At 54.3% G+C, this 113,548-nt stretch carries 107 protein-coding genes and 1 riboswitch (2 of these 108 running past the window's edge); of the genes, 63 read left to right on the top strand and 44 right to left on the bottom strand.

The annotated features are described in order from the left end of the window. Both HZS52_RS19925 and HZS52_RS19920 read right to left on the bottom strand, forming a co-directional pair. Positions 1–1,222: the 5' portion of an N-acyl-D-amino-acid deacylase family protein gene (locus tag HZS52_RS19925; RefSeq protein WP_190373457.1), read on the bottom strand. Its footprint begins 266 nt before the window's first position; only the first 1,222 of its 1,488 coding nucleotides appear in the window; it begins with the start codon at positions 1,220–1,222; its stop codon lies beyond the left edge, outside the window. A 1-nt stretch (position 1,223) separates the two neighbouring features. Continuing rightward, positions 1,224–2,087 carry a MurR/RpiR family transcriptional regulator gene (locus HZS52_RS19920; protein ID WP_190373456.1) on the bottom strand — a complete coding sequence of 288 codons (864 nt, stop codon included), beginning with the start codon at positions 2,085–2,087 and terminating at the stop codon, positions 1,224–1,226. 113 nt (positions 2,088–2,200) lie between these two features. Here HZS52_RS19920 and HZS52_RS19915 point away from each other — a divergent pair, with 113 nt between their 5' ends. Next, positions 2,201–3,409, top strand: a complete 1,209-nt coding sequence (locus HZS52_RS19915; RefSeq protein WP_190373455.1) for an amino acid deaminase — start codon at positions 2,201–2,203, stop codon at positions 3,407–3,409. A gap of 38 nt (positions 3,410–3,447) precedes the next feature. Here the strand turns inward: HZS52_RS19915 and HZS52_RS19910 are convergent, their stop codons facing one another. From HZS52_RS19910 to HZS52_RS19860, 11 genes are all read right to left on the bottom strand, one after another. Then, positions 3,448–4,242 (bottom strand): IclR family transcriptional regulator, encoded by a 795-nt coding sequence (locus HZS52_RS19910; RefSeq protein ID WP_133730365.1) that lies wholly within the window; start codon positions 4,240–4,242, stop codon positions 3,448–3,450. A 61-nt stretch (positions 4,243–4,303) separates the two neighbouring features. After that, on the bottom strand, positions 4,304–5,056 hold the full coding sequence (gene kduD / locus HZS52_RS19905; RefSeq protein ID WP_159176580.1) for a 2-dehydro-3-deoxy-D-gluconate 5-dehydrogenase KduD: 753 nt from the start codon (positions 5,054–5,056) through the stop codon (positions 4,304–4,306). Between the two features lie 24 nt (positions 5,057–5,080). Next, positions 5,081–5,911, bottom strand: coding sequence for a 5-dehydro-4-deoxy-D-glucuronate isomerase (gene kduI / locus HZS52_RS19900; protein ID WP_190373454.1), 831 nt, complete (start codon positions 5,909–5,911; stop codon positions 5,081–5,083). 33 nt (positions 5,912–5,944) lie between these two features. Further along, entirely contained in the window at positions 5,945–7,219 is a 1,275-nt protein-coding gene (locus tag HZS52_RS19895) for a TRAP transporter large permease (RefSeq protein WP_190373453.1), read from the bottom strand. Next, positions 7,216–7,758 carry a TRAP transporter small permease gene (locus HZS52_RS19890; protein WP_190373452.1) on the bottom strand — a complete coding sequence of 181 codons (543 nt, stop codon included), beginning with the start codon at positions 7,756–7,758 and terminating at the stop codon, positions 7,216–7,218. The genes HZS52_RS19895 and HZS52_RS19890 overlap by 4 nt, the downstream gene beginning before the upstream one ends. Then, positions 7,758–8,756: a TRAP transporter substrate-binding protein gene (locus tag HZS52_RS19885; RefSeq protein ID WP_190373451.1), complete on the bottom strand. Its 999-nt coding sequence runs from the start codon at positions 8,754–8,756 to the stop codon at positions 7,758–7,760. The genes HZS52_RS19890 and HZS52_RS19885 overlap by 1 nt, the downstream gene beginning before the upstream one ends. Positions 8,757–9,042: 286 nt before the next feature. Next, on the bottom strand, positions 9,043–9,708 hold the full coding sequence (locus HZS52_RS19880) for an HAD family hydrolase (protein ID WP_041158001.1): 666 nt from the start codon (positions 9,706–9,708) through the stop codon (positions 9,043–9,045). Beyond that, positions 9,705–10,679, bottom strand: coding sequence for a 2-hydroxyacid dehydrogenase (locus HZS52_RS19875; protein WP_041158002.1), 975 nt, complete (start codon positions 10,677–10,679; stop codon positions 9,705–9,707). Before HZS52_RS19875 ends, HZS52_RS19880 begins: the two co-directional genes overlap by 4 nt. Positions 10,680–10,757: 78 nt before the next feature. After that, positions 10,758–11,741: a sugar kinase gene (locus tag HZS52_RS19870; protein ID WP_041158003.1), complete on the bottom strand. Its 984-nt coding sequence runs from the start codon at positions 11,739–11,741 to the stop codon at positions 10,758–10,760. Between the two features lie 86 nt (positions 11,742–11,827). Next, entirely contained in the window at positions 11,828–12,844 is a 1,017-nt protein-coding gene (locus HZS52_RS19865; RefSeq protein WP_190373450.1) for a LacI family DNA-binding transcriptional regulator, read from the bottom strand. 134 nt (positions 12,845–12,978) lie between these two features. Continuing rightward, positions 12,979–14,718, bottom strand: a complete 1,740-nt coding sequence (locus tag HZS52_RS19860) for an HD domain-containing phosphohydrolase (protein ID WP_159176586.1) — start codon at positions 14,716–14,718, stop codon at positions 12,979–12,981. A gap of 279 nt (positions 14,719–14,997) precedes the next feature. On the opposite strand from HZS52_RS19860, the gene HZS52_RS19855 reads away from it, so the two are divergent. Together HZS52_RS19855 and HZS52_RS19850 are read left to right on the top strand one after the other, a co-directional pair. After that, positions 14,998–15,837, top strand: a complete 840-nt coding sequence (locus tag HZS52_RS19855) for a methyltransferase domain-containing protein (RefSeq protein ID WP_190373449.1) — start codon at positions 14,998–15,000, stop codon at positions 15,835–15,837. Then, complete coding sequence (locus tag HZS52_RS19850; RefSeq protein WP_190373448.1) at positions 15,834–16,838, top strand: methyltransferase; 1,005 nt, start codon at positions 15,834–15,836, stop codon at positions 16,836–16,838. Before HZS52_RS19855 ends, HZS52_RS19850 begins: the two co-directional genes overlap by 4 nt. Positions 16,839–16,861: 23 nt before the next feature. On the opposite strand, the gene HZS52_RS19845 is transcribed toward HZS52_RS19850, so the two are convergent. Further along, positions 16,862–17,617, bottom strand: a complete 756-nt coding sequence (locus HZS52_RS19845; RefSeq protein ID WP_190373447.1) for a FadR/GntR family transcriptional regulator — start codon at positions 17,615–17,617, stop codon at positions 16,862–16,864. A gap of 247 nt (positions 17,618–17,864) precedes the next feature. On the opposite strand from HZS52_RS19845, the gene HZS52_RS19840 reads away from it, so the two are divergent. From HZS52_RS19840 to HZS52_RS19825, 4 genes are all read left to right on the top strand, one after another. Next, the gene (locus HZS52_RS19840; RefSeq protein ID WP_141441313.1) at positions 17,865–18,605 is read left to right on the top strand and encodes an SDR family oxidoreductase; all 741 of its coding nucleotides are present in this window, start codon (positions 17,865–17,867) and stop codon (positions 18,603–18,605) included. Positions 18,606–18,627: 22 nt separating this feature from the next. Further along, a complete protein-coding gene (locus HZS52_RS19835; RefSeq protein WP_190373446.1) occupies positions 18,628–19,470 on the top strand; it encodes a fumarylacetoacetate hydrolase family protein in 843 nt (280 codons plus the stop codon). Between the two features lie 23 nt (positions 19,471–19,493). Next, entirely contained in the window at positions 19,494–20,516 is a 1,023-nt protein-coding gene (locus HZS52_RS19830; RefSeq protein WP_190373445.1) for a zinc-binding alcohol dehydrogenase family protein, read from the top strand. Positions 20,517–20,646: 130 nt separating this feature from the next. After that, entirely contained in the window at positions 20,647–21,375 is a 729-nt protein-coding gene (locus tag HZS52_RS19825) for an SIMPL domain-containing protein (RefSeq protein ID WP_022524022.1), read from the top strand. A gap of 28 nt (positions 21,376–21,403) precedes the next feature. On the opposite strand, the gene greB is transcribed toward HZS52_RS19825, so the two are convergent. Then, positions 21,404–21,934, bottom strand: a complete 531-nt coding sequence (gene greB, locus HZS52_RS19820; RefSeq protein ID WP_009287719.1) for a transcription elongation factor GreB — start codon at positions 21,932–21,934, stop codon at positions 21,404–21,406. Positions 21,935–22,106: 172 nt separating this feature from the next. On the opposite strand from greB, the gene HZS52_RS19815 reads away from it, so the two are divergent. The 6 genes from HZS52_RS19815 to cysN all read left to right on the top strand — a co-directional run bounded on the left by HZS52_RS19815 (position 22,107) and on the right by cysN (position 27,391). Continuing rightward, the gene (locus HZS52_RS19815; RefSeq protein WP_027959025.1) at positions 22,107–22,766 is read left to right on the top strand and encodes a tetratricopeptide repeat protein; all 660 of its coding nucleotides are present in this window, start codon (positions 22,107–22,109) and stop codon (positions 22,764–22,766) included. Between the two features lie 72 nt (positions 22,767–22,838). Continuing rightward, entirely contained in the window at positions 22,839–23,558 is a 720-nt protein-coding gene (locus HZS52_RS19810; RefSeq protein ID WP_009287721.1) for an NUDIX domain-containing protein, read from the top strand. A 2-nt stretch (positions 23,559–23,560) separates the two neighbouring features. Beyond that, positions 23,561–24,007 (top strand): DUF1249 domain-containing protein, encoded by a 447-nt coding sequence (locus tag HZS52_RS19805; RefSeq protein WP_022524019.1) that lies wholly within the window; start codon positions 23,561–23,563, stop codon positions 24,005–24,007. After that, positions 24,007–24,759, top strand: a complete 753-nt coding sequence (locus HZS52_RS19800; RefSeq protein ID WP_190373444.1) for a phosphodiesterase — start codon at positions 24,007–24,009, stop codon at positions 24,757–24,759. Before HZS52_RS19805 ends, HZS52_RS19800 begins: the two co-directional genes overlap by 1 nt. A gap of 176 nt (positions 24,760–24,935) precedes the next feature. After that, complete coding sequence (gene cysD, locus HZS52_RS19795; protein ID WP_009287723.1) at positions 24,936–25,934, top strand: sulfate adenylyltransferase subunit CysD; 999 nt, start codon at positions 24,936–24,938, stop codon at positions 25,932–25,934. Between the two features lie 14 nt (positions 25,935–25,948). Then, positions 25,949–27,391, top strand: coding sequence for a sulfate adenylyltransferase subunit CysN (cysN, locus tag HZS52_RS19790; protein ID WP_009287724.1), 1,443 nt, complete (start codon positions 25,949–25,951; stop codon positions 27,389–27,391). Positions 27,392–27,586: 195 nt separating this feature from the next. Here the strand turns inward: cysN and HZS52_RS19785 are convergent, their stop codons facing one another. The 3 genes from HZS52_RS19785 to HZS52_RS19775 all read right to left on the bottom strand — a co-directional run bounded on the left by HZS52_RS19785 (position 27,587) and on the right by HZS52_RS19775 (position 29,894). After that, the gene (locus tag HZS52_RS19785; protein WP_027959028.1) at positions 27,587–28,396 is read right to left on the bottom strand and encodes an ABC transporter substrate-binding protein; all 810 of its coding nucleotides are present in this window, start codon (positions 28,394–28,396) and stop codon (positions 27,587–27,589) included. Between the two features lie 65 nt (positions 28,397–28,461). Further along, positions 28,462–29,193, bottom strand: a complete 732-nt coding sequence (locus HZS52_RS19780; protein WP_039859750.1) for an ATP-binding cassette domain-containing protein — start codon at positions 29,191–29,193, stop codon at positions 28,462–28,464. Further along, on the bottom strand, positions 29,190–29,894 hold the full coding sequence (locus HZS52_RS19775; RefSeq protein WP_190373443.1) for an ABC transporter permease: 705 nt from the start codon (positions 29,892–29,894) through the stop codon (positions 29,190–29,192). The genes HZS52_RS19780 and HZS52_RS19775 overlap by 4 nt, the downstream gene beginning before the upstream one ends. A 171-nt stretch (positions 29,895–30,065) precedes the next feature. Between HZS52_RS19775 and HZS52_RS19770 the strand changes: the two genes are divergently transcribed. The 4 genes from HZS52_RS19770 (at position 30,066) to HZS52_RS19755 (ending at position 33,503) form a co-directional block, all read left to right on the top strand. Next, on the top strand, positions 30,066–30,953 hold the full coding sequence (locus HZS52_RS19770) for a helix-turn-helix transcriptional regulator (protein WP_027959030.1): 888 nt from the start codon (positions 30,066–30,068) through the stop codon (positions 30,951–30,953). 109 nt (positions 30,954–31,062) lie between these two features. Further along, positions 31,063–31,626 (top strand): type 1 glutamine amidotransferase domain-containing protein, encoded by a 564-nt coding sequence (locus tag HZS52_RS19765; protein ID WP_027959031.1) that lies wholly within the window; start codon positions 31,063–31,065, stop codon positions 31,624–31,626. Then, on the top strand, positions 31,626–32,744 hold the full coding sequence (locus HZS52_RS19760; RefSeq protein WP_190373442.1) for an App1 family protein: 1,119 nt from the start codon (positions 31,626–31,628) through the stop codon (positions 32,742–32,744). Before HZS52_RS19765 ends, HZS52_RS19760 begins: the two co-directional genes overlap by 1 nt. Positions 32,745–32,828: 84 nt before the next feature. Then, positions 32,829–33,503, top strand: a complete 675-nt coding sequence (locus HZS52_RS19755; RefSeq protein ID WP_190373441.1) for a zinc metallopeptidase — start codon at positions 32,829–32,831, stop codon at positions 33,501–33,503. A gap of 149 nt (positions 33,504–33,652) precedes the next feature. Here HZS52_RS19755 and HZS52_RS19750 read toward each other — a convergent pair whose 3' ends face one another. The 5 genes from HZS52_RS19750 to cmoA all read right to left on the bottom strand — a co-directional run bounded on the left by HZS52_RS19750 (position 33,653) and on the right by cmoA (position 38,062). Continuing rightward, entirely contained in the window at positions 33,653–34,387 is a 735-nt protein-coding gene (locus tag HZS52_RS19750; protein WP_041158013.1) for a class I SAM-dependent methyltransferase, read from the bottom strand. 43 nt (positions 34,388–34,430) lie between these two features. Beyond that, positions 34,431–35,402: a thymidylate synthase gene (locus HZS52_RS19745; protein ID WP_022524008.1), complete on the bottom strand. Its 972-nt coding sequence runs from the start codon at positions 35,400–35,402 to the stop codon at positions 34,431–34,433. Positions 35,403–35,465: 63 nt separating this feature from the next. After that, on the bottom strand, positions 35,466–36,029 hold the full coding sequence (locus HZS52_RS19740) for an NUDIX hydrolase (RefSeq protein ID WP_022524007.1): 564 nt from the start codon (positions 36,027–36,029) through the stop codon (positions 35,466–35,468). A gap of 57 nt (positions 36,030–36,086) precedes the next feature. Then, positions 36,087–36,190, bottom strand: a riboswitch (TPP riboswitch). Between the two features lie 46 nt (positions 36,191–36,236). Next, positions 36,237–37,316, bottom strand: coding sequence for a tRNA 5-methoxyuridine(34)/uridine 5-oxyacetic acid(34) synthase CmoB (gene cmoB, locus HZS52_RS19735; RefSeq protein ID WP_223827971.1), 1,080 nt, complete (start codon positions 37,314–37,316; stop codon positions 36,237–36,239). A gap of 2 nt (positions 37,317–37,318) precedes the next feature. Next, complete coding sequence (gene cmoA, locus HZS52_RS19730; RefSeq protein ID WP_022524005.1) at positions 37,319–38,062, bottom strand: carboxy-S-adenosyl-L-methionine synthase CmoA; 744 nt, start codon at positions 38,060–38,062, stop codon at positions 37,319–37,321. A gap of 159 nt (positions 38,063–38,221) precedes the next feature. On the opposite strand from cmoA, the gene pgi reads away from it, so the two are divergent. The 5 genes from pgi to serB all read left to right on the top strand — a co-directional run bounded on the left by pgi (position 38,222) and on the right by serB (position 47,436). Further along, a complete protein-coding gene (gene pgi, locus HZS52_RS19725; protein WP_190373440.1) occupies positions 38,222–39,904 on the top strand; it encodes a glucose-6-phosphate isomerase in 1,683 nt (560 codons plus the stop codon). A gap of 266 nt (positions 39,905–40,170) precedes the next feature. Further along, positions 40,171–42,066: a DNA topoisomerase IV subunit B gene (gene parE, locus HZS52_RS19720; RefSeq protein WP_009287735.1), complete on the top strand. Its 1,896-nt coding sequence runs from the start codon at positions 40,171–40,173 to the stop codon at positions 42,064–42,066. A 125-nt stretch (positions 42,067–42,191) separates the two neighbouring features. Then, positions 42,192–44,159 carry a methyl-accepting chemotaxis protein gene (locus tag HZS52_RS19715; RefSeq protein ID WP_223827970.1) on the top strand — a complete coding sequence of 656 codons (1,968 nt, stop codon included), beginning with the start codon at positions 42,192–42,194 and terminating at the stop codon, positions 44,157–44,159. Positions 44,160–44,233: 74 nt separating this feature from the next. Then, a complete protein-coding gene (parC, locus tag HZS52_RS19710) occupies positions 44,234–46,489 on the top strand; it encodes a DNA topoisomerase IV subunit A (RefSeq protein ID WP_223827969.1) in 2,256 nt (751 codons plus the stop codon). Between the two features lie 20 nt (positions 46,490–46,509). Next, positions 46,510–47,436 carry a phosphoserine phosphatase SerB gene (gene serB, locus HZS52_RS19705; RefSeq protein WP_190373439.1) on the top strand — a complete coding sequence of 309 codons (927 nt, stop codon included), beginning with the start codon at positions 46,510–46,512 and terminating at the stop codon, positions 47,434–47,436. Positions 47,437–47,571: 135 nt separating this feature from the next. Here the strand turns inward: serB and HZS52_RS19700 are convergent, their stop codons facing one another. From HZS52_RS19700 to HZS52_RS19675, 6 genes are all read right to left on the bottom strand, one after another. Then, entirely contained in the window at positions 47,572–47,958 is a 387-nt protein-coding gene (locus HZS52_RS19700) for a Na+/H+ antiporter subunit G (RefSeq protein ID WP_027959043.1), read from the bottom strand. A 67-nt stretch (positions 47,959–48,025) separates the two neighbouring features. Continuing rightward, positions 48,026–48,295: a K+/H+ antiporter subunit F gene (locus HZS52_RS19695; RefSeq protein ID WP_138800045.1), complete on the bottom strand. Its 270-nt coding sequence runs from the start codon at positions 48,293–48,295 to the stop codon at positions 48,026–48,028. Next, the gene (locus HZS52_RS19690; RefSeq protein WP_138800046.1) at positions 48,289–48,786 is read right to left on the bottom strand and encodes a Na+/H+ antiporter subunit E; all 498 of its coding nucleotides are present in this window, start codon (positions 48,784–48,786) and stop codon (positions 48,289–48,291) included. The genes HZS52_RS19695 and HZS52_RS19690 overlap by 7 nt, the downstream gene beginning before the upstream one ends. Then, positions 48,783–50,294 (bottom strand): monovalent cation/H+ antiporter subunit D, encoded by a 1,512-nt coding sequence (locus tag HZS52_RS19685; protein WP_141441301.1) that lies wholly within the window; start codon positions 50,292–50,294, stop codon positions 48,783–48,785. Before HZS52_RS19685 ends, HZS52_RS19690 begins: the two co-directional genes overlap by 4 nt. Beyond that, a complete protein-coding gene (locus HZS52_RS19680) occupies positions 50,291–50,623 on the bottom strand; it encodes a Na+/H+ antiporter subunit C (protein WP_022523997.1) in 333 nt (110 codons plus the stop codon). Before HZS52_RS19680 ends, HZS52_RS19685 begins: the two co-directional genes overlap by 4 nt. Beyond that, positions 50,623–53,463 (bottom strand): monovalent cation/H+ antiporter subunit A, encoded by a 2,841-nt coding sequence (locus HZS52_RS19675; protein WP_190373438.1) that lies wholly within the window; start codon positions 53,461–53,463, stop codon positions 50,623–50,625. Before HZS52_RS19675 ends, HZS52_RS19680 begins: the two co-directional genes overlap by 1 nt. Before the next feature lie 175 nt (positions 53,464–53,638). On the opposite strand from HZS52_RS19675, the gene HZS52_RS19670 reads away from it, so the two are divergent. Genes HZS52_RS19670 through HZS52_RS19660 form a run of 3 tightly spaced genes read left to right on the top strand, consistent with a single transcriptional unit; the run spans position 53,639 to position 57,408 of the window. Further along, entirely contained in the window at positions 53,639–54,529 is an 891-nt protein-coding gene (locus HZS52_RS19670; protein WP_138800049.1) for an ion transporter, read from the top strand. Between the two features lie 16 nt (positions 54,530–54,545). Further along, positions 54,546–56,252: a 2-isopropylmalate synthase gene (leuA, locus tag HZS52_RS19665; protein ID WP_190373437.1), complete on the top strand. Its 1,707-nt coding sequence runs from the start codon at positions 54,546–54,548 to the stop codon at positions 56,250–56,252. 34 nt (positions 56,253–56,286) lie between these two features. Beyond that, positions 56,287–57,408 carry a hypothetical protein gene (locus HZS52_RS19660; protein ID WP_138800051.1) on the top strand — a complete coding sequence of 374 codons (1,122 nt, stop codon included), beginning with the start codon at positions 56,287–56,289 and terminating at the stop codon, positions 57,406–57,408. 70 nt (positions 57,409–57,478) lie between these two features. Here the strand turns inward: HZS52_RS19660 and HZS52_RS19655 are convergent, their stop codons facing one another. Next, complete coding sequence (locus HZS52_RS19655; RefSeq protein ID WP_190373436.1) at positions 57,479–59,497, bottom strand: pyrroloquinoline quinone-dependent dehydrogenase; 2,019 nt, start codon at positions 59,495–59,497, stop codon at positions 57,479–57,481. A 10-nt stretch (positions 59,498–59,507) separates the two neighbouring features. Beyond that, a complete protein-coding gene (locus HZS52_RS19650) occupies positions 59,508–59,873 on the bottom strand; it encodes a hypothetical protein (protein WP_022523991.1) in 366 nt (121 codons plus the stop codon). Positions 59,874–60,121: 248 nt separating this feature from the next. Between HZS52_RS19650 and HZS52_RS19645 the strand changes: the two genes are divergently transcribed. Next, entirely contained in the window at positions 60,122–60,361 is a 240-nt protein-coding gene (locus tag HZS52_RS19645) for a type II toxin-antitoxin system Phd/YefM family antitoxin (protein ID WP_161463459.1), read from the top strand. Position 60,362: 1 nt separating this feature from the next. Further along, the gene (locus HZS52_RS19640) at positions 60,363–60,749 is read left to right on the top strand and encodes a type II toxin-antitoxin system VapC family toxin (protein ID WP_039859760.1); all 387 of its coding nucleotides are present in this window, start codon (positions 60,363–60,365) and stop codon (positions 60,747–60,749) included. A 72-nt stretch (positions 60,750–60,821) separates the two neighbouring features. Here the strand turns inward: HZS52_RS19640 and epmB are convergent, their stop codons facing one another. Then, entirely contained in the window at positions 60,822–61,856 is a 1,035-nt protein-coding gene (epmB, locus tag HZS52_RS19635; protein ID WP_190373435.1) for an EF-P beta-lysylation protein EpmB, read from the bottom strand. A gap of 164 nt (positions 61,857–62,020) precedes the next feature. Between epmB and efp the strand changes: the two genes are divergently transcribed. Further along, positions 62,021–62,587 (top strand): elongation factor P, encoded by a 567-nt coding sequence (gene efp / locus HZS52_RS19630; protein ID WP_022523987.1) that lies wholly within the window; start codon positions 62,021–62,023, stop codon positions 62,585–62,587. Between the two features lie 86 nt (positions 62,588–62,673). Continuing rightward, complete coding sequence (gene epmA, locus HZS52_RS19625) at positions 62,674–63,654, top strand: EF-P lysine aminoacylase EpmA (protein WP_009287746.1); 981 nt, start codon at positions 62,674–62,676, stop codon at positions 63,652–63,654. A gap of 28 nt (positions 63,655–63,682) precedes the next feature. Here the strand turns inward: epmA and HZS52_RS19620 are convergent, their stop codons facing one another. Beyond that, complete coding sequence (locus HZS52_RS19620; protein ID WP_190373434.1) at positions 63,683–65,233, bottom strand: DHA2 family efflux MFS transporter permease subunit; 1,551 nt, start codon at positions 65,231–65,233, stop codon at positions 63,683–63,685. Beyond that, entirely contained in the window at positions 65,230–66,405 is a 1,176-nt protein-coding gene (locus HZS52_RS19615) for an HlyD family secretion protein (RefSeq protein WP_051430615.1), read from the bottom strand. Before HZS52_RS19615 ends, HZS52_RS19620 begins: the two co-directional genes overlap by 4 nt. 182 nt (positions 66,406–66,587) lie before the next feature. On the opposite strand from HZS52_RS19615, the gene HZS52_RS19610 reads away from it, so the two are divergent. After that, entirely contained in the window at positions 66,588–67,241 is a 654-nt protein-coding gene (locus HZS52_RS19610; protein WP_141441294.1) for a TetR/AcrR family transcriptional regulator, read from the top strand. A 21-nt stretch (positions 67,242–67,262) separates the two neighbouring features. Here HZS52_RS19610 and asd read toward each other — a convergent pair whose 3' ends face one another. From asd to rsgA, 3 genes are all read right to left on the bottom strand, one after another. Then, on the bottom strand, positions 67,263–68,096 hold the full coding sequence (gene asd, locus HZS52_RS19605) for an archaetidylserine decarboxylase (protein WP_190373433.1): 834 nt from the start codon (positions 68,094–68,096) through the stop codon (positions 67,263–67,265). A 232-nt stretch (positions 68,097–68,328) separates the two neighbouring features. After that, positions 68,329–69,171, bottom strand: coding sequence for a sulfurtransferase (locus HZS52_RS19600; RefSeq protein ID WP_022523983.1), 843 nt, complete (start codon positions 69,169–69,171; stop codon positions 68,329–68,331). An 18-nt stretch (positions 69,172–69,189) separates the two neighbouring features. Beyond that, positions 69,190–70,209, bottom strand: a complete 1,020-nt coding sequence (gene rsgA / locus HZS52_RS19595; protein WP_190373432.1) for a small ribosomal subunit biogenesis GTPase RsgA — start codon at positions 70,207–70,209, stop codon at positions 69,190–69,192. 618 nt (positions 70,210–70,827) lie between these two features. Here rsgA and HZS52_RS19590 point away from each other — a divergent pair. From HZS52_RS19590 to orn, 9 genes are all read left to right on the top strand, one after another. Then, positions 70,828–71,853, top strand: a complete 1,026-nt coding sequence (locus tag HZS52_RS19590; protein WP_039859763.1) for a TRAP transporter substrate-binding protein — start codon at positions 70,828–70,830, stop codon at positions 71,851–71,853. A gap of 57 nt (positions 71,854–71,910) precedes the next feature. Continuing rightward, positions 71,911–72,432, top strand: a complete 522-nt coding sequence (locus HZS52_RS19585; protein ID WP_190373431.1) for a TRAP transporter small permease subunit — start codon at positions 71,911–71,913, stop codon at positions 72,430–72,432. Then, positions 72,422–73,729 carry a TRAP transporter large permease gene (locus tag HZS52_RS19580; protein WP_190373430.1) on the top strand — a complete coding sequence of 436 codons (1,308 nt, stop codon included), beginning with the start codon at positions 72,422–72,424 and terminating at the stop codon, positions 73,727–73,729. The genes HZS52_RS19585 and HZS52_RS19580 overlap by 11 nt, the downstream gene beginning before the upstream one ends. A 12-nt stretch (positions 73,730–73,741) precedes the next feature. Continuing rightward, a complete protein-coding gene (locus tag HZS52_RS19575) occupies positions 73,742–74,941 on the top strand; it encodes a mandelate racemase/muconate lactonizing enzyme family protein (RefSeq protein ID WP_138800058.1) in 1,200 nt (399 codons plus the stop codon). Positions 74,942–74,952: 11 nt separating this feature from the next. After that, entirely contained in the window at positions 74,953–75,720 is a 768-nt protein-coding gene (locus HZS52_RS19570) for an SDR family oxidoreductase (protein ID WP_190373429.1), read from the top strand. 9 nt (positions 75,721–75,729) lie between these two features. Next, positions 75,730–76,773, top strand: coding sequence for an L-idonate 5-dehydrogenase (locus HZS52_RS19565; protein ID WP_190373428.1), 1,044 nt, complete (start codon positions 75,730–75,732; stop codon positions 76,771–76,773). Between the two features lie 182 nt (positions 76,774–76,955). Continuing rightward, positions 76,956–77,666, top strand: coding sequence for a GntR family transcriptional regulator (locus HZS52_RS19560; RefSeq protein WP_190373427.1), 711 nt, complete (start codon positions 76,956–76,958; stop codon positions 77,664–77,666). Between the two features lie 24 nt (positions 77,667–77,690). Next, the gene (locus tag HZS52_RS19555; RefSeq protein WP_190373426.1) at positions 77,691–78,665 is read left to right on the top strand and encodes a 2-hydroxyacid dehydrogenase; all 975 of its coding nucleotides are present in this window, start codon (positions 77,691–77,693) and stop codon (positions 78,663–78,665) included. A 253-nt stretch (positions 78,666–78,918) separates the two neighbouring features. Next, positions 78,919–79,524 carry an oligoribonuclease gene (gene orn / locus HZS52_RS19550; RefSeq protein ID WP_190373425.1) on the top strand — a complete coding sequence of 202 codons (606 nt, stop codon included), beginning with the start codon at positions 78,919–78,921 and terminating at the stop codon, positions 79,522–79,524. Between the two features lie 4 nt (positions 79,525–79,528). On the opposite strand, the gene queG is transcribed toward orn, so the two are convergent. Then, a complete protein-coding gene (gene queG / locus HZS52_RS19545) occupies positions 79,529–80,656 on the bottom strand; it encodes a tRNA epoxyqueuosine(34) reductase QueG (RefSeq protein WP_423250060.1) in 1,128 nt (375 codons plus the stop codon). Between the two features lie 97 nt (positions 80,657–80,753). Here queG and HZS52_RS19540 point away from each other — a divergent pair, with 97 nt between their 5' ends. The 11 genes from HZS52_RS19540 (at position 80,754) to HZS52_RS19490 (ending at position 93,874) form a co-directional block, all read left to right on the top strand. Then, positions 80,754–82,226 (top strand): bifunctional ADP-dependent NAD(P)H-hydrate dehydratase/NAD(P)H-hydrate epimerase, encoded by a 1,473-nt coding sequence (locus HZS52_RS19540; protein ID WP_035539151.1) that lies wholly within the window; start codon positions 80,754–80,756, stop codon positions 82,224–82,226. A gap of 11 nt (positions 82,227–82,237) precedes the next feature. After that, entirely contained in the window at positions 82,238–82,753 is a 516-nt protein-coding gene (gene tsaE / locus HZS52_RS19535) for a tRNA (adenosine(37)-N6)-threonylcarbamoyltransferase complex ATPase subunit type 1 TsaE (RefSeq protein WP_039859770.1), read from the top strand. Beyond that, entirely contained in the window at positions 82,744–84,207 is a 1,464-nt protein-coding gene (locus HZS52_RS19530) for an N-acetylmuramoyl-L-alanine amidase (protein ID WP_041158036.1), read from the top strand. The genes tsaE and HZS52_RS19530 overlap by 10 nt, the downstream gene beginning before the upstream one ends. An 18-nt stretch (positions 84,208–84,225) precedes the next feature. Further along, positions 84,226–86,133 (top strand): DNA mismatch repair endonuclease MutL, encoded by a 1,908-nt coding sequence (gene mutL, locus HZS52_RS19525; protein ID WP_041158154.1) that lies wholly within the window; start codon positions 84,226–84,228, stop codon positions 86,131–86,133. Positions 86,134–86,193: 60 nt separating this feature from the next. Next, on the top strand, positions 86,194–87,132 hold the full coding sequence (miaA, locus tag HZS52_RS19520; protein WP_022523967.1) for a tRNA (adenosine(37)-N6)-dimethylallyltransferase MiaA: 939 nt from the start codon (positions 86,194–86,196) through the stop codon (positions 87,130–87,132). Positions 87,133–87,324: 192 nt separating this feature from the next. Next, positions 87,325–87,573, top strand: coding sequence for an RNA chaperone Hfq (gene hfq / locus HZS52_RS19515; RefSeq protein ID WP_007114649.1), 249 nt, complete (start codon positions 87,325–87,327; stop codon positions 87,571–87,573). Positions 87,574–87,610: 37 nt separating this feature from the next. After that, positions 87,611–88,921, top strand: a complete 1,311-nt coding sequence (gene hflX, locus HZS52_RS19510) for a ribosome rescue GTPase HflX (RefSeq protein ID WP_022523966.1) — start codon at positions 87,611–87,613, stop codon at positions 88,919–88,921. Between the two features lie 149 nt (positions 88,922–89,070). Next, complete coding sequence (gene hflK / locus HZS52_RS19505; RefSeq protein ID WP_022523964.1) at positions 89,071–90,342, top strand: FtsH protease activity modulator HflK; 1,272 nt, start codon at positions 89,071–89,073, stop codon at positions 90,340–90,342. After that, positions 90,343–91,239, top strand: coding sequence for a protease modulator HflC (gene hflC / locus HZS52_RS19500; RefSeq protein ID WP_022523963.1), 897 nt, complete (start codon positions 90,343–90,345; stop codon positions 91,237–91,239). It abuts the gene before it with no gap. A gap of 143 nt (positions 91,240–91,382) precedes the next feature. Further along, positions 91,383–92,579, top strand: a complete 1,197-nt coding sequence (locus HZS52_RS19495; RefSeq protein WP_022523962.1) for an ATP phosphoribosyltransferase regulatory subunit — start codon at positions 91,383–91,385, stop codon at positions 92,577–92,579. Beyond that, entirely contained in the window at positions 92,579–93,874 is a 1,296-nt protein-coding gene (locus tag HZS52_RS19490; protein WP_022523961.1) for an adenylosuccinate synthase, read from the top strand. Before HZS52_RS19495 ends, HZS52_RS19490 begins: the two co-directional genes overlap by 1 nt. A 68-nt stretch (positions 93,875–93,942) precedes the next feature. Here HZS52_RS19490 and cobO read toward each other — a convergent pair whose 3' ends face one another. Further along, positions 93,943–94,542 carry a cob(I)yrinic acid a,c-diamide adenosyltransferase gene (gene cobO / locus HZS52_RS19485; RefSeq protein ID WP_141441287.1) on the bottom strand — a complete coding sequence of 200 codons (600 nt, stop codon included), beginning with the start codon at positions 94,540–94,542 and terminating at the stop codon, positions 93,943–93,945. 248 nt (positions 94,543–94,790) lie between these two features. Here cobO and HZS52_RS19480 point away from each other — a divergent pair, with 248 nt between their 5' ends. From HZS52_RS19480 to HZS52_RS19465, 4 genes are all read left to right on the top strand, one after another. Further along, a complete protein-coding gene (locus HZS52_RS19480; protein ID WP_007114656.1) occupies positions 94,791–95,276 on the top strand; it encodes a YajQ family cyclic di-GMP-binding protein in 486 nt (161 codons plus the stop codon). Between the two features lie 67 nt (positions 95,277–95,343). Continuing rightward, the gene (pepN, locus tag HZS52_RS19475; RefSeq protein ID WP_190373424.1) at positions 95,344–97,974 is read left to right on the top strand and encodes an aminopeptidase N; all 2,631 of its coding nucleotides are present in this window, start codon (positions 95,344–95,346) and stop codon (positions 97,972–97,974) included. A 55-nt stretch (positions 97,975–98,029) separates the two neighbouring features. Continuing rightward, on the top strand, positions 98,030–98,989 hold the full coding sequence (yegS, locus tag HZS52_RS19470) for a lipid kinase YegS (RefSeq protein ID WP_190373423.1): 960 nt from the start codon (positions 98,030–98,032) through the stop codon (positions 98,987–98,989). Between the two features lie 44 nt (positions 98,990–99,033). Beyond that, entirely contained in the window at positions 99,034–99,924 is an 891-nt protein-coding gene (locus HZS52_RS19465; RefSeq protein ID WP_190373422.1) for a hypothetical protein, read from the top strand. A gap of 58 nt (positions 99,925–99,982) precedes the next feature. Here HZS52_RS19465 and HZS52_RS19460 read toward each other — a convergent pair whose 3' ends face one another. After that, the gene (locus HZS52_RS19460) at positions 99,983–100,186 is read right to left on the bottom strand and encodes a cold-shock protein (protein WP_007114660.1); all 204 of its coding nucleotides are present in this window, start codon (positions 100,184–100,186) and stop codon (positions 99,983–99,985) included. A gap of 133 nt (positions 100,187–100,319) precedes the next feature. On the opposite strand from HZS52_RS19460, the gene HZS52_RS19455 reads away from it, so the two are divergent. Further along, positions 100,320–100,976 carry a LysE family translocator gene (locus HZS52_RS19455; protein WP_138800065.1) on the top strand — a complete coding sequence of 219 codons (657 nt, stop codon included), beginning with the start codon at positions 100,320–100,322 and terminating at the stop codon, positions 100,974–100,976. A gap of 35 nt (positions 100,977–101,011) precedes the next feature. Here HZS52_RS19455 and HZS52_RS19450 read toward each other — a convergent pair whose 3' ends face one another. Continuing rightward, positions 101,012–102,961 carry a transglycosylase SLT domain-containing protein gene (locus tag HZS52_RS19450; protein ID WP_138800066.1) on the bottom strand — a complete coding sequence of 650 codons (1,950 nt, stop codon included), beginning with the start codon at positions 102,959–102,961 and terminating at the stop codon, positions 101,012–101,014. Positions 102,962–103,100: 139 nt separating this feature from the next. Here HZS52_RS19450 and HZS52_RS19445 point away from each other — a divergent pair, with 139 nt between their 5' ends. The 4 genes from HZS52_RS19445 (at position 103,101) to sixA (ending at position 107,254) form a co-directional block, all read left to right on the top strand. Continuing rightward, positions 103,101–103,433: a YkvA family protein gene (locus HZS52_RS19445; protein WP_022523954.1), complete on the top strand. Its 333-nt coding sequence runs from the start codon at positions 103,101–103,103 to the stop codon at positions 103,431–103,433. A 151-nt stretch (positions 103,434–103,584) separates the two neighbouring features. After that, entirely contained in the window at positions 103,585–105,519 is a 1,935-nt protein-coding gene (htpG, locus tag HZS52_RS19440) for a molecular chaperone HtpG (protein WP_022523953.1), read from the top strand. 129 nt (positions 105,520–105,648) lie between these two features. Continuing rightward, the gene (locus HZS52_RS19435; RefSeq protein ID WP_190373421.1) at positions 105,649–106,779 is read left to right on the top strand and encodes an NAD(P)H-dependent glycerol-3-phosphate dehydrogenase; all 1,131 of its coding nucleotides are present in this window, start codon (positions 105,649–105,651) and stop codon (positions 106,777–106,779) included. Continuing rightward, on the top strand, positions 106,772–107,254 hold the full coding sequence (gene sixA, locus HZS52_RS19430) for a phosphohistidine phosphatase SixA (protein ID WP_141441284.1): 483 nt from the start codon (positions 106,772–106,774) through the stop codon (positions 107,252–107,254). The genes HZS52_RS19435 and sixA overlap by 8 nt, the downstream gene beginning before the upstream one ends. Positions 107,255–107,305: 51 nt before the next feature. On the opposite strand, the gene gatB is transcribed toward sixA, so the two are convergent. The 3 genes from gatB to gatC form a co-directional block, all read right to left on the bottom strand. Next, positions 107,306–108,760: an Asp-tRNA(Asn)/Glu-tRNA(Gln) amidotransferase subunit GatB gene (gatB, locus tag HZS52_RS19425; RefSeq protein WP_009287767.1), complete on the bottom strand. Its 1,455-nt coding sequence runs from the start codon at positions 108,758–108,760 to the stop codon at positions 107,306–107,308. Continuing rightward, on the bottom strand, positions 108,760–110,220 hold the full coding sequence (gene gatA, locus HZS52_RS19420) for an Asp-tRNA(Asn)/Glu-tRNA(Gln) amidotransferase subunit GatA (protein ID WP_039859774.1): 1,461 nt from the start codon (positions 110,218–110,220) through the stop codon (positions 108,760–108,762). The genes gatB and gatA overlap by 1 nt, the downstream gene beginning before the upstream one ends. A gap of 84 nt (positions 110,221–110,304) precedes the next feature. After that, positions 110,305–110,592: an Asp-tRNA(Asn)/Glu-tRNA(Gln) amidotransferase subunit GatC gene (gene gatC / locus HZS52_RS19415; protein ID WP_022523948.1), complete on the bottom strand. Its 288-nt coding sequence runs from the start codon at positions 110,590–110,592 to the stop codon at positions 110,305–110,307. A gap of 229 nt (positions 110,593–110,821) precedes the next feature. Between gatC and HZS52_RS19410 the strand changes: the two genes are divergently transcribed. The 4 genes in view from HZS52_RS19410 to HZS52_RS19395 are tightly spaced (at most 24 nt apart) and all read left to right on the top strand, a layout consistent with a single transcriptional unit that may run on beyond the window. Beyond that, entirely contained in the window at positions 110,822–111,859 is a 1,038-nt protein-coding gene (locus HZS52_RS19410) for a rod shape-determining protein (protein ID WP_007114671.1), read from the top strand. Between the two features lie 24 nt (positions 111,860–111,883). Beyond that, positions 111,884–112,846, top strand: coding sequence for a rod shape-determining protein MreC (gene mreC, locus HZS52_RS19405; RefSeq protein ID WP_041158043.1), 963 nt, complete (start codon positions 111,884–111,886; stop codon positions 112,844–112,846). Further along, positions 112,846–113,334 carry a rod shape-determining protein MreD gene (gene mreD, locus HZS52_RS19400; RefSeq protein ID WP_022523947.1) on the top strand — a complete coding sequence of 163 codons (489 nt, stop codon included), beginning with the start codon at positions 112,846–112,848 and terminating at the stop codon, positions 113,332–113,334. Before mreC ends, mreD begins: the two co-directional genes overlap by 1 nt. Further along, a protein-coding gene (locus HZS52_RS19395) for a Maf family protein (protein ID WP_041158044.1) crosses the window boundary here: on the top strand, positions 113,331–113,548 show its beginning. Its footprint extends 364 nt past the window's final position; only the first 218 of its 582 coding nucleotides appear in the window; the start codon lies at positions 113,331–113,333; the stop codon falls past the right edge of the window. The genes mreD and HZS52_RS19395 overlap by 4 nt, the downstream gene beginning before the upstream one ends.

The following is a 113,548-nucleotide window of genomic DNA, read 5'->3' as shown; positions in this document are numbered from 1 at the left end:
TGGCTGCCGAAAGACTGGTCATCTTGCGTACCGCTTCGGCCAGTGGCATTAGCTTTAAATCGCGGCTGTAGTGGGCCAGCACACGCGGAAAGGCTCCCCAAAGGCGCGGGTGGGGGTGCGGGTCGTTCGGTAATCCATCGGAACCCACCATGGAGAGCGGATGCGCTAACACTTGCTGCATATCCGCTTCACTCATGTTGTGGTAAACCGCCCCCGCCGGCTGTAGCTGCTTGGCCGCATCTAACAGTGATACCCCCCATTCGGCGGCGATCTCTTTTAACGGGCGACGTGCCTGCTCAGGGTGCGGTGTCGACCAGGTAATGGTGATCTCGATTTCGTCTGTGACCTGGCCCAGATCGAGAGTGGAGGAGCCCGCGGTGTAGGGGTAGCAGTCGCAGTGGGCATGCTGGTGCTGGGCGGCAGACTCCAATTTACCCAGCGCTTTACCAGCGCCTCCCCAATTGCCCGCGCCTGCGCATTTAAGGTGCGAAATTACCAGCGGCACTTGACCATCACGAGCGGTGGCAAACGCTTCCTCCATGGCACCCAGCAGGCCCGCAAACTCATCTCGAAGATGGGTGGTATATACGCCGCCTGATTGGCCAACGGCTGCCACCAGTGGGGCCATCTCGGCGGTCGGCGCGTGTATCGCGTTACGATAGGCAAGCCCTGAGCTAAGCCCTAATGCACCTTCATCCAGCGCTTGGCTTAGCAACACTTCCATTTGTGCAATTTCTTCAGCAGTGGCAGGGCGGGCGAAGCTGTCCATCACCTGGCTGCGCAGACTCGTATGCCCCACCAAAGCGGCGACGTTGATACTTGGTGCGGCAGCGTCTACGGCGTTGGCATAGGCGCTGAAGCTTGGGTAGCTAAAGTCCTCTAGCTTGCCCAGTAAATTCATGGGGTCGGGTACTTCGCGAGTGAGTGTCACGGGGCTCGCACTGATCCCACAGTTACCCACCACCACCGTCGTTACTCCTTGTGTCAGTTTCGGCAGCATCTCTGGGGTACGAATCACATTGGTATCATCGTGAGTGTGGACATCGATAAAACCAGGGGCCAGATAGCGATCTTGGGCGTCAATAATGGTGGTGGCGGTGGCGTAAGGCATGTCACCGATGGCGCAGATACGCTCGCCTTGTATAGCCACATCGGCACGAAAATGGGCTGCGCCGGAGCCATCCAGTACGTTGGTGTTACGAATCAGCAGGTCGTAAACCATCCTAATCTCCTAATGGCTGGCGGTTGTCGCCACCGCGATGATCATCCAGGCTAAGCTTGAGACGACGCAATTTAGTCCGCGAGCGTTCGCGATGGCGCATGGCAAGTTCAAGCGCTAACACATCGATGACCGCCAGCATGGCGTAGCGGGAAGCTGAAGGGTGATAGATGAAGTCGGTTTCCCGAGAGGTAATCGGGAGCACAATGTCGGATGTATCGGCTAGAGGAGAATTCAGGGCGGTGATGGCAATCACTTTTGCGCCGTACTGCTTTGCAATCTGTGCTGACTCGACCATTTCTGGGGTGTAGCCAGTGACTGATAGCACGACAACAACATCATCTGGCTCTAGGGTCGACGCCACCATACGAGGCAGCAGTGCTTGAGGGTAAGCACAGATCGCATAGCCAAGGCGTACCAGGCGAAACTGAAGTTCTTGGGAGAGAATGCTGGAACCACCACCGGCGCCAAACACCAGTATCTGGCGCGCTGTATCTAACTGTTCAACCGCCCCGGCCACATCGGCTTGGGCGAGTAAGTCGCGGTTAAGCGCGAGTGTTTGCGTGGCAATGTCATACACCACGCTTGAGCTGTCTTCAGGCGTTGCTTCTTGAATAAAGCGACGACCAGCGGCTAAGGCGCGGGTTAAGCGTGTTTTTAAGTCGCGCACGTTTGTGCAGCCGATAGCGCGGGCAAATCGGGTGACGCTGGCATCACTTACCCCGGCGCGCTGGGCAATGTCACCGATGCTTGCTTCGGTGACAAACTCGATGTCAGCAAATATCAGCTCGGCGACTTTTTTTTCAGCTTCACGCAGGGCAGCAAAGTCAGTGGTAATACGTGACAAGATGTCGATTTCCTGGCTCACCGTGGACTCCTAATGGTTGCCTGATTTAAAAAGTATGTTAGTTTCTAACCTTAAGTCAATAGTTGTGAAAGTATCTAACATAGATGCTTTATTAAAAAAGAGGATATGGGCGAATGCAGACAATGGCGTTAGCGATGGATAAAGGCGGTGAGGAATTGGGATCAAATCTGTTATCAGGTGTCAGCCTTCCCGCCGCCGTGGTGCATGAAGGCCCACTGGCTCATAACGTAGAGTGGATGCAACGATTCGCAGAGGCTCACGGTGCTCGCTTGGCGCCCCATGGCAAAACCACCATGACGCCCGCGCTTTTCCATCGACAGCTCCAGGCAGGGGCGTGGGGTATCACACTTGCCACTGCACCCCAGTGTCGTGCTGCCTTCGCCAATGGCGTTACCCGAATATTGATGGCGAACCAACTGGTGGGTCAGGCAAATATGGCCATTATCGCCAGTCTGATCGAACAGGGCGCTGCGTTTTATTGTGTGGTCGATAGCCATGAGAATGCGCGCCAGCTCGGGCGCTTTTTTGCTGAGCGGGGCTTGACGTTATCGGTGCTTATTGAGATAGGCGTGGAGGGTGGCCGCTGTGGCTGCCGCAATCAGCAGCAAATTCTTTCGCTGGCGGAGGTGATTGCTAGTGAACCAGCACTTTCTCTGGTGGGCCTGGAGGGCTATGAGGGTGTGGTTCACGGGGATAATCCCGAATCTGGTATTCGTACCTATGCTAAATACCTGGTGGATGTTGCCGTAGAGCTCGAAGCTGCTGGACGCTTTGCTGAAGAGAACCCGATTGTCACCGCGTCAGGTTCCGCCTGGTATGATGTGATTGCGGAGGCCTTTCAGGGCGCACCGCTTCAGGGAAGATTTACCCCCGTGCTACGCCCAGGTTGCTACGTCGTCCACGACCATGGCCTTTATCGTGAAGCGCAATCAGCGGTATTAGACCGTCGGCCGGATTTGCAGCAGGGGCTCGAGCCGGCCCTGGAAGTCTTTGCCCAGGTGCAGTCGCTTCCCGAACCTGGGCTTGCCATTGTGGCGCTAGGTAAGCGTGATATCGGTCATGACCAGCTACCTATTGCCCTGCGTCGGTTCCGGGAAGGAGGTGACCCCTCGCAGCCATTGCCGGTGACTGGTTGGGAAGTGACGAAAATTATGGATCAGCACACCTTTGTGGGCCTTCCGGAAGGGGCTCAAGATGTCGAGGTCGGTGATATTGTCGCCTTTGGCGCCTCTCATCCTTGTTTAACCTTCGATAAATGGCGCCAGATATTGTTAGTGGATGATCAACTAAACGTTAAAGAGCGTATGGCGACCTACTTTTAGCGCCCTGTTATTGAGAAAACCGTTATAGAGAACATCATTTAGCTCGTCGTACCTGCTGGTAGGCGCCCACCAATAGCCAGTGTCAGGGCGTCTGCCAGCTCCCCTAGCTGTTCCCGGCAGCGGTCGATGCTGGGAACTTCCCGATGCATCGCTTCTGGAATCAGCGTGAGATAAGGGATGGTGATAACGGCTTCGATAACGTCATGAACCCCAAAGACAGGGAAGCTGATATTGGTTAACCCTTGGACTTGAGGGCTTGGCCCTACGTGGTAGCCCTGCTGGCGAATCGGATCAAATAGCGCCCGCGTTCGGTCAACCTCTTGTTGGGTTGCATCGCTGGCGGCGAGAATGCGCTCCCGGCGTGGCTCATCCAGAAAGGCCAGCATGACGGCCCCAGAACCGGAGCCGCATATATCGATTTTGGCCCCCAGACGCAGCCCAAAGCCCATCTTGTCGGGGTTTTCGTACTGGGCCACTACCAATAGATGGCCAGGACGAGCAACACTAAGATGACACGACTGGGAGATTTCATGGCACAGCTCTTCCATGCGCGGTAGTGCGGCCTGTACTAACCGCTTGGTGGGCGGGAAGCGGTGGGCCATCTCAAACATCTTTAGCGTTAGCTGATAGCGGCTACCGCTATCATCCATGCTGACGTAGCCACGATCTCGCAGCACCATCAGCATGCGGTACATCTCATTGGTTTTACGGCCGATCTGTTCGGCAATCGCTTGGGTGCTTAGCGGCTGGGGAGATTGGGCAAGCAGCTCCAAAATATCCAACCCTTTCTCTAAGGCAGGGGCGTGGTACTGCGTTTCAGCCTTCTCCTTCATTCAAGCTCCCTTACGTGATTGCCAATCGCTCGTTGATCGTGGCGTTAACCAAAACGCTTGGTTAGCGTGCCAGCCAGCCGCCGTCTACCGCCAGGGTATGTCCATGCACGTAGCGGGCGGCATCAGAGCATAAGAATATCACAGCGCCGGCCAAGTCTTCTGGCGTGCCCCAGCGTCCGGCGGGGATTCGGCCAAGAATTTCAGCATGGCGCTGGGGATCGTCGCGCAATGCTTGGGTGTTGTCGGTGGCCATATAGCCAGGGGCGATGCCATTAACGTTGATGTCATGGCCCGCCCACTCATTGGCGAGCAGGCGCGTTAGGCCGAGAATGCCGCTTTTGCTGGCGGTGTAGGAGGGCACGCGAATGCCGCCCTGAAACGACAGTAATGAAGCGATATTGACGATCTTGCCCGGCGCTTTGCGCTCGATAAGGTGTTTGGCAACCTGCTGTGCGAGAAAGAAAGCGGCTTTCAAGTTAACATCAATGACGTCATCCCAATCTTGCTCTGAAAATTCAACGGCTGCTGCCCGGCGAATAATCCCCGCATTGTTGACCAGGATATCCACCTTGCCCGCTTGCGCGATCGCCTGTGAGACAATCTCGCTAGGCGCTTGGCTGCCCAGCTCCGCCGTAATGTCGTAAAACTGGCGCCCTAGGGCCTCGACCTGCTGGCGGGTGTCATCAGCAGGGCTGCGGTTGACGCCCACGATATCGGCACCCGCCTGTGCCAGTGCAATGGCAATTCCCTGGCCCAGCCCTTTGTTGCAACCCGTCACCATGGCAACTTGGCCGTTCAGCGAAAATAGCTTCATTGGTCACTCTCCCTGGGTAGTGGTTTAGCGCAGCTCTTTAGAAGCGATAAAGTCCATATCATCGTAGGTCAGGTTTTCACCGCACATACCCCAAATAAAGGTGTAGCGGCGAGTGCCAAAGCCGCAGTGAATCGACCAGCTGGGGTGAATCACGGCTTGTTCGTTGGCAACCACGATATGCCGGGTCTCTTGGGGTTCACCACACAGGTGGAACACCACATCGTCTTCACTCAAGTCAAAGTAGAAGTACACTTCCATGCGCCGTTCGTGGGTATGGCAGGGCATGGTGTTCCACATACTGCCGGGCTCTAACTGGGTAAGCCCCATGGAGAGCTGGCAGGTATTCAGTACATCGGTATGCAGGTACTTATTAATGGTACGCACATTGCCGGTTTCGGGGTCGCCAAGGGTGGTGGGCGAGGCATCTTGCGGGCGGATATGGCGAAGCTGGTAACGTACATGGGCAGGCGTTGAGTTGATATAAAAGCGCGCAGGCTTGGTCGCATCGAGGCTCTCAAAGCTGACTTCACGGCTCTCTTTGGGAATATACAAGCCGTGGTGGGTGCCCAGCTCGACCGTTTCACCGTCGACAGTAATGCGCCCGGGCGCGCCAATGTTGATAACGCCCATTTCCCGCCGCTCTAGAAAATAGTCAACGCCAAGTTCTTTGCCACCGCTCAGGGTAAGCGGTGAATCAGTGGGTACCGCGCCACCGACAATAATGCGGTCAACGTGGCTGTAGGTTAGCGACAGTTGCCCAGGCTCCATAATCTTGGTGACCAGCATTTTGTCACGCAGGCCCTGGGTATCGAGGGTTTTAAAATGATCGCTATGAAGCGCTTGGCGAATATCCATATGAATTTCCTTTAATAGTAAAAGTAAATGGGCTCACGAGAACAGCGTGAGCGGCCACAGGGTGATAGCCGGAAAGACAATGACCAGCAGTATCACCAGGAGATTTGCGAGCAGGAACGGCAGGGCGCCGCGGAAAATACGCCCAATCGAGAGGCCAGTGATGGATGAGCAGACGTTCAGGCACATGCCCACCGGCGGCGTGACCAAGCCAATAGCCAAGCCACTGATCAACAGGACACCAAACTGCACAGGTGAAATATTGGCCAGGGCAAGCACCGGCAGCACCACTGGGGTAATCAGCAAAATCGCGGGGGTCACATCAATAAAGGTGCCGATCAGTAGCACGGCAGCTGCAATCACCAGCAGGAGCAACATCGGGGTAAGGTCCAGCCCGCCTAAAAAGCCTGCCAACAGCTGGGGAATCTGCTCCATCGAGAGAATCCACACGTACAGCTGGCTCATGGCAATAATGATCATCACCGTTGCGCTGGTCATTACGGCAGAGCGAAACAGTGCAGGCAGTTCACGCAATTTGAGGCTTTTAAATACCACCAATGCCAGAATCAGCGCATAGCCCACGCCTAACGCGGCAGACTCAGTGGCCGTAGCGACACCGCCGACCACCGCACCCACTACAAACAGAGGAATTAATAGCGCGAGTACCGCACGCTGAATCACCTGACGGCGCTGTTGCGGGTTTAACCCTGCGTGGGCACGGGGGTAGCCTTGACGACCGGCCATTAGCGCAATGATGCCCATCATCAGCAGGCCAATGAGTAGACCGGGGATAAGGCTCGCCATAAACATGGTGCCGATAGACTGCTGCGCGGTAACGGCGTAGATCACCATGGGAACACTGGGGGGTATGATCATGCCCATGGTGGAAGAGGCCACGGTAATGCCGCTAGCAGTTTCGACGCTGTATCCCTTTCGTGCCATCTCCGGAATCATGGCGGAACCCACCGAAGCCGTATCAGACACCGAAGAGCCCGATATGCCGCCAAAGATCATCGATGTCGAGATATTGACGTGCCCCAGCCCACCTGGAAAACGGCCTACCAACATCAAACAGAAGTCGATCAAGCGAGCGGTAATGCCTGAGGCGTTCATCACCAGCCCCATCAAAATGAACAGCGGCAGGGCAATCATGGTGTACAGATCCATACCGGACAGTACCCGCTGAGGCAGCACGCCAATCAAGCCTGGTTGCATGATCAAAAAGTAAACCAGCCCCGAAAGCCCTAGCGAATAGGCGATGGGCACCCCAATCAACAGCAGCACCATCAGGCTAACAAGCAGTAAAATCATGCCTGGCCCTCCTGCACGACTTCTCGTTGAGCTGAGGGGCGCTCTCCACCGACTAGCACCGCCAAGGAAAATAGAATGACCAGTAGCGCGCCAATGGGGACACTGATTTGCACTACCCAATTGGGCACATCCAGTACGGCGGAGCGGAAGCGACCGACTTGCCCAATCCAGCTGATGCTGAGCCATGCCAAATAGCCATTGAATAGCATCACGAGACAATGGCGTAAGCGGTTCAGCCAGACGGCTATTGCCGTAGGCAGTGCATCCACAAGCACGCTGATACGGATATGCTCGCCGCGCAAAATGGCGACCGATGCCCCCAGTGCGGTGGAATACACAAAGAGAAAACGCATCACCTCTTCAGCACCGGCAAAGCCAATGCTGAATACGTAGCGCAGTATCACCAGTGCCAAGCAGAGCAGGAAAACCGCCGCAATCAATGCGGCGATCAGATTTTCCAGCAGGCTAGCGAAGCGGCGCATTACCCGCATCAAGGCGGTATCTTCCGCCATCGGCTGCGCCAGTGGAGGTGGATTCATTACTCCAGTACCTCGGCTTGATCAGTCAGTGCGAGCACTTGCTCTAATTGCTCCTGGCTAAAGTCACCACGCTCAACAAAGTGCTCCCAGACAGGAACGACGGCATCTACAAAGCCTTGGCGGTGTTCGTCGGCGATGTCATTAATGCTCATGTGCTCGCCCAGTGTTTCGAGGTAGTTGGCTTCGGAAGCTAGCCAAATTTCGTTGGAGCGAGTCATCGTCTCTTGAGCGACGTCGTCAACGATCATCTGCAGATCTTCAGGGAGCTGGTCGTACCACTGGGCGCTGATAAAGAAGGGATCAGGATGGATTTGCCAGTTCAGTAATGACATGTACTCCTGAGCTTCATGGAATTTCATATCGGCGATATTGGAGGGCGGGTTTTCTTGCCCATCGACCACGCCTGTGCGTAACGCCATATAGGTCTCGGTGTAAGGCACTTGCTGGGGGGAGGCTCCCAGCGCTTCAAACGCCCGCAGCGTGGGAGCCAGTGGCGGGGTGCGAATCTTCAAGCCACGGAGGTCATCAACTTGATTAACGGCGCGAACGTTATTGGTTAACTGGCGCATACCACCTGCAACGCCGGTCACCGGTATGTGCAGCTGACTTTCACGTGCGCCTTCATTAATGGCCTGGCCAAGCTCGCCTTCCATAACGTCAATGGCCTGTTCTGGTGTGGTGAACAGGAACGGCATGGTATAGATCAGGTAGGCGGGGTTAGCTTGGGCAAACAAGCCACCGCGATAGCCCTGAATAAGCCCCATTTGGACTTGCTGGAGTACGTCCTCCTCCTTCCCCAGGGTGCCATTGAAATAGAGTTCGACAGCGATACGCCCATCACTGCGCTCTTCAAGCGCTTCTTTGAAGTAGCGCATGGACTCAGAACGCGGCGCCTCATCGGTTTGCGAATGAGCATACTTGAAGGTGAAATCGGCAGCTTGGAGCGATGTGGTGAAGCCAATAGCGAGGCTGGCCATCATTAAGTGGGTTAGGCGCATGGAAGGTTCTCCGTTTTATTGTGATGTTTTTGTTGCGATGCGATGGATATTTTCTCAAATATAAAATCTGTTTTTATATTTGATGTGAGGCCAAGCTTAACGTCATTCCTGCATAGGTCAATGCTTGGGCTATGCGACATTGGTCGCGATGCATATTTTCAGTACAGAGAGAGGGGGTTATAAGCACGCAGGCGGTGTCGTCGGCAGGCACGGGAAACATGCCTGTCGAGGGCGGGCGTTGGAGAGTTGATTAGCGGCGGTTAATCAGTTAACCAAGCAACCGCGATCAGAAGTGTAGGCGCGCAATGGCGGTGGGAAGCTCGCTGGCGTGGTGGATACCAATCGCCCCTTCGGGGGTGAGTTCTTCATTAGGGAAGTGGTTGAGGTGAATCACGTGCATGCCCGCCGCTAGCCCCGCTTCCACACCCACCGCCGCGTCATCGATCACCACGCACTGCTGAGGAGCATGGCCCATAGCGGCGGCAGCTTTACGGTACAGCTCGGGGTCGGGTTTCCAGACGTTGAGGGTATAGGCGCTAAAGAGCTTGTCAGCAAAGTGATGGCCTAGTTCGGTGCTTTCCAGCGCACAGCGAATTTTGCGCTCGGGGCCATTAGAGACCACGGCCTTGGGGTGGCTACTTAACTGTTCCAGTGCGGCGACCATACCAGGAATCGCCACCAGCTCGGCACGCATACGGGCTTCCATACGCGCCCGCATACCTGCCTCAAGCTGGGAAAATGCATCTTCTGCTAATGTTTGAAAACGCTTTTCCAGGGTTTGGACGATCGTCTGGAAACGCACCCCGCGAAATTCATCCATATACTGACGCGCTGAAAAGGGTAAGCCGAACTCGGGAAGAATATCCCCCATTACCTCGGCAAGCAGTATTTCGCTGTCCACCAGGGTGCCATCGCAATCGAACAGTAAGCATAGGGGCGTGGCAGGCTTCATTGATAGGTTTCCTCGTTGACTAAGCTAATTGGCCGCTCACCCTGGAGTGCTAGACGAATATTATCCACCGCTCGCTGGGCCATGGCGTCGCGGGTCTCATGGGTAGCAGAGCCGATATGCGGCAGGGCGACCACATTGGGCATCTTCGTCAGCGGTGATGCAGCGCGTAGTGGCTCCTGCTCAAATACATCCAGCCCGGCTGCTTGAATAACGCTGGTTTCCAAGGCGTGTATTAAGGCGCTTTCATCGACGACTTTGCCGCGGGCGATATTGATAAAAATGCCTGAAGGCTTCATCAGCGCAAACTCTTGGGCACCGATCAAATGCTCGGTCTCGGCGGTAAGCGGCACAGTGACACAGACGAAATCGGCTTCAGCCAATAGCTTGTTGAGTTCGCGGCGCTGCGCGCCAAGCTCACTCTCTAAATCGGGCTTGGGTGAAGCGTTGGAGTAGAGCACCTGCATACCAAAGCCCAGGGCTCCGCGCCTGGCAACGGCTTGGCCAATACGGCCAAATCCCACCATGCCCAGGGTTTTGCCATGTATATCGCTGCCAAACAGCGCCGGGCCAATGCTGGCTTGCCATTTGTCCGCTTTGACCCACTCGGCTAGTTCAACCATCCGGCGCGCCGCGGCCATGATCAACGCAAAACCGGTGTCGGCAGTGGTTTCGGTAAGCACATCAGGCGTATTGCACAGCATAATGCCGCGCTTGGTCAGTTCATCAACGGGAATGTTGTCATAGCCAACAGAGACGGTCGCGATGACTTCCAAGTTGGGCGCTGCGTCCAGCAACTGGGGGGTAATGGCTAAGCCGGAACCGATAATGCCGTGTGTCTCCGCTAATAGAGCGCGATTTTCAGGGGCATCAAGCGAGCTGGTTTTCGGCAACACATCCACTTCAAACAAATCGCTAAGTTCAGTCTGTTGAGCGTCGCTGAGTCGTCCTTGAATCACTAGACGTTTTTTCATTGTTATCTCCATGGTGAAAAGCCTGTTATCTAAAACCTGTTATTTAAAACCTGCTATTTAAAAAATAGTGTGTGGCGATTAGCCAATGGGTTGGTCGACTTCAAGCGCTAGTAGTTGCTCGCGATTAGGCAGACCTTCCATATCACCCACTACCTGGATGGCTTGGGCGCCAATGAGGTTGCCGCGTTGGGCGGCTTGACGCGCCGTTCTTCCGTCAAGCAGGGCGCTAATGACACCGACGGCGAAGCCATCGCCTGCACCTACGGTATCCACCACCTCAGCAACGTGGCAACCGGCCACTGTAAAGCTCTCTTCTTGCCCATCCAGGTTGCCACGGTAATAGCTACCTTCGGGGCCCAGCTTGATGATCACAGCCGAGGCACCTTGATCCAGATAATAGCCTGCTATGTCGTAAGGCGTCTTCTGCCCGGTGAGAAGCTGGCCCTCTGAAAGCCCAGGCAACACCCAATCGGCGCGACCTGCGAGTTCATTAAGGGTCGACCGCATAACGTTTTCACTGGGCCAAAGTGACGGCCGTAAATTGGGGTCAAAGGAAATACTAGCGCCGTGGGCGCGGGCCTCTTCCATCAAATGATGGCTAAGCTGGCAGGCGCTTTCAGATAACGCTGGGGTAATACCCGTCGCGTGAAGGTGGTTAAGCGCCTGAAAGTCGACACTCAGGGCGTCGTCAATAGTGAGATGGCTGGCGGCACTGCCACGTCTGAAATACTCTACTCGCGGGTCGGCGCCGTTCTGGGCACGTTCTTTAAAGAGCAGCCCGGTGGGGTGCTGTGCATCGGCGTGAATATAGCGATCATCGATACCTTCCGCTGTTAATGCCGCCTGAATAAACCCTCCAAAGCTATCGGTTCCCACTCGACTTAACCAGCCCACGTGGAAACCCAGCCTGGAGAGGCCGATAGCGACATTATTATCGGCGCCTGCCAAGCGGCGGTGGAAACGATCAATGTTGGATAAGTCGCCTGGTGAATCAGCGACAAACATAGCCATGGCTTCGCCGAAGGTGAGAATTTCTGGTGGGTTAGAGAAGGAGTGAGGCATAGTCAGTAATCTCTTCGAGTTGTTCATTATCATCCAATGGGAACGATACCATTTTTGTGGCAATTTTTTAGCACCGACTAAAAAAATTAGCGTTGAGTAGAACCTCGTTCGATCAGAGTAGGTGAAAAACTCAGCGCCGCTGGCATTGATGATACGTGGGGCGCAATGCGATGCATCAAGCATTGAACAGCCGTTTTACCCATTGCATCGGTGGGTTGGGCAAGCGTGGTAATGCCGGGAGAGATCAAAGCGCACCAATCGAGTTCATCAATCCCCATCAAGCCTACCTTGCCAAGCAGTAAGTCCAACTGCTGAAACAGGCGGGTCACGGTTAGGGTGGCAGTGCCATTGCCGCACAAGACAGCGCAAGCGTGCTGTTGGTGGGTGGCTAAAAAGTCGCTTAGTGCTTGAAGCGTTGCAGTGCCACCTGAGTTAGCAAGCAGGGAGGATGAATGGATAAGCCCCAACTGCTCGGCAGTGTGGTTAAAGCGGGCCAAGCGTTTTTGTCGCGTGCTCGATTGCTGGGGAACTTCGCTGACATACAGTACGGCCTGGTAGCCCTGATCGGCCAAGTGTTCGAGCGCCATATCGATCGCCAGGTGATTATCGAGTCCAACCACTTCCGCCTCCACATGATCGACTTCGCGGTCTAGCAGCACAATGGGTGTCCCCTGGCTGATAAAAGTATGTAGTTGACGTTCGGGGCTGCCGGATGCATTTACCACGAGACCTTCCACCTGATAGGCACCCAGCAGGTCTAAATGCTGGCGCTCCTGTTCCGGGTCATTGTCGGTATTACACACGACCAATGAGTAGCCGTATTGGCGGCACGCTTGCTCTACACCATGTGTGATAGCCACTGAAAATGGGTTGCGGATATCTGCCACCAACATACCTAACAATTTAGAGCGACCACCTTTTAACCCGCGTGCCATTTGATTTGGCTGGTAGCCAAGGGTACCTGCCGCATGGGCGATGCGCGCTTGAAGTGAGGGCGAGAGCCGATCACGCTCTTCGCCAAAATAGCGCGATACGCTGGTTTTAGAGGCACCAGCGAGGCGGGCTACTTCAAGAATGGTGGAACGGCGCGGTGTAGGTGGCATAGTGTACTTTAAAATAGAGTGCTTAAATAAATAGCGTTTTGCGTTAAAGTGTCTTCCGTTACATTGTGATTAACGGAATGAAAGTAGCTCAATTTTGGGTGTTTGCTAGGCCAAAAGCAACGGCGTGCGAGCCGCTAAGGGTGATTGGCCATATGAATATTGTAGTCTGTGGGGTTCACCGTGCCCTCAAGACGTCCAATTTGAGTAAAGTCATTATTTTCAAGAACCGTGTCAATAGATGTGTCTCTAAAGGAGAGGTTTTTAATAACGTTAACTTTACACGGCATTCCCTTTGCATCTACATCCATTATCCATGCTAAGAAACCGTTTGAGAACTTTGCTAAGCTACCGATAGGGTATAAGCCAAAGTGTTGGATATACTCTACAAGTAATGACTTTTCATAAATAGTTGGGCAGTTATTAACCCAGCGGTAGGCATCAAGAGGTTGCCGCGGATGCTGACCATTTCGCTCATGGGTTAATTTATTGATTATTTTAATAACACTGATTAATCGAACACGCTCGGATAACTCTGCAGCCTGCTTTCCTGCTGGATAGCCGCTGCCATCGAGCCGTTCGTTGGCATTGAGGATAATGTCATGGCAGGCTGGGCTGGCGACCCAGCCCAGTGCCGTTAGCTTGTTATTCAGTGCAACAACATGTTCTTTGAGTAGCTCGGCTTGCGATGGAGACATGCGAATTTTAAGTGAGGGGAGCTGTTCGCTAATCAGCAGTGGTTTACCCATGGTGTGTAGTAGGGCGCCCGCTACTGTTTCCCGTGTCTGTGGCGCGTGTGGGTCACGACTGATCAGGATCATCGCTAGCTGGCTACTCACTTGTATGGCATGGCGAACCCACTCGGGTTCATCATGCAAAAAAGCCAGCGCATACTGAAGCCCCCTTCGGTCTTGAGTGACCATATAAAGAAGGCTGTCGACACACTCATAGAGGCTCTCTTCTGGAAATAAGTCTTTGTTTTTAGTAAACATTAACATGACTTGTAGCTGGTGAGCGACTTCAAGAACACCGCGTAGCAGAGGAGATCGTTGGCTACTCTTGGTTTGATCATGCTCTTCTTTGTGCTGCATTTTCTTCTCTTTGGCATCTGCGATGAAAAGCCGCGACTTAGCACGTGAATTGCTATTTTGTAGCCCTGAACGAAAAGCGGCTTCGAACTCAGACTCCGATACATAATGGAAAAGTGTTTCAGCCATTGTGGCTGTCATATTAATAAACTCAATACCGATAGCCGCGTAGTCGTGGCTTCCAAAAGGGCGCATATGACGAATACGCCCCTGAGTATTGAATGTTTCTCCGTTTGGAAACTCGAGTGTTACCTCTGGCAGCGTCTGGTTAACGCTAAGGGCCATGCTGTCTTCGAGGCTGACATACACCATGCAGCCGCCCACTGAAAGGTTACGCACTTTTCCTTCCACATTAAGCTCATGAGCAAAGACTTCAAGGTGCACACGTGCATGCATACCAAGAATAAAAGGAACGCGTAGAGCACCTCTATTATCGGAAGCAAAAATAGAGTTGGGAAGCTGACACTCAAGATGGTAAGTGCAGGCATCTATCTTAATGACGTGTGCAGGTACTTGCTCAATGTTGTAAATTTCTTCTTCTATACCAGGTGAAGGGTGCGAAGCCTCTATGTCAAAGCAAATAGTTTCGTTTTTAAAATATGGAGAAAGCGAATTTCCGGTGTAGTGAATAGCTAAGGTTATTTTTCCGGTATCCAGCTCCATCTTAATTGCCTTCGCTTCTATGGCGTAGGCTGCTTCTTTAGAAAAGATAGAAATAGCATGCTCTTTTTTTAGCAGTGAGCGTATTATCTGCCCAGTGGTATTTTGGTTCGCCGTATCGATAATCATATAAAACCCACCGTATTTATTTTGTTATAATTTATATCGACTTGGTGGTGACTGCTATATGCTTCTATTGCTTGTCACTTCTACCATGATAGGACATTTTTCCTGTGTCGATTAGCTATTATTTCGCTCCAGTTTGCAAACCGATTTATATCTATTTTAAGAGACATTTGTAATGATTTGATAACTTTTGTTTGTGTTTGATGCAGGCCAGGCCGCCATTCGGCCGGGTAGGGATAATCAGGTAAACTGCACGCTTTCTTTTACAGCGATGCTCGCGGCATGCCCTCAAACCCTAAATCACTCCATTCTCAATCGAGCAGCTATGAATTAACGCCGTCTGGCGATCGCTATTTCGATGGCCTGGCCGAGAAATTCTCCCGTTCGCTCTATCAGGCGCCCCGGGGCGAGCTGCGTCTCGCAATGCTCGACTACCTGCTACCGGAAATGCTGAATCTAGAGGGGCAGTGCGTGCTGGACGTGGGCGGTGGCCTGGGCCAGCAGGCGGCATGGTTTGCTGAGCGGGGGCACCGGGTCACGATGACTGAGCCCTCAGCAGATATGCTCAGCTACGCAAAAACCTGGCACCGGGATGTTAAAACGTTACCGGAAGAGGCGATTACTTATCTGCAGGTGCCGCTGCAACGGTTAACAGAACAAGCTCCTGGCCCATGGCCGCTGATTACCTGCCATGCAGTGTTGGAGTGGTTGGGTGATCCGCAAGCGGCGCTGGCCACCTTGAGCGATTTATTGGCCCCAGGTGGCCAGCTTAGCTTGATGGTGTTTAATCGCGATGCACTGCGCTTTTCTAATGCAGTCAAAGGCAACCTTGAGAAGGCGTTGAGCGACCGCTTAGCGGGGAAGGGCAAGCGCCAACGATTGACGCCTATTTCGCCTGTTAGTCATGCCGAGGTTGAGCAGTGGAGTGCAGATAACGGCTTAGTGATAGATGCAGTCGCCGGTATCCGCGTTTTTCAAGATTACTTGCGCCATCCTCCCGCCACGCCAGCAGAAACTGAAACGCTGTTGGCGCTGGAAAAAAAGTATTGTCGCCATGACCCCCACTGGCGCTTAGGCCGCTACCTACTTTATACATTAATTAAACCGGAGATCGTTGAATGAGTGCCCAAGCCCCAGCGTGCCAGCTGTTAGAGCGACAAAAAGATAACTATGTAGCGCTGTGGGTCATTGGCCCGCCAGTCGATAGCTGGCTTATTGATCAATCGACGGGTGTGGTCAGTGGCGATTTTGACGTGCTGCGTGAGTGGCAGGCTAAAGGCAAACAGGCCCGAGCGCCTTTTGACTTAGCAGCGGGTGAGCCATTCGGCAAAGAGATGGTGCTGTTTTGGCCGAAGGCGCATCAGTTAGGTATTTGGTGGCTCAAGTGGTTATGTGAGCAGCTACCTGAAGGCACACCCATTGAAATTGTCGGCGAGCATCAAGGTGGCATTAAACGCGTTCCCAAGATGCTGGAAGAGCTGGGGATGCCTTGGGATAAGCGCGACAACGCCCGGCGCTGTTCACTCTTTGCCACCCAAACCGTGGCATTGGATTCGACTAGCGATAGCGCTTGGCAGCAATTCGAGACATTAGGACTGACGCTGAACAGCCACCCGGGCGTATTTGGCCACGGCAAAGTCGATGAAGGAACGCTGTTACTGTTGGAAAGCATTGAGAATAGCTTGCCGAAAAAACCGCTCAAAGTGCTGGATATGGGCTGTGGCGATGGGATTATTAGCGCTTGGTTGGCCCAGCGTGGCCATCATGTGACCGCGGTGGACGTCAGCGCTTTTGCGGTAGAGGCGTGTAAGCGCACCTTGGCGGCGAATGGGCTAGAGGGGCGGGTACTCTGCAGTGATGTATTCAGTGCACTTGAAGGTGAGCAGTTTGACTGGATTGTTAGCAACCCGCCTTTCCATAAAGAGCGTGATATCAGTTATGGCCCTAGCCAGCGTTTGATCAGCGCAGCGCCAGAGCATCTCAATGCGGGCGGGCGGTTAATCCTGGTGGCAAATGGCTTTTTGCCCTATCCAGACCTCTTGCAGCGGGCATTTCAAGACTTCCAGACCCTGGCGGATAATCGCCGCTTCAAGGTTTACGGTGCGATTAAGTCACAGCGCTAGGTCTACGGCATTTGATGAGGCACTTACTCAGCAAAGAAAACATTAAGTACGTGATCCAGATGCACTTCCATGGCACGACGAGCAGCCGCCGGGTCACGTTCTTCAATGGCTTCAACGATGCGCTTATGGTCATCCTGGGAGCGCTGCGGCATATCTGTTTCCATAAAGAGTTCCTGGAGTCGACGAAACATGGCGCCGTACTTGTGGCCAAGCAGATGCTTGATGACAAGTGCGTAGGCCGCGTTGCCTGAGGCCTCAGCAATACGAATATGCAGTAATCGATCTCCGGCGCAGTTGCGCCCGCCATTGGCGTTGTCAGACACATTCCGCTCAAATGCCAAACGGATCGCTTTCATATCCTCTTCAGTGGCGTTCATGGCTGCTAACGCGGCAATTTCCGGTTCCAGGTAGCGGCGCGTCTGGAGAAGTGAAAAGGGCGGGATCTCTTCGTCCAGATTGAGCTCAATTTCGCTTTCGAACTCTGGGTCTATAGCCCAGGGCTCGGTTCGAGCGGCTGCGCGCATCACCGATTCCATGGGAGTGGTGTGCGACTCAAGCACCACGACACCATGGCCGACCCGAACAGCCACCTGCCCAACCACTTCGAGAGCAATCAAGGCCTCTCTCACTGAAGCCCGACTAACGCCAAGAGCTTGGGCAAGCTCTCGCTCGGGGGGTAAGAGCGTTCCTGGGGGAAACTCACCATCATTGATTAACTGCTGTAACTGATCAGCAATCTGGCGATAGAGACGCTGTGAGCGGATGGTTTGAATCGGCATTCGTGGTGTTTCCTACCCGTTTCATTGGTGGTTTTAGACTAAGGTTGATGGCTACTAAAGTTTATTCCCTAAAGCAGCTATTTGGGTTTTTGAGGCTTGCCAGGGTCAAAGTTTCTCGCTCATACTCGGCTCATTGGTCAGGCCATTGGATGTCTGGATGATTTGGCCTGATGTATGTTCCCATTCTTTTCAAGGTCGTACCACCGCTTTTAGGGGCGCGCCTTAGCCGTTAGGGATGTGCAATAGTATGAGACTCAAAAACAAAACTGCACTGATCACCGCCGCTGCAAACGGCATTGGGCGTGCTAGCGTCGAGCGCTTTGTTGCCGAGGGCGCACGCGTATTCGCGACAGATATCGATATTGCCAGCTTAGAAGGGATACCGGGTGTAGAAGCTTATCGCCTGGACGTCACGGATAGCCAAGCGATCCACCATTTAGCCACTTCACTGCCAGCCTTGGATGTACTGTTTAACTGTGCGGGTATGGTGGCAGGTGGCAGCGTACTCGAATGCGACGAGGCCACTTGGCAGCGATCGATGGATCTGAATGTCACTTCAATGTTTCATACCTTGCAGGCTTTTTTACCGGGCATGTTGGCAAAAGAGAGTGGCAGCATCATCAACATGGCTTCCCTGGCATCTAGCATTAAAGGAGTTGCTAATCGCTGCGCTTACGGTACCTCTAAAGCCGCGGTGATCGGGCTGACCAAGTCTGTCGCCGCCGACTTTATGACCCAGGGAATTCGCTGCAATGCGATCTGCCCTGGCACCGTTGAGTCCCCCTCTCTCAAACAGCGTATTGCTGAGCAGGCACGTAAAGAGGGGCGCAGTGATGCAGAGGTGCTAGCCTCTTTTATTGCCCGTCAGCCAATGGGTAGGCTGGGGCGAGTGGAGGAAGTGGCTGCGCTGGCGGCTTTCCTGGCTTGTGATGAATCGCAGTTTATTACCGGCACCACGCAATTGATCGATGGTGGTTGGGCTAACTGATTACTTCAGAAGGAATAACAATATGAAACTTTTACGCTTTGGAACGCCGGGCCAGGAAAAGCCGGGCATTCTCGATAGTCAGGGTAAGGTGCGTGATCTTTCCGCCTTCGTTAGCGATGTTGCCGGTGATGTATTGAGCGACGAAGGGTTGCAGAAACTTCGCGATGTGGATCTCTCTATATTGCCAGAGGTCGCGGCTGATGTACGTCTGGGGCCTTGTGTTGGTCAGGTGGGCAAGTTTATTTGTATTGGTCTCAACTACTCCGATCACGCAGCAGAAACCGGCGCCGAGGTTCCCCCTGAGCCGGTCATTTTCAATAAGTGGACAAGCGCTATCTGTGGTCCCAATGACAATGTGGAGATCCCCCGTGGCTCCAAAAAGACCGATTGGGAAGTCGAGCTTGGGGTAATTATTGGAAAGGGTGGTCGTTACATTGATGAAGCTAAGGCGATGTTACATGTGGCGGGGTTCTGCGTAGTTAATGATGTGTCTGAACGCGAGTTTCAGTTGGAGCGCAGTGGTACTTGGGACAAGGGCAAAGGCTGCGATACGTTTGGCCCCTTAGGGCCCTGGTTAGTTACCCGTGATGAGATTGCTGACCCACACCAGTTAGGTATGTGGCTTGAGGTAGACGGCCAGCGTTACCAGGACGGCAATACGCGCACCATGGTGTATCAAGTGCCTTTTCTGATCAGTTACTTGAGCCGTTTTATGAGTTTGCAGCCTGGCGATGTTATCTCCACCGGCACACCTCCCGGTGTGGGTATGGGCCAGAAGCCCGCCGTTTACCTTCGTGATGGACAGCAAATGCGTTTAGGTATTGAGGGCTTAGGTGTGCAGCAGCAGCGGGTCGTTCAGGCCTAAACATAACGAGGAGAAGCGCGCTTATGGAAGTGCTTATCTGTTCAAAGCCGCAACATCTGGAGCTGCGTCACGCTGCTAAACCAGAGTGTGCCCCTGGGCATGCCGTGGTACGGATACGTCGTATCGGTATCTGCGGAACGGATATTCATGCTTATGGTGGAAACCAACCCTATTTTGAATACCCCAGGGTGTTAGGCCATGAGCTGGCCGGTGAGGTAGTCGAGGTGGCTGGGAACCATGCCCAACACTTACTGGGTAAGCAGGTTTATGTCATACCTTACCTACATTGCGGTGAGTGCCGTGCCTGCCAGCAGCATAAAACCAACTGCTGCCAGAACATGCAGGTTATTGGCGTACATCAAGATGGTGGCATGGCGGAGTACCTGGCCGTACCTACCACTCACTTAGTGGTATCTGAAACCCTTAGCATCGATCAATTGGCCCTGGTGGAGTGCATGGCAATTGGTGCTCACGCTGTAAGGCGTAGCGTGCTACAAGCGGATGAATTAGCCGTCATCGTGGGTGCGGGGCCTATTGGTATGGGCGTACTCCAGGTCGCTAAAAGCCAGGGTGCGCGTACCTTGATGGTGGATACCAATCCATCACGTCTGGCTTTTTGCCGTGACGTACTGGGTGCCGATGCGGTGGCGAACCCTCAGGAAGTGGAAGTGGCTGCACAGATCAGCAAGCTAAATGGCGGTGCGTTAGCAGATGTGGTGTTTGATGCCACAGGGAGCCCTCGTGCTATGGAGGCTGGGTTCGATCTGGTGGGGCATGGCGGTTGCTATGTTCTGGTGAGTATAGTCAAAGCAGACATTACCTTCAGTGATCCTGATTTCCACAAGAAAGAGTTGACCTTGATCGGCAGCCGTAATGCCACTCGGGAAGACTTCGATAGTGTGGTGTCACTGATGGATAGTGGGGACATCAATGCTGAAGCAATGATTACCCACCGTGCTTACCTTGCTGACGTGCCTGCCCAGATGCCCCAGTGGTGTGACCCCGCTAATCAGGTTATCAAGGCCATGATATCGATTGATCATTAACACTTCTGCATCGTTTCCTCAAACTTGCCACATTCAGCCGCCGACGAATTTACCGGTAAGGTCTATCGTTAAGGACTATGATGCAAATAAGTAGTCGTTAATTTAACGGTAGTGAGTAGGAGTGGCAGCAATGGCGGGAAATATTCGAAATACGGCGGTACTGGGAAGTGCCGTTCTGCTGGGCGGGCTGCTGGCGCTAGGGCTGGTATGGAGCGGTAGTTATATCAAGGGCGCCGCAGAAGTATGGCAGCAGTCGTCACGTAGCGTCACGGTGCGCGGCTTAGCCGAGCGAGAAGTGCCGGCGGATTTGGTGCTGTGGCCGTTCAATTACAGTGTCAGCGCTAATAGCTTGAGTGACCTTGAGCAGCAGTTGTCCAGTGACGAGCAGGCAATTCGCGATTTTCTGGAGGCCCAGGGGTTTGCATCAGAGCATGTTAGCTCCACTCCGCCGCGGATTACCGACCAATATAGCAATCAGTACGGTGGTCAGCGCCCGGATGAGCGCTATCGCGCCGAAGCAACACTGCTACTGCGCTCCCCCGATGTTGAGGGCGTGATCGAGGCAATCCCCAATGCGACTTCACTGGTTCGAGAGGGCGTACTGCTCTCGCCCAGCTACGAATACCGCACGGAGTTTCTATTTACCGGACTTGATGCGATCAAGCCTGAAATGATTGCGGCGGCCACTGCGGATGCGCGTAACGCCGCACAGCAGTTTGCCGAAGATTCCGGTAGCCAAGTGGGCCAGATTCGTCAGGCGACCCAGGGCTACTTCTCCATCGAGGACTTGGACAGCTACACGCCGCAAACCAAACGTGTTCGCGTTGTCACCACGGTGGACTACTCCTTACAAGATTAGGCCCTAGGCGGCGTTAATGGCGCAGGGATTAGCCAGTGTAATCAATGGCGGTGATGGTATAAAACGTATCACCGTTAGGCGTGAGCACTTTTGCTTCATCACCCACCTGTTTACCGAGCAGTGCTTTAGCCATAGGTGCATCGATACTGATCCAGCGCTTTTTGGTGTCGATTTCATCGTGGCCAACGATCCTGAGATGCACCTCACCGCCACTTTCATCCTCCAGGCTTACATAAGCGCCGAAAAACACCTTGCTAGTATCGGCTGGCAGGCGGTCTACGATTTGCAGTTCGTCCAAGCGTTTCGTCAGGTAAGTAATCCGGGCGATAACGCGGTTCAGCTCTTTCTTGTTATAGGTGTAATCGGCGTTTTCACTGCGGTCGCCCTGGGCGGCTGCTTCGCCGACTTTTGCTGAAATATCCGGGCGTTTAACCCGCGATAGGTGATCCAAGATAGCGCGCAAGCGAGCCGCCCCTTCTGGGGTAATCAGATTGCTCTTAGGGGCTTGACGCGGATCTTTGGCTGGATCGCGCCAGCGGGTCATGTTGCGGCCTTTCATTACCTATTCCCCATCGTGTTTCGAGCTACCCACCTTACGTTAATTGCGCGAAGCAACCAAGCAGCATGCTACTGGTAAATCATTCAAACGTTCGTTACATTTTTTGCTATATTGGGCTAGAGGCCCGTCATTGGTGGGTCTAAGTAGGACAACAATAATGTTAGGAGCATGTATGCGAACTCACTCTTTTCCACGTATGTTTTTACCGCGCTCATTAATCGCCGCCGCTATTGGCAGCGCGCTGATGCTGTCTCCGCTAACCGCCTCTGCCTTTGAAGGCGAGCTGTTTTCGCTTAAAAACAGGTGGGAGCATACCGTGACTGAGATGCCCGCCAACGAGCGCGAGAGCACGTTAAAGGCATTGGCAGGTGAAGCGGAGCAGTTGGCCGAGCAGTACAGCGATGAAGCTGATGTACTTGTCTGGCAGGGAATAGTTCTGGCTTCTTATGCCCGTGAGCGCGGTGGTTTAGGCGCATTAGGAATCGCAGGTGATGCGCGTGACGCGTTAGAAAAGGCGATTGAAATAGATCCTCAGGGGTTGAATGGTTCCGCCTACGTCACGCTAGGTGCGCTTTACGATCGCGCTCCAGGGCGGCCACTCGGTTTTGGCAATAGTGATACCGCTGAACGCATGTTCCAGCGTGCCTTGGAGATCCGCCCAGACGGCATCGATGTGAACTACTACTACGCTGCCTTTTTGAAAGAAGAGGGCAATGAGCAGGCCGCTCGCGAGCACGCCCAGCGAGCGGTTAACGGCACCGCTCGAGACAACCGGCAAGTCTCCGATGAAGCGCTACGCCGTGATGCCGAAGCGCTGCTTAAGCAGCTGTAATCCACTCGCTGAATTGGCATTCCCGGTGGCAAGCATTGATAATAGATCGATTATCACCACCGGGAGTGCCTCATGGCGTCCAACTCCAAGCACGATGCTGTTCAGAATCCTAATTTTCAGCGCCCTCCTTTTAAAAACACGGCTCTTAGCGTTCCCGACTTAAAGCGCGATGATGTTGAGCTGCTTAAGCGGGAGACGCTACACCAGGGGTTTTTCCGCCTGGAAGCCTTAGAGCTTCGTCACCGGCTGTTTGAAGGCGGTTGGAGCGAACCCATGCGTCGTGAAGTGCATAATCGCTTTGATGCAGTGGGTGTGCTGCTCTACGACCCTGAGCGCGACTCATTGGTGCTCATTGAGCAGTTTCGTGCCGGCGCCATTGATGATTCCGTTTCTCCCTGGAAGCTCGAGCTCGTGGCCGGTTTGGTCGAAAAAGACGAATCGCTGGAAGATGTGGCGCGTCGCGAGGCGTGGGAGGAGGCCGGTTGTAAAGTGGCCCAACTGACCAAACTTCACACGTATTATCCCAGCCCTGGCGCCTGTAGCGAGCAAGTGACACTATTTTGTGGTTTGGTAGATACCCAAGGATTAGGTGGGATTCATGGCCTAGATGAAGAGCATGAGGATATTCGTGTTCACGTCATGCCTTTCGCTAACGCTTGGGAGCTCTTAGAGAAAGGGCGACTCGACAACGCCATGTGTTTAATTGGTCTACATTGGCTGAATAGCCAGCGAGCCTCACTGCGTGCTGCCTCGCAGCGCGCTTTGACGCAAAGCGAAACCGACGAGGAGTGAACATGGCGAGAACGGCCTATGTCACCGATTTAAAATCGCTCCAAGGGGAGTGCAGCGCCAACTATTTACGTTTGGTGCGCCTGGTGGGCGATATGGAGGCCGGCCAGCGCCGCGATATTGCCTTGCGCGGTGATAAACAGCATTTCGGTGATCTGCATCTGTATATTCAAGAGCAGGCGCCTTACACCACCATGGTGAATGTTTCTCAGACCGGCCCACTAGATACCGTTTTGGAAGGGCCGCGTATGCGCGTACATCTTTATCACGATGTACGCATGGCGGAAGTGACCGACTTTCAGCGCGAGCGCCACTTTAGTGGCCGCTACCGCTACCCCAATGCCCGGATGCATCAGCCGGATGAGAAGCTTCAACTCAACCGCTTCTTGGGCGAGTGGCTGGCTCATGGCCTTGCTCACGGTCACACGGTCGACGTGCCGGAGATGCCCTAATGCGTGTGGTGCAAATTACCGACGCCCATCTCTATGCGGATATCGAAGCGCGTTCCCGGGCGGGCATACCCTGGCGGCAGTTTCAGCAGGTGTTGAATGCCGTTGTCGCCGAAAAGCCCGATATCGTGCTGTTTACTGGTGATATTAGCCAGGATGAATCGGCCGCTTCCTACGCCTTGGCGGTGCAGGCGCTGGAGCAGTTGCCTTGCCCCTGGTACTGGCTGCCGGGTAATCACGATCAGCCCGAGTTCATGGCGGCCGAGCGGCCGATGGTTGAACAAGTGGACTTGGATTCGTGGCGCATCCTGTTGCTCAATACCCAGGTGGAGGGCAAACCCCACGGTGAACTGGGAAGCGAGCGGCTAGCTAAGCTCGCTGAACAGTTAGAGAACGATGACCGGCCCACGCTGATAGCCATGCACCACCCACCGGTGGACGTCGGCGCGGTGTGGATGGATGCCATTGGCCTACAAGATCGCGACGCATTTTGGCAACTGCTAAGTAAACACCCGCACGTCAAGATCATCCTGTTTGGTCACGCGCACCAAGCCTACGCCGAGCATCATATTTTAGGCATAGGTGAGGCCACTATTGATGTTTATGGCTGCCCGGCGATGGCCGATCAGTTTCTGCCCGGTGCCGAGCAGTTTGCCATTGATGAAGCTTCCCGCCCTGGCTATCGGGTTATCGATTTGGCGTATAGCGATGCCCAGGGAAGCGAGTGGCAGAGCTGGATAGAGCGCATTGATTAGACGTTAATTGCTCTCTTATTTCTAGATAGGTTTTTTAGGAATAAAAAGATAGTTATTAATTCTTTTGGGTTATTACCGGCTCGGCGTTACCCTACTCACATTCGAACGTACATTTATCTATAACGTACGCTGATTTTAGCTTGTGTGACGAGCTTGTTCTTGTGAGGTAAGGGGCCATGACCCAATTGTCTACATTGTCGTCAAAAGAGCGGTCTTCAGAGACGCGTTCTTCATCTTCAGCGACGCAGGGGGAGGCTTTTAATGCCCCTGATGCCGCGCGCTTGACCCACCTCAAGCAATTAGAAGCCGAGTCTATCCATATCATCCGTGAAGTTGCCGCTGAGTTCGCCAACCCGGTGATGATGTACTCCATCGGTAAAGATTCGTCGGTAATGCTGCACTTGGCGCGCAAAGCTTTTTACCCCGGTACACCGCCATTCCCGCTGATGCACGTGGACACCACGTGGAAGTTTCGCGAAATGATCGAGTTCCGTAACCGCATGGCTGAAGAGGCGGGTATGGAACTGATCGTGCACACCAACGAAGAGGGGCGGGCAGCCAATATCAACCCGTTCGACCACGGCAGCGCCAAATACACCGATATCATGAAAACCCAGGCGCTCAAGCAGGCGCTGGATAAGTATGGGTTTGATGCGGCCTTTGGTGGCGCGCGTCGTGATGAAGAAGCCTCGCGTGCCAAAGAGCGCGTCTACTCGTTCCGCGATAAGTATCACCGTTGGGATCCCAAGAACCAGCGCCCTGAGCTTTGGAACGTATATAACGCTAAGGTCAATAAAGGTGAATCGATCCGCGTGTTCCCACTCTCTAACTGGACCGAGCTGGATATCTGGCAGTACATCTACTTAGAGTCGATTCCCATCGTGCCGCTCTACTACTCGGCCAAGCGGCCCATAGTCGAGCGCGACGGTATGCAAGTTATGGTCGATGACGACCGTATGCCGTTAGCACCTGGCGAAGTGCCGGAAATGAAGTCGGTACGGTTTCGAACGCTTGGCTGCTACCCGCTAACCGGCGCGGTGGAATCCGAAGCCGCGACGCTTCCGGAAATTATTCAAGAGATGCTGCTGACCCGAACCAGCGAGCGCAGTGGCCGTGCCATTGACCGCGACCAGGTGGGTTCGATGGAGAAGAAAAAGCGCGAGGGCTATTTTTAAATGAGGAAAGTCTGATGTCTCACCAATCTAATTTAATCGCCGATAATATCGAGCAGTACCTGCACGAGCACGAAAACAAAGACCTGCTGCGTTTTATCACCTGCGGTAGCGTAGACGACGGCAAATCGACGCTGATTGGCCGTCTGCTTCACGACTCGAAAATGATTTTTGAAGATCAACTGGCGGCGATCACTCAGGCTTCTAAAACCAGTGGTACTACTGGTGATACCGTTGATCTGGCGCTGTTGGTGGATGGGCTGCAGTCAGAGCGTGAGCAGGGCATTACCATCGATGTGGCGTACCGCTTTTTCTCTACGGATAAGCGCAAGTTTATTATCGCCGATACGCCTGGGCATGAGCAGTACACCCGCAATATGGCCACGGGGGCATCAACCGCCAGCCTGGCGATTATCCTGATCGATGCCCGCTACGGTGTGCAGACCCAGACTCGCCGCCATAGCTTTATTGCCGACCTGCTAGGTATTCAGCACCTGGTGATTGCGGTCAATAAGATGGATCTAGTGGACTTCTCCGAGCAGCGCTTTAACGAGATAGTCGATGAGTACCGAGCCTTTGCCACCAATCTGCAAGCACCTGACATTCGCTTTGTACCGATGTCGGCCCTGAATGGCGACAACGTGGTCAATCGCAGCGAACAAACGCCCTGGTATTTTAGCGATGCTTACCAGGGGGAAACACTGATCGAGCTATTAGAGAGTGTCGAGATTACCCGCGACCAGAACCTCAGCGATCTGCGTTTACCGGTTCAGTACGTTAACCGCCCGAACCTTGATTTTCGCGGTTACTGCGGCACCTTAGCCGCGGGTGTATTACGTCCTGGTCAAGCCGTTAAGGCACTTCCATCGGGTAAAACGTCGCGGGTTGCACGGATTGTCACTTTTGATGGTGACCTTGCGGCCGCTTATCCAGGTCAGGCGATCACTGTGACTCTGGAAGATGAAATCGATATCTCCCGTGGCGACTGGCTGGTGGCAGCGGATAGCGAACTGCCGCTCTCCAACACCTTTAAAGCCGATATTGTTTGGATGCAGGAAGAGGCGTTAACGCCAGGTAAGCTCTACGATTTCAAACTGGCGACCCGCGATCTTTCCGGTCAGATCAGTGCGATTGATTACCAAATCGACGTCAATACTCTGGAGAAGCATGCCACTCACTCGCTGGGGCTAAATGCTATTGCCCGCTGCGACGTGGAACTGACAGCTGCTATTCCCGTGGATGATTACCGCACCAGCCCCGGTACCGGTAGCTTTATCATCATTGATCGGCTGACCAACGTGACCGTAGGCGCCGGTATGATCCGCGGTACCGCCAGCGCCCCAGGCAATGCTTCAAACGCCACCGATTGGGCCGACTTTGAGCGTGACTTGAATGCCCTAGTGCGTAAGCATTTCCCTCACTGGGAAGCGAAAGATATCAGCGGTTTATTCAGCCGCTAACCGGCATAAGCTCCGGTCATGAGCCTCCTCACATCCGTGCGAGGAGTTCTCCTTATGTCATTGCGAGGAGCGAAGCGACGCGGCAATCTTGCTTTTGTCATTGCGAGCGCAGCGCGGCAATCTCAAAGTTAGTGCCATCGCCGGTATGAGATTGCTTCGTCGCAAGCTACTCGCAATGGCGGTAGGTGATTAGATTTACTCAGCATTAGGGAAAAATAGCTGCTGACCATCTACCTCAAAATCCGCAATCGCTTGCTGGCCCTGTTCAGAAACCAGCCACTCGTGCCACTGGGCGGCGAGGTCGTGCTTCAAATGCGGGTGTCGCTCTGCCGAGAGCAATAGGCTGCCATACTGATTGAATAGCGCTTCATCGCCTTCAAACAGCAAGGTAAGGTCTTGTGGGTTGTCAAAGGCGACCCAGGTGGCGCGATCGGTAAACGTATAGGCGTCCATGCCCGCGGCGGTATTCAACGTAGGGCCCATGCCGCTGCCCAGCTCGCGGTACCACTCGCCCTGTGGCGTGACCCCAGCATCTTCCCATAAGCGCAATTCCGCGCGGTTCGTGCCGCTATCGTCCCCGCGTGAGGCGAAGGGGGACTCGCTCTCGGCAATGCGCTGCATGGCATCTGTAACGGTTTCGCTATCACTAATGCCTGCAGGGTCATCGCTCGGGCCAACAATCACGAAATCGTTGTACATTACATTCAAGCGTTCTGTGGCGTAGCCATCGGCCACAAACTTTTCTTCACCTGCGGTGTCGTGAACCAGCAGGCTATCCGCATCGCCACGGCGACCAATTTCAAATGCCTGGCCGGTGCCCACGGCGACCACGTGCACATCAATCCCGGTCTCTTCGCTGAATGCGGGGATGATGGCGTCAAACAGGCCAGAGTTTTCGGTAGAGGTCGTGGAGGCCAGGGTAATGTAGTCATCGGCCGCCATCAGCGTAGCGCTGAAGGTCAGCCCTAGGGTGCCAGCGGTGATAAGTGCGGTAGTTTTGTTCATTTTTGCTCCTTGATCGCTTTTCATGAATCGTTTTACTTCAATCCTAGGGCTCACTCATATTGGAGCTACCAGACCAACTCGCCGCGAATAAACGCCCCCGCCTCAGGTGAGGTGGGGGCGGTAAAAAAGTCGCGGGCAGGGGTGTGTTCAAGTAGTTCGCCGTTGTGCAAAAACACCACGTCATTGGCTAAGCGATGTGCCTGGTGCAAGTCGTGAGTGGTCATAACGATACGTGTACCGCTGTGATGAAACTCCAGTACGGCATCTTCAACGGCCTTGATGGCGGCGGGGTCGAGCGCCGAGGTGGGTTCGTCTAAAAACAGAACTTGGGGATTGAGCAGCCAGGCCCGTGCCAACGCTAAACGCTGCTGCTCGCCACCGGAAAGCACCCGCGCAGGCCGTTTGGCTAGGTGTGCTAAGCCAAACTTCTCAAGGGCACTCATCGCCTGGGTTTTTCGAGGTAACGCTTTCAGTTCTGGTCGCGCCACTTTATTGATGGCTAGCACATAGGTCAGGTTATCCAGCGCTGAGCGGCGTAACAGCACAGGGCGTTGGAAAACCATGGCTTGCGCAGGCTGAACCCCTTGCCAGCGAACCGAACCGCTGGAGGGCGTTAGTAGGCCGTGAGCTAGACGCATTAATAGGCTTTTGCCCGCACCGTTCGGCCCCATTATTAGCGTTCGCTGGCAGCCTGCAAGGCGCATCGATGTGGGACTAAGCAGGGTATGGCCGCGATGGATAAAGCTCACGCTGTCGAGCTCAAGGGTGGCGACGGGGGGCGTATGATGTGCGTTCATCCCAGCCGCCTTTTCGCCGTTTCGCCGATTATGTGGGCAATCGCGTTAATCATGGTGACCAGGGCGAGCAGAATGATCCCTAAGCCAAGGGCCATAGGCAGGTTGCCCTTGCTGGTTTCCAACACAATGCTGGTGGTCATCACGCGGGTGACGCCGTCGATGTTCCCGCCCACAATCATCACTGCGCCCACTTCGGCGCTGGCGCGGCCAAAGCCTGCCAGGATCACCGTTAACAGCCCAAAGCGTGCGTCCCATAGCAGGGTGGGGATCATGCGTAGGCGCGTTAGCCCCAGTGAGTTCAACTGCTCGGCATACTCTCCGTGAAGCGCTTCAACCTGCTGGCGGGTGAGGGCGGCAATAATGGGTAGTACCAGAATCACTTGGGCTATCACCATCGCTGTTGGCGTAAACAGCAGCCCCCATTCACCCAGTGGGCCTGCGCGCGAAAGCAGTAGGTAGACACAAAGCCCTGCCACGACTGGCGGTAAGCCCATCAAGGCATTGAGGGCGATAATCACGACGTTACGTCCAGGAAAGCGCCATAGCGCCAGAGCAGCGCCTAAGGGCAGGGCTATCAGGCTGGCAATCAATACCGCCATCAGCGATACCTGCAGCGAGAGCATCACGATGGAGATTAGCGCGCTATCCATACTCAGGATCAGGGTGAGAGCAGTACTAAAAGCATTATCACTGGTGAGCATTGAGCGTCGGTTTCACTTTTGTATGAAGAGCTGTTGTAGGAAAACTGTTATCTGAGAATTGGCATGATGTATCGAAAAATGACTTAATGCACTGCGTCCTGAAATTTATGCAGTCATATGCAGTTAAAATACAAAAGAGGTTTGCATTTTACCCAGCGAGGCTACCTTGCGATGTCTGAACCACATACTTACCTGACCACCGCAGAAGTCGCTGACTATTTGCGTTTAAAAGAGCGCAAGGTGTATGACTTGGTGCGCCAAGGCCAGATTCCCTGTAGTCGGGTAACGGGAAAGTTGCTGTTTCCCCGCCAACAGATCGATTTATGGGTGCTGAACCATTTAGAAGGCGATCAGGCGCAGCGTTTATCAGTGCCGCTAGTAGCAGCCGGTAGCCAGGATCCACTGTTGGAGTGGGCTATTCGGGAAAGCGGCTCTGATTTGGCGATGCTCTGCCAAGGCAGTGGCGACGGCGTGCGGCGGTTGCTTGACGGCAAGGCGATGTTGGCGGGCATTCATCTGCTGGATGCTTCTACTCAGCGCTATAACGAACCCAGCGCGCTCGGCTTAAGCGGCATGCGTGATCTGTTGATAGTGCATTGGGCAAAGCGCCGCCAAGGGCTGCTTTTACCCGCTGGCAACCCGATGAGCATCTCTGGGCTAAATGATTTAAAACGGCCCGGGATCCGCGTGGCGCATCGCCAGCCTGACGCTGGAGCAGCACGGTTGCTGCACTGTTTGCTACAACAAGCAGGCATTGAAAGCTCGGCGATCAACTGGGCGCCCCATGCCTCCTTAAGTGAAGATGATTTGGCGCTTAGCATTGGGCAGGGTGAGGCAGATGTTGGGCTGGGGGTTGAAGCCGCCGCCCATCGCCAGCACCTTGGCTTCGTTACACTTTGCGATGAGCCGTTTGATTTAATTATGCAGCGGCGCAGTTATTTCGAACCTTCAATACAGCGCCTGTTGGCGTTTGCTCATCAAGCGCGTTTTGCCGAGAGGGCAACACAGTTAGGAGGTTATGATATTGCTGAACTAGGAAGGATTGTGCATAACGCCTAGCGCGCTATTCGCTAACCTGCGGCGTCAGTAGGAGAGCTTGACCCTGATTCAATATACGCCACACTAGTGGGGCGTTACTAACGCAAATCATCACGAAAAGGAGAGCATGATGAAACAAGCACTAAACGGTAAGCGTGTTGCTATTTTAGCCGCAGCTGGTTTTGAAGAGTCTGAGCTGAGCGTACCGCGCGCCGCCTTACAGAAAGAGGGTGTTGAGGTTCATGTGGTCACCCCCGACGGTAAAGGAGTCCGCGCTTGGGCGGAAACCGACTGGGGCGACACCTATGAAGCCGATAAAGCCCTTGCTGATGCCAGTGAGTCTGACTACCACGCCTTGGTACTGCCGGGTGGTTTATTCAACCCCGATGAACTGCGCATCAACGACGATGCGTTGAGTTTCGTAAGAGGGTTTTTCCAGGCAGGTAAGCCTGTTGCTGCTATTTGCCATGCGCCGTGGATTTTAATTAATGCGGGCGTGGTTGAAGGCCGCCGCATGACCTCGGTACACAGCGTCGCGCAAGATTTACGCAATGCCGGCGTTGAGTGGGTCGATGAGCCAGTTGTTGTGGACAGCGGTCTTGTGACCAGCCGTACGCCGAAGGACTTGGATGCCTTTAACGCCAAGTTACTCGAAGAGCTGCAGGAAGGGCGTCACTCCGGTCAACACGCTTGATGAGCGTATTGCGTCAGTGGACAAGCTTTATCAAAAGGCTTGTCCACGTTATTGCCAAACCTATCAAAGGAGACAGTAGCCGCGGCGGAATGGTGGTTCATCCTTACCGCGGCTATGGTTCCCAACGTGAAGTTTTTGTCATGGGCCGGGTGTTTCGCCAAGCCGCACTAGGTCGAGCCATTCCTCGCCATGGCATGCTACGCGATACTGCGGACGTGGCACGGCGCGTTTTACGCCGGGGGCTGGCCGATGCGCAGGTAGAAATTCACATCGGCGAAAATAAGCTCTGCGTCGGCACGGATCGAGATGGCTATTTCGACGTCCACTTACCGATTAGTCACACCCTGCCCATTGATGTCTCCTGGCACCGCGCCGATATTTTAGTGCATTGCTCGGGGCAGGCGCCGGTACGTACTCACGTAGAAGTTTATGTACCTCCGTCAGAGGCGGATTTGCTGATCATCAGTGATATTGATGACACCGTTATGTTTACCGGGGTGGCGGAAAAGCTCAAAATGCTTTATCGCTTATTTGTTAAAAAACCTCATCGCCGCACCGCTTTCCCCGGTGTTGCGCCGCTTTATCAAGCTTTACATCGTGGCGTTAGTGAGCGTGCCGAGCGGCCCATTTTGTATGTATCCCGTGGCCCTTGGGCGATATACGAAATGCTCGAAACCTTTTTTCAGATCAATCGCATCCCCGTTGGGCCGATTATCTTTTTACGCGAATGGGGCATCTCTTTGCGCAAGCCTTGGCCGCGCCGTGCAGAAGAGCATAAGCGCGAACTGATCGACCGTATGTTGACGCTTTATAATGATATGCCGTGTATTCTCATTGGCGATAGCGGTCAACACGATCCAGAAGTGTATACCGAGATAGTGAAAGCCTACCCAGATCGGATTAAAGCGATTTATATTCGTCAAGTGGATAAAAACCCCAAGCGCGAGCAGGCGATCCAGCGGTTGCGGGATGAGTTGGCCGGCACCCAGTGTGATTTAGTGCTCGCCGCGGATAGCGTGCTGATTGCCGAACACGCCCACGCCCAGGGCGATATCTCTGCCCACGGCTTAGCAGCAGTACAGCGCGAAGTTGAGGAGCACCGCAACGATCCCGCATAACGCTGTTGCCAAGTCAGTCCCCATGGTAAAAGTACGCTACGAAGAAGTGTGTTTAACGACGGTTATTTGTAGATAGGAGCTGCCATGGTTGTTGTGCTGATCATTTTTGCGCTGGCAGTATTTGTGCTCCCCAATGTTTGGGCTAAGTGGGTGCTTAAACGCCATACCCGCGGTCGTGACGATTACCCGGGGACGGGTGCAGAGCTTGCCGATCACTTGCTGCGCCGACTGGGGATTGAGGGCGCAAGCGTTGAGCGCACTGAGTTCGGTGACCATTATGACCCTGAAACCTGCTGCGTACGTCTTTCTCCGGATAACTACGATGGGCGTTCGCTAACGGCCGTCACGGTGGCTGCCCATGAAGTAGGGCACGCCATTCAGCATCACCAGGGTTACGCGCCGCTACTGGCGCGTAGCCGCTTAGTCGGCGTTGCCCAAAAAGCTGAGAAACTCGGCGCTGTACTGATGATGGCTGCACCTTTTCTGTTTTTATTGACGCGTCTGCCGGGTGGTTTAGCCATTGTAATTGCCATGGCGGTGATCAGCTTTGGCACCGCGGCGCTGGTGCATTTTGTGACCCTGCCAGTTGAGTTTGATGCCAGCTTTAACCGGGCGCTGCCGCTCTTGAAAGAGTACGTCCCGCCTTACGATATGCCCGGTGCCCGGCACGTACTCACCGCCTGCGCGTTTACCTACGTGGCCGCCTCGCTGGCCAGTGTTATGAACCTGGGGCGCTGGCTGGTGATTTTGCGGCGGTGAGCGTGTATTGAAGCTGTGTTTTCAGTGCCACTAAGTGTCTATGCATAATTTTTCGTGCATTAAAGGTTATAAAAAAATCAGTAGCTTACTAGATATTTATACCTGATTTACTTTTTCATAGGCACTTAGTTAATACCTATTGTCTGTCTTTATTGCTTTGTGGCGCGCAGTAGAATATAGGGTTTTGTGTCCTGTAGAGTGCGGAATTCATTCGTATGAACTGGCAACTGCGAATTGTCAAATGGTAGATTACGTTCTGTGGTTAGTGAAAGCCCCGCTGCGGCGAATGTATTTCGATATGTGGATAAACCCCATTGTTTGTCGACAATCTCTAATGGTTGCTGCCTTCCCGGTATCGTGAGGTAGACTGGGCGATTATCTCCGTCTTGATAGGAAATACCATGCTCTCCATTGCGGTAGGTCGGATAATCGACTCCGGTGGTTTGAGGATGAGTGTCGAGGATGTAATAGGAGCCGCCAGGTTTAAGTACGCGCATTACTTCCGTAGTGATGCGTACTAGTTCACGTCTTTCGGGAATGTTAATAAACAGAAAACAACTAATGACAGCTTCAAAACTGTTATCAGGAAATGGCAAATTTGGACCATGGATTTGCTCAAAGCGAAGACGGTTAGTGCCTGCGGATATTGCTTTTTCAATCATTGTTGGAGAGATGTCAACACCGGTGACATAGTCGAATCCGTCGTCTCTTAATCTTCTGGACACTTTGCCGCTGCCACAGCCGTAGTCCAATACACTAATTCCCTTGCCATAAGAGCAGGTTAACTCCGCGATGAGTGGTTGATAGCCAAAAGCATTCTCCACCCAATCATCATAAGCGTCAAAAAGCTCGGCGATATTTTGTTCAGTCCAATTAGTATTCATAAAAATAAATCCCCTAATATTTGCTCATGTATGAATGCTTGTACTATCCCCAGCGATTAATAAGAAACGGTTGATAGTAGGGGTTAATTATCTCTAACGCCTTTTGAGGCAGCGCATTCCCTATCTTGATTTGGCGATAGATCCAGAACAACATCAGCACATCTCGCCAATACGTCGTTAGGTTAAGATTAGCCATATCATTAAACGTCAACAAGCCGCTACGGATCTCTGACTCATATTCCAATAGTTTGCGTATGGTAGTCGGGGAGGTGCCAATTGGCATTAAAGGTACTGTGCCTGGCTGGGGTATAGTTTCATTACTATTCAAAAGTTCAAGCGCACGCTCATGTGTGCTTTCATAGACGTGAATAGAACCAACTTGATGTGTGTAGTGACCGATTTTGCAGCCTATGCGGGCAGCAATATACTCTTGCAAGAAAGTAAAAGAGAAAATATCGTTCAGCATGCCAACGTAGGCATCATTTGCACGCATATAGCTGACCATGTTCAACTTTTCTTCGCGGAGTAGCAACTGAAGACCCAAGGTACATGAAACGTCGATATTGCGTCGATAAAGATCTTCTTCCGCACTAAATATTTGAAGGACAGCGCGCTTACTGTCGGGATCGTCATTTTTAAGGATATCAATCACTCGTTCGATTTGATCGAGCGTGTCTGCACCAAAGTTTTTAAGACGAGCTCCGTAACCAGTACCAGGTAAGCTTATACCATCTGGGCTGTAGCGTTGCATTGAAGGGGCGTACCAGGAAATAAATGCTAAGTCGTTTTTACCTGATAAATACCATAACGCTTCTGCATAATTAAAAACAATATTTTGTTTGCGTATTTTGCTTAGACAAAAACGATCAGGAGGATTGTCGAGTCGGATATTGAAGCCAATGAGTTCTCGCTCTTTATTTCCTCTAGGTGAGTTAACATATTCATATTCAAAGCAGATTTTATGCAGTGTATCTCTGTAGAGGCTGGTGAAATTCGTATAATGTTTGTGCATCATTATATTCATCTCTTTCGGTGGACAAAGAGGCGTATTTTGCTGATACGAATGATGGCGAGTAGTTTAAAAAGCTGAATTGGAGCTGTGAATCGCGTTTGATTTTTCTTTGACGATCAAACTGTGCAAATTAAAGGCTTTCACGACAGTATCTGCGACGTGATCAGCTAAGGCTTCATTGAAGTTGAGTTTTCCGTTTATAACTTTCGCCCAGCGGCAGTCCGCAGCATCATCACCAGGCCGTAGCTCGCCATCAACGTAGTGACATAAAAGGGCAACCAAGGCGAAGTGGTGGTGACTTCCCTCTGGGTCATATCCGATTACTTCTACTACATCAATTAACGGTCCTACCAATGCTGTGATACCGGTTTCCTCCATTAATTCGCGCTTTGCTGCACAATGTAGGCTTTCTCCCGGTTCCACTGATCCTCCGGGGAAGCCCCAAGTGCCCCGTTGAGGTTCTTTACTGCGTTGGACGAGGAGAACTTCATTATTACGCAGAGTTACGGCGATTGCTGCCAAGCGTGGCTTGGCAAGTACGGAGTTCAGGCGGTTTTTATCAGACGTGTTAAAAGGGGAGGTACTACTGAGCGTAGATGCGTTAGCGGGCGTTGAGTTACCTTGCGACACGATACACTCCTGCATTGAGATTCGGATAATACAGGCGTAGGTGTCAAAACAGATTCATATATGGTTTATGTCCGTTCCTACGCCGGTATCAGCCGGATCAGGTTCAAAGGGTTTGGATAACTCCATCTCAGCCTGAATAACAGGCACCCCTCGGAAAAGTTACTGTTACTATGAGTTTTAGTATAAGTCAATATTTGGGGGGGCAATTCAATGCGGCGGCTTGGCGGACGCCGGGGCGGTTTTGACACCTTCTTCGCACACTTGGCTAACGGCTAATTGGCCCGGCTTATTCGCCAAAATCACCGCCCGCCGCGGTGCAGGGTAGCCTTCAATGGTGCGGGTGCGGTCGTTGGGGTCGAGAAAATCAGCCAACGATTGGTAGGTCATCCACTCCGTCGAGCGCTGCTCGTCTAACGTGGTAACGGCTTCATCGACCACGCGCACGTTGGTAAAGCCGCAGCGCTCCAGCCAGTGGCAGAGAGCTTGAGAAGAGGGTAGGAAGTAGACGTTGGGCATGGCGGCGTAACGTTCGCCGGGCACAAATACGGTCTGCTCGTCGCCTTCGACTACCAATGTTTCCAGTACCAGCTCGCCGCCCGGCGCCAACGCGGCTTTTAGCTGCTGAAGATGTTCCAACGGGGCAGGGCGATGGTAGAGCACGCCCATGGAAAATACCGTATCGAAAAAGCCCAGATTCTCAGGCACATCTTCAATGCCCACGGGTAAAAACTGCGTTCTGCCGCCATCCGCATCACCCACAAAGTGGCGTACTGCCTGAAACTGCCAGTAGAAACGTGGCGAAGGGTCGATGATTAGCACAAAAGCAGCACCTGCCCCGGCCATCCGCCAAGCGTGGTAACCGCTGCCGCCACCCACATCGAGCACTTTGCGATATTTTAGCGGTGCCAGGTGTGGCGCCACTCTTTGCCACTTCCAGTCAGAGCGCCACTCGGTGTCGATATAAATGCCGCCTAGCTGAAAAGGGCCTTTACGCCACGGGGCAAGCTTTCTAAGCAGGTTAAAGCATTGGCGCTGCTGGCTATCGCTAAGATCAAGATCAACGCTGACGGTGTCGCTGTTTAAATCCACGCGCCGCTCAGCGGGCAGCGCCGGAAGCTTGGCCACGGCTTTTTCCCAGGCGGATAAATCGCCGTGGCGGTTACGGTCAAGCCCGTGAGCTAACTGCTCGGGTAGCTTCGCTAGCCAGGGCGTTAGCGAGGCATCCAGCGTGGCTTGATCTAAAAACGCCTGATAAATTGCGCGATGATCGTCGGGTAGTGGCGCCACCTTTAACCCTCCTTAAACGCAATCAGCGAGGCAAAGTTAAGGTACTGGAACCAGGTCATCGAACGTGGAAAACCTGCTTGTTTCAAACGACCATGAAGTGCATCGAGGGTATCCGGCACCAGTACGTTCTCAAGAGCGGTGCGCTTCTGGCTGATTTCCAGATCACTGTACCCATTGGCGCGCTTGAAATCGTGGTAGCGTTCTACCCGCCAGGCGTTGTCGCGCTCGTCGGCGTCGACGGTTTTCTCCGAGAGGATCAGCACGCCGCCGGGTTCCAGCGCTGCATAAAGCCGCGCCAGTAGTGCATCGCGGTCGGCGGCGGGTAGAAACTGTAGGGTAAAATTGAGAATGATCATGCCCGAAGACGCATACTCTAGGGTACGAATGTCGGCTTCTTCGACCTGCATAGCGTACGCTGGGCACTCGTCAGCAAAGGTTTGCCGAGCCTGGGCGACCATGGCGGGCGATAGGTCAACGCCCGTATAGCGAAAGGCGTCAGGCGCCAGCGCCCCTGCCAGCGCAAGGCCGGAAGCGCCCAGCGAACAGCCTAGATCATAGACATGGGCGCCATGGCGCAGGTGGCGCTGGGCAATTAAGCTCAACATGCCAAGAATTTGCCCGTAGCCGGGTACCGATCGGCGGATCATGTCAGGAAAGCAGGCGACCACCTTTTCGTCGAAAGAGAACCGCGCGACTCGGTCAAGGGGTGTCGAAAAGATAGCGTCACGGTAAGATGCATCACTCATGGGCAAGCCGGGATCATGGAAAAGGCGTGCTAGTTTACGCGCCCTTAATTGACTAGAACAGGCCTGTCTAGCACAGACTCACATAGAACAGCCCTGTTTAAGGTTATTAACCTGTTTAATGAACCCCGCTGCAAGGATCGACGCCACTGGAGAAGCTAAATGGCCTCAGCATCAAGCGCTACACCCGATACGTTACCGGCATGGCAGACGTTAAAGCATCACGCTGAAACGCTGCAGCATGTCCACTTGAAAACGCTGTTTGGCACCGAGCCTTCCCGCTGGGAAAGCTTTACTCGCCAGGTGGCGGGCTTGACGCTAGATCTTTCCAAGCAGCGCTGGGATGATGATACCCTCGAACATCTGTTTACGCTGGCTAGTGAAGCGGGCGTACCCTCTGCTATTGAAGCGCTGTTGAGCGGTAAGCGAGTGAACGTCAGCGAAAACCGCCCGGCGTTACATACGGCTCTGCGTTTACCCGCTGATGCGACGCTGGAGGTTGAGGGTGAGGATATTGTCGCTGCCGTACACGAAAGCCTTGCTCAAATGGAGCGCTTGGTCAGTCGGCTGCACGCAGGGCAGTGGCGTGGTGCCACCGGCAAGCCGATTCGGCATGTGGTTAACCTGGGCGTAGGCGGTTCAGATCTGGGCCCGTTAATGGTTACCCATGCGTTGGCAGATTTTCGGCCCAAAGATATTCATCCGGTTGAGGTGCATTTTGCCTCCACCATGGATGGCTCCCAGCTAGCGGACTATCTGAGCCGGTTGAATCCTGAAACTACTATCTTTGTGTTGTCATCCAAGTCGTTCACCACCATTGATACACTTTCCAACGCTAACACCGCACGGGAGTGGTTACTTAGCCGCTTGACCCAGCATGGTGCGACGCCGATTAGCGCTGAGTTGGTGGTGCGTCAGCACTTTATTGGTGTGTCGGCGAGCCCTGAGAAAATGACCGAGTGGGGCATTGCGGAGGATCACCAGTTAACCTTTTGGGAGTGGGTCGGCGGGCGCTACTCGCTGTGGGGCACCATTGGCTTGCCGATTGCGCTGGTGGTGGGGATGGCGAATTTCCGCGAGTTTTTAGCCGGTGCGCACGCCATGGATCGCCATTTTGCTGAGGCAGAAATGGCGGAGAACCTGCCCGTGCTGCTGGCGTTAGCGGGCATCTGGAATGTCAATTTCCTGGATATCCGCGCGCACTCCATTCTGCCCTACGATGGGCGCTTGGAGTATTTCGCCGCCTATCTTGAACAGCTTGAGATGGAGTCCAACGGCAAGTCGGTTACCCGTCAAGGCCAGCCGATTAACTACTCCACCTGCCCTGTGCTCTGGGGGCAGTTGGGCCCCAACGCCCAGCACGCGTTTTATCAGCTATTACATCAGGGAACTCAACCAGTGGTGTGCGATTTTATCGCGCCGCTCAAGCGGTACGATGAGGTGGAAGACCCGGATACCCGCCGCCATCTTAAAACCCAGCATCGCTTGGCACTGGCCAACTGTTTTGCGCAGTCCCGCGTATTAATGCTTGGTGATGACGCTTTGGAGGACGACGGCCCACGGCCAGAGCATAAGCGTTATCGTGGTAACCAGCCCTCGACGACGGTGCTGCTTGACCAGCTCACCCCAGCGACCCTTGGTTCGCTTATCGCGCTTTACGAGCACAAAGTCTTTGTTCAGGCGGTGATTTGGGATATCAACCCGTTCGATCAGTGGGGCGTTGAGCTAGGCAAACAGATTGCCACGGATACTCAAAAGATTATCGACCATGAGGGAGATCTATCGCGGATGGATGCTTCTAGTAAGGGATTGATTGAAGCATTTTGGGCGGCTGAGCAGGAGTGAATTAAGCAGATAGCGAGCTGGGGCTAACCCGGCGACAGGTCTACGAGGAGGCGCTGTAAACCCATCCATGGGCGCTACATTTGCCATCCATGGCAAATGACCTCCTCTGCGACCTATCCCCGGCGCCCCTGGTAACAAGCATGAAGCATGGCTAGATATACAGCTTTTTGCTTTTCCGCTATCCTGTGCCTCTTTGCCAGCCGCCAATCACTCGTTTCAGCAATCAATATGGCTGCCAGTACGATTTTTCAGGGAACCGACGTTACATGACTCAGTTTGATGCCTCTCAGTACGGCGCGAGTTCCATCGAAGTCCTGTCGGGCCTCGAGCCGGTACGTAAGCGTCCCGGTATGTATACCGACACCACACGCCCCAACCACCTTGCTCAGGAAGTGATTGATAACAGCGTCGATGAAGCGCTAGCGGGCCACGCCACCATGATTAACGTCGTGCTGCATAGCGACGGCGGGATTGAGGTGCAGGATAATGGCCGTGGTATGCCCATCGACCTACACCCTGAACACGGTGTTTCGGGCGTTGAACTGATATTTACCAAATTGCACTCGGGTGGCAAATTCTCCTCCACTAGCTACCGCTTCTCCGGCGGCCTACACGGGGTAGGTGTCTCGGTGGTTAATGCGCTATCGCGCCGGTTGGATGTCGAAGTTACCCGGGATGGGGCACGCCATGCCATGGCCTTCGAGTTCGGTGAGAAAGTCGAAGAGCTGCATGAAATTGGTAAAGCCCCCAAGCGGGCAAGTGGCACTTTGGTGCGTTTCTGGCCGGATGAGAGCTACTTCGATAGCCCCAAGTTAGCGCTAACCCGGTTGAAACACCTGCTGCGTGCCAAAGCGGTGCTGTGTCCCGGCTTGAAAGTCACGCTGGTAGAACCTGACGGCACTTCCACAGAGTGGGAGTTCGCCGATGGTTTGCGCGACTACTTAGTTGAAGCCACCGATGGTTATGAAGTACTGCCCAAGGAGCCTTTTGTAGGCCACTTCAATGACGACGAGCACGGTGTCGATTGGGCGATTCAATGGCTACCAGAAGGCGGCGAAGCGCTGCTGGAGAGCTACGTTAACCTTATTCCCACCCCTCAGGGCGGTACCCATGTAAACGGCTTTCGTTCCGGGCTGCTGGACGCGCTGCGGGAATTCTGCGAATACCGCAACTTGTTGCCCCGCGGCATCAAACTCACCGCTGATGACCTTTGGGAGCGCACCTCCTTTGTGCTCTCAGTGAAGATGCTCGACCCGCAGTTTGCCGGGCAAACCAAAGAGCGGCTGTCATCGCGCACGATTGCCGGTTTTGTTTCCGGCGTGGTTAAAGATGCTTTCTCGCTATGGCTGAACCACCATGTGGATCAAGCCGAAGCGATTGCCGAGCTGGTCATCAGCGCGGCGCAAAATCGCCAGAAAAAAGCCAAAAAAGTCGCCCGTAAAAAGGTCACGTCCGGCCCGGCCTTGCCCGGTAAGCTAGCGGACTGCTCCGGCCAAGACCCTGCCCAGAGTGAGCTGTTTTTGGTCGAAGGGGACTCCGCTGGCGGCAGTGCCAAGCAGGCGCGTAACCGCGAGACCCAGGCGATACTGCCCCTGCGCGGTAAGATCCTGAATACCTGGGAAGTGGAAACCCACGATATCTACGGTTCCCAGGAGGTGCACGATATCGCCGTCGCCATTGGCGCTGACCCCGGCAGCGCTGATCTGGAAAAGCTGCGCTATCACAAGATCTGTATTCTCGCCGATGCCGACTCCGATGGCTTGCACATTGCCACGCTACTGTGCGCGCTGTTTGTACGCCATTTTCCGAGCCTGGTAGACGCAGGCCATGTGTATGTCGCCATGCCACCTCTTTACCGTATCGATCTGGGTAAAGAAGTGCACTACGCCCTGGATGAGAGCGAAAAAGCCGCCATTCTCAAGCAACTGGCCAATAAGCGTGGCACACCTAATGTGCAGCGCTTTAAAGGTCTGGGTGAGATGAGCCCGCTACAGCTACGTGAAACCACCATGTCGACGGAAACCCGTCGCCTTGTGCAACTGACGTTGACCGTCGGCGACGGCACCATGGAAATGATGGATATGCTGCTGGCCAAGAAGCGTGCCGGTGATCGCAAAAAATGGCTGGAAGATTACGGCAATCTTGCCGATATCGAAGTGTAGGTAAAAGCAGACAAGCGTTAACAAGCCGTTGTTACAGTAACGCGTACTTTAGCCGATAGTTGAATGTAGAGCTTACATACTAAAAAGACGTAATAAACGTACATTCATATATAAGGGGAAGGCTTTTGTTTAACACGATATCTCGACAGTTAACGCTGTCTGCAGTCGTACTTATGCTTCTGATGGCGGCCAGTATTTACGGCGTAATGGCGTGGCGAGGTCAGCCGCTGGTTATCGATGCGAGCCAGTCATTGATAGAGCGTACGGGGGGCTCGATTGTCAATGCGCTCAATGGTCAATTAGCCCGGGTCGAAGGCAATACATCGAGCTTGGCGGCTTTGGCCGAATCGCTGCCGCGTGAAGAAGCCATTTACCTTGAGGCCTTGCCAAATGTCGTTGATGACAACGGCAATGCCACGGTGGCGGGCGGCGGTATTTGGCCTGAACCCGGCGCATTTTCCTCGGGTGTCGAGCGCTTTAGCTTTTTTTGGGCACGCAATGCCCAGGGCGAGCTGGAATTTTTGGATGACTATAACGCAAGCGATATTGCCGCCTATCATGATGAGGCATGGTACAGCAGTGCCCGTGATGCGACCCCCGGGCAGTGTGTTTGGTCTGCTGCTTATCGCGATCCGGCGACCGGCGTCGCGATGGTGACCTGTAGTGTGCCTTATTACCTCGATAATGACTTTGCCGGTGTGGCCACCATTGATATGCAGTTAAACGGTGTTGCTGAGTTTCTCGCCGAAAATGGTGGTGGAACGGGCGGCTATGCCTTTGTACTGGATAAAGATCACAACGTGATTGACCTACCGGGCGTTGAGCAGGCGTCGGATGAAATGCGCGGCCTGGGCGATTTAGTGGGGGATATGCCTTGGCTTCAGCCCGTTGTAGAGGCCGTTGAGGCTGGCCGTGATGAGGCCAATGTAGAAAGTGCGGGCGTATTGGACGAGCCTGCGGCAGTGCGTTTGTTTGATATGCCAGACACTGGCTGGACACTCGGCTTGGTAACGCCTAGCGAACAGGTAACAGCCTTGGCGCGCACCTTAACGCGTGATTTATTGATGTTTATTTTACCGCTGTTGGCGCTGCTGCTCGCGCTAGGCTGGTGGGGTGGGCGTATCTTGTTACGTCAGATTCGCAGCACTACTGGGCAGATTGATCAACTGGGCCAGGGCGGTTCCAGTCGTGAACTGACCATTTATCGCGATGATGAAATCGGCGAGCTACGCGGTGCTGTGAATCGCTACGCGGAGAAGTTGCAGCGCCTGTTTGGTGATGTGCGTGGCGTAGCGGATGCCATTGCCAGTGAATCGACGGAAATTGCCGCGGGCAATACCGAGCTTTCTAGCCGCACTGAGCAGCAAGCGGCTTCTCTGCAAGAGACTTCTTCTACGATGGAAGAGATGGCCGCTACGGTGAAGCGCAATGCTGATAACGCTCAAGAGGCGGATCAGCGAGCGAAAGAGTCAGCAGAAAAAGTGAAACAGGGTGGAGAGCAGGTATCACGGCTGGCGCAATCCATGGAGGCTATCAACGCAAGCTCTACTGAGGTCTCTTCGATAGTCGATGTGATTGAAAACATTGCCTTCCAAACCAATATTTTAGCGTTAAATGCCTCTGTAGAGGCGGCGCGAGCCGGTGAACATGGGCGTGGCTTTGCCGTAGTGGCCAGCGAAGTACGTGAGCTGGCGTCGCGTAGCGCTGCTTCTGCCAGAAACATTAATGGGCTGATTAAAACCACCTCAGAGCAGATTGCCACCGGTAGTGGCTATGCTCAAGCAGCTGAATCCGCCATGAAAGATATCGTGGTGGCGATTGAAGAGGTTACTGCACGTATTAGCGAAATCAGCCAAGCGTCTGGCGAGCAGACCAACGGTATTGATGAAATCAACCGGGCGGTCACGCAAATGGATACGGTGACGCAGCAAAATACCGGGTTGGTTAGCGAAGCGGCGAGTGCTGCCAATGAGCTGTCATTACAGGCTCAGCGCTTAAAAGGGCTGTTAGACGAGTTTCACGGTAGTTCTCAAGAAGCGTCATCTACGGCAGCGCTATCCAATGCATCAAACGAAAGGTATCAATTAACATAGCGAGCCATGTTAAGTGGCCGCGTGTCCGCTTATCAGCCGCCCCAACAGGGGCGGTTTTGTTGTCAAGGTAGGATATGATCGACATGGATATTCAAGTAGCGGAAGGAGACGTCGAGCGTCTCTCCCTGCGCGACTACACCGAAAAAGCGTACCTCGACTACTCGATGTACGTCATTCTCGACCGCGCCTTGCCCAATATTGGCGACGGCATGAAACCCGTGCAGCGGCGGATAATTTACGCCATGCGCGAGCTGGCGCTGCACGCCAACGCCAAGTACAAAAAGTCGGCGCGTACCGTCGGTGACGTGCTGGGTAAATTCCACCCCCATGGGGATAGCGCCTGCTACGAAGCCATGGTGTTGATGGCGCAACCATTTAGCTACCGCTACCCGCTGGTAGACGGCCAAGGCAACTGGGGTAGCCCCGATGACCCCAAATCCTTCGCCGCCATGCGCTACACCGAAGCCAAGCTTTCCAAGTTCGCCGAAGTGCTGCTGGGCGAGCTAGGCCAAGGCACCGTCGATTGGGCGCCCAACTTTGACGGCACCATGCAAGAGCCGCTGGTACTGCCGGCCAAGTTACCCCATGTGCTGCTCAATGGTGGCACAGGGATTGCGGTTGGCATGGCCACCGATATTCCTCCCCATAATGTCTCGGAAGTGGTCGAAGCAACCTGTCATCTACTACGTAACCCCAAGGCGACCACCGCTGATTTAATGGAATTCGTGCCCGCGCCGGATTTCCCCACCGATGCAGAAATTATTACCCCACCCGCGGATCTTCGGAAGCTCTACGAATCCGGGCGTGGCTCGGTCAAGCTGCGTGCCCGCTACATCCGCGAAGAAGCCAATATTGTTATCACCGCCGTACCCTATCAGGTCAGCGGTGCCAAAGTATTGGAGCAGATTGCCGCGCAAATGCAGGCCAAAAAGCTGCCCATGGTGGCTGACCTGCGCGATGAGTCGACCCACGAAGAGCCGACTCGCCTGGTCATCGAACCACGCTCCAACCGCATTGATGTAGAGTCGTTGATGGCGCACCTATTCGCCACCACCGACCTGGAAAAGAACGTGCGGGTGAACATGAACGTGATCGGCCTGGACGGCCGCCCACGGGTGATGCCGCTGCCCGAAATGCTGGGTGAGTGGCTGCAGTTCCGGCGCAGCACGGTGCGTCGTCGTTTAGAGCACCGCTTAGGCAAAGTCGAAGACCGGCTGCATATCCTGGAAGGCTTGCTAATTGCCTACCTTGATCTGGACGAAGTGATCCGCATTATTCGCGAGGAGGACGACCCTAAAGCCTCGCTGATAGCAACGTTTAGTCTCTCTGAGCGCCAAGCCGAAGCCATTTTAGAGTTACGCCTGCGTCACCTTGCCAAGCTCGAAGAAATGAAAATTCGCGGCGAGCAGGATGAGCTGGAAAAAGAGCGCAAATATCTAGAGGGGCTGCTGGGCAGCGAAGCCCAGCTCACTACGCTGATTGAAAAAGAGATCCGCGCAGCAGGTAAAGAGCATGGCGATGAGCGTCGCTCACCGCTGGTCGAGCGCGAAGAGTCCAAGGCGCTTTCAGAAGTGGAGCTGCTGGGCGCTGACCCGATTACCGTGGTGCTCTCCGATAAAGGCTGGATTCGGGCGGCCAAGGGGCACGATATCGACCCCGAGGGGCTCTCCTATAAAGCCGGGGATAGCTTCCAACTGGCGGCGAAAGGTAAAACCAATCAGCCGCTGGTGCTGCTGGATGACACCGGTCGTGCCTATACGCTGTCTGCTCACAATCTTCCCAGTGCGCGGGGGCAGGGGGAGCCGGTCACCGGTCGCGCGAACGTTGCCGCTGGGGCGAAAATGGCGGGACTGATGTTCGCACCGCCGGAGCGGCGCTTCGTGCTCGCCACTGACGGCGGTTATGGCTTTGTGGCACGGCTCGATACGCTCACCGGTAAAAACAAAGCCGGTAAAGCGGTGCTCAGCCTGCCCAAAGGCTGCAATGTGATGGCGCCGGTTGAAGTGCCAGAGGGCGACGAGCTGTGGGTTGCCTCGGTTTCAAACGAAGGCCGGCTACTGCTGTTTCCCTTGGATCAACTACCGGAAATGTCCAAGGGCAAAGGCAATAAGATGCTCGATATCCCTGGCCCACGCGCTGCCCGCCGGGAGGAGTTTGTTACCGGCATTGTGGTTCTCGCTGCCAGTGATGCGCTGATGATTCATGCTGGTAAGCGCAAGCTAACCCTAAAAGCCGACGATTTAGCTTATTATCGTGGCGAGCGTGGCCGCCGCGGTAGCAAGTTGCCCCGTGGCTTCCAGAAAGTCGACCGTTTAGAGGCAGGAGAGTAAATAATGGCAGGAGCTAAGTGATGGCAGGCGGTGACTTGATCCTAACCGTTTTAGCGGCACGTTTAAACGCAGATATTCAATCCCAGGTAGATGCACTGATCGTGCAGTTTGGCCTACAAGAAAAGAGCACCCAGCGCCTTGCCGACGCCTCGTTACAGCAGAATAAGTGCATCGACTGTATTGAGTACCGTCTGGTAGGTGACGTGGATATTGAAGCTGTCCGCAATGCGGCATTGGTACTGAGCGAAACCCTGAGTGTCGATATTGTTGTCCAAGCGAATACTCGCGATCACGTTCAGCCCCGTTTGGTGTGTTTCGATATGGACTCCACGCTGATCAAAGCTGAAGTGATTGACGAACTGGCCCGCCGCCATGGTGTGGGTGATGAAGTCGCAGAAGTCACCGAGCGTGCCATGCGCGGCGAGTTGGATTTCAAAGCGAGCTTTCGTGAGCGGATGAGTAAACTTGAAGGTTTGGATGAGTCCGTGCTGGCGGAGATCGCTGAGGAATTGCCGCTAATGGAAGGCGTAGAGCGCTTAATGGTTAACCTGAAGCACTTAGGTTTTCGCACCGCCATCCTCTCCGGCGGCTTCACCTACTTTGCTCGCCACTTACAGGAGAAGCTGGGCTTTGACGAGATCCATGCCAATGAACTGATCATCGAAAATGGCAAGGTAACCGGCGAAGTAAGTGAACCGATCGTCGATGCCGAGCGCAAAGCCGAACTATTAGAGTCCATTGCTCAGCGTGAAGGTTTTACCCTGGGTCAAACGATTGCGGTAGGGGATGGCGCCAATGATCTGAAAATGCTTGCCAAAGCGGGCATGGGGATTGCGTTTCGGGCCAAGCCCCTGGTGCGTGCCCAGGCGCGCCAGGCGATTTCAACCTCGGGCCTTGATGGCGTGCTCTATCTACTGGGCTATCACCAGCAGGATTTAACCCCGTAAATTCTGCTTTGGCACAGTCGCGCAAAGTGTCATTGCGAGGAGCTTGCGACGCGGCAATCTCAACCTGCGCAGGCGCAGTTCAACCCAAGATTGCCGCGCTTCGCTCGCAATGACAAAAGCGAGGTTGCTTAGCTTTCAGCCATGGCCTTTATCCGGGTGGGGTACCGGTTTATCGCCGACTTCTTCCGGGCGCAGCTCTACTGGCTTACCCTGGGTTTTATCAGCGTGCTTTAAACGCAGGTGCAAGCCGGACTTGGCCAGCAAGTGGGCGCTAACGGGGGCGGTAATGAACAGGAAGAGCGTAATCAACATTTCCTGAATATCGGGTTTGCCATCCACGCTCCAGAAATACATCATCGAAGCGATCAGCATACAGCCGATACCCAGAGTGGTGGCCTTAGTCGGGCCATGCAGGCGCATATAAAAGTCACGCAAGTGGGCCATCCCTAGCGAACCAATAAACACAAAGATGCCGCCAGCAACCAGCAGCAGCGAAATAACCGCCTCTATTACTCCTGACATAACGCCCCCTGGCATGAGCCTTTCTGGCATAGCGGCTGCCTCTTTATGGAGGCGACGATCACGGTACTCATTCGATAATATCTCCGCGCAGAATATATTTGCACACCGCAACGGTACTGATGAAACCTAGCATCGCGATCAGCAGCGCCGACTCGAAATAGGTTTTGCTGTTCAGCCATAGTCCCAGCAGCACGATCAGTGCAATCGAGTTGACGTACATAGTGTCCAGGGCGAGTACCCGGTCGGGCAGGCTGGGGCCGATGGTAAGCCGGTAGAGATTCATCAACAGTGCCATCACCACCAGGGATAAGGTGATATAAAGCGCAATGCTCAGCATTCGTAAATCTCCTTGAGCGGACGTTCGTAGCGCTCACGAATCTGGTTAATCAGCGCCTCCTCATTGTCTACATCTAAGGCGTGAATCAGCAGTGACTTGCCATCCAGGCGCAGATTGGCGGAGACAGTACCGGGAGTCAGGCTAATGGTGCTAGCCAGCAGCGTGATAGTAAATCGATCCTCTAGCATTAATGGATATTCAATAAAATGAGGTTTCATCCTTCGCCAGGGGTTGGCAATCAAATACGCGACTTCGAAATTGGCCACTACGATATCGCCTAGTACTCGAAGTACAAAGCGCAGTAAGGCGAGAGGCTTAGAGATCCGGGGGCGTGCATCCCAAAAGCGGTGGGTCAGCAGTGGGATCAAAATGGCTAACGAGCCACCGAGTACGAATTGACCAAAGGCGTAGCTGCGTACCAGCAGCAGCCAAACGACGAGCAGTAGTATCGATAAAACAGGCGTGGGTAGCCAGGAGCGCGGAGCAATCATTGGGCATCTCCAGCATCAGGTAGTAGCGTGCGAATCAGCACCTGGGGGTTGGCTAATTGCTCAGCCGTGGCTTGAGTGTAGCTGCTCACTGGCCCGGCCATGGCGACTAATAGAGGGGCTGCACTCAGCAGCCAAATAACCCCAAACCACTGGCAATGGGAAAGCGGCGTACCGCTGATCGTGCCCCGGTGGCTACGCCAAAACAGCGTAGAGCCAGCCCGGGAGAGGGCTATCAGCGAGGCTAAACTGGTTAGCAGCAGCAGCGGCCATAGCCATAGTCGCTGGGTGCCTTCGGCAGCATTGAGCATCAATGCTTTGCCGAAAGCGCCGGAGAACGGCGGGATGCCTGCGACGGCGATAGCGCCGACAAAAAACAACATGGCGAGTGCTGCGCCCTGCACCATAGGGCGGCCCTTGACTATGCGAGTACCCGCTTTGCCACGCTGGAGGCCAATCATTTCCGCTAGCAGGAACAGACCCCCGGTGATCAACGTAGTGTGGATCAAATAGTAGAGTAGTGCAGAGACCGCCTGTGGCGAGCGCATGCCGATACCCGCCAGCAGCGTGCCCACTGACACCAGCACTAAATAAGCAACCAGCAGTCGTAAGTCCCGTGCGGCCATTACCCCAACGCCTGCGGCAGCCAGGGTAGCGAGCGATAGCCACCACACCCAGGGCTGTTCCAGCGCCTCCAAACCGCCAGCGCTATCGCCAAAAATGAGCGAGTAGACGCGCAGAATGGCGTAAATACCCACTTTGGTCATGATGGCAAACAGCGCCGCCACTGGCGCGGGGGCCGAGGCGTAAGCTTTGGGCAGCCAGAAGTAGAGCGGCAGAATGGCGGCTTTTAACCCAAACACGACTAGCAGCATCAGTGCCCCAGCGCTCACTAAGCCGTCACGCTCTTCGGGTAGTTCGGCTACCCGGATCGCCATATCGGCCATATTTAGCGTGCCTGTTGCGCCATACAGAATCCCCACTGCAATCAGAAACAGCGAAGATCCCGCTAGGTTGAGCACCACGTAGTGGACGCTGGCTTGAATACGCGCTTTACCGCCGCCGTGAAGCAGCAGGGCGTAGGACGCCAGCAGCAGAACTTCAAAAAAGACAAACAGGTTAAACAAATCACCGGTTAAAAAAGCACCGTTAATGCCCAGCAGTTGCCACTGAAAAAGGCCGTGGAAGTTGCTGCCTTTTTCATCGTCACCAGCGCAGGCAAACACCACTGCGCCAACGGCCAATACGGCAGTCAGCAGTAGCATTAACGCCGAGAGGCGATCGAGTACCAATACGATGCCGAACGGGGCTTGCCAGTCACCCAGCGCGTAGTAGGTGATCTCCCCACTGGCGGCTTGGCGTAATAGGCCTATCGCAACCAGCAGCAGTAGCACCGTGGCCACAACACTCACCGTGCGCTTGTAACGCACTAATCCTTGGCGCTGATAGAGCAGCAATATGCCCGCGACTAGCGGCAGAACGACAGGGAAAACAATTAGATGCTGCATCATTCTCGGTCTTCCTTTTTACCGTCGACGTGGTCGTTCCCCACTTCACTCCGCGCCCGCATGGCCAGGATCACCACAAACGCCGTCATCGCAAAGCCAATCACTATGGCCGTGAGCACTAGTGCCTGGGGCAACGGGTCGGCGAAACCTGCACCCTCAGAGACAATGGCAGCGCCATCAGTGGTTAATCCCCCCATCGAAAACAGGAACAAATTCACTGCGTAAGAGAGCAGCGTAAGGCCCACCACGACCGGGAAAGTACGGCCGCGTAACGTTAGATAGAGGCCAGAAGCAGTCAATACACCGGTGGTCATCGCATAAAGCAGTTCCATTAACGAGGCTCCTTGGCAGAGGTGGCGGCGGCGCTGGCATCTGCATCCTGTTCGCTTGCTTCGGTCACCGGGCGGTGAGCGGTGGTGACCTTACCAAGGTTGGCAAGAATCATCAGCGTAGCGCCCACCACCGCTAAGTAGACACCCAGATCAAAGAGCAGCGCGGTGGCCAGTTCAAAGGTACCGATGAGTGGTAGGCTGAAATAGCCAAATGCGGATGTTAAGAACGGGTGACCAAATAGCCAGCTACCCAGCCCGGTTAGAGTGGCTATCGCCACCCCAATGACGGCTACCGGTTGGAAAGGGAAGTCCAAACGTTCTTGCGCCCACGCCACACCCCGGGCCATGTACAGCAGGATCAAGGCTACCGCAGTAATCAACCCCGCGATAAAGCCACCCCCTGGCTGGTTATGGCCGCGCAGGAAGATAAATGCAGATACCAACAGCGCTAGTGGCAGCAGCGTCATTGAAATTGACGTGAGTACCGCTGGGTAGCGGTCAGGTGACCATACCCGGCCTTCGCCGTCACTGTGCGGCATAAACAGGCGTAAGCGGTTCAGCAGCTTAAATATCGCCAGGCCAGCGATGGCGAGTACGGTGATTTCACCCAAGGTGTCGAATCCCCGGAAGTCGACCAGAATCACATTGACCACATTGTAGCCACCACCACCGGGCTTGCTGTTTTCCACAAAGAAACTGGAAATCGACAGCGTCTCGCGGGTCATGACCGCGTAGTTAAGGCTGGCAATCACCAAGCCTAGCGTGCCTGCCAGCAGCATATCGCGAACGTTGCGCAGTGGGCTGGATTCGCGCGGGGTCTTTTGGGGCAAGAAAAATAGCGCCAGCATCAACAGGATCATGGTCACCACTTCCACCGAAAGCTGTGTCAGCGCTAAATCGGGTGCTGAGAAACGAGCAAAGGTGAGCGCCACAAAGAGCCCGACGACCGATAGCATCAGCAGAGAGATCAGCCGGTAGCGGTGAGTGGCAGCGGTGGCCACGCCGCCAAACATCAGCATCCCCGCCCCGAGTATGAGGATACCATCCAGCTCTTGATTGCCAGCAGCACCCGTTAAGTCAGTGATCTGAACCAGGCCGATCCCACCCATGACTAATGCGCCTAGCCAGAGCCAGCCCACATAACGCTGTAGCGAATTGCCTTCAAGCTTGGCAATAAGCTGCTCGGCGCGATAGCCCATGGAGACAAGCATGCGCTCAAACACCCGCCGGGCATCGACCCCGGCAAACTGCTGGGTAAATCGACGCACCTCGCCATAGCGCCAATAGAGTGCAATACCCACCACAAAGGCGAGCAAACTCATGATGAGCGGTAGATTCACACCGTGCCAAATAGCCAGATGGAAATCCAGTGGGCTACCAATCACCGCTTGGCTGGCGAGCTCTAATAATCCCGTTGCCATAAAAGCCGGGAACAGGCCCACTACCACGCACAGGGCTACCAATATTTCTACCGGAAAACGCATAAGGTGCGGCGGCTCGTGGGGCGATTTCGGTGGTGCTTCACGTGCCGGTTTGAAGAAAACGGCGTGCACCAAACGCAGCGAGTAAGCCACAGAGAGGATACCGCCCAGTGTTGCCAGCGCGGGCAATAGCCAACTAAGGCCGCCTAACACGGGCGTCGCTAGCGCTTCGGTGAAGAACATCTCTTTGGATAAGAAACCATTAAATAGTGGTACGCCCGCCATTGAGGCAGCCGCTAGCGTGGTCAAGAGTGCCGTCACTGGCATGGCTTTTTTCAGCCCGCCCAACTGTTTCAGCTCCCGGGTGCCGGTCTCGTGATCGATAATGCCGGCACTCATAAACAGTGCGGCTTTAAAGGTGGCGTGATTCAGAATGTGAAACAGGGCAGCTAAAATCGCCATGGGGCTGCCGATACCCAGCAGCACGGTAATCAAGCCTAAATGGCTAACAGTGGAGAACGCCAGAATACCCTTTAGGTCGGTCTTCAACAGTGCAAACCAAGCGCCATATAGCATGGTGATGATACCGACCAGGGAGACCACCACGCTCCACAGCTCGCTACCCGCGATGGCGGGGTGCAGTCGTGCCATCAGGAAAATGCCCGCTTTAACCATGGTGGCCGAGTGCAGATAGGCTGATACTGGCGTGGGTGCCGCCATGGCGTGGGGCAACCAAAAGTGGAACGGGAACTGTGCTGATTTGGTAAACGCCCCCAGCAGTACCAAACCCAGCATAAGCGGGTAGCGGGAATCCGCCAGAATCACTTCGCCGCTAGCCAGTACATCGCCCATATTGAAGCTGCCCGCCATATCGCCCAACAGCAGTAAGCCCGCCAATAGCGCAAGGCCGCCCGCGCCGGTGACTGTTAGCGCCATGCGTGCGCCTTTACGGGCATCCGACTGGTGCGACCAGTAACCGATCAGCAAAAACGAAGAGAGGCTGGTTAACTCCCAGAAGAGCCATAGCAGAATCAGGTTGTCCGACATTGAAATACCCACCATTGACGCCATAAAAAGCATCAGGAAGGCGTAGAATCGGCCATAGGGTTCGTCTTTGGCTAAATAGTAGTGAGCATAAAGAATAATCAGCAGACCGATGCCGAGTATCAATAGGTTGAACAGCAGCGATAGCCCATCCAGGCGGAACGCCAAGTTCAGTGCCAGTTCCGGCATCCAGGTGACCGAAAAACGTAGCTGCTCGCCATCTAAAAGAGCTGGCACGTTGAGTAGCGTCATTACGAGGGCGGTAGCGGGCAGCACCGCCGTTGCAAGGGAACAGAAACCGCGCCCGCGCCGTGCGGTGAGTGCCGGCACCAGTACGCCTAGCAGAGGCAATAAGGCTATCCAAAGCAGTGTCATGGGGATCATCCAGCGGCTAAAGTAAAAAAAGTCAAAAGAGTACCAACAGGGCGTCTAAAGAGGCGTTCTGGTGGCGTAGGATACATCAAGTGAAACAACAGGATATCACTTGTGTAGCAGGTGTGTAATTTTAGTATAAAGTGTGCGGATTAACCGTTGAGAGATTTTTTGTTACATGAGTGAGTCCTTTACTACCTGGCAGGCCCGATTTGAAAAGCTACGCTCTAATAAGCTTTTTGAAGCGATGGTGATCGCCATTATCGTCATTTCTGCCCTGGTGATCGGGGCAAAAACCTACGACGAAACCACTCAGGTTGAGCAGTGGCTGCTTTATCTCGATATCGCGGTAACGATATTTTTCCTGATTGAGATTTTAATCAGAATGGCCGCGGAGCGCAGCCTGCTCGACTTCTTCAAAAAGGGCTGGAACGTTTTTGACTTCCTGATTGTGACTGCCAGTCTTATCCCCATGGATGACTCGGAAATGGTGCTACTGGCCAGGCTGCTGCGCATTTTCCGGGTACTGCGCCTGGTGTCGATGATTCCTGAACTTCAGATGCTACTTAGCGCCCTGGTGAAGTCGGTGCCACGGATGGGCTATGTGGTACTGCTGATGTTTATCATCTTCTATATATACGCTGCCATTGGGAGCTTTCTGTTTCACAATGTAGACGAGGGGCTGTGGGGCAATATTTCCCTGGCCATGCTAACTCTATTTCAGGTGGCGACCTTTGAGAGCTGGGCCACCGCTGTGCTGTATCCGGCCATGGAGGTCTACCCCTACGCTTGGATATATTTTCTCACCTTTATCTTTTTGAACGCCTTTATCTTTCTCAATATGATGATTGGTATTGTGCTGGACGTGATGCAGAAAGAGAGCGCGCAAATGGCGCTGGACAACGGCGAAGGCGAAGAAGCCGAGCTGCAGTCGCTGCGCAATGATGTTCGCGGGCTGAAAGCGCAGCTTGACCGTATGGAGTCAGCGCTCTCTCAAGCATACTCGACAGCCCCAACACACCAGAATGACGCGGGCGGTAAGCACAGCGATAAGCCCACAACTGACTGATTTTAGGAGAGCCGCCATGATGTTGACTGATCCTGCCAAAAAGTATCGCCCCTTTGTGGCCGTTGATCTGCCCGACCGCCAGTGGCCGAGCAAGCGTATTGAAACAGCGCCTGTCTGGTGTAGCGTTGACCTGCGCGACGGTAACCAGTCGCTGATCGACCCTATGGATCAGGAGCGCAAACAGCGCTTATTCGACATGCTGCTAAGTGTCGGTTTTAAACAGATAGAAGTGGGCTTTCCGTCAGCCTCCCAAACCGACTTCGATTTCGTTCGTTCGCTGATTGAGCAGGATAAAATTCCTGAGGATGTGACCATTCAAGTGCTAACCCAGGCACGTCCGCACTTAATTGAACGCACCTTTGAAGCGCTACAAGGCGCCAAAAACGCTATCGTCCACGTCTATAACGCTACCGATCCCATGTTTCGCCGGGTAGTGTTCAATGTCGATAAAGCTGAATGCGTGCAAATCGCCGTCGAAGCAACCCAGCAGATTCGCGCGCAGATGGACGCCGCACCAGAAACCAACTGGACGTTCCAGTACTCGCCGGAACTCTTCACTACCACCGAGATGGACTTTGCCGTTGAGATCGTCGAAGCGGTCATGGACGCTTATGGCACCCGCGCCGATAAGCCCATGATCGTGAACCTGCCTGCCACGGTAGAAGTCGCCACGCCCAACAACTACGCCGACCAGATCGAGTGGTTCTGTCGCCACGTCAAAAACCGCGACCACTTGATTGTCAGCGTTCACCCCCATAACGATCGCGGTACCGGCGTTGCGGCGGCAGAGCTGACGCTGATGGCCGGAGCTGATCGCGTTGAGGGTACGCTGTTTGGGAATGGCGAGCGCACCGGCAACGTTGATATCGTCACCCTGGCGATGAATATGTATACCCAGGGCGTTAACCCCCAGCTCGATTTTTCCAATATCACGCCCATCATGCGCGAAGTGGAGTACTGCAACCAACTGCCGGTGCATCCGCGCCACCCCTACGTGGGCGATTTGGTGTTTACCGCCTTCTCCGGCTCTCACCAGGATGCGATCAAAAAAGGCATGGCGGATCGTCGCGCCAACCCTGATGCCGTTTGGGATGTGCCTTATTTGCCTATCGATCCGCTGGACGTGGGCCGTAGCTACGAAGCGGTGATTCGGGTTAACAGCCAATCGGGTAAAGGCGGTGTTTCCTACCTGCTTGAGCAGGAACACGGTATTGAGCTACCGCGACGGCTTTCCATCGAGTTTAGTCAGGTCGTTCAGGAAGTGGCAGAGCGCACCGGGCGTGAGATCACCTCGCAGATGATCTATCAGGCGTTCTCGGATGAGTATTTAGAGCAGCGAGTACCCTTTGCATTAGTTAACCACCGTTTGTCGTCTGAACCTGACAGCCCCAAAGTCACGCTGGACGCCGTGATTGAGGAGAACGGTACACGGCAAACGTTAAAGGGCGAGGGCAACGGCCCGTTAGCGGCCTTTGTTAAAGCACTGGCAGCCGCAGGGCACGATGTAGAGATTATTGACTACCACGAGCACTCCCGTGGCCAGGGCGCCGACGCTGAAGCGATCGCCTATGTGGAAGTGCGTATCGACGGCAAAGCGGTATTCGGTGTAGGTAACGATGAAAGCATTACCAGCGCGTCGATGAAGGGGGTATTGAGTGCGATCAATCGCCACTATTCGACCCAGCCTGCGGCGGCCAACGTAACGGCAGAGACGTTGGGGTAATACTGCAGTTACCAGTTGAGCGAGGTGAATTGCAATGCGGCCCTGGCAGATAATGGTAGTAACCGCGATAGTGATCGCCGGGCTAGCATCAACATTGGCCTCTCATGAGCCGTTTGAGTCCAAACTGGTAAGATTGGAAGCTCAGCGGGCATTGCCCTCGCTAGAGGCGGCGCTTCAGCAGGAAACAGCGGAGCTCAATGCGCTGTTTCTCAGTTATGCTGACGATCAGGCGCTGTGGATGAGCGCCTCTTTGGCGATTTTGCGCCACGGTGATATGGCCCGCGATGTATTAGTGGAGTACGGCTTACTGCCCAATTTTCAGCGAGTACTGGTGCGCTATGGGGCTGACGCCGTACTTCCCATTAGCTACTTTCGCAACCACGATGTGGCCACGCTAAAGGCGCAGTACTGGGTCGGTGAGCGTTATCAGCAATTCAGCCGCTGGTGGAGCGATGAGGAGGGAGATGCGGATTCAGCGTTTACTCCTTATCGACGTGGGCAGATGGGCATTGTGCTGCTGGATGCCAATGGTCACGCGCTGCTCAACCAGTTTGTGGTCAGTGAACAAGGCGACGTGGAGTGGCTACAGGGTGAGCGTCTGGTTGCGGGCCTAGGCGATTTCTTCACCAGCGGGCTACGCGATTTGGAAAGCCAGTGGCGGCGGGGTGACGACATTGGCGCCGCCGATCTAGGCTGGGCCGGTGTCGATCTACTCGTGATGGCCAGCACCGTGAAGGTGCTGCGGGCAGGCAAGGCCGCTCGTGCTGCCCGGGTGGGCAGTGTGGAAGCCCAGGGGACTCGTGCTGGTTTGCGCCAAGGCGCGTTAATGAGTGGTGGCGGGCGTTTTGCGGCGTTGCCACGTATGGCCAAAGTAGCCGCTGTGGCGGGCACTGCCTATGTAGTGGTTCGCCATCCAAGCCTTGTGAGCGCACTTGGCGCCAACCTCTCTTCCTGGCTAGGCTGGCCGGTTTGGCTCGGTCAGTTTCTTATCTGGCTCATCGTGCTACTGCCAGTACTCTTCATTGCGCGCTTTATTTACCGCTGGCTACTTACGCCGATACTGTGGCTGCTGGTGCCGCTGATGCGGGTATGCTTTAGGGCGGCAAACAATCAGTTAGCCAGGCGTACCAAGCCTCAGACCCGTGATCTTGGCTGAAGCAGTGAGAGAAAGTAGTTGTTAACGTAAACGGGGCAGCCTCTGAGGCCGCCCCGTTTTACGCTAAGGGTTACTCTGGCAGCGCGTAGACCGCGATCTGATCACCCACCTGGTCTTTCAGAATGGTATTGCCACCGGAAACAAAGGCGACATATTGGCGGCCATTGTACTCGTAGACCGCGGGGTTCGAGACGGAGGGGGCTTCGGTCTGGTCTGACCAGAGCTCCTCGCCGGTCTCAAGGGAGTAGGCACGCACCTTGGCATCCATGGAAGCGCCAATAAAGATAATATTGCCTGCGGTTACGGCCGGGCCACCGATGGTGGGCGAGCCCCAGCTCTCAGGCATAAAAAAGCCATACTGTTGCGATGCACCCACCGGACGACGCCATTTGATATCACCGCTGGTCATATCCAGGGCGACAAGCTCGCCAAAGGGGGGCTCCCAGCAGGGCATGCCTAGCCGGTTAAGCGCTACCTCAAGGCGCATCCCGTAGGGGGCGCCTTCTTGAGGGGCGAAGCCGCTTTCGTTGCCGGAGCCGCTATCCGCTTTGTCATAATCTTCGCGATTATAGAGTTTTATGTACTGCACAATGTGCGAGGTATTGACGATCGCTGTCTGGCTTTCGGGGTCGAAGGCTACGCCGCCCCACTGAACGCCGCCCGCGCTGATGGGAAAGCCAAGGGTGCCTTCGCCTTGGGTCGTCGGTGGGGTGTACATGCCTTCATAGTGAAGATCGTCCCACAATGCGGAACACTCTCCGAAGCTAACCGCGTCGGCCGGCGCCCAGACGTTGGGCTTTTCAGACTGATCTAACAGCGGTTCCGGTTTAGTCGGGAAAGGCTGGGTCGGCGCGTAAACTTCGCCCTCAACGCTGCCGTCGCCGCTGGGTACCGGGCGCTCCTCAATCGGCCAAACGTCTTCGCCTGTTTCGCGATTAACCACGAACAGAAAGCCCATTTTGGTTGCCTGGATGAGTGCCGGTATTTCTTCACCATCTACTGTGATGTCCATCAGCGTTGGTGCGGCATTGATATCGTAATCCCAGATATCGTGATGTACCCACTGCCGCGACCAAACCACTTCGCCGGTCTCGATATCCAGGGCAGTGGTGGATGTGCCCAGAGGCACTTCTTCGGTGCGATTGCCGCCCCAGTAGTTCGGCGAGGGTGAGGAAACCGGCAGATAGACTAAACCACGCTCCTCGTCGGCGGACATATGTGTCCAGACATTGGCGGTGCCGCTTTGATCGCGCATCTCATCGGAAAGTGCCTGGAACGTCCATTCACGTTCTCCAGTGCGGGCATTAATTGAGTAAACAGTGCCGGGTGGCGCCTGTTCGTAGGCCCAGTCCATCCCTGCCCAGCCGAGTACCAAGTGGTCTCCCACCACGGTAGGGGGTTGTAGTAGCGAAAGCGGCCAGCGGTCGTTGGTGTCGTTCCACTGGTTGACGTCGAGCACACCGTTATCGGCAAAGTCGGCGCACTGTTCGCCACTATCGGCATCAACCGCGAAAAGCTGTGCATCCATGGTGCCCATATAGATAATTTTCTGACAGGGCTCGCCTGCTACCGGATCGTCGGCTTGCCAGTAGGCCACACCACGGTTTTTCAAGGCGGGTTGAGTTAGCGCTTCCAGAGAGGATTGAGTATCGAAACTCCATTTCTCTTCGCCACTACCGGGGTCTAACGCGAGTATGCGATAGAAGGGGGTACCAATATAAAGGGTATCGTTAGCAAACACCGGGGTCGCTGACCAAACGGTGGCTGGCAATTCCCCCGAGCCATCCGCGACATCGCCGGTATGCACTTCCCATACCTTCTCCAGCTCGCCGACGTTATCAGTATTGATTTGATCAAGTGGGCTATATTTTTGGGCATTAAGCTGGCCATGGAAGCTGTTCCAGGTCGGCTCGCCAGGCACCAGCGGGATGGGAGCGCGACTGGGCGCTTCTTCCTGCTCGGGATTCTCCTGCTCACTGGGTTGACCCTGAGCCAGTAACGGCAAGGGCGTAAAACAGATCGCCAGGGCGGTGACTGCGCCTAAGCCTGGGGTTATCGATTTAAACGGGGTGGGTAATAATGTCGGCATGGGCGGCTCCTCAGGTGTGGGTGAGACGGGCGTGATGGGTTGCGCGAACCATATCAACAATCAAGCCGATCAGACCGACTACCATGGCTGCGCTGATCCACCACTGATGCAGCAGCATTCCGGCGAAAGATGTACCGGCAAGCCCCATCAGTATGAGTATCCGCAGTACGATGGAAGCACCACGCCCTCTAACTTTAAAGAGAAGTAACGCCATCACCGCAAGGGCGAGGCAGGCCACAATGGCGACCAGTGCCCCAAGCGTTCCAGTGACGCCGGTTAGTGGTGTGAAATAGGCATATAAAGCGATGGCCAGCCCGGCAAGCGAGGCTATTAAGAGGACGAAAGCGCCCGGTCTGGACGAGAGGGATGGTGACATAACGCTATGGCCTCCTGCTGAGTGAGATGCCCAACGTTGAGGCTAATTCAACGTCAGAAATCGTTAGCACTATAACTTTAGCAGAAAACGATATTTTTACGATCTGGGTGACATGTCTTGATTAACTGTAGCAACACCCAGCGCTGTTTTTTCAATGAAGGGGAGGCATTGTAAAAGCGTTCGTCTCAGCTAAACTAGACCTATTAAACTAAGCTTACTAACCAAGTCGCATTTTTAGGAGATTTTATATGGAGGCTATCAATATTCACGAAGCTAAAACACGGTTGTCTCAGCTAGTGGCGAGGGCTGCCGAGGGGGAGGGGTTTATTATTGCCAAAGCAGGCAAACCGATGGCACGCGTGACGGCCATTGATAGCCCTACTTCTGGACAGCAAAAGCGTCTGGGATTTCTGGCAGGCCAGTTTAAGATACCTAATGATTTTGATCGTATGGGACAGGAGGAAATAGCCGAGATGTTTGGAGGTTGATGTGAATCTACTTCTGGACACGCATGTTTTGCTCTGGGCGGCGGCAGCGCCGGAGAGGCTTTCTGTTGATGCGCGAGCTATGATTAATGACGAAGATAACAGGCTCTATTTTAGCGCTGCCAGCATATGGGAAGTGGTCATTAAGAACAGTCTGCAACGCCCTGATTTTCACGTTGACCCGCACTTGCTGCGTCGTGGGCTGCTGGATAACGGTTATTTAGAACTTTCTATCAGTTCATTGCATACACTTAACGTTGCTCATTTACCAGTCATCCACAAAGACCCTTTTGATCGAATTTTGGTGGCCCAGGCAGAAGCTGAGGGATTTTTGCTGCTTACTGCGGATGAGCTGGTGGCTCAGTATGCTGGGCCTATCCGGAGGGTATAACTAACTTGTGGCTTAAGGCTTCAGCACTGAGCCATTCAAGCGTCTCAGTGCCGGCTGTTTCTTCAACATGCGTCACAACGGCGTTTTACTTCCCCTTCCAGGAATTTCTCGCACTAGGCGTGGCATTAAGAAGCCGGGTAAATGATCGCGAAGATGAGCAACCAGCTCGCGTGCTTCGCTGTCCGGCACATCAAAATGCGCAGCGCCTTGCACAGGATCCAGTACATGCAGGTAATAGGGCAGAATACCTGCTTCGAATAGCCGTTCAGAAAGTGCGGTAAGGGCCGTGACACTATCGTTCACATTGCGCAGCAGTACACTCTGGTTGAGTAGTGTTGCACCCGCCTGCTTAAGGCGCGCGCAGGCGTCTACCACCGCTTGGTCGATTTCATTGGCGTGGTTAATATGCAACACCACCACCTTTTGCAGGCGTGTAGCGGAGAGCCAGCCAAGCAGGGCGTCATCGACCCGATTGGGAATCACCACCGGCAGGCGGGTATGAATGCGCAGCCGTTTTAGGTGCGGGATGCTTTCTAGCTGTTCCACCAGCCATGCCAACTGGCGATCGCTGGCGGCCAGCGGATCCCCACCAGACAGAATCGCTTCGTGAATAGTGGTGTCAGCGCGCAGGTAATCCAGCGCTTCCTGCCACTGCGCCCTGGAGGGGGAGTTATCGCTGTAGGGGAAATGGCGGCGAAAGCAGTAGCGGCAGTTGATGGCACAGTTGGGGCTGGCGATAAGCAGCACCCGGCCAGCATACTTATGGATCAGCCCTTTGATGGGCCGATGTTCGGCTTCTTCAAGCGGATCGACGACGTAGCCATGTGGCGTTAGTGCTTCCTCGCCAAGCGGCAGTATCTGGCGCAGCAACGGGTCGTTTATGTCGGCATAGGCTATTCTGTTGAGGTACGCTTCAGGCACACATACGTCAAACAGTGCATGTCCAGCCTTGGCGCCCGCCAACCAGTCGTGGCTTAGGCCCAGCCGTTCGCAAAGTGTTTGCGGATCGCGAATGGCATGAGAAAGCTGCTGCTGCCAAGTGGAATGAGCTAGTGAGTCGCGATGGCTTTGCGTTTCAGACGCGGCAATAATGATGTTCTCCTGCAAAAAAGCCCTCCTTCGGGTTATCATGCGCGCACTTATTTAACGACGCCATTTGCAACGCTGCTGGCATATAGCTACTGGTATATAAACCTGCTGACAGCGGCAAAGTATGGCTTCGCGCACCACCTGTTGATACAAATAACTGAAATGGATGATTGAGAGACATTATGGCGAACTATTCTACCAACGAATTCAAGGCCGGTCTGAAAGTAATGCTCGACGGCGATCCTTGTGCGATCGTTGAGAACGAGCTGGTCAAGCCCGGTAAGGGGCAGGCGTTTAACCGAGTTAAACTGCGGAATTTGATGACTGGCCGCGTAGGTGAGAAGACTTTCAAATCCGGTGACTCGCTGGAAGGTGCCGATGTCATGGATTTAGAAATGGAGTATCTCTACACCGATGGTGATATGTGGCACTTCATGAAGACCGATGGCTCGTTTGAGCAGTATGCGGTAGAGAAAAAAGCGCTAGGCGATACCATCAAGTGGCTGAAAGAGCAGGTACCCTATATCATTACGCTTTGGGATGATAAGGCTATTTCCGTGACGCCGCCTAACTTTATCGAGTTGGAAGTCGTGGAAACAGATCCCGGTTTGAAAGGCGATACGGCACAGGGTGGTTCTAAGCCTGCGACGTTGTCTTCTGGTGCTGTGGTGCGTGTACCGCTGTTTATCAACCAGGGTGAAGTGCTGAAAATTGATACGCGCAGTGGGGACTACGTCTCACGCGCTTGATCGCTTTCCAGGGCGCTTGTATGTCTTAATGGCCACGCTTTGTGCGTGGCCATTATTATTTAAGGTGATTTTTTCAAGGAGTCGTTATGGCCATTGATTGGCAACCCTCAGCGTCCTTTGAAACGCTGCGCGAACGGGCGCGGTTAATGGCCAAAGTGCGCGCTTTTTTTGCCCAGCGTGACGTGCTGGAAGTGGAAACGCCCGTGCTGGGGCAGGGGGGAAGCACGGATATCCATTTGGTGTCGCTGCACACTCTGGCGCGCACGGACAAAGGGCAGCGCCGTCTATGGCTACAAACCTCCCCTGAATTCCATATGAAGCGCTTGCTCGCAGCGGGCAGTGGGCCGATCTTTCAGCTTGCGCGAAGTTTTCGCGATGGCGAAATCGGCGCCCGCCATAATATTGAGTTCACTATGCTGGAGTGGTATCGGCCCCAATTTACGCTGGATCAACTGATTGATGAGACTGCGACGCTCATTATGTCACTGTTGCCCAGTTTCCCCGGCCCACCTGTGCATTACCGCTACCGGGAGTTGTTTCATACTTACGTAGAGGTTGATCCGTTCACGACGTCTCTGGATAGGCTGAGGGCGATAGCTGCCGAGCGGGCACAAATGTCTGCCCAATCCTTAGCTGATGAAGGCCGCGAGACCTGTCTTGACCTGTTAATGAGCGTGGTGATCGAGCCGCAGTTAGGCCAGCAGGAGCTAAGCGTGGTAGTTGATTATCCGGCTAGCCAAGCAGCCTTGGCGCGACGCCATCAAGATGCAGATGGTGAGTGGGTGGCTTCCCGCTTTGAGGTCTATCTTAACGGTATTGAGTTGGCTAACGGCTACGATGAGCTGACCGATGCGGCTGAGCAGCGCACGCGCTTTGCTGAAGATAACGCTGAGCGCCGCCGTTTGGGCTTACCGGAAGTGGATGTGGATGAGCGGCTGCTGGCCGCACTTGAGCACGGAATGCCCGAAGGCGCCGGTGTGGCGCTGGGGATAGATCGCTTGATTCAGTTGGCACTCGGCAAAGCACGCCTGGAAGACGTGCTTACATTCTCAACGCCCAGCTGTTAGCGGCTAGTTGCTAACAGGCTGCAAGCCGTCAAGCCGAAATCCTCCGCAGTAGGAATACCAGCGGTACGCTGGCAATGTAGATCAGTCCCATCCAAGTAAAGATGTCGTTAAAGGCCAGCACTTGTGCCTGCTGAGAGACTCGTTGCGCCAGCATGGCGACGGCGGTGTGATAGGTATCGGGCACCGAGCCGGCGAGCATCGCTTGGTATTTGGCGATCTCCGCTACCACGACCTCGCGGCTAGTATCGATAGCAGGAATGAGCTGATTCCAGTGAAAGTCCTCGCGGATGTCGCGCACCGTATCGATCAGCGCCAGTCCCATGGCACCCCCCAGGTTGCGCATCACGTTAAAAAGCCCGCTGGCGTTGCCTACCTCGCTCGGCGGCAGGGTGCCCAGGGCAATACGCGAGGCTGGAATGATACACAAGATCAGCCCCATGCCGCGCACGATCTGCGGCACGCAGAACTGCCAAAAGCCCGACTCCACGGTAAGATTGGCGTTCATTATGGTGCCCACGCCGACCAGCAGTAGGCCCATAAACAGCATAATGCGCAGATCGAGGCGGTTGGACAGCTGACCGACAATAGGCGCGCAAAGAAACATCGTCAGCCCGGTGACGAACATCACCTGGCCAATTTGCAGGCTCGAATAGCCGCGCACATAGCCAAAAAACAGCGGCATGATGTAGACCAGCCCGTAGAGCGCGATGCCGATGATAAAGCCCATTACGGCGCCGATGGCAAAGTTGCGGTTGGTAAAGGCGCGCAGATCGACGATTGGGTGGTCGCTGCGCAGGGTGCGGATGAAGAACCAGGCTCCCGCCACCAGACAGGTCAGGCTGAACAGCAAGATCCGCTGGCTGGCAAACCAGTCATCGCCGGGCCCTTCTTCAAGCACAAACTCTAGCGAGCCCAAAAATACCGCGATCAATACCAGGCCGATCAAGTCCAGGTGGCGCGCGACCGCGTGGTTGGGCTTATCGATATCGAGAAATGTCCAGGCGGCCCAGCAGACCAGAACGCCGGGGATCACGTTGGCCAGGAACAGCCAGTGCCAGCTGAGCGTCTCGGTGATGTAGCCGCCCACGGTGGGACCCACAGAGGGTGCCATGGTGACAACCATGCCGATCACCGCCTGCACGCTGCCCATCACCCGGCGGGGAAAGATCGAAAAGCTAACTGCCTGGGTAATGGGTATCATCGCTCCGCCCATAAAGCCCTGAATAGCGCGCAGCACGATCAGTTGCTCGATCGAGGTGGCCAGCGCGCAGCCCAGGCTCGCCAGGGTGAAGCCGACGCACGACAGGGTGAAGGCTACTCGAGTGGAGAGAATGCGCATCAGCATGCCCGACAGCGGGATCATCACAATCTCGGCGATCAGGTAAGCGGTCTGCACCCAGGAGATTTGATCCTCGCTGGCTGAGAGCCCCGCCTGGATTTCGTTGAGCGAGCTGGCGACGATCTGAATATCCAGAATTGCCATGAACATGCCAAACACCGCAGCAATGAAGCCAATGCGCTGTGGCCAGGGTGGCATGTCGTTAACGCCCGTCACCGAGCCGGCGACCGTCTCGCTCATGACTTGGGCCGCTCCGCTGCCAACTGCTGGGCAGGGCGGGAGTCATTTTGTGGTTCAAGATGACGAGTATCGATCTCGGGCACGGCCGATAGCCCGGCGCGCAGTTGGCTCAGCGCCTCGGTGGGGCCGGTGACGCGGATCTTGACCGGCACCCGCTGGACGATTTTGTTGAAATTGCCGGTGGCATTGTCCTGGGGCAGCAGGCTGAACTCGGTGCCGGTGGCTGGCGACAGGCTGTCGACGATGCCTTCGTAGGTAATATCCGGGTAGGCATCCAAATGCACCGCGACTGGCTGGCCGACGCGAATCCGTTCGAGCTGGGTCTCCTTAAAGTTGGCTGCCACGTAGGCCGACTCGATGGGTACCAGCTGCAAAAGCGTCAGCGACGGCTGCGCTAAGGTGCCGACCTCAACGCGTAGATTGCCAATCACGCCGTCCCGGGGGGCGACGATGCGGGTCTTATCCAACTGGTGGCGAGCATAGTCAAGATCGGCGCTAGCGGCGTCCAGATTGGCTTCAGCACGGGTCACGTCGCTCTCGGCCACGGCTAGCTGCCGCCTGGCCGAGACAACCGCGGCTTGGCTTTCGGCAAGCTTTGCCTGGGCGACACTCAGTGCGGCCTGGTCATCTTCGCGCTGCTGACGGGAGCCATAGTTGTTGGCGGCAAGCGATGAGGAGCGCTCCAGATGCTGGCGCGCCTGGTCAAGATTAGCCTGGGCCGCCTGCTGCTGAGCCGTGGCCTGATCGATAGCTGCCTGCTGCAAATCTACCTGGCGGTGTGATTGGGCGATTGAGGCTGCGGCCACTGCCTGCTGGGCCTCGGCCTGGGTCACCTGGTCGCGGTAGCTCTCGGCGTCTAGACGTATCAGCAGATCGCCTTGCTTGACCGTTTGGTTATCATCTACCGCCACCTCGACGACCCGCGCTGATAGCTCGGCGCGTACCGCGACGCTGTCGGTGCGCACATAGGCATTGTCGGTCTCTTCCATGAAGCGCCCGGTTTGCCACCAGCCCATGCCCCACCAAATTAGCGCCGCCAGGACGATAATCCCCGCCACCATAGCGAGTAACTTGCGGCTAGTTTTGCCGCTGGAGTGGGCATCTTGACCCGCGACGGTATGGCTGCTTTGGCGCTCATCCGGGGGCTCGCCCGGCTTAGTATTCGATGTCATGACCACTCCTTAAGGCAATAGCGCTCCTGCTAGGGGCTCCCTGTGAGGCAAAGACACCTCCCTTGGGAAAAAGACAAATAGTGTAATGAATGCTACATTACATTTCCAGGGCAAAAAATATTACTTCTGTGCGCCGCGTCTTTATAATTAATCCTTCTTTATATACCTCTATAGGAGTGTCAATGCCACGCTCAACCACGCCAGATCCCAACATAACTGATGGCGTAACGTCGCGCGGCGTGGCGCGCCGTGAACGTCTGCTGGACGCTGCCCGGGATGTTTTTCTTGAACAGGGCTATGCCGGTGCCAGCGTTAACGAAGTGGTTGCCCGCGCCGGCGGATCTTTGGCGACGCTGTATAAGCAGTTCGGTAACAAGGAGGGATTATTCACAGCGGCGATGGAGCGTCATATCTCCACCGCTTGGGCAGTGCTGGAGGAGGGGCGACGGGATCACCAAGCCCTAGAGCAGGTGCTGTACGAGCTAGGCCGCCGAATGCTGACGTTGGTGTTCGAGCCGGGCGTGATCCGTTTAGTTCGCGGCTTAGCCTTTGAGGCCGAACGGGCTCCGGAGCTTGGTGAGCTGTTTCTCACTCGCGGCCCCGACCAGACCCGTCAGGCGCTAGCTGCTTACTTAAGCGAGCAGGTGGATAGCGGCCGTCTTGACCTCGACGATCCGCGTGAAGCGGCCGGTATGTTTATGGGAATGTTGCTTGGTGAATGGCACATTGACGCTCTGCTTGGTCGCCATGTGCGTCTTGACGAGACGCGGTGCAACGCTCGAGCTCGACGCTGTGTCGAGCTCTTCCTCTCAGGTGCGGCTAGTGCTTCGACCTAGGTCGTTCAGGGGGAAAGGTCATCAATAAGCTCCCAGCGTTTGCCCCATCTGCACCATGCTGCCCAGCGGATTGTTTGCGAAATTGGGCGGCTTGGCGAAACACATCACCACCGTTGAGCCGAGCTTGAAGCGGCCCATCTCAGCGCCTTTTTCAAGTGTGATAGGTTGGCTAAATTGTGTGCGCTGAGGGCAGCCCGCAAGCGGCGTCACCTGCCCTGACCAGACGGTTTCGATGGCAGCGACGATCATCGCACCAACCAGTACCATCGCCATGGGGCCGTGCTCGGTATCAAAGATACATACTAAGCGCTCGTTGCGGGCGAAGAGGCCTGGCACGCAGTTGGCAGTGGCTTGGTTGACCGAGAATAGTCGCCCCGGCACGTAGATCATTTCCCTAAGCGTACCCGTCACCGGCATGTGCACCCGGTGGTAGTCCCGAGGGGAGAGGTAAACGGTGGCAAAGCTGCCGCCTAAGAACTCTTCTGCCAGTGCCGTATCGCCGCCGAGCAGGGTTTGCGCGGAGTAGGTGTGGCCTTTTGCCTGCACCAGTTGTCCGGCCTGTAGGCGTCCGTATTGGGAGAGCGTGCCGTCGGCGGGGCTGAGGATGCCATCGCCCAGTGGGCGGGCATCCGCTTTGAGCGCACGGGTGAAAAAGTCGTTGAACGTAGCGTAGGCGGTGGGGTCTGGCTCTAGCGCCTGGCTCATATCAACGTTGAAGCGTTTGATAAACGTTTCAATCAAGGTGTTTTTCACCCAGGGATTGTCACACTGGGCGAACTGGCCGGTTAGGCGCGAGATCGCGTGGTGAGGCAGCGGATATTGGATTAGCGAAAAGGCTTTTTGGGAAAGGGTCACAATAATATCTTCGTAGCAGTGGCTTAAAGCCTAAATGAGCTGAAATATCAGCCCTGGCTAACCCAGCAATACGTAACGCAGACACGCTGTAAACCCATCCCTGGGCGCTCGGCTTTTTCATCTGACCGCCATGGATGGCGGGAATGCCGGAATTGCATGGAGCTCTTTCCGGCCCTGAAAAAGACGGTCTGCTTATACGTATTCCTGGCGCCAGGGCGCAAGCTGTCGAGAATTACTTCTCAATCGGCGTATCGTCGCGGTTGCCCCATTCACCCCAGGAACCCGCGTAGCCGCGCATATTAAAGCCCAGTGCCTTGCCGACCAGCCAGGTGAAGCTGCTGCGGTGGTGGCTTTGGCAGTGGGTGGCAATTTCCATGTCGGGCGTGAGGCCCAGGGCGCCTAGCTCGGTGATCAGCTCGGCGTAATCGCGTATACGTAGCGCGCGGTTGCGATCCATGGCATGGAGCCAATCCATATTGACCGCCCCCGGAATATGGCCCAGGTGCTTGTTGTTACCGCGTAAGCCATCGTACTCATCTTTGGAGCGCGCATCCCATACCGCAAACTGCCTATCATCGAGCTTTTCTTTGATTTCGTCGCAGGTAATCAGGGCTTGGGGGTTGAGAAACTCAGCGTGGTATTCGCTGGGGGTTGGGGCGGTCGGTTCTGTGCTCTCCTCCAGGCCCGCATCGCGCCAGGCGTGAATGCCGCCGTTCAAATAGGAGTAGCGAGTGTGGCCGATCAGGTCTAGCGTCCACAGTAACCGTGCCGCCCAACCGCCGCCTTCGTCGTCGTAAGCGACCACGTGAGTATCGCGGGTTAAGCCCAGGGCACTGAACAGCCTTGATAGCGCCTCGACGCTGGGAACGTCGCTGGGCACAGGCCCTTCACCGCGCATCAAGTAGCGAAAATCGAGGAAGATAGCCCCAGGCACATGGCCTTGGCGATAGCTATCGCCGTTGACCGGTACATCGATAATCAGCAGCTGTGGGTCATCCAAATGTTCCTGCAGCTGTTCAGGCTCAACGATTAGCGGCAGCAGGTTGGATTCCGACGATTGGCTTTCGGTGCTCATGAGTAACTCCTCTAAATCCTAGCTATCCAAGCTATCAAGTATGCGCCGGTAGCTGGTAAAGCGTGCTGGATGAATCTTGCCTGCCTCGACCGCTGCGAGTAAAGCACAGCCTGGCTCATTGCGGTGGCGGCAGTCACGGAAGCGGCAGTGACCAATATAGTCGTGAAACTCAATAAAGCCGTCGGTGACTTCCTGCTCGTTGAGGTGCACCAGGCCAAACTCGCGAATACCCGGTGAGTCGATGAGATCGCCGTCGGCCACTTCAGCGCGACTCATGGTGTAGAGGCGTGCCGTGGTGGTGGTGTGAGTACCTTTACGCGAGTCTTCCGAGAGCGCGCCAATGCGCAGGGTTTCATCGGGTAGCAGCAGGTCGATTAGCGAAGACTTGCCCACGCCGCTTTGACCGACGAATACCGAGGTGCGGCCTTCAAGCTGGCTGCGCAGATCATCCAGCCCGGTTTCGGTAGCGGTGGTGGTGCGCACGACGGGATAGCCCAAATTGCGATAGCGTTCTAATAATTTGCCTAACTCGCCGCCATCTTCTGGCAGCAGGTCGGTTTTGTTGAGCACCAGCACTGGCGCTATACCGGTGGCCTCGGCGGCGACCAGATAGCGATCGATAAGGTTGGCGTGAGGTGCGGGTTCTACCGCAAACACGATCAACAGCTGGTCAATATTGGCGGCCACCGGTTTGAGCAGGCCGCGAGCGTCTGGGCGCTTAAGCACGCTATCGCGCTCTTCACGAGCCACCACCACGCCGGAGCCTTCTTGTCCTGCGCGCCATATCACTCTGTCGCCGGTGACTAGGCCGTCCAAGTTGGCGCGTAAGTGACAGCGCACCGGTTCATTATCGCTATTGCGCACCTCCAGGGTGCGTCCAAAGTGAGCAACGACACGGCCCGGCTGTTCGGCACCGTATTCACCGGCGGAGAGTTTTTCAGCGTCTTGCACATCGCGCTTTTCGGCGCGCTGGGCACGTTCCGCCTGGACTTTCTCGACTCGCCACTGCTGCTGGCGACTTAATTTACGTTTGCTCATGACCACCTGATGATCGCTACAATAGATGTCATTGTACCTATCAAAGGTGTGATTGTACTTATCAAAGATGCCATCAAGTAGCCAAGCTCTCCTTTGTAGCTGCTTGACGGGTCTATTGTCAGTGTTATTTAAGTATTATTTTGTTTTTCACTATTCAGGTTGCATTCAAGTCTGCTACTCATTGCAGTGCTCTCATCAACACCTAAAAAGGCTAAGCATTACAAGGTATCGCAACCGTGCTCAAGGTGAGATTCGCGAAGGTTGTGCGCTCGCTCTGTCTGGTGAAATGTCTCAAGAGCACTCATCAATTAGTATAAGGCATTGTAGCTGCTCACTACGCATTTACTGTGGGCGTCAAATCAGATGACCTTATGTCGTATGCATCTGAAATCGCTGTGGCTCTCGTAAGGAAATGTTTTATATAACATAAAATGTATTCTTATACATTTTATGATCTGAGCCAGGCTGCATTATAGGGTTGTATAAGCATAGATCTAACTAGTCTTTTTATGAGTCTTTAAAAAATCTTCACCAAGGGCTATTTGACACAGCAATCTGAGGGCTGCTATTAATATTTTGTGATATATCACGGCATGCATCGCAAACATGGAGCAGCTTATGAAAACTATAAAAAGATCTATCGTAGCAGCGCTTGGCATTGCTTTACTCTCGCCTTTAACCAACAGTTACGCGCAAGATGTAACAACGCTTAACTTCCAAACACATCATAGTTCCTCATCATTACAAGGAGAGGCACTTAATCGATTTGCCGATTTGGCAAACGAAATGTCAGGCGGTAGTTTAGATATAAAAATGCATACTGACTCAGCAGTAGTGAAAGCGTCTGAGGCATTTGAGTCAGCAAGTATGGGTATTATTGATGGTGATGCAACGGGGGCAGGATATATAACGGGTAAAAATCCAGCCTTTCAATTTTATGGCGATATCATGGGAGGGTACAACACACCTCTCGAGTTAATCGGTTGGTATAAAGATGGAGGCGGGTTAGAGCTAGCTAACGAACTATACCACAAATTTGATATGCACTTGGTTGGAGTGTTTGTCGCGACTCCTGAAGCTCTCAGCTCGACTACTGAGTTGGCGGGGATAGAAGATATAGATGGTTGGAAGTTCCGCTCTCCTCCTGGTATGGAGTCTGAAATATTTGCAAGTTTGGGAGCTGGCCCAGTTGTAATGCCTTTTGGTGAAGTGTTTACGGCGATGTCCACAGGAACCGTTTCCGGCGCGGATGCATCCACCTTGGCAGTGAATAAAGGTTTAGGTCTCTACGATATAGCAGAGCACGCTACTTATCCGGGTTTTCATTCAATGCCCATTGAGCACGTGGCGATGAATCTTGAAAAGTGGAATAGTCTTAGTGAAGCAGAGCAACAAATACTTCGTTCTGCTCTGGATACCATTGCATTGGAGATAGTTCAAGACTCCACGATGCTTGATCGTCAAGCAGCAGTAGAACTTAGGCAAGAAGGCGTAACTCTACACGATTGGAGCGAGGAAGACCGTCAGGCATTCAGAGAAGCAGCTCAAGCAGTGTGGGAAGATTGGTCGACACGTAGTCCTGAAGCAAAAGCCGCGTACGATTCACATATCGCCTATATGACGAAAATAGGCATCCTTGAATAGATGAAAATGCCAATAAACCGAGGCCATTAGGTCTCGGCTTACTCAAGGAGAGACTCTATGCCACCTGCTAAGCATAAGTCATCGATTGCAAAAACAATAACGGCACTTTTTTCTTTGCTACTACTCGTGATTGTGGCCGTCACTTTTTATGAAGTGTTAGCCAGGTATATATTTAAAGCTCCCACCCTTTGGGCCAATGAGTTGGCACTTTGGTTATCTGCGATTCTTTATGCGGCGGCAGGAGTCTATGCAATGCAGCTCGACCAGCACCTTCGTATTACCGTCTTATATGACGCTTCGCCATCTTGGTTAAAGCGAGTATTCGACTGTATCCAGCTTGTTTGCGTGCTTACTTACTGCTTGGCGGTATCCTGGTTCGGTTGGCCCAGTTCATGGAAAGCATTGTCAACGTGGGAGCGCTTTGGTACCGCTTGGAACCCTCCCATACCTGCGACAGTCAAGCCTGCCATAGTATGCGCAGCACTGATAATAGCGATCTACGCGATTATCAATTTCGTCAACAATATGCGGGGGATCGACACTCGCTCACTGGCTGAGGAGAAGGGACGTGTCGATTGAGTTAATTACCCTAGTACTTGTTCTTGGCGTTCTATTTCTGATGGCCATAGGTGTGCCGCTGGCCTTTGCTGCGGGCTCTCTTGCGATCACAACCGCTTACTTTAATTATGGTACTCCCGTCATCGCCATTGCCCACAAAACTATATATGGGCTGGCTACTGAGTATGCGTTACTCTCTATTCCGTTGTTTATATTTATGGCAACGCTGTTAGAAAGATCGAGAATAGCCCACGACCTTTACAATAGTCTCAATAAACTATTTGGACACCGAAAAGGTGGCGTAATGACCGTTACGCTTGTTATATCCATCTTTATGGCTGCCATAAGCGGTATCATAGGTGGTGAGATTGTTCTGCTCGGTCTAGTGGCACTACCTCAAATGTTGAGGCTTAACTATGATAAAAAACTGGCAATTGGAGTGATCTGTGCTGGCGGTTCCTTGGGGACAATGATCCCTCCGTCAATTGTGCTAATTGTTTATGGGCTCACCGCCGAAGTCTCAGTGCATAAATTGTTTCTCGCTTCATTTGTTCCAGGCTTTGTATTAGCGCTTGCCTATTATGCTTATATCTATATTCGTTGTACGTTAAATCCAAACCTAGCCCCAATGCCCGATAAAGTAGAAGTCGAAGCCATTGGTTGGAAGGACATCATTCATGGTTTCCTTCCGTTTCTGTTGCTAATTTTTATCGTGTTTGGGTGCATCTATGGAGGAGTAACATCAATTACAGAAGCAGCTGGGGTAGCTGTGGGCGCCACCCTTATGGTGATATATGCACGCAAAGAGCTTTGCAAAGAGTTAGTGTGGCAAGCGCTTAAAAGGACGCTCCTGTCATGCGGTATCATTTTATGGGTAACTTTTGGCGCAGCGGTATTAATTGGAATATACAATCTCTCAGGGGGGCAACAGTATGTTACTAGCTTTATTGCTGGGCTAGGTATTTCTCCTTTTGCAACAATCTTGGTTATGATGCTAGTGTTTTTTGTGCTTGGACTGTTTATGGATTGGATTGGAATACTGCTTCTTACAATTCCTATTTTTGTACCAATTGTAACTCATTTAGGTTATGACCCAGTATGGTTTGGTGTGCTCTTTTCACTAACGATGCAAGTTGCATTTTTGTCACCTCCATTTGGGCCGGCTGCATTTTATTTAAAAAGTGTTGCCCCACCTGAGATCAGCCTTCAAACAATATACGCTTCGCTTTGGCCATTTATGCTTATACAAATAGCAATACTGGTATTTATGTTGGCTTTTCCTGGTATAGCACTTTGGTTGCCTGCCGCACTCAGCTAAAAAGGATTAAAAATGAAAATAACAGCGATAAAAACATATCGACTAAAAGAATTTTCCAATGTGCTTTGGGTGCACGTTGAAACGGATGCTGGTATCGTCGGTTTAGGTGAAACATTTTATGGTGCTGGGGCTGTAGAGGCCCATATACACGAAACACTTTCCGAGCGGTTGTTGGGCAAAGATCCTCTTCATATTGAGGCTTTGCACAAAGAGATGGTATCACTCCCCATGGCGCAGTCTTCAACAGGCGCTGAATACCGCGCAGCCTCTGCTATCGACATAGCTCTCTGGGATATCTTTGGTAAAGTATGTAACCAGCCAGTCCACCAAATGTTAGGGGGGCTTTGTTGGGAGAAAATTCGTATATATAACACTTGCGCAGGTTATCGTTACGTTCGAACCAACAATATCAAGCCGGTTTCAAATTGGAATATAGGTGCCTCAGAGGGGCCTTATGAGGATCTGGACGGCTTTATGAACCGCCCAGCGCAGTTGGCTGAAAATCTCCTGGAGTCGGGTATTACGGCAATGAAAATCTGGCCATTTGACCCTATTGCTGCTGAAACGCGTGGCCAGTACATCACCTCACCGCAAATGAAAAAAGCCATAAAGCCCTTCGAAGAAATACGTAAGGCCGTTGGCGATGATATGGACATTATGGTTGAGTTCCATTCTCAGTGGAATTTACCTACTGCAAAAAATATTGCTAAGGAATTGGAGCAATTTAATCCTACTTGGTATGAAGACCCAATTCGAATGAACTCACCGCAAGCACTTGCTGAGTTTGCTGCTTCTACCTCTGTTTGGACGTGTGCCAGTGAAACGCTTGGCTCTCGTTGGCCCTATAAAGACATGCTGGATCGTGACGCAACCCATGTGGTCATGGTCGATCTCTGCTGGACTGGGGGGTTAACAGAAGGGCGCAAAATAGCCTCCCTTGCCGAAACCTGGCATCGCCCTTTTGCTCCTCATGACTGTATTGGCCCGGTCGGGTTTGTGGCCGCCATTCATATGTCGTTTAGTCAGCCAAACACGCTCATTCAGGAGAGTGTAAGAGCTTTTTATCGAGGCTGGTACACCGAGCTGGTAACGGTTGTACCCAAAATCGAGAATGGCTTTGTATACCCCATGGAGGGGCCAGGGCTTGGCGTTGAGCTTCTGCCCACTTTCTTTAAACGCTCCGATTTGAGCGTGAGAAAAACTTCACTTTAAAGGAGCCACCCATGGCAACGAATCTTTTTGACTTAACGGGTAAAACCGCTCTCATTACCGGCTCTTCACGGGGCTTGGGTCGCGCTTTTGCCGAGGGGCTTGCAAGTGCTGGAGCTTCGATCATTCTTAATGGCACGAGCCTAGAGAGGCTAGAGGCAGCTAAAAGAGAGATGACTCAGAGTGGCTATCATGTCGAAATAGCAGCTTTTGATGTCACCAATGAGAGCGAGGTTAAATCAGCCTTCGACCAATTCGATAAAGCTGGTATCAATATTGACATTTTGATAAATAATGCCGGAATACAATTTAGAAAGCCGATGGTTGAGCTTGAAACATCCGATTGGCACCGTGTAATAGATGCTAATTTAACCTCAGCTTTTGTTGTCGGCAGAGAAGCGGCAAAAAGAATGATTGAGCGTGGTTACGGAAAGATAATTAATATCGGATCCTTAACCAGTGAGCTAGCCCGGGCAACGGTTGCTCCCTACACGGTAGCCAAGGGTGGGGTTAAAATGCTGACTAAGGCGATGGCAGCTGAGTGGGGAGAGCATGGTATCCAGGCTAACGCCATTGGGCCTGGTTATATGTTGACTGATATGAATGAAGCCCTAACCTCAAACCCAGATTTTGATGCATGGGTAAAAAGCCGAACACCTGCCCGTCGTTGGGGAAAGCCTGAGGAACTCGCAGGAACAGCCATTTACCTTAGCTCCGCTGCTTCAGCCTATGTTAATGGACAAATAATTTATGCTGATGGCGGCATGATATCAGTGCTATAGGGGGCCTTTATGCAAACAATAGTCATACACTCCCCCGGTGACTTGCGCGTCGAAGAGCATCAAGAAGCGCATCCGCCTGGTTCAGGTGAAGCAAAAATAACGATTAGTAAAGGTGGTATTTGCGGCTCTGACCTTCATTACTTCCATAACGGCGGTTTTGGTGCGGTAAGGTTGCAAGAGCCTATGGTTCTAGGACATGAAGTAGCTGGTGTTGTCGCGGAACTTGGCATAGGTGTTTCACATTTGAAAGTGGGCGATAAGGTGGCTGTGAATCCTTCTATGCCTTGTGGCAAATGCCAGTACTGTCAAAATGGCCAACGAAACCAATGCGAAGACATGCGTTTTTTTGGAAGTGCCATGCGTTTTCCTCATCAACAGGGGTTGTTTCGCCAAAATATCACGATTCCAGCCCAACAACTCTACCCGCTACAACCCGATACTGACCTGACATATGCTGCCTGCGCAGAGCCTTTAGCCGTTTGTCTCCATGCTGTACGTCAAGCAGGCTCTTTGGTTGGGAGTCGCGTATTAGTCTCGGGATGCGGGCCGATTGGCTGCTTAACGGTACTTTCTGCTGCTCGTGCTGGGGCTCAATATATTACCGCGACAGATCTTTCTGATGCTCCTTTAGCGATTGCGGCTCAATTAGGTGCGCATCGTAGTGTTAATCTCAATAGCCAACCAGATGCGTTGACCTCCCTTGCTCACGGGAAGGGTAGCCAAGATGTTATCTTTGAATGCTCGGGTAGTCCCAAAGCACTTGCGTCGGCATTAGAGATTATTAAGCCCGGCGGTATTATTATCTTGGTCGGTTTAGGTGGTGAGATTCCATTTCCCTTAAATTTAGCGGTTGCTAAAGAGGTTAAGATGATGGGGAGTTTCCGCTTTGACGAGGAATTTTCCCAGGCAGCTGATCTTATTGATAGAAAGGTGGTTGATTTAAAACCTTTCGTATCTTCAGTTATACCTTTTGGAGAGGCAAAGTCTGCTTTCGATCTAGCTTCTCTGCGTGAAAAATCCATGAAAGTTCAGCTTGATTTTGACGGAAAATGAGTTTTTTACATGGTAATTTGTTGTGCTTTTTTTTGATAGAGGTTGATTGAATGTTAAATTTATGTTTGCTATGAAGGGTGCGATGAGTATTTTTATTTATTTACCAAGTATAATATTTTATTTGGCGAGCTTATGCATGGAAAAATAGGCAAGTTTTGTCCGATAACAATGGCTGAATAGATATGAGCAATAAAACTAGTAATGCGGGTCAGAACCTGCTTGATCTCGCCTATGATAAGCTTGAAGAACTCATTGTCACCTGCGAGCTAAAGCCAGGCAGCCATCTTAGGATTCAAGACTTACAAACGATGACAGGCTTTAATCGAATGCCGGTGTATCAGGCGACAACTCGTTTGGCTGCTGATACGTTAATGATTATTCATCCGCGACAAGGTGTCCAGATTTCACCAATAGACTTGTCTCGTGCTTCATTACTGCTTGACTTACGTCGAGACCTTGAAAGGTTTGTTATATCGCTGGCTAGCCAAAGGGCAAGCGACGCGCAAAGAAGTCAGTTTCGCCACATAGCTAACTTGTTAAAAACAAGTGAGTCTTTAACTATCTCTGAATTCAATGCTTATGATAGCAAAATAGACCAAATGGTGCTTTCCGCGTGCGGTGAGCCTTTTCTACAGTATACGCTTAGACCTCTGCATACTATTTTTCGAAGAATTGGCTGGGTTTATCATTCCTATACTGCCGGTGGGGAAAGTCTTGATAGTACCGTGGAAGGTCATATCGCTGTCCTGGATGCCATACTTTCCGGTAAGCCAGAACAAGCCGCACTGGCATCTGATAAGCTTATTGACTTTGTGAAAGATATGTTGCCGGTTTTAAGCGATGAATTACCTCCTAGTGTCTTTGATATAAGAATGGAATTTAAACAACCTTAATTTAATAACAATACTGGAGCTTCCATGGACATAGTCTTTCATGGCAAAAATGCACAAACATTTTTTAGCAATTTTGAATCCCTTCTTGAGGACGATCACACCATAAAACTGTTGCCAGATACGCTCGAATCCGAAGAAGATATTGCTTGCTATGCCGGTGCTGATGTCATTGTTGGTGTCAAACATGATTCATCGCTACCTACTTTAACAAAAACAAAGTTGTTTCATGTCCCAGGCGCTGGTTATGACGGTTTAGACCTCTCTCTGCTTCCAAGCACAACAACGGTCTGTAATTGTTTTGGCCATGAGCAAGCCATCGTTGAGTATATTATATCAGCTCTGCTGCTGAGACATGTTCCTCTAGCGGATGCTGATAAAAAATTAAGACATCGTGACTGGGAGTATTGGGCTGGTGGTGCATCAGGCCTACGCACTGAGCTATCTTCTGAATCCATAGGTATCATCGGTTTTGGACATATTGGGAAAGAATTGGCAAGTCGAGCTCATGCTTTTGGAATGGATGTTTCAATAGCAAATAGGAGCATAGTTGAAGCGTCTAACCAAATAAAAAAATATTATGCTTTTGATGATCTATCTTCTATGTTGAAAGATGTCGATATTGTCGTTAATACGCTTCCGCTGTCTAAAGATACTGAAGGTTTTATTGGTCAAAAAGAGTTTAAAGATATGAAAAGGAGCGCTGTTTTTGTCAATGTTGGTCGTGGCCGCGTGGTTGATGAGAAAGCGTTATTTGATGCCCTAAATGAGTCGAGAATTGCTAGCGCGGTCATAGATACTTGGTATGTCTATCCAGCAGGCTCAGAGTCGAACCCTTTACCCGCTTCTCTTCCTTTCCATGAATTAGACAACGTGATTATGACCCCGCACATGTCAGGATGGACACACGGTACGGTAAAGCGCCGCCAGTTAACGATGGCACGCAATATTAATAAACTTTCCAAGGGTGACGGCGATCTTGTGAACATTGTTTCTACTTAAATGCCAATTAAATCAGAGATCTGCTTGTGAATCTTTACCCATAATTAAAACGGCATAGTTTGCTGATGATATAGCTTCAGCGGCAGATGCGGAACTGTTTCCTCTCGTGTTAAAGTGCGAGAATTTATAGGGCCTGTGGACGTTTCGTCGTGATTCACGCTGAAACGTCCACAGGCCCTTGTTTAACTGTAAGCGTAAATTTAAGGCACAATGGCATGATTTGAATAGCCATTTAGGCAAAAGGATAACGGTAATGAGCAACGATACGACGGGTTCAACAGAAGGAAAAACAGCGCCGCGGAATGATCTGCTGGTGTGGATTGATCTAGAGATGACCGGTCTCGATCCTAATAAAGAGCGCATCATTGAAGTAGCCACGCTCATTACAGATGCGGATTTGAATGTGGTCGCCGAGGGGCCGGTTATTGCGGTGAAGCAGCCCGATAGTCTGCTGGCGCAGATGGATGACTGGAACCAGAAAACCCACGGCGAATCAGGCTTAGTCGCACGCGTGAAGGCAAGCCAAGTGGAAACCGCTGAAGCTGAGCAGCAAACCCTGGCGTTTTTGCAGCAGTACGCAGTGGCAGGTTCGTCGCCCATGTGTGGCAACAGCATCCATCAGGATCGTCGTTTTCTCGAGCGTGAAATGCCTGCGTTGCTCAACTTTTTCCACTACCGCAATCTTGATGTGTCTACCATAAAAGAAGTGGCCAAACGCTGGAACCCCGGTGCGCTGGCGGGCTTTAGTAAACAGAATGTGCACTTGGCCATGGACGATATTAAAGAGTCGATTGCCGAGCTGGCCCACTACCGCAATACATTTTTACGCGTTGATCAGCGCAGCGACGAAGAAGAGTAAGCGCTTAAGCCCCGTCAGTAGTAATTAGCTCACCGCGTTTGAGGCGCTGCTCCTCAAGCGCCCAGGCGACGTGTTCACGCACCAGCGAGCTTGGGTAGGCTCTGCGCGCCCAGAGCGCGGCTTCAACGGCCTCGCTCCAGGGCGCGTTGCCCAGGCCAATGGCGATATTGCGCAGCCAGCGCTGGTAGCCAATGCGCCGAATGGGGCTGCCAGCGGTTTTATCCAGAAACTCCGCTTCGCCCCAGCCAAACAGGCTAATAAGCGATGCGCGATCCAGGTCATGGCGCGGCGCAAAGTCATCTTCCTGGGTAATATGGGTAAAACGCGTAAAAGGGCATACCAATTGGCAGTCATCGCAGCCGTAAATACGGTTGCCCATGGTGTGACGAAACTCGACTGGAATCGCCCCGTGCAACTCAATAGTGAGATACGAAATGCACTTGCGCGAGTCGACCACTTTATCGTCAACAATGGCGCCGGTGGGGCAGGCCACCTTGCACGCGTTACAGCTTCCGCAGTGTTCGTGCTCAAACGGTGCGTCAATGGGCAATGGAAGGTCAGTATAGAGTTCGCCAACAAAAAACAGCGAACCCGCCTTGGGGTTGAGCAGCATGGCGTTTTTGCCAAACCAACCAAGCCCCGCTTTTTGAGCCAGAGCGCGTTCCATCACCGGCGCTGAGTCGACAAAAGCGCGGTAACCGAAGCTGCCGACTTCCTGCTCAATTTTTTTTGCTAATAGGGCTAACCGTTTGCGGATTAGCTTGTGATAATCACGGCCAAGGGCGTAGCGCGATACATAGGCGCGGTTGGGCTGACCGAGCACCTTGGTGCTCTCCACCTCGGCGGGCAGGTAATCCATGCGCACGCTGATAATGCGTTGAGTGCCGGGTTCCAGCTCCTCTGGGCGAGTGCGCTTGGTGCCATGCTTGGCCATAAAGCCCATTTCGCCGTGGTAGCCCTTTTCCAGCCACGCGTCGAGGTGGTCTGCATGAGCCGACAGTTCAGTATCGGTGATGCCCACCTGCTGAAAACCCAGCTCTCGCCCCCAGGTTTTAATCAGGTCGGCAAGGCGAGCAAGTTTCTGGTCAGTCATTGCACCATCAGAACGTGCAAAGGCAGTGGAATTCGACATAGTCAATCAACAGCAAGGCATTAAGCGCGCTATGCTAACGCATTGGCAGCCATCAAAACATGTGAAAGGAGCGATCGTGACAGTCCCGAATACTTCCATGCTACGCCCCCTCTATAAAGCCGCCCAGGTTCAGGAACTCGATCGGCGCACGATCGCCGGGGGTATCGATGGCTTTGCATTGATGCAGCGCGCCGCCTCAAGCGCCTGGCACAGCTTCCGCTCCCGCTGGCCACAAGCACGTAGTATCACCGTGCTATGTGGGAGTGGCAACAACGGTGGCGATGGTCACGTGCTGGCAGCGCTAGCCATGCAGTCGGGCCTCAAAGTGCAGCGGATAACCCTTAAGTCCGTTGAAGAGCTCAGCGGCGACGCGGCCCGTGCCGCAGAATTAGCAACATCCGCGGGCGTGGGCTGCGAGGAGTGGCACGCTGGGATTGAGCTCACCGGCGAAGTGATTGTTGATGCATTGCTGGGTACCGGGTTGACCGGTGAAGTAGAGGGGCGCTTCAAGCGTGCTATTGAAACGATCAACGCTGCAAAGCAGCCAGTCCTGGCGATTGATATTCCCTCTGGATTGGTTGCCGACACCGGTGCGGTACCGGGTATTGCTGTGAAGGCCTCCTGCACGGTGACCTTTATTGGCGATAAGGTTGGATTACATACAGGTGATGCCCCTGCCTATACTGGCGAGATCGACTTTCGACCCCTGGGTGTCAAAGCCCAGGCCTATTTCGATATTCCCCCCACGGCTTGGCGGCTGGATGATTCGCTGCTGGCAGAGGCTTTTGCACCACGCCTGCGTACCAGCCATAAAGGCGACATGGGCCATGTGCTGATCATGGGCGGCGCCCCTGGTTTCGGAGGTGCCGCGCTGCTGGCCTGTCAGGCTGCTGCCCGCTTAGGGGCGGGTAAAGTAAGCTTGGCGACTGCCCCAGAACATATTGCCGCCAGTTTGGTGCGTTGCCCGGAGGTGATGGCTCATGGCGTACGCGGTGGCGCTGAGGCCGCTGAACTGCCCAGTAACGCTGACGTTGTGGTGGTCGGGCCAGGGCTTGGCCAAGCTGCCTGGGGGCAGGCGGTGCTGCAGAGTGCGCTGCAGGCAGATAAGCCGCTGGTGGTAGATGCCGACGGGCTTAACCTCCTGGCGCGCCAGTGGCCGGAGGTTCGCCGTGATAACTGGATTTTGACTCCACACCCCGGTGAGGCCGCGCGACTATTGAACTGTTCCGTTGCCGATATCCAGTCCGACCGGCCCGCTGCTGCCCAGGCACTGCAACGCGCTCGGGGTGGTGTGGTGATTTTAAAAGGCGCGGGCAGTTTAATTGCTGGGCCTAGCGGTTTGGTGGTGTGCCCTTACGGGAACCCCGGTATGGCCAGCGGCGGCATGGGCGATGTGCTCAGCGGCATGCTGGGGGCGTTGGTTGCTCAGCGGGGCGAGGTAGAGTTTAGTGTCTGGCTAGGTGCCATGGTGCATGCGTTAGCGGCCGATCGCGCGGCAGCGGAAGAAGGCGAGCGTGGCCTGCTGGCCAGCGATCTGGCATCCTATGCGCGAAAATTGATTAATCCGTGAAGGCAGCCCACATGCAGGTGCAATTAGACAACGAAGAGGCCCAGGTCGCTTTTGGCGAAACTCTCGGGCACGTATTGCAAGGACGCGGGCTCGTCTATCTAGAGGGTGAGCTAGGTGCCGGTAAAACCACGTTAACGCGTGGCATCCTGCGGGCTTACGGCCATCAAGGGGCGGTTAAAAGCCCCACTTACACCTTGGTAGAGCCTTATGAGTTGAACGATCAGCGGGTTTATCATCTGGATTTATACCGCTTAGCGGATCCAGAAGAGCTTGAGTTTATTGGTGGTCGAGACGTGCTGGCCGACGATGCAGTCACCATTATTGAGTGGCCCAGCCGCGGTGAAGGGTGGTTGCCAGCGCCTGACCTGCGCCTAACCTTGGAAGTAGTGGCGCAAGGGCGTTTAGTCTCATTAGCTGCGGGTAGTGATAACGGTCAGCGTATGCTTGAATTATTGCGAAGTAAGGTAAGTGCAGTCAGTAAAGAAGGTTCCGACCAGTTGGAGAACGGTGTGATTCAATGGAAATGAAGGGCATAGCGGCAGGCGTATATCGCTTATTAGCCGCCGGTTTTTTTGCCCTGGCGGCGGTTGATGTACAAGCGTCCAGCGTAGAGAGCATGCGGCTTTGGGCGGCGCCAGATCATGCCCGGCTGGTGTTTGATCTCTCCGCTGCGACTAATGCCAACGTATTTTCGCTGGAGAACCCGGCGCGGTTGGTGATTGATTTAGATGATACCCAAATGGATACCGACCCCAGTACGCTGCCTTTGCACGACAGTGCAATTACCTCGGTGCGTACCGGCGTGCGGGAGGGTGGGGGCCTGCGGGTAGTGCTTGAACTCAATCGAGAAATTGAGCCACGCCATTTTACCCTGACACCTAACGACCAGTACGGTCACCGACTGGTCGTTGATCTCGAATATCCTGGTGAGAGTGCCGTCGAGAATCCGATTGACCCCATTGAGGCGATGATTCGGGACCAGGAAATTCAGGCCCAGCGGGCATCTGCTCAAGGCCAGCTGTCGGACAGCGTGGCGCCGCCTAGCGAGGCAGCGCCGACAGAAGTGCAGGAAGCCAAGCCGCACCCAAGGCGCGATATTATTATTGCCGTCGACGCCGGTCATGGTGGTGAAGACCCAGGGGCGATTGGCCCTTCAGGCACACGGGAAAAGGACGTAGTGCTGGAAATTGCCCGTCGCCTAGCCGCTGAAGTGAACGGTACTGAGGGCTTTAAAGCCGTGCTGGTGCGGGATGGTGACTACTATATAGGGTTGCGTCAGCGTACCGCACTGGCACGTGAGCAGAAAGCCGACTTTTTTGTTTCGATACACGCCGATGCTTTCACCAGCCCAAGACCCCAAGGGAGCTCGGTCTATGCGCTTTCTCAGCGCGGCGCCACCTCGGAAACCGCCCAGTGGCTGGCGGATAGTGAGAACCGCTCCGACCTTATCGGCGGTGTCGATGGCAGTCTCTCCTTGCGTGATAAAGACCAGGTGCTGCGCGGCGTGTTGTTGGATTTGACCATGACTGCCACGCTGAATGACTCGCTCTCGATCGGTGGTCAGGTATTGGAGCAGTTAGGCCGCATTAACCGGCTGCATAAGTCGCGGGTCGAGCAGGCTGGGTTTATGGTACTGAAGTCTCCCGATATCCCCTCGCTGTTGATCGAGGTTGGCTTTATCTCTAACCCTGACGAAGAGCGTCGGCTACGCGACCCAGTACACCAATCAGGGCTTTCTCAGGCTATCTTCAGCGGTTTGCGCGAGCATTTCGAGCGCTTCCCACCGCCGGCCAGCCTGCTTGCCTGGCAGCGTGATAATCAGCGTCGCCCTTCGGGTAACGAGTACCGTATTCAGTCGGGAGACACCCTGTCAGCGATTGCTGTGCGTCATGGCGTGCCGGTTAATCAGTTGAGGCAGGCCAATGACCTGAATGGTGACGTGATTCGCGTTGGCCAAGTGTTACAGATTCCCCGTTCATGAGGTGCCGTGTTGACTGATATAACCGCTATCGCACCGCGTATACAGGTACTCGACCCACGGTTGGCCAACCAGATTGCCGCCGGTGAGGTGGTTGAGCGCCCCTCATCGGTCACCAAAGAGTTGATAGAGAACGCTATTGATGCGGGCAGCCAGCGTATCGAAGTAGAGATCGAGCAAGGGGGCGCGCGGCTGATCAAAGTGCGCGATGACGGGATTGGCATTGGCGAAGAGGATTTGCCGCTGGCCCTGGCCCGCCATGCCACCAGTAAGATTGGCAGCCTGGAAGACTTAGAGGGCGTTAGTTCGCTAGGCTTTCGCGGTGAAGCGCTGGCATCGATTAGCTCCGTCTCGCGGCTGGAGCTGATCTCCAATGCCGAAGACGACCCCCGCCATGGCTGGCGGGTGGTTGCGGAAGGGCGGGGCATGGAAGCACGGGTGACACCTGCGCCACACCCCCGTGGTACCAGCGTTGGCGTGCGCGATCTGTTTTTTAATACCCCCGCCCGGCGCAAGTTTCTGCGCACAGAAAAGACCGAATTTGCCCATGTAGAAGAGGCATTTCGCCGTCAGGCGCTATCCCGCTACGACATCGCCTGGGTATTGCGCCATAACCAAAAAGTCATTCACCAGTTGCCCGCCGGTCACTCTGCGGCGGCCCGGGAGCGGCGTATTGCCTCGCTGCTGGGCAAGAATTTTATCGAGCATGCTCGCTATATCGAGCGCGAAGCGGGCGGTATTCGGCTAAGCGGCTGGGTTGGCTTGCCCACCCACTCGCGCTCACAGGCTGACCAACAGTACTTTTTTGTCAATGGACGCGTGGTGCGTGATCGTTTGGTCGCCCACGCGGTGCGTCAGGCCTATCGTGATGTGCTGTTTAACGGCCGTCATCCGGTCTTTGTGCTTTATCTGGAGCTTGATCCAGACGTTGTGGACGTCAACGTCCACCCCACCAAGCATGAAGTGCGCTTTCGTGATGGTCGTATGGTTCACGATTTTCTCTATTCGAGCCTCCATCACTCCCTGGCGTCGGCTAAACCCGCTGAGAGTGCAGAGGAGCATGATGCCGAGGTGGCTGATACGTCAGGCGCATCGCCACAGGGCGAAGCTTCAGAAGTGGGTGCCGAACAACCCCGCTGGCAGCAGCAGGGGATTGCGCTGACCCACTCGCCGGATCGCCACCCCGGTGCTGAGCGCGTGCGCCGCTTTATGCAGGGTTATCAGGCGCTACACCCCAATCACGAAGAAACGCTGTTAACGCCTCAGCCGAGCCCTCCCAGTGAGCGAGGTAGTGAGGTGCGTGAAGCGCCCCTGGCGATGCCTGATAACGATCCCACTGCGCCACCACCACTAGGGTTTGCGCTAGGGCAGTTGCACGGCATTTATATTCTGGCCCAGAACGCTGAGGGATTGGTGCTGGTGGATATGCATGCCGCCCATGAGCGAATCGTCTATGAGCGCATGAAGACACAGCTGGCCGCTGCCAAAGGGTTGGATGCGCAGCCGCTGCTAGTGCCTGTCTCCATTGCTGCTAGCCGGGCCGAAGTGGCCACGGCAGAGAGCGAGCAAGAGGCAATTGCCAAGCTGGGTATTGAGCTGGATATCGCCGGGCCAGAGACGCTGCTGGTACGCCAACTGCCGGCGTTACTTGCCCAGGCTGATCCTGAGGCGCTGGTGCGTCAGATGCTGGAAGAGCTGGCGCGCTATGGGCGTACCCATCAAGTCGAGGCTAGGGTGCATGAACTACTCTCTACCATGGCCTGTCATGGCAGCGTGCGTGCCAACCGTCGGCTTACTATCGACGAGATGAACGCGCTACTGCGCGACATGGAGCGCACCGAGCGCAGCGACCAATGTAATCACGGTCGTCCCACCTGGACGCAGATGGGGCTCAAAGCGCTTGATCGGCTCTTCTTGCGCGGCCAATAGATGCTTGAACAACAGCTGCGCAATCAGTAATCACCATTTTCTTAGCTAATGGAACCGCGCATGGCTGATACCCGCCCCTGGGCGATTTTTTTAATGGGCCCCACGGCCGCTGGGAAAACCGATGCTGCGATGGCGCTACACGAGCGCCTGGGGCATGAGCTGATTAGCGTTGACTCGGCCATGGTATATCGCGGCATGGATATTGGCAGTGCCAAACCCAGCGCGAGTGAGCTTGCCCGTGCGCCTCACCACTTGATCGATATCCGCGATCCCGCTGAGCCCTATTCGGCGGCCGATTTTCGTTTAGATGCGCTTTCTCTTATGCGACAAATCAGCGCGGCGGGCAAAGTCCCCCTGCTGGTCGGCGGTACTATGCTTTACTACAAGCGGCTGGTCGAAGGGGTGGCAAACTTGCCTTCTGCCGACCCGGCTATTCGCCAGCGGCTTGAAGCACAGTGGCAAAACGAAGGACTATTGTCGCTACATCAACGCCTGGCAGAGGTGGATGCGCTATCCGCCCAGCGCATTCACCCCAATGACCCGCAGCGCGTCATGCGCGCACTGGAGGTGTACTACGCCAGTGGGCGGCCAATGAGTGAGCTGTGGGCGGAGCAGCAGCCGGAAACCTTTCCCTGGCGCGTGTTGTCGATAGCTTTGGCGCCCAGTGATCGCAGCTTGCTGCATCAACGCATTGCCCAGCGTTTCGAAGTAATGTTGGGTGAGGGCTTGATAAATGAAGTCGCCGCCCTCAAAAAGCGTAATGACTTACATTTAGGCCTACCGGCGATGAAGAGTGTTGGTTATCGCCAAGTGTGGGAGTACCTGGAAGGTGAGTATGACTATGCCTCCCTCGTTGAGCGAGGCGTGATCGCAACTCGTCAGTTAGCCAAGCGACAATTAACCTGGTTAAGAAGCTGGCCAAAACTTAACTGGGTAGATTCACAGCGCTCAGATGCACTGGATCAGGTGTTGAAACTCGTGCGTGACAGCAGTGCTTAGCGTAAGATAGTTCGCTAAGCTGGTAATTTAGGTAGTGTGTTTTCGATTGGCTGGGTGTTTGAGCCTTTCGAATATCACTAGGCTCTTCGGGCATCATTCGGCCTTTCGGGCAGTAATAAAATAGTGCGGCGTAGCACCAGTAGGGCACGCCATTTGATAATTAACCCCAACGACAGTTTTAGGGAGAGCAACATGTCCAAAGGGCAGTCCCTTCAAGACCCGTACTTGAACATTCTGCGCAAGGAGCGCATTCCGGTCTCTATCTTTTTGGTCAACGGCATTAAGCTGCAGGGCCAGATCGAATCGTTTGACCAGTTTGTTATCCTGCTGCGCAATACCGTTAGTCAGATGGTTTATAAACACGCTATTTCCACGGTTGTTCCATCTCGCAACGTACGCTTGCCTGCGCAAGACCCGGCAGAGCAGGATGCGGAGATTTAACACCGCTGGAGAAGCAAGAGAGTCCACGAGGTATTGATTGTTTTTCGAACGCCCAGACGCCGGTGAAACGGCAGTTCTTGTTCACGTCGATTTTCATGATGAACAAAAACGTGAAGACCCGGGTGAGTTTTTAGAGCTCGTACGCTCTGCTGGTGCAGAGCCTGCGACTCTTCTCACTGCTAGCCGCCACCGACCTGACTCGCGCACCTTTATTGGGTCAGGTAAGTTGGAAGAGCTGCGGGCACTGCTCGCGGCTCATGAGGCAGAGCTGGTGATCTTCAACCATAGCTTAAGTCCCTCTCAAGAGCGCAATGTAGAGCAAGAGCTCAAGTGTCGAGTGCTCGACCGTACTGGTTTGATCCTCGATATCTTTGCGCAACGGGCAAGAACCCATGAAGGTAAGCTGCAGGTAGAGCTTGCTCAGCTTGAATATATGTCGACTCGCCTCGTGCGTGGTTGGACACACCTAGAGCGGCAAAAAGGTGGGATTGGCCTGCGCGGCCCAGGCGAGACGCAGTTAGAAACTGACCGTCGTCTGCTGCGTGGTCGGATCAAATCGATTCACAAACGGCTCGATAAAGTGCGCAGCCAGCGCGACCAGAATCGCCGAGCGCGTGCGCGCGCGGAAATTCATAGCGTATCGCTGGTGGGGTACACCAACGCCGGTAAGTCAACGCTATTTAACGCCTTAACCAATTCTGAGGTGTATGCAGCCGACCAGCTGTTTGCGACACTTGACCCTACTTTGCGGCGGCTTGAGATTGAAGACGTTGGTCCGGTAGTGATGGCCGATACTGTGGGCTTTATTCGCCACTTGCCGCACAAGTTGGTTGAGGCGTTTCAAGCGACGCTCCAGGAAGCCTCTGAAGCGTCGTTGTTGGTACACGTGATCGATGCCGCAGATCCTGACCGCGAGTTAAACGTGGAGCAGGTGGAGCTAGTGCTCAAAGAGATCGGCGCCGATGATGTGCCGGTACTCAAAGTCATGAATAAAATTGATAAGCTCGATAGTGCCCCACGTATAGAGCGTGATGGGCATGGTGTGCCCGAAGTGGTTTGGCTTTCGGCCCAGCAGGGCCAGGGGCTTGAGCTGCTCCATGAGGCGCTGACCGAGCGCTTGGCAAATGATGTCATTGGCTTTTCGCTGACACTGACTCCCGAGCAGGGTAAGCTGCGGGCAGGGTTGCACGAGCTCAATGCCGTTCGCGAGGAAGCCTTTGATGAGCAGGGGTATTCAGTGCTTGATGTGCGTTTGCCGCGGCGTGACTTTAATCAGTTGATGGCCCAACTGGGCGAGCGAGCCAACACCTATTTACCTGAAGCGCTGCGTGAAACCAATGAGTGGTAAGCGACTTAATTACCCATCCTAGTACGCTGCATGTATGCAGTTTTGTATAAAAATGGTACAAGGTTTATAGAGCAATAATATCAAAACGCGGTGGTGCCGCCTAAGTGTGATGCCATTAGCGTTAGCGAATACCTTAGTGGAGACGAAGTATGGCCTGGAATGAGCCTGGTGGTGGCAACCAGCACGACCCTTGGAGTAGTGGCGGCCGACGCGGTGGAAACGACGGCGATGGAAACCGTGGCAGTAATAATGGCGGCGGCAACAATGGCAATAAAGGGGGCAACAACCAAGGTCCACCTGACCTGGATGAAGCGCTGAAAAAGTTTCAGGACAAGCTCAACAGCATGTTGGGTGGCGGCAAAAAAGGCGGCGGCAAGAAAACCGGTGGTGGCGGTAGTGATAAGAACCGCAACCCTTTCGCGCTGCCAGGCCTGCTGATTATTGTTGCGCTGGCTATTTGGGCTGCAATGGGCTTCTACCTCGTGGATCAATCCGAGCGCGGCGTTGTGCTGCGGTTTGGTGAGTTTCAGGGCATCGTAGATCCAGGCCTGCAGTGGAATCCGCCGCTGATTGACGATGTACGTATGGTCAATGTGACCCGTGTGCGCTCTCTGTCGCAGACCCAGTCGATGCTGACCCGCGACGAAAACATTGTCGAAGTGGAAATTTCTGCTCAGTACCAAGTAGCTAATCCACGTGATTTTGTGCTTAACGTACGCGATCCTGCTATCTCGATTGAGAATGCGCTGGATTCGGCACTACGTCACGTCGTCGGCGGTACCGATATGATCGATATCCTGACCTCGGGTCGTGAGATTCTGGGTAGCTCGGTCGCTAGTCGTCTACAGTCCTATCTCGACAACTACGGTGCTGGTATTCGTTTACAGACCATTAACATCGAGTCCACTTCGGCGCCCGCGCCAGTGATCGACGCCTTCGATGACGTTATTCGTGCTCGTGAAGATCGTCAACGCACCATCAACCAGGGTATTGCTTACGCCAACGCAATTATTCCTGAAGCGCAAGGTCAGGCGCAGCGTATCGTTGAGCAGGGCCAGGGTTACCGTGAGTCGGTCGTTGCTGAAGCGCAAGGTCAAGCCAACCGCTTTAACTCGCTACTCTCCGAGTACAGCAATGCCCCGGAGATCATGCGTGAACGTATGTACCTGGACACAATGGAAGAAGTGTTTAGTAATTCGCCGAAGGTGCTGCTGGATGTAAGCGAAAACGCGCCGCTGATGTATCTGCCCCTTGATCAGCTTAGTGGTGGAAGCAGTAATCGAAATAACTCTTCGAGCGGAAGCGCCAATAGCGATGAACAGCTAGACCCGAGTGTGCTTGAGCGGTTACGCAGCACCCAAAGCAGTTCCAGCTCTTCATCGAATACCAATAGTAGCTCCATCCGCAGGGAGGGCCGGTAAATGATTAATAATCGATCCCTGCTGATTGTTGGTGGTCTGGCTGCCGTGGCGTGGCTGGCAAGCAACACTCTGTACGTGGTAGACGAAACCGAGCGTGCCGTTAAGCTGCGCTTTGGTGAAGTCATTGAAGAGAATATTCAGCCTGGCTTGCACGCTAAAGTGCCGATCGCGCAAACGATCCGTAAGTTTGATGTTCGATTGCTGACGCTGGACACCGATACCAGCCGCTATCTGACCCTCGAGCAGAAAGCGGTTATCGTTGACTCCTATGTTAAGTGGCAGGTGGTTAATCCTACTCGCTACTACGAAGCGACGGCCGGCGATGAGTTGATGGCCATTCGCCTGATTCAACCGCGGGTGGATGAGAGCCTGCGTAATGAATTTGGTCGCTTGAATCTTCAGGAAATTATCGCCGAGCGTCGTGATGACCTGATGACGGGCCCCACCGCAGAACTCGACGAGCTGATGCGTGAAGAGCTCGGGGTGGCAATTCGCGATATTCGTATCAAGCGCATCGATTTGCCCGAAGACGTATCAGCCGCTGTTTTTGAGCGGATGCGCTCCGAGCGTGAGCGTGAAGCTCGTGAATGGCGTGCTCAGGGTCAGGAAGAGGCTGAGCGTATTCGCGCCAATGCGGATCGTCGTCGCCAAGTACTGCTTGCCCAGGCCAATGAGCGCTCCGAGACGCTGCGCGGTGAAGGTGATGCCCAAGCCGCTGCGATTTTCTCTGAAGCGTATGGTCAGGATCAGGAGTTCTACTCTTTCTGGCGTAGCCTTAATGCCTATAGCGAAAGCTTTGCCGACGATGGCAATCTGATGGTGCTGGAGCCGAGTAGCGACTTCTTCCGCTATTTGCGCAGCGCTGAACCAGAAAGCGGTGAAGACAGCGGCGAGTAAACCGCCGTTGGCCGGTGCTCCTCGTCTTGGTTTGTTGATAGCCAAGCGGGGTTCACCCGGCCAATAAACGTGATAGAATTTGTTGACCGGGCGTCGCCCGGTTTTTTTGTGGCTCCTATTTCTTCAAGTTCAAGGCAATCGTCATGACCATCGCTGACCGCTGGCTACTGCCCGACGGCATGGATGAGGTGCTCCCGCCTCAGGCAAGCCGTATGGAAGAGCTGCGCCGCGCGCTGCTCGATCTTTACCACTGCTGGGGCTACGACCAAGTTATGCCGCCTCCAGTGGAGTTTCTGGATTCGCTGTTAACCGGCACCGGTACGGATCTGGATCTTCAGACCTTCAAACTGACTGATCAGTTGACCGGCCGTATGATGGGCGCCTCGGCGGACGTTACGCCGCAGGTTGCGCGTATGGATGCCCATTCGCTAAAGCGTCAGGGGCCGGTGCGCCTTTGCTACTGCACTAATGTACTGCGTGCTAAGGCAGACCAGCATCAGGGAGGGCGTAGCCCGGTACAGGTGGGTGCTGAGCTGTTTGGTCATGCCGGGCTAGAAGCGGACAGTGAGATAATTCACTTGGCGCTGGCCAGTATGAAGGCCGCGGGCGCTGAGGAGATTCACTTGGCGTTGGGGCATATCGGTATCTATCGAAGCCTTGCAGAAGCGGCAGCGCTCAGTGACGAGCAGGAGCGTGCGTTATTTGAGGCGTTAGCGCTAAAATCACCCAGTCAACTGGCGCAGCATGTAGATGCCAGCGTCAGCGACCCGGCCTTAGCGGACATGCTGTTAGCTCTGGGTGATCTGCACGGCGGTGCGGATGTTTTACGCCAGGCGCGGGAGCGTTTTGCCGGTGCGCCGGCCTCGGTCACGGCGGCACTGGATCAGTTGGATGCGCTCTATCAAGGGGTGCTGGCACGCTTTGATGTGTCGCTCTACTTTGACTTGGCGGAACTGCGCGGCTATCAATACCACACGGGTATGATGTTTGCCGCTTATGTGCCGGGCTACGGACATGCGTTGGCTAAAGGCGGACGTTATGACGATACCGGGCGGGCTTTTGGTCGTGCGCGCCCGGCCACCGGCTTCTCGATGGATCTGAAACAGCTGGCGTCGCTGGCGCTGGCCTCCCCGAGTCGCGGGGCTATTTGGTCGCCCGCTGTGCAGGATGAGTCGCTCAACGCTGCCATTGTCGCGCTGCGTGAGCAGGGGGAACGCGTGATTCAAGCGCTGCCAGGGCAGCGTACTGGGCCGGCGGAGCATGAGTGTGACCGCCGTCTTGAGCTTATCGATGGTCGTTGGCAGCCAACGGCCCTGACACAAGAGACGAGTGCATCATAATGGGTAAGAATGTCGTAGTGCTGGGCACCCAATGGGGTGACGAAGGCAAGGGTAAAATCGTTGACCTGCTGACTGAGTCCGCATCCGCCGTGGTGCGTTTTCAAGGTGGCCATAACGCGGGTCATACGCTGGTCATCGACGGTGAAAAGACCGTTCTCCACCTGATTCCATCCGGCGTTTTGCGCCCAGGCAAAACCTGCGTGATTGGTAATGGTGTGGTGCTTTCGCCGGAAGCGCTGATCAAAGAGATCCGTGAGCTGGAAGCCAAAGGTGTGCCAGTACGCGAACGCCTGCGTCTGTCGCCAGCTTGTCCGCTGATCCTGCCCTACCATGTGCGCCTGGATCAGGCCCGTGAAAAAGCCCGTGGCATTGCCAAAATTGGCACCACTGGCCGGGGCATTGGGCCTGCCTACGAAGACAAAGTCGCCCGTCGTGGCCTGCGCTTAGGCGATATGCTTCATCGCGAACGTTTCGCTTCCAAGTTGGGCGAAGTGCTCGACTACCACAACTTCGTGTTGGTGAATTACCACGGTGAACCGGCGGTCGACTTCCAGGAAGTGCTGGATACGGCGATGCAAATGGCCGAAGAGCTGCGTCCCATGGTGTGCGATACCGTCAGTATGGTGCACGACCTGCGAAAAGCCGGTGAGAATATCCTGTTTGAAGGGGCTCAGGGCTCGCTGTTGGATATCGACCACGGTACCTACCCCTATGTAACCAGCTCTAACACCACCGCAGGCGGCACAGCCACCGGCTCTGGCGTCGGCCCGCTCTATTTGGACTACGTGCTGGGTATCACCAAGGCGTATACCACCCGTGTTGGTTCAGGCCCGTTCCCCACTGAGCTGTTCGATGTCGATGGCCGCCACCTTGCCGAGCGTGGCCACGAGTTTGGTGCTACCACTGGCCGTGCCCGCCGCTGTGGCTGGTTTGACGCTGTGGCACTGCGTCACGCGGTGCAAATCAACTCGGTCACCGGTATCTGCCTGACCAAGCTGGACGTACTGGACGGGCTGGAAAATATCCGCGTGTGCGTTGGCTATCGCAGTAAAGATGGTGACGTGCTGGAAACGCCAGTGGATTCAGAAGGCTATGAAGCTGTTGAACCCCTCTACGAAGACCTGCCAGGCTGGAAAGAGTCGACTCTAGGGGCTAAAAAGGTAGAGGATTTACCTGCCAATGCCCGCGCTTATATCAGTTACCTGGAAGAGCAGGTAGGTACCAGTATCGATATTATCTCCACCGGTCCAGACCGCATGGAAACCATCGTGCTACGTAACCCGTTCGATAGCTAAGCACGCTTTAAGCGGGCCATTAGTGAGCAGATGAGCAAAAGGGGCAACTTAGTTGCCCCTTTTGCTATTTAAAAGTCGATACCCCGACGCGCCTGCAGGCCATTGTTGAAGGCATGGCGCACTTCCTGCATTTCAGTCACTGTATCGGCCATAGCGACGAGTTCGCGGTGAGCGTTGCGGCCGGTAATAATCACTGTCTGTTCTTTAGGACGATTCTCCAGTGCTTGTTTAACGGTTTCGATCTCCAGGTAGCCAAACTTGAGCATATAGGTGATTTCGTCGAGCACCACCAGATAGGTCTCTGGGTCTGCGAGCATACGCTCAGCCTCTTTCCACACTGCTTGGCAGGCGTCGGTGTCCGCTTGGCGATTTTGCGTATCCCAGGTGAAACCGGTAGCCATTATCGCCACCTCTAGATTGGCATCCTCCTCCAATCGATTGCGTTCGCCGCACTCCCACAACCCCTTGATAAACTGCACTACGCCCACTTTATAGCCATAACCCAAAGCGCGGGTGACCGTGCCCCAGGCAGCGGTTGTTTTGCCTTTACCGTTACCGGTGTTAACGATGATTAGGCCGCGCTGCTCGTTAGCACTGGCGACTTTCTCCTCTACGCGCGTTTTAAGCTTCTCCATAGAGGCTTTGTGGCGGGTGTCGCGGTCACTCATGGTATCTCCTGATAAAGCGGAAAGCTGAAAAATAGCCAATATTCATAATCCGCTAGCCTAAGCTATCAGCACAGGGTTGAACATCTTTATGGAGGTACTTGAAGATAATTTTTGTACAGGTATTTTCGGTGTTTTGTGAATATTTGTCTCAATAATGCACCCTAAAATCCAACAAAAAAGAACAGGATTGGCCCCTAGGGGGCTGGCTGCTCTAGAATAGGTGGTCATGTCTTTTCAGGAATTACATCATGCCCTCATTTGATATTGTTTCAGAGTTCGATAAACACGAAGGCGCTAACGCCGTAGACCAAGCTAACCGGGAAGTGCAGTCACGGTTCGATTTTAAGGGGGTCGATGCCAGCTTCACCCTTGAAGGTGACAAAGTGCAGCTAGAGGCGGAAGTCGATTTCCAGCTCAAGCAGATGCTCGATGTGCTGCGAGCCCGTTTAATCGCCCGGGGTATCGATGCCCGCTGTATGGATGTTCAAGACCCGGTGCTCTCCGGCGTGAAAGCACGCCAGGAAGTCGCTCTTAAGGAGGGGCTCGACGCGGCGGAAGCCAAAGATGTGGTCAAGCGCATCAAGGCCAGCAAGCTCAAAGTGCAGGCGCAAATTCAAGGTGAGAAAGTGCGTGTAACGGGTAAAAAGCGCGACGATTTACAAGCTGTTATGGCATTGCTGCGCGGCGAAGAGGGGCCGGATTTACCGCTCCAATTCGATAACTTCCGCGACTAGGTAGCGGTGTTAAGCTGTCGAACATTTTGAACTATGTAATATTCGTTTTATACAGGAGTCACGCACTATGTCTGATCCGCAGCCGGTTTATTTAAGCGACTACCAGCCACCCGCCTACCGGGTAACTCATACCGAGCTGACGTTTGATCTTGACCCCGCCGCGACCCGTGTGAAAGCGCGACTGTTGATTGAGCGACATCCAGAAGCTGACGCTAAGGCACCGCTCGTCTTAAATGGCGAGCACCTAAAGCTTATCTCCCTGGCGATTGATGCAACGCCGCTGGATGTCGCTGCTTATGAACTAGATGATGAAGTCCTGCGCATTGCTCAGGTGCCCGAGCGTTTTGTGTTGGAGAGCGAGGTGGAGATCGCCCCGCAGGAGAATACGGCGTTAGAGGGGCTGTACCAATCCAACGGTATGTACTGCACCCAGTGCGAGGCCGAAGGCTTCCGGCGGATTACCTTTTACCCTGACCGCCCAGACGTCATGGCGACCTTTAAGGTCACTGTGATCGGCGATCAGCAGCAAGAGCCGATTTTGCTGGCTAACGGTAACCCGATTGAGCGCGGCGAGCTGAAGGGCGGTCGCCACTTTGTTACTTGGGAAGACCCGCACCCCAAGCCCTGTTACCTGTTTGCTTTGGTGGCAGGCAACCTGCATAGCGTAGAAGATCACTTCACCACCATGAGCGGAAGGGATGTCACGCTGCAGATTTGGGTAGAAAAAGAGAACCTGGATAAGACCGAGCATGCCATGGCCTCGTTAAAGCGTGCCATGGAGTGGGACGAGCAGGCGTATGGGCGCGAGTACGACCTGGATCTGTTTATGATCGTGGCCGTCAATGATTTCAATATGGGAGCGATGGAGAACAAAGGCCTCAATATCTTTAACTCCGCCGCGGTCTTGACCCACCCCCAGACCGCCACCGATGCAGCGTTCCAAAACGTGGAAGGCATAGTCGCCCACGAATACTTTCACAACTGGTCGGGTAATCGCGTCACCTGCCGCGACTGGTTCCAGCTCTCGCTGAAAGAGGGCTTTACGGTCTTTCGTGACCAGTGCTTTTCGGCGGATACCAATTCAGCGCCGGTTAAGCGCATTCAGGATGTCTCCTTTTTCCGCACGGCCCAGTTTGCCGAAGATGCTGGCCCCAGGGCGCATCCGATTCGTCCCGACCACTTTATCGAAATTACCAACTTCTACACCCTGACGATTTATGAGAAAGGGGCCGAAGTCGTACGCATGTTGCGTAATTTAGTAGGGGAGGAGAGCTTTCGTCGCGGTTCAGACCTTTACTTCGAGCGGTTCGACGGTCAAGCGGTGACCATTGAAGACTTTGTCGGCTGTATGGCTGAAGCCTCCGGTGAAGACTTCAGCCAGTTTATGCGCTGGTACTCCCAGGCGGGAACGCCGGATATTGATGCCCACGGTGAGTATGATTATGTTCAGGGCGAGTACCACTTGACGCTGCGTCAGCGTACGCCTGCAACACCCGGCCAGCCAGATAAGCTGCCGTTGCATATCCCGGTGCGTATGGGGCTGGTAGGTACCAAGTCGGGGCAGGATCTCACCCTGACGCTCAATGGCGAAAAGCTCGGCAAAGACGCGGTTATTCATCTACGTGACGATGAGCAAACGTTTGTATTCACCGATGTTGCCGAAGCGCCGGTGCCCTCTTTGCTACGCGAATTTTCCGCCCCGGTGAAGCTGCATTATCCCTATTCAAGGGAAGATCTCGCCTTCTTATTGACCCATGACAGCGATGGTTTCAACCGCTGGGATGCGGGTCAACGCCTAGCGCTTTTGGCCTTGGATGACTTGATTGCTGCCCATAGGAATGGCGTCGAAAAGGTCATGGATAGCCGCGTTGTCGATGCCTTTAGAGCGCTGCTGAGCGGGCCAATGAGCGATAAGGCGGTATTGGCAGAGATGCTGACGCTACCCTCTGAAGCATATATCGCCGAGCAGCAGCCCATTGTGGATGTAGATGCTATCCATGCCGCGCGGGAATTTGTTCGTCAGTCATTAGCCGTGGCTCTGCGGGATGAGTTTCTGGCTATCTATGAAGCCAATGTGACGGAAGAAGCGTACGCGCCGACACCGGAGCAAATAGCTCAGCGTAGCCTGAAAAACGTGGCGCTCTCTTATCTTATGTCGATTGAAGATGAGCAGGGCTTGGCACTGTGTGAAAGCCAATTCGCTGCTGACCACAATATGACCGATGTGCGTCAGGCGCTCACCCTGCTGGTGCACAGCGACCGCGACGACCTGGCTTCGCCAGCACTCAAAGCCTTCGGTGAGAAGTGGGCGCATGACCCGTTGGTGATGGATCAGTGGTTCACCGTCCAGGTATCGCGCCCTCAGCCAGATGTGCTTGAGCGGGTGAAGTACCTGATGCAGCATCCCGCCTTTTCACTCAAGAATCCCAATCGAGTCCGTGCATTGGTCGGCGCCTTTGCTCAGAACCGGGTCAATTTCCACCGTTTGGATGGTCAAGGCTACCAACTACTGGCTGATGTGGTCATCGAGCTCAACCGGCTTAACCCGGAAATTGCCGCGCGGCTAATCACCCCGTTAACCCGCTGGCAGCGCTTTGATGAAACCCGCCAAGCACTAATGCGGTCTGAGCTTGAGCGGATCAAACAACAGCCGCTATCTTCAAATGTATACGAGGTGGTCGAGAAAGCACTGGCATAAGCGTTTAGCGCAGTAGTGAATAACCGCAGTTAAACCATGGAAAGGAATAACAATAGTGACAGACTCACAGCAACACTATTTACTGATTATCAATGGTAAATCCGCCGGTAACCCGGCATTGCGTGAAGCAGTCAATGAACAACGTCAGGCAGGGATGCTGATTACGGTTCGCGCTACCTGGGAAGGGGGCGACGCTGCGGATATTGCAGAGCAGTCTGGCGCCATGGGCATTACCCACGTGATTGCCTGTGGTGGCGATGGCACTGTCAGCGAAGTCATGAACGGGCTGATGCGCTTACCTCATGACCGGCGTCCTGCGTTGGGCATTGTGCCCCTAGGCAGTGCCAATGATTTTGCTACCTCCGTTGGTTTACCGCTGGAGCCAGGCGCCGCTTTGGCCGCTGCATGGGAGTTAAGCGCCTATCCCATTGATGTTGTGCGCGTGACCGCAGGTGCAGGTGGCGAATCGTCCACCAGCTACTATATCAACATGACCACCGGTGGGTTTGGCGCTGAAGTTACCTCGTCGACACCGAAAACGCTTAAGCGGCTGCTCGGGGGCGGGGCTTACTCAGTGATGGGCGCGCTGAAGGCTTGGCGCCACCGCAGCTATCGCGGCACGCTCCATTGGGACGAAAAAGAGGAGAGTGCGTCTTTGTTGCTACTGGCGCTAGGTAATGGCCGCCAGTCGGGCGGGGGACAGGTACTGGGGCCGCGTGCCAAGCTGGATGATGGCCGTCTGGACGTGCTGCTGGTCAAAGACTTTCGGTCGATAACGGAACTGACCAAGCTCATTAGCGAGCTGCAGAGTTTCCCCTATGACGGGCGATTCGTGCGCTACTTCACCACGACCCAACTAACCGTGACCACCCAGGCAAATGGTTCGCCCTGGCCACTCACGTTAGACGGCGAAGCGCGCTACTATGACCAGTTCTGCGCGGAAGTAGTGCCCCTTGCTCTGCGTGTGTTACTGCCTGAGGAGTGCCCGTTGCTCTCCTCGACCAGCCGGCCTTAGTTCTTTTGGCTCACATTGTTAACGTTATAAAGGAGAAGAATTAAATGGCAAATCGCGTGTGGATACCCGCGCTCGCCGCCGTGGCTCTTTTGCTGAGTGCCTGCGGTGACTCCCAGGAAGATCCCACCGTGACACCCGATGATAATGCTGCGGTGACGGATGAAGAAACGGCTCGTGATGAGGGGGCGGGCGAAGAAGCGTCGGTCACGGCTGAAAACGCGACTGAGATGTCCAGTCCTGAAGAAGTAGAGGATGATATTGAGGAGCGCCAAGCTGCTGAGGAGCTTGAGCGAGCGGAAGCGCTGCGCGAGGATAGCGACACTCAGGCTAGTGATCCCCAATCCAGCGGCACTCAGTCCAGTGGCAGTGCGACGGCTGGCGGTGAAGAGGTTGAGGCTGGTGAAGACACCTTGGCGGCGGATCCTGAAGAGGTGCTCGATGAAGAGAGCGCTATGCCGGGTGAAGCTACACGTTCCGATGTAGATGACATCATTGCCGAAACTGAACGCCGTTTTGAAGAGGCCGAGCAGCGTTTGGAGGAGCAGTTTCAGGAGGTAGAGCAGCAGGCGCCGACCTTGGAGCCGATGGAGAACGAGGATGTACCGCCTAGCTGGGACGCCGAAAGCAGTCTGCCCGAGCGCACACCCTTGCAAGATGACAGTGATGTAACCGATGTTGACGCCTTGATTGAAGACACCGAACGTCGCTTTGAAGAAGCGCAGCAGCGGCTTGAGGAACAATTCCAAGAGTTGGAGAATCGTGAGGCGGAGAGTGGTGCTGTGGTCGAGCCGTCAGGCGAGCTTGATAGCAATGACTTTGACAGCAATGACTCCGATAGCGGTGATTCTGATAATCGTGATGTCGATAGCGCTGAAGATAGCCAGGAAACCGGTGCTAATGGAGAGTCGCGGAGTGAGGGAGGATCGCTTGAGTGATGGTCGTTAGGCAATAAAAAAGGCCCGCGTATGCGGGCCTTTGTCCATCCGTTAGCAATTAAGCTGGGCGGATGTTGGAAGCCTGAAGGCCTTTTTTACCCTGAGTCACTTCAAAGCTGACTTTTTGACCGTCTTGCAGGGTCTTGAAGCCTTCAGCTTGAATTTCGGAGAAGTGGGCGAACAGATCGTCTCCGCCGTCATCAGGAGAGATGAAGCCGAAGCCTTTAGTGTCGTTGAACCACTTAACAGTGCCAGTTGCCATTTTCTATTTCCTTAACGTGCTTAGTAATCACGGGCAACTCTATTGTCCACCCGCTACAATTACTCTAGATGTAAACACGGCTGTCGTCCAGCGACATTCCTAAGATTTTTTATTTGGTTGCGAGCAAGCACAAATGATGCAGTTAGGTTTTATTGATGCGCAGTTTATTTCCTTTTTGGTAGCGATCACGTTGCTGACGATAAGCCCTGGTGTTGATACGTTGCTGGTGATACGCAATACGGCCCGCGGAGGCATCCGCGATGGGGTCACCACGAGTTTAGCTATCTGCTGCGGCCTGTTTGTGCATGCCACGATTTCTGCATTGGGCATTTCGTTGATCCTGCTCCAGTCGGCCTGGGCGTTTCATATGCTGAAGCTGCTGGGGGCGGGCTACCTAATTTGGCTGGGTATTACCAGCTTGTTAGCAGCGCGGAAAGGCCAGCCACTGCCGGTTAATGGTGTGCTAGAAGGTGTGCCTGCCGTTTCGCGCTGGCAGCCGGTTAAAGAGGGTTTTTTGTCCAATGTGTTGAACCCCAAAACCGTGGTGTTCTACATGGCCTTTTTGCCTCAGTTCATCGCTCCTGGCGATCCTGCGCTACTGAAGTCGCTATGGCTGGCGGGAGTGCACTTTATCATCGCCAATATTTGGCAAATCAGCGTGGTCATGATGGTGGGAAGTGCCGGCAAATGGTTGGCTAACGCACGTTTTGCGCAAGCGCTTAATGCCGCTACGGGCAGTGTATTGGTGGTGTTTGGTATTCGGCTGGCATTAACACAGCGCCCGGTATAAACCGGACGCTGGTAATGTGGTAGGTAGAGAAGGGCTTAGCGGCGGGCCAGCAGGGCTCGGTCGTAGCGTACCTGCTGCTCGTTATCGCTAAGCAGTGAAACGCCTTCGCTACTGCCACCGTTAGCGAGGCTTTCAAAAATCACCCGATAGCTAAGCACCGCCTGCACGTAGTCGCGGGTTTCGCGGAAGGGGATGCTCTCTACAAAGAGATCAAAGGCCTCTACGCCATCGCCCAGCCACTGATCGACGCGGCCAGGGCCCGCATTATAAGCCGCTGCGGCGGCCAGTCGATTGCCCTGGTAGCGTTGCAGCTTGTCGCGCAGGTAGGTGCTGCCCAGGCGAATATTAAGCTCTGGGTCGAGAACGCCGTAGGGGCCAGGATCGCTAATGCCCAATTCGCGACTGACTTGGCTGGCGGTACCGGGCATTAGCTGCATTAATCCACGCGCCCCTGCGGGTGAAAGGGCGTTAGGGTTGTAAGCGCTTTCACGCCGGGTAATGGCCATCAATAGGTATGGATCCACGCCGGTGAGACGGCCCCAATGTTGAAAGCTGTCGTGGTAGGCCTGGGGGAAGCGCCAATCCAAGGCGTCCCACATTTCAGCGGCAATGGTGGTTTGCACCAGGCGCGCATGCCACTGCTGTTGAGCGGCATAGTCGGCTAGCGCTCGTGCCTGTTGCGGCGAACCGCTCTGCACCGCGTGCAGCCACTCACTGTTGGCGAGACCATCCTCACCAATGCGTAGCAAGGCCTCGGTGCGCTGAACGGCGGGTAGTTGGGCAATACGTTGACGCGACGCTTCGTCAAAATGATTGCGTTCAAGATTCAGTTGATAGGGTTGGCCGAGCTTTTCTGCTGCTGCAAAGCCGTAAAAACTGCGATCCTGCGCAGCCTGTTGGTAGCGTGCTTCGGCGGCCGCCTGGTTGCCAAGCTGCTCATTGGCGCGGCCCAGCCAATACTGCCAACGGCTATTCTCCTGCTGGATAGCGGGCATTTCGGCAATCCAGTAGAGCACTCCGTTCCAATCCCGGCTAGCCAGCGCATTGCGGACACGCAGCTCTAATACGCGCTCGCTTTCCAGGCCCGGTAGCACGCTGTCAACCCAGCTTAGCGTGCCCGGTACATTGCGCACCAGGGCGTAAAAAGCCAGTTCTTCTTCAATAGCTTGACGGTCACTGGGCAGCAGGTTTAAACGCGACGAGAGCGTCTGCCAGGCGGCAAAGGCTGCAGGCGTATCTTCACGGGTGTAACGCTGCATGGCGGCCCGGTAGAAGCTTGCCGTGGCGGCACACTCGGGGCCTAGGCAACTGGGCGCCTGGGTAATGGCGCTGCTGCGCGCGGTGACACTATCCACCGTCTCTAGAGCGGTTTGCCACTGGCTGCTTAATAGCCCACCAAGATAGCTCGACAGGCGTGTTTCTCCCGCCTGCCAGGCGAGCATTTTACGCTCCCAAATAGCTGTGGCATCAATAGTGCCATTGGCCCGCAGGCGTGCAAATAGCGGGTCGCAAGCATTAGGCTGCGAGCTGCCTACGCGCCATAAAGCCAACCCCGCTTCGCTCGCCTGCTGAGGCTGCTCATCCAGCAGCGCCGTGTAGTAGTAGCACTGGCGAACCGTGCCCGCAGGCTCGCCATCGGCCACTGCCAGCAGGTCGCTATAGCGGCCCGCATGGCCATACTTTGCGATCGCTTGACCACGCAGCCACCCTGCTAGAGGAGAGTCTGCGTGCTGGTCGATAAATTGATGCACCCTTTCAGGAGCCACGTTAGGCAATTGCCCCCTTAAGCGGTGGTACTCCACATAGCCACGCAGCGGGTGGTCTTCAATTGAGCGCTCATCGACCCGTGCCCACTGCTGCTCGCGGGCAGCAGCGAGGGCATCGCGTAACTCACTATCGGATGCGGCCCACGAAAATGCAGGTAATCCCGCCAGTAGTGCTGTACACAGCACGCGGGCGGTATGGCGAAATGGCGAAACCAACATGGTGCTCTCTCTCTGTAAATCGGTGTCACTTAATCGGGGCTCGGGAGCAGCCCACGCAGTTTGCGGTGCAACCGCTATACTGAACGAATATTAGCCGTCATGATCTGACAGCCCAGATACTAAAAGGATTTAATTACCTATGGCCCCATTATCCACTTGGTCGTTGCTGCGTCGACTCAAATCACGCGTTTGGGCGACAAAACGTATAGTGCGTGCTTTAAAACTGTTTATCCCCATGACGCGAGACGTCATGCGTGGCGATTTTCGGCCTATTCCCTGGTCGGCATTCGGCATGATGGCATTAGCGCTGGGTTATTTGGTACTGCCGTTCGATCTGATACCCGATTTTCTGATGCTAATCGGCGTGGTGGATGACGTGCTGATTGTCGGCTGGCTGCTCAATCGTATCGATCAGCGCCTGGAAGGCTATCGAGCCTGGAAATATACCGATCCCGATATGACGCCTTCTTGACCCCAGCGGCTTGCTACCCCCAGTGGCTTCTTGATCAAGGCTGCTTGAAAAATCGCTGCCTATCCCCATATCTACTCCACGAAACCATTTTATCCCATTGCATGTACACGCAGAGGGATGCGACTCAACGTGATTGATAAGGGCTAAGCGCATGACTACAGCTACCCACGAACAAGCGACTGATAAATCGGCTAACCACGAAGAAACGCTAGGCTTTCAAACGGAAGTTAAGCAACTGCTGAATTTGATGATTCACTCCCTGTACTCTAACCGGGAGATTTTCTTACGCGAGCTTATCTCAAACGCCGCCGACGCCTGCGATAAGCTACGTTACGCGGCTCTCGATAACGATGCGCTCTACGAAGGCGACAGCGAACTACGCATTGAAATCGAACACGACCGCGATGCCAACACTATCACCCTACGTGATAATGGCGTTGGCATGAACCGGGAAGACGTGATCGCCAACTTGGGTACCATTGCGCGTTCCGGTACCGCTGAGTTTCTCAAGCAGCTCTCTGGTGAGCAGCAGAAAGACGCCAAGCTAATCGGTCAGTTCGGCGTTGGTTTCTACTCGGGTTTTATCGTCGCTGATGAAATTTCGGTGCGCACCCGCAAGGCGGGTACAGACGCTTCAGAAGGCGTTGAGTGGCGCTCGAAAGGGGAAGGTGAATTTACCGTTGCCGATATTGAGCGTGCTCAGCACGGCACAGAAATCACTCTGCATCTGAAAGAGGACGCCAAAGAGTTTGCTGACGACTATCGGCTGCAGGGCTTGGTTCGTAAGTACTCGGATCATATCGAAGTCCCCGTGCGCATGCCGAAAACAGAAACGGCGAAGGACGACGAGGGCAATCCTATCGAGGGTAGTGAAGTGACTACCTGGGAAACCGTTAACGAGGCGACGGCGCTGTGGTCGCGTCCCAAGAGCGAGGTTTCCGACGATGAGTACAAGGCGTTCTACAAGCACGTTGCCCACGATTTCTCTGACCCCCTGACCTGGAGCCACAACAAGGTCGAAGGCAAGCTCGAATACACTAGCCTGCTCTATGTACCGGGTCGGGCACCTTTTGACCTGTTTGAGCGCGACGGTGCCCGGGGCGTTAAGCTCTACGTTCAGCGTGTCTTTATTATGGACGACGCCGAACAGTTCCTGCCGCTCTACCTGCGCTTTATCAAAGGCGTACTGGATACCCGCGAGCTGTCGCTAAACGTATCCCGTGAGCTGCTCCAGCAGGATCCCAATGTTGATAAGATCAAATCGGCGCTTACTAAGCGCGGTTTGGATATGTTGAAGAAGCTGGCCAAAGATAAAGAGCAGTACCAGACGTTCTGGAATACCTTTGGTAGCGTGTTGAAAGAAGGGCCGGGCGAAGACCCCTCTAATCGGGAAAAAATTGCTGGCCTGCTGCGCTTTGCCTCAACCCATACCGATACGGCTGCCCAGGAGCACGGGCTGGCGGACTATGTCGAGCGCATGAAAGAGGGGCAGCAGAAGATTTATTACGTCGTAGCTGATAGCTTCAATGCGGCGAAAAACAGCCCTCACCTCGAGATCTTCCGCAAAAAAGGCATCGAAGTTCTGCTGTTGTCTGACCGTATCGATGACTGGTTGATGAGCCATCTGACTGAATTCGACGGTAAAACCTTTGCTGATGTGGCCAAGGGCGAGCTTGATCTTGGCGATGTGGAAGACGAAGCAGAGAAAAAAGCTCAGGAGGAGACCGCTAAAGCCAAAGAGGAACTGGTGAAGCGCGTAAAAGAAGCGCTGGGCGATGGTGTTCAAGAGGTAAAAGTGACTCACCGCCTTACCGATTCACCGGCCTGCGTCGTGCTACCCGAGCATGAAATGGGCTACCAGATGCGCCGCATTATGGAAGCCGCCGGTCAGCCGCTGCCCGAGGTGAAGCCGATTCTTGAGCTTAACCCTAGCCACGCGCTGGTAGCGCGTTTGGAAGGGGCTGAAGGCGATCAATTTGGACAGTTAGCCCACATCCTGCTCGATCAGGCAATTATTGCAGAGGGCGGCCATCTGGATGACCCGGCTGCCTACGTGAAACGTCTGAATAGCGTCTTGACGGCTTAATGAGCCAATAACGTCAGACATGCGGCCCGCTTGGATTTCCAAGCGGGCCGCATCTGTTAGTGAAGATGCTATGGGTGAAGATGCTAAAGTACCCAGTAAATGTAAGAGACTAACGATCAGGATATCGTCATGGCTGAGCAGCAAACCAATGTCCCAGTGACAACCAACGTAGCGGTGCTGGGAGGCGGTAGTTTTGGTACGGCGCTAGCGAGCATTGCCGCCGATAATGGTGCCCGCGTTCGTCAGTGGATGCGTGACGAAACGCTGGTCACACAAATCAACCAAGAGCACCGTAACGGTCGTTATCTGCCCCACTATGCAATGAATCCGGCCGTGGAGGCCTCAACCGACCTTCAAGCCGTGCTGGCCGACGCGGAGCTAGTACTCATCGCTATTCCATCAAAGGCCTTTCGCAGCGTTGTGCAGGCGGCGAAAGCGTGGTTGAGGCCCGAGCAGATACTGGTCAGTACCACCAAGGGGATCGAGCAAGAAGGCTTTCTGTTGATGAGCCAAGTACTCGAGCAGGAAACGGGCTTTAGTCACATTGGCGTGATTGCGGGCCCAAATCTGGCCTCTGAAATTGCCGATAAGCAGTTAACTGCTACCGTGATTGCCAGCGCTGACCCGCTTACCCGCACCCGCGTACAGCAAGTATTGGGTTGCCGTTACTTTCGTGTGTACGCTAGCGATGACCGTCATGGTGTTGAACTGGGTGGTGCACTGAAAAATATTTATGCGATTGCCGCCGGTATGGCGGCGGCGCTGGGCATGGGCGAAAACACCCGCAGTATGCTGATGACTCGCGCCTTAGCCGAAATGAGCCGCTTTGCCGTCGCCCAGGGTGCTAACCCGATGACCTTTTTAGGACTGGCGGGGGTGGGGGATTTGATCGTTACCTGCTCGTCTAACCTATCGCGCAATTACCGTGTTGGCTACGCCATGGGCGAAGGGCGCACGTTGGAAGAGGCGGTTGATGCCCTTGGCCAGGTCGCAGAAGGGGTGAATACCGTTAAGCTGGTATGCGCTAAAGCGAGTGAAATGGGTGTTTATATGCCGCTGGCGGAAGGTCTCAATCATGTGCTGTTTGACGGCGTGCCCGCCCAGGAGATGGCGCGCACCCTTATGATGGGTGAGCAGAGTAGCGATGTAGAGTTTATTCTGCCCCGTGAAGCCGTACAGCAGGCCCATCGAGACCAAGCTCCTCACAGCCACGCTTCTAAGAACCAGGTTTCTAAGGGCAATGGAGGCAGGAATGCCTGATGTGCTGATTATGCGCCACGCTGAGGCCGCACCGGGGTATCCCGACCAAGCGCGTCGATTAACGCCTCATGGTGAGCAGGAGGTCAAAAAAATGGCCCGTTGGCTGACTGAGCGCGTGGCTGATGGGGAGCTGTTTATGCCGCAAATTTATGCCAGCCCCTATTCTCGCGCGCAGCAAACCGCGCAAACGCTATGTGATGCGCTGGGAGCCTCGCTGGAAACGCTGGATTTTATCACTCCGGATGACTCGCCTCATGCAGTAAGCGACTGGTTGCTTGAGCAGCCTGAAGGTGCGCCGATCATGCTGGTCAGCCATATGCCGCTGGTAGGCGAGCTGGCGGGGCTGTTAGTAGAGGGCAGCCCTGCTCAGGGGCTTGGCTTCCCTACCGCCGCCATCGCCGAGCTTGAGGCCGACGTATGGGCGGCAGGCTGTGCGCAGTTGAAGCGATTTACCCAGCCCAGCCAGTTGGCCTAGTTCAAATGTGTGTCATTAAAAAACGGCTGCCTAGGCAGCCGTTTTTAGGTTTTACAGCAGCGCGTCGAGCTTCTCTTTTAGCAAGCCGTTCACCTGCTGTGGGTTGGCGGTGCCGCGTGACGCCTTCATCACCTGACCAACAAAGTAGCCGATCATTTTACCGCGTTTTTCCGGCTCCGAGTCGCAGTACTGGGCGACCTGAGCGGGGCTGTCGGCAATCACTTGGTCGATCATTGCTTCAATGGCGCCGGTGTCGGTCACCTGCTTGAGGCCTTTTGCGTCAATCACCTCATCGGCGGACTCACCCTGACCGTTCCACAGCGCCTGAAAAACCTCTTTAGCGGCTTTGCCGTTAATGGTGTCATCCAGTACGCGGCTGATCAGCTCGCCTAGCTGGCGCGCTGAGATCGGGCTATTGGCAATGCTCAGGTTTTCGCGGTTAAGTGCCCCGGAAAGTTCACCCTGTACCCAGTTAGCTGCCTGCTTGGCATCGCCGCACTCGCTATGCACCGCTTCAAAGAATTCGGCCATATCGCGACTGGCGGAGATGACATTGGCGTCATAAGCAGACAGACCCAGCTCGTTCTGGAAGCGCTCACGCTTATCTGCTGGCAGCTCGGGCAACTGGCCACGCAGGTGGTCAAGATAAGCTTGGTCAAGCACCACCGGCAGCAGGTCAGGGCAGGGGAAGTAACGGTAGTCGTTGGCCTCCTCCTTGGTACGCATGCTGCGGGTTTCATCACGGTCTGGGTCAAACAAGCGGGTTTCTTGAACCACGCTGCCGCCATCTTCGATCAGCTCAATTTGTCGCTCAACCTCAAAGGCAATGGCGCGCTCGACAAAACGGAAAGAGTTAACGTTTTTAATCTCAGCGCGGGTGCCAAAGGCTTCCTGACCTTTGGGGCGTACCGAGACGTTAACGTCGCAACGCATGGAGCCTTCCGCCATATTGCCGTCGGAAATGCCCAGGTAAGTAACGATCGAGTGAATCGCTTTGAGATACGCCGCGGCCTCTTTGGCGCTACGCATATCCGGCTCGGAGACGATCTCCAGTAGCGGCGTGCCAGCACGGTTCAAGTCGATACCGGTCATGCCGTGAAAATCTTCATGCAGCGATTTACCGGCATCTTCCTCAAGGTGGGCATGGTGAATGCGGATACGCTTGGTGCTGCCATCTTCCAGCGTAATCTCAACATCGCCAGGGCCGACGATGGGATGGTACATCTGGCTGGTTTGATAACCCTTGGGCAGGTCGGGGTAGAAGTAATTTTTACGGTCAAACACCGAGACTTCGGCGATATCCGCATGCACCGCCAGGCCAAACTGCACGGCCATGGCCACGGCCTGCTCATTGAGCACTGGCAGCACGCCAGGTAGGCCTAAATCCACCGCGCAGGCCTGGGTGTTTGGCTCGGCGCCAAACGCCGTTGAGGCACCGGAAAAGATTTTTGAACGCGTTGCGAGCTGAACGTGGACTTCAAGCCCAATCACGGTTTCCCATTGCATTAGGCGTACTCCTCGGCAAAGGCAGGACGTTGTAAGTGCCAGTCGGTCGCTTGCTGAAACTGGTGAGCGACGTTAAGCAGCTGCGCTTCGGCAAAGTGGGTGCCCAGAATCTGGAGACCAACGGGGCGGCCACCGGCCAAACCCGCCGGCACGCTGATGCCGGGAATGCCCGCTAGGTTCACCGCGATAGTGTAGATATCCTGCAGGTACATCGACACCGGATCTTTTTTGGCACCCAGGTCAAACGCGGGGGTAGGCGAGGCGGGGCCCATCAGCACGTCGACGTCTTCAAAGGCGTCCAGGAAGTCCTGACGGATCAAACGGCGCACCTGCTGGGCTTTGGTGTAGTAGGCGTCAAAGAAGCCTTCAGAGAGCGTGTGAGTGCCGATCAGGATGCGTCGTTTAACTTCTTCGCCGAAGCCTTCAGCCCGCGAACGTGTGTAGAGATCGATCAAATCGCTGGGATTGTCGCAGCGGTGACCAAAACGCACACCGTCGTAGCGGGACAGGTTGGAAGAGGCTTCCGCGGGGGCGATCACGTAGTAGGCCGGAATCGCATAGTGGGTATGCGGTAGGCTGACCTCACGAACCGTCGCGCCTAGGGATTCGTAAACTTTTACCGCCTCACGGACGGCTTTTTCGACATCAGGGTCTAAACCATCGCCGAAATACTCTTTGGGAAGCCCGATCTTGAGGCCCGAAAGGGGGGCATTGAGGCCTTCCACATAGTCGGGTACGCCGCGGGCAACGCTGGTGGAATCGCGGCCGTCATGGCCCGCAATAACACCCAGTAGGTGGGCGCAATCTTCGGCGCTGCGCGCCATGGGGCCAGCCTGATCAAGGCTTGAGGCGTAGGCAATAATGCCGAAGCGCGACACACGACCATAGGTGGGCTTTAAACCGGTGATGCCACAAAATGCCGCGGGCTGGCGAATCGAGCCGCCGGTGTCAGTACCCATGGCGGCGGGCACCAAACCAGCCGCGACTGCTGCTGCGCTGCCGCCGGAGCTGCCGCCGGGCACCGCTGTCAGATCCCAGGGATTTTTGACCGGGCCGTAGTAGCTGTTTTCGTTGGAGGAGCCCATGGCGAACTCGTCCATATTGGTTTTGCCCAGGCTGATCGTGCCCGCCGCGTTGAGCTTTTCAACCACTGTGGCGTTGTAGGGGGCGATAAAATTATCCAGCATTTTTGAACCGCAGCTGGTTTTCACGCCCTGGGTGCAAAAAATATCTTTGAGCGCTAGGGGAATGCCTGCCAGCGGCCCGGCGTTGCCCGCCGCTCGGGCGTTGTCGGCTACTTCAGCCTGTTTCAGCGCTTGCTCGGCGGTCACGCTGATAAAACTATTCAGCTTGCCGTCAGCCTGTTCGATACGCTGCAAATAGTGAGCGGTCAGCTCGCGGCTTGAGAACTCACCGCTTTTTAGCGCGGCGGCGAGTTGCGTTAAGGTTTTCTCGTACATGACCCAGAAGCTCCGTTCAGGGGAGAAAAAAAGAGGCAATAGTGGTGGCTTGATTAAATATTCGTGCGTTGTTACTCAGCGTACTTATTCAACGACGCGGGGCACGAGATACAGGCCATTTTCCACTGCCGGAGCACAGCGCTGAAACGTGTCGCGCTGGTTGGTTTCCGTCACTTCATCGGCGCGCAGTCGCTGGGTCGCATCTAGCGGATGGGCGAGCGGCGTAACGCCTTCAGTATCGAGGCTTTGTAGCTGGTCGACCATGTCCAGAATCCGGCTTAGGTCGTCTACAAAGCCGCTGGCTTGGTCATCGCTGACAGCGAGTCGGGCCAAGTGAGCGGCCCGGCGCACATGAGATTCTTCAAGCGCCATGATCGATATTTCCTCATAAACGTGATGGAACATAATCGGCTTTAAGCGGTATACATACCGATATCAAAAAAACGTCTTGTGTTGCAGACGTGGAAAATAGCCGCAAAAGGTACCACATCTTGGCCTTAACGGGCAGTGTTAGGCGCGACTCGTGCTTGCTGCCAGGGGGTTGCGGTGATACCGTTTGCATCCGCACAGGGTTCCCGGTCTGCACTAGGTAACAACATCCATGTTTAAACGTTTGAGGGGGCTGTTTTCCAGCGATCTATCGATCGACTTGGGTACGGCCAACACACTGATTTATGTTCGCGGTCGCGGTATCGTGCTCGATGAGCCGTCCGTGGTTGCTATCCGCCAGTCTGGCAATATGCGCAGCGTCGCGGCAGTTGGTACTGATGCCAAGCGAATGCTGGGGCGTACGCCCGGCAATATTACCGCGATTCGGCCGATGAAAGATGGCGTTATTGCCGACTTCACCGTCACCGAGCAGATGCTTCAGCATTTTATCCGTAAAGTTCACCAAAGCACCTTCTTAACCCCCAGTCCACGCGTTCTGGTATGCGTTCCTTGCATGTCAACACAAGTAGAACGTCGGGCGATTCGTGAGTCTGCCGAAGGGGCAGGTGCCCGCGAGGTGTTCTTGATCGAAGAACCCATGGCGGCGGCAATTGGCGCTGGCCTTCCGGTTGATGAAGCGCAGGGGTCGATGGTGGTGGATATCGGTGGTGGTACCACTGAAATCGCGATTATTTCACTCAACGGCGTGGTCTACTCCGAATCGATTCGGGTGGGCGGCGACCGCTTTGATGAGGCCATTACCGCCTATGTACGTCGTCACTACGGCAGCCTGATAGGCGAAGCGACAGCCGAGCGCATCAAGGAAGAGATTGGTTGCGCCTACCCCGGTGGCGAACTGCGCGAAATTGACGTGCGCGGTCGTAATCTGGCCGAAGGCATTCCACGCAGCTTCACGCTCAATTCCCACGAAACCCTGGAAGCATTGCAAGAAACCCTGGGTTCTATCGTGGCCGCAATTAAGAGCGCCCTTGAGCAGTCACCGCCTGAGTTGGCATCCGACATCGCTGAGCGAGGCTTGGTGCTAACGGGCGGTGGGGCGCTGTTGCGCGACCTGGACAAGCTGATCGCTGAAGAGACAGGGTTGCCGGTAATTGTTGCCGAAGACCCGTTGACCTGCGTTGCTCGCGGCGGTGGTAAGGCGCTGGAAATGATTGATCAGCACACCTTTGAGTTGCTGTCGAGCGACTAATCGCAGCGGTTAATTGCGGGGGGATTGCCTATTAAACCGCTGTTTTCGCACGGGCCACTGCCGGGCTACCGGCTGTTTTTTTGCGTCTTGGCCGCCAGTGCATTGATGTTTGTCGACCAGCATTTCACGCGTATGGAGAAAGTGCGCGCGCAAATGTCGATGGTCGTTGCTCCTATTCAATGGGTCGTCAGTGTGCCTAGCGACCTGTTGAATTGGGGGTCGCTTGCGCTCTCCGATCAGCAGGCGTTGGTGGATGAAAATCGTCGCCTGCGTGAGCAGATTCTCACCCTTTCCCATCGTGGTCAGCGAATGGCGAATTTGACCGCGGAAAACAGCGAGCTGCGCGAATTACTAAAAGCCGCGAAGCGGCGTGATATTCCTTATATCACCGCCGAACTGTTGTCGCTTGATAACGACCCCTTTAGTCATCAGATGGTGATTAATCGCGGCCATCGCAATGGCACCTACGTGGGGCAGCCGGTGATTGATGCCTCGGGCTTGGTGGGGCAAATTACCGCGGTCTCTGCCTACTCAAGTCGGGTACTGCTGTTAGCTGATGCCAGTCATGCGTTGCCGGTTCAGTTAAACCGCAATGGCTTACGTTTTATCGTCCAAGGAGCGGGGCGTTACAGCAGCGTTAATGTGATGCACGTACCTGATACGGCGGATATCCGTGAAGGTGATTTACTGACCACATCGGGCTTGGCTGGACGCTTTCCTCCGGGTTACCCCGTGGCGCGAGTCACCGAGGTGTTTCACGATCCGGGGCAGCCTTTTGCTCGCGTGACGGCCGAACCGATGGCTCAACTGCAGCGCTCGCGTCATTTCTTGCTACTTTTTCCGCCCCCGCGAGAGGAGGTAGAAGAGCATGCCTGGGATGAGACGCTGGATATCTCCGCAGAAGCCTTGCGCTCTTCGCTCCAGCTTTCAACAAGCCCCAACAATGCGTTGCACGACTCAAATGCATCATCTCAAGAGGTGCCCTGATGCCACGAGCACCGATTGTTCCGCTAGTGATTATTTGGTTTAGTTTGGTCTTGGCTCTTTGCTTGCAGGTGATGCCGCTGGCCGATGGCTGGCAGGTATATCGCCCCGAGTGGTTAGGGCTGATGCTGATCTACTGGTGTATGCGCACACCCGACAGAGTCGGCGTTTTTCATGGCTTTGTGCTGGGGATTTTGATGGATTTAATTGAAGGCACCGTGCTGGGCCAGCATGCGCTTATTTATGCACTGCTGGCCTTCTTGTGTGCGCTGGTCTATCCCCGCTTCCGTGCTTATTCACTGGTACAGCAATCCGCGCTGGTGCTGGTGCTGTTGGGCTTGATGCAGCTAGTCGCTCAATGGCTACGCACTATCGTGGGTGATTTTTCGATTCATTTAGCCTTTTTGATTCCCGCGCTGATCAGTGCATTGCTATGGCCATGGCTAGCGACGATGTTCCAGGCATTAGAACGTCGGTTGGCCGCTTCATGACTGCGCCTGTTTTGTGTTTAGCGTCTGCCTCTCCACGCCGTCGAGCTTTGCTGGCATCCATTGGTGTTCCGGTCACGGTTCACCCTTGTGATATTGATGAGACACCGCAGGTGGGTGAGTCGGCTCAAGCGTATGTGCAGCGCTTAGCAGCTGCCAAAGCCGAGGCAGCAGCCCCTTTTACCCACTTGCCTATCCTAGGTTCAGATACCGCTGT

The organism is Vreelandella titanicae, assembly GCF_014697095.1.
GTDB lineage: Bacteria > Pseudomonadota > Gammaproteobacteria > Pseudomonadales > Halomonadaceae > Vreelandella > Vreelandella titanicae.
Note: the sequence above shows the minus strand (reverse complement) of the source record. Positions and strands in the feature narration are given on the sequence as shown.

Excerpts from the sequence above, each read along its gene's own strand:
- HZS52_RS19915 (WP_190373455.1), top strand. The coding sequence starts at position 2,201 with ATGCAGACAATGGCGTTAGCGATGGATAAAGGCGGTGAGGAATTGGGA.
- HZS52_RS19910 (WP_133730365.1), bottom strand. The coding sequence starts at position 4,242 with ATGAAGGAGAAGGCTGAAACGCAGTACCACGCCCCTGCCTTAGAGAAA.
- kduD (WP_159176580.1), bottom strand. The coding sequence starts at position 5,056 with ATGAAGCTATTTTCGCTGAACGGCCAAGTTGCCATGGTGACGGGTTGC.
- kduI (WP_190373454.1), bottom strand. The coding sequence starts at position 5,911 with ATGGATATTCGCCAAGCGCTTCATAGCGATCATTTTAAAACCCTCGAT.
- HZS52_RS19895 (WP_190373453.1), bottom strand. The coding sequence starts at position 7,219 with ATGATTTTACTGCTTGTTAGCCTGATGGTGCTGCTGTTGATTGGGGTG.
- HZS52_RS19890 (WP_190373452.1), bottom strand. The coding sequence starts at position 7,758 with ATGAATCCACCTCCACTGGCGCAGCCGATGGCGGAAGATACCGCCTTG.
- HZS52_RS19885 (WP_190373451.1), bottom strand. The coding sequence starts at position 8,756 with ATGCGCCTAACCCACTTAATGATGGCCAGCCTCGCTATTGGCTTCACC.
- HZS52_RS19880 (WP_041158001.1), bottom strand. The coding sequence starts at position 9,708 with ATGAAGCCTGCCACGCCCCTATGCTTACTGTTCGATTGCGATGGCACC.
- HZS52_RS19875 (WP_041158002.1), bottom strand. The coding sequence starts at position 10,679 with ATGAAAAAACGTCTAGTGATTCAAGGACGACTCAGCGACGCTCAACAG.
- HZS52_RS19870 (WP_041158003.1), bottom strand. The coding sequence starts at position 11,741 with ATGCCTCACTCCTTCTCTAACCCACCAGAAATTCTCACCTTCGGCGAA.
- HZS52_RS19865 (WP_190373450.1), bottom strand. The coding sequence starts at position 12,844 with ATGCCACCTACACCGCGCCGTTCCACCATTCTTGAAGTAGCCCGCCTC.
- HZS52_RS19860 (WP_159176586.1), bottom strand. The coding sequence starts at position 14,718 with ATGATTATCGATACGGCGAACCAAAATACCACTGGGCAGATAATACGC.
- HZS52_RS19855 (WP_190373449.1), top strand. The coding sequence starts at position 14,998 with ATGCCCTCAAACCCTAAATCACTCCATTCTCAATCGAGCAGCTATGAA.
- HZS52_RS19850 (WP_190373448.1), top strand. The coding sequence starts at position 15,834 with ATGAGTGCCCAAGCCCCAGCGTGCCAGCTGTTAGAGCGACAAAAAGAT.
- HZS52_RS19845 (WP_190373447.1), bottom strand. The coding sequence starts at position 17,617 with ATGCCGATTCAAACCATCCGCTCACAGCGTCTCTATCGCCAGATTGCT.
- HZS52_RS19840 (WP_141441313.1), top strand. The coding sequence starts at position 17,865 with ATGAGACTCAAAAACAAAACTGCACTGATCACCGCCGCTGCAAACGGC.
- HZS52_RS19835 (WP_190373446.1), top strand. The coding sequence starts at position 18,628 with ATGAAACTTTTACGCTTTGGAACGCCGGGCCAGGAAAAGCCGGGCATT.
- HZS52_RS19830 (WP_190373445.1), top strand. The coding sequence starts at position 19,494 with ATGGAAGTGCTTATCTGTTCAAAGCCGCAACATCTGGAGCTGCGTCAC.
- HZS52_RS19825 (WP_022524022.1), top strand. The coding sequence starts at position 20,647 with ATGGCGGGAAATATTCGAAATACGGCGGTACTGGGAAGTGCCGTTCTG.
- greB (WP_009287719.1), bottom strand. The coding sequence starts at position 21,934 with ATGAAAGGCCGCAACATGACCCGCTGGCGCGATCCAGCCAAAGATCCG.
- HZS52_RS19815 (WP_027959025.1), top strand. The coding sequence starts at position 22,107 with ATGCGAACTCACTCTTTTCCACGTATGTTTTTACCGCGCTCATTAATC.
- HZS52_RS19810 (WP_009287721.1), top strand. The coding sequence starts at position 22,839 with ATGGCGTCCAACTCCAAGCACGATGCTGTTCAGAATCCTAATTTTCAG.
- HZS52_RS19805 (WP_022524019.1), top strand. The coding sequence starts at position 23,561 with ATGGCGAGAACGGCCTATGTCACCGATTTAAAATCGCTCCAAGGGGAG.
- HZS52_RS19800 (WP_190373444.1), top strand. The coding sequence starts at position 24,007 with ATGCGTGTGGTGCAAATTACCGACGCCCATCTCTATGCGGATATCGAA.
- cysD (WP_009287723.1), top strand. The coding sequence starts at position 24,936 with ATGACCCAATTGTCTACATTGTCGTCAAAAGAGCGGTCTTCAGAGACG.
- cysN (WP_009287724.1), top strand. The coding sequence starts at position 25,949 with ATGTCTCACCAATCTAATTTAATCGCCGATAATATCGAGCAGTACCTG.
- HZS52_RS19785 (WP_027959028.1), bottom strand. The coding sequence starts at position 28,396 with ATGAACAAAACTACCGCACTTATCACCGCTGGCACCCTAGGGCTGACC.
- HZS52_RS19780 (WP_039859750.1), bottom strand. The coding sequence starts at position 29,193 with ATGAACGCACATCATACGCCCCCCGTCGCCACCCTTGAGCTCGACAGC.
- HZS52_RS19775 (WP_190373443.1), bottom strand. The coding sequence starts at position 29,894 with ATGCTCACCAGTGATAATGCTTTTAGTACTGCTCTCACCCTGATCCTG.
- HZS52_RS19770 (WP_027959030.1), top strand. The coding sequence starts at position 30,066 with ATGTCTGAACCACATACTTACCTGACCACCGCAGAAGTCGCTGACTAT.
- HZS52_RS19765 (WP_027959031.1), top strand. The coding sequence starts at position 31,063 with ATGAAACAAGCACTAAACGGTAAGCGTGTTGCTATTTTAGCCGCAGCT.
- HZS52_RS19760 (WP_190373442.1), top strand. The coding sequence starts at position 31,626 with ATGAGCGTATTGCGTCAGTGGACAAGCTTTATCAAAAGGCTTGTCCAC.
- HZS52_RS19755 (WP_190373441.1), top strand. The coding sequence starts at position 32,829 with ATGGTTGTTGTGCTGATCATTTTTGCGCTGGCAGTATTTGTGCTCCCC.
- HZS52_RS19750 (WP_041158013.1), bottom strand. The coding sequence starts at position 34,387 with ATGAATACTAATTGGACTGAACAAAATATCGCCGAGCTTTTTGACGCT.
- HZS52_RS19745 (WP_022524008.1), bottom strand. The coding sequence starts at position 35,402 with ATGATGCACAAACATTATACGAATTTCACCAGCCTCTACAGAGATACA.
- cmoA (WP_022524005.1), bottom strand. The coding sequence starts at position 38,062 with ATGAGTGATGCATCTTACCGTGACGCTATCTTTTCGACACCCCTTGAC.
- pgi (WP_190373440.1), top strand. The coding sequence starts at position 38,222 with ATGGCCTCAGCATCAAGCGCTACACCCGATACGTTACCGGCATGGCAG.
- parE (WP_009287735.1), top strand. The coding sequence starts at position 40,171 with ATGACTCAGTTTGATGCCTCTCAGTACGGCGCGAGTTCCATCGAAGTC.
- parC (WP_223827969.1), top strand. The coding sequence starts at position 44,234 with ATGATCGACATGGATATTCAAGTAGCGGAAGGAGACGTCGAGCGTCTC.
- serB (WP_190373439.1), top strand. The coding sequence starts at position 46,510 with ATGGCAGGCGGTGACTTGATCCTAACCGTTTTAGCGGCACGTTTAAAC.
- HZS52_RS19700 (WP_027959043.1), bottom strand. The coding sequence starts at position 47,958 with ATGTCAGGAGTAATAGAGGCGGTTATTTCGCTGCTGCTGGTTGCTGGC.
- HZS52_RS19695 (WP_138800045.1), bottom strand. The coding sequence starts at position 48,295 with ATGCTGAGCATTGCGCTTTATATCACCTTATCCCTGGTGGTGATGGCA.
- HZS52_RS19690 (WP_138800046.1), bottom strand. The coding sequence starts at position 48,786 with ATGATTGCTCCGCGCTCCTGGCTACCCACGCCTGTTTTATCGATACTA.
- HZS52_RS19685 (WP_141441301.1), bottom strand. The coding sequence starts at position 50,294 with ATGATGCAGCATCTAATTGTTTTCCCTGTCGTTCTGCCGCTAGTCGCG.
- HZS52_RS19680 (WP_022523997.1), bottom strand. The coding sequence starts at position 50,623 with ATGGAACTGCTTTATGCGATGACCACCGGTGTATTGACTGCTTCTGGC.
- HZS52_RS19675 (WP_190373438.1), bottom strand. The coding sequence starts at position 53,463 with ATGACACTGCTTTGGATAGCCTTATTGCCTCTGCTAGGCGTACTGGTG.
- HZS52_RS19670 (WP_138800049.1), top strand. The coding sequence starts at position 53,639 with ATGAGTGAGTCCTTTACTACCTGGCAGGCCCGATTTGAAAAGCTACGC.
- leuA (WP_190373437.1), top strand. The coding sequence starts at position 54,546 with ATGATGTTGACTGATCCTGCCAAAAAGTATCGCCCCTTTGTGGCCGTT.
- HZS52_RS19660 (WP_138800051.1), top strand. The coding sequence starts at position 56,287 with ATGCGGCCCTGGCAGATAATGGTAGTAACCGCGATAGTGATCGCCGGG.
- HZS52_RS19655 (WP_190373436.1), bottom strand. The coding sequence starts at position 59,497 with ATGCCGACATTATTACCCACCCCGTTTAAATCGATAACCCCAGGCTTA.
- HZS52_RS19650 (WP_022523991.1), bottom strand. The coding sequence starts at position 59,873 with ATGTCACCATCCCTCTCGTCCAGACCGGGCGCTTTCGTCCTCTTAATA.
- HZS52_RS19645 (WP_161463459.1), top strand. The coding sequence starts at position 60,122 with ATGGAGGCTATCAATATTCACGAAGCTAAAACACGGTTGTCTCAGCTA.
- efp (WP_022523987.1), top strand. The coding sequence starts at position 62,021 with ATGGCGAACTATTCTACCAACGAATTCAAGGCCGGTCTGAAAGTAATG.
- epmA (WP_009287746.1), top strand. The coding sequence starts at position 62,674 with ATGGCCATTGATTGGCAACCCTCAGCGTCCTTTGAAACGCTGCGCGAA.
- HZS52_RS19620 (WP_190373434.1), bottom strand. The coding sequence starts at position 65,233 with ATGAGCGAGACGGTCGCCGGCTCGGTGACGGGCGTTAACGACATGCCA.
- HZS52_RS19615 (WP_051430615.1), bottom strand. The coding sequence starts at position 66,405 with ATGACATCGAATACTAAGCCGGGCGAGCCCCCGGATGAGCGCCAAAGC.
- HZS52_RS19610 (WP_141441294.1), top strand. The coding sequence starts at position 66,588 with ATGCCACGCTCAACCACGCCAGATCCCAACATAACTGATGGCGTAACG.
- HZS52_RS19600 (WP_022523983.1), bottom strand. The coding sequence starts at position 69,171 with ATGAGCACCGAAAGCCAATCGTCGGAATCCAACCTGCTGCCGCTAATC.
- rsgA (WP_190373432.1), bottom strand. The coding sequence starts at position 70,209 with ATGAGCAAACGTAAATTAAGTCGCCAGCAGCAGTGGCGAGTCGAGAAA.
- HZS52_RS19590 (WP_039859763.1), top strand. The coding sequence starts at position 70,828 with ATGAAAACTATAAAAAGATCTATCGTAGCAGCGCTTGGCATTGCTTTA.
- HZS52_RS19585 (WP_190373431.1), top strand. The coding sequence starts at position 71,911 with ATGCCACCTGCTAAGCATAAGTCATCGATTGCAAAAACAATAACGGCA.
- HZS52_RS19575 (WP_138800058.1), top strand. The coding sequence starts at position 73,742 with ATGAAAATAACAGCGATAAAAACATATCGACTAAAAGAATTTTCCAAT.
- HZS52_RS19570 (WP_190373429.1), top strand. The coding sequence starts at position 74,953 with ATGGCAACGAATCTTTTTGACTTAACGGGTAAAACCGCTCTCATTACC.
- HZS52_RS19565 (WP_190373428.1), top strand. The coding sequence starts at position 75,730 with ATGCAAACAATAGTCATACACTCCCCCGGTGACTTGCGCGTCGAAGAG.
- HZS52_RS19560 (WP_190373427.1), top strand. The coding sequence starts at position 76,956 with ATGAGCAATAAAACTAGTAATGCGGGTCAGAACCTGCTTGATCTCGCC.
- HZS52_RS19555 (WP_190373426.1), top strand. The coding sequence starts at position 77,691 with ATGGACATAGTCTTTCATGGCAAAAATGCACAAACATTTTTTAGCAAT.
- orn (WP_190373425.1), top strand. The coding sequence starts at position 78,919 with ATGAGCAACGATACGACGGGTTCAACAGAAGGAAAAACAGCGCCGCGG.
- queG (WP_423250060.1), bottom strand. The coding sequence starts at position 80,656 with ATGTCGAATTCCACTGCCTTTGCACGTTCTGATGGTGCAATGACTGAC.
- HZS52_RS19540 (WP_035539151.1), top strand. The coding sequence starts at position 80,754 with ATGCTACGCCCCCTCTATAAAGCCGCCCAGGTTCAGGAACTCGATCGG.
- tsaE (WP_039859770.1), top strand. The coding sequence starts at position 82,238 with ATGCAGGTGCAATTAGACAACGAAGAGGCCCAGGTCGCTTTTGGCGAA.
- HZS52_RS19530 (WP_041158036.1), top strand. The coding sequence starts at position 82,744 with ATGGAAATGAAGGGCATAGCGGCAGGCGTATATCGCTTATTAGCCGCC.
- miaA (WP_022523967.1), top strand. The coding sequence starts at position 86,194 with ATGGCTGATACCCGCCCCTGGGCGATTTTTTTAATGGGCCCCACGGCC.
- hfq (WP_007114649.1), top strand. The coding sequence starts at position 87,325 with ATGTCCAAAGGGCAGTCCCTTCAAGACCCGTACTTGAACATTCTGCGC.
- hflK (WP_022523964.1), top strand. The coding sequence starts at position 89,071 with ATGGCCTGGAATGAGCCTGGTGGTGGCAACCAGCACGACCCTTGGAGT.
- hflC (WP_022523963.1), top strand. The coding sequence starts at position 90,343 with ATGATTAATAATCGATCCCTGCTGATTGTTGGTGGTCTGGCTGCCGTG.
- HZS52_RS19495 (WP_022523962.1), top strand. The coding sequence starts at position 91,383 with ATGACCATCGCTGACCGCTGGCTACTGCCCGACGGCATGGATGAGGTG.
- HZS52_RS19490 (WP_022523961.1), top strand. The coding sequence starts at position 92,579 with ATGGGTAAGAATGTCGTAGTGCTGGGCACCCAATGGGGTGACGAAGGC.
- cobO (WP_141441287.1), bottom strand. The coding sequence starts at position 94,542 with ATGAGTGACCGCGACACCCGCCACAAAGCCTCTATGGAGAAGCTTAAA.
- HZS52_RS19480 (WP_007114656.1), top strand. The coding sequence starts at position 94,791 with ATGCCCTCATTTGATATTGTTTCAGAGTTCGATAAACACGAAGGCGCT.
- pepN (WP_190373424.1), top strand. The coding sequence starts at position 95,344 with ATGTCTGATCCGCAGCCGGTTTATTTAAGCGACTACCAGCCACCCGCC.
- HZS52_RS19465 (WP_190373422.1), top strand. The coding sequence starts at position 99,034 with ATGGCAAATCGCGTGTGGATACCCGCGCTCGCCGCCGTGGCTCTTTTG.
- HZS52_RS19460 (WP_007114660.1), bottom strand. The coding sequence starts at position 100,186 with ATGGCAACTGGCACTGTTAAGTGGTTCAACGACACTAAAGGCTTCGGC.
- HZS52_RS19455 (WP_138800065.1), top strand. The coding sequence starts at position 100,320 with ATGATGCAGTTAGGTTTTATTGATGCGCAGTTTATTTCCTTTTTGGTA.
- HZS52_RS19450 (WP_138800066.1), bottom strand. The coding sequence starts at position 102,961 with ATGTTGGTTTCGCCATTTCGCCATACCGCCCGCGTGCTGTGTACAGCA.
- HZS52_RS19445 (WP_022523954.1), top strand. The coding sequence starts at position 103,101 with ATGGCCCCATTATCCACTTGGTCGTTGCTGCGTCGACTCAAATCACGC.
- htpG (WP_022523953.1), top strand. The coding sequence starts at position 103,585 with ATGACTACAGCTACCCACGAACAAGCGACTGATAAATCGGCTAACCAC.
- HZS52_RS19435 (WP_190373421.1), top strand. The coding sequence starts at position 105,649 with ATGGCTGAGCAGCAAACCAATGTCCCAGTGACAACCAACGTAGCGGTG.
- sixA (WP_141441284.1), top strand. The coding sequence starts at position 106,772 with ATGCCTGATGTGCTGATTATGCGCCACGCTGAGGCCGCACCGGGGTAT.
- gatB (WP_009287767.1), bottom strand. The coding sequence starts at position 108,760 with ATGCAATGGGAAACCGTGATTGGGCTTGAAGTCCACGTTCAGCTCGCA.
- gatA (WP_039859774.1), bottom strand. The coding sequence starts at position 110,220 with ATGTACGAGAAAACCTTAACGCAACTCGCCGCCGCGCTAAAAAGCGGT.
- gatC (WP_022523948.1), bottom strand. The coding sequence starts at position 110,592 with ATGGCGCTTGAAGAATCTCATGTGCGCCGGGCCGCTCACTTGGCCCGA.
- HZS52_RS19410 (WP_007114671.1), top strand. The coding sequence starts at position 110,822 with ATGTTTAAACGTTTGAGGGGGCTGTTTTCCAGCGATCTATCGATCGAC.
- mreD (WP_022523947.1), top strand. The coding sequence starts at position 112,846 with ATGCCACGAGCACCGATTGTTCCGCTAGTGATTATTTGGTTTAGTTTG.